Origin of the sequence: Bradyrhizobium sp. AUGA SZCCT0160 (genome assembly GCF_018130105.1) — a bacterium.
In the GTDB taxonomy this organism is placed as follows: Bacteria; Pseudomonadota; Alphaproteobacteria; order Rhizobiales; family Xanthobacteraceae; genus Bradyrhizobium.
Genome location: NZ_JAFCMD010000002.1, coordinates 450,991 through 537,468, shown reverse-complemented (window position 1 = coordinate 537,468; position 86,478 = coordinate 450,991). Strand labels below are relative to the sequence as shown.

General features: G+C 62.8%; 85 protein-coding genes, 1 tRNA gene and 1 pseudogene (1 of these 87 only partly in view). 52 read left to right on the top strand and 35 right to left on the bottom strand.

From position 1 onward, the window contains the following. On the top strand, positions 1-708 hold a 708-nt coding region (locus tag JQ558_RS06195; RefSeq protein ID WP_212293100.1), incomplete at its 5' end, for a phosphoenolpyruvate carboxykinase (ATP). Between the two features lie 157 nt (positions 709-865). Here JQ558_RS06195 and JQ558_RS06190 read toward each other — a convergent pair. Further along, positions 866-1,201 (bottom strand): VanZ family protein, encoded by a 336-nt coding sequence (locus JQ558_RS06190; RefSeq protein WP_212211549.1) that lies wholly within the window; start codon positions 1,199-1,201, stop codon positions 866-868. A gap of 248 nt (positions 1,202-1,449) precedes the next feature. On the opposite strand from JQ558_RS06190, the gene JQ558_RS06185 reads away from it, so the two are divergent. The 3 genes from JQ558_RS06185 to JQ558_RS06175 all read left to right on the top strand — a co-directional run bounded on the left by JQ558_RS06185 (position 1,450) and on the right by JQ558_RS06175 (position 5,450). Then, a complete protein-coding gene (locus JQ558_RS06185) occupies positions 1,450-2,256 on the top strand; it encodes an MBL fold metallo-hydrolase (RefSeq protein ID WP_212293099.1) in 807 nt (268 codons plus the stop codon). Positions 2,257-2,358: 102 nt separating this feature from the next. After that, positions 2,359-4,227, top strand: a complete 1,869-nt coding sequence (htpG, locus tag JQ558_RS06180; protein ID WP_212293117.1) for a molecular chaperone HtpG — start codon at positions 2,359-2,361, stop codon at positions 4,225-4,227. A 68-nt stretch (positions 4,228-4,295) separates the two neighbouring features. After that, positions 4,296-5,450 carry a DUF3095 domain-containing protein gene (locus tag JQ558_RS06175; RefSeq protein ID WP_212293098.1) on the top strand — a complete coding sequence of 385 codons (1,155 nt, stop codon included), beginning with the start codon at positions 4,296-4,298 and terminating at the stop codon, positions 5,448-5,450. Between the two features lie 32 nt (positions 5,451-5,482). Here JQ558_RS06175 and JQ558_RS06170 read toward each other — a convergent pair whose 3' ends face one another. Further along, positions 5,483-6,865: an MATE family efflux transporter gene (locus tag JQ558_RS06170; RefSeq protein ID WP_212293097.1), complete on the bottom strand. Its 1,383-nt coding sequence runs from the start codon at positions 6,863-6,865 to the stop codon at positions 5,483-5,485. Positions 6,866-6,957: 92 nt separating this feature from the next. Beyond that, positions 6,958-7,497 (bottom strand): GNAT family N-acetyltransferase, encoded by a 540-nt coding sequence (locus JQ558_RS06165; RefSeq protein WP_212274557.1) that lies wholly within the window; start codon positions 7,495-7,497, stop codon positions 6,958-6,960. Between the two features lie 163 nt (positions 7,498-7,660). Between JQ558_RS06165 and JQ558_RS06160 the strand changes: the two genes are divergently transcribed. The 12 genes from JQ558_RS06160 to JQ558_RS06105 all read left to right on the top strand — a co-directional run bounded on the left by JQ558_RS06160 (position 7,661) and on the right by JQ558_RS06105 (position 15,809). Continuing rightward, the gene (locus JQ558_RS06160; protein ID WP_212211539.1) at positions 7,661-8,257 is read left to right on the top strand and encodes a superoxide dismutase; all 597 of its coding nucleotides are present in this window, start codon (positions 7,661-7,663) and stop codon (positions 8,255-8,257) included. 244 nt (positions 8,258-8,501) lie between these two features. After that, positions 8,502-8,876: a fluoride efflux transporter CrcB gene (gene crcB, locus JQ558_RS06155; protein ID WP_212211537.1), complete on the top strand. Its 375-nt coding sequence runs from the start codon at positions 8,502-8,504 to the stop codon at positions 8,874-8,876. Between the two features lie 125 nt (positions 8,877-9,001). Further along, complete coding sequence (locus JQ558_RS06150) at positions 9,002-9,604, top strand: permease (protein ID WP_212293096.1); 603 nt, start codon at positions 9,002-9,004, stop codon at positions 9,602-9,604. A gap of 13 nt (positions 9,605-9,617) precedes the next feature. After that, positions 9,618-10,121 (top strand): hypothetical protein, encoded by a 504-nt coding sequence (locus JQ558_RS06145; RefSeq protein ID WP_212293095.1) that lies wholly within the window; start codon positions 9,618-9,620, stop codon positions 10,119-10,121. A 122-nt stretch (positions 10,122-10,243) separates the two neighbouring features. Then, positions 10,244-10,540, top strand: a complete 297-nt coding sequence (locus JQ558_RS06140) for a nucleotidyltransferase family protein (protein WP_212211526.1) — start codon at positions 10,244-10,246, stop codon at positions 10,538-10,540. A 138-nt stretch (positions 10,541-10,678) separates the two neighbouring features. After that, the gene (locus tag JQ558_RS06135; RefSeq protein ID WP_212293118.1) at positions 10,679-10,843 is read left to right on the top strand and encodes a hypothetical protein; all 165 of its coding nucleotides are present in this window, start codon (positions 10,679-10,681) and stop codon (positions 10,841-10,843) included. A gap of 116 nt (positions 10,844-10,959) precedes the next feature. Further along, entirely contained in the window at positions 10,960-11,160 is a 201-nt protein-coding gene (locus JQ558_RS06130) for a hypothetical protein (RefSeq protein WP_212293094.1), read from the top strand. Positions 11,161-11,162: 2 nt separating this feature from the next. Further along, on the top strand, positions 11,163-11,930 hold the full coding sequence (locus tag JQ558_RS06125; protein WP_212293093.1) for a metal ABC transporter ATP-binding protein: 768 nt from the start codon (positions 11,163-11,165) through the stop codon (positions 11,928-11,930). A gap of 5 nt (positions 11,931-11,935) precedes the next feature. Beyond that, positions 11,936-12,805 carry a metal ABC transporter permease gene (locus JQ558_RS06120; protein ID WP_211994028.1) on the top strand — a complete coding sequence of 290 codons (870 nt, stop codon included), beginning with the start codon at positions 11,936-11,938 and terminating at the stop codon, positions 12,803-12,805. A gap of 2 nt (positions 12,806-12,807) precedes the next feature. Next, the gene (locus JQ558_RS06115; RefSeq protein ID WP_212293092.1) at positions 12,808-13,680 is read left to right on the top strand and encodes a metal ABC transporter substrate-binding protein; all 873 of its coding nucleotides are present in this window, start codon (positions 12,808-12,810) and stop codon (positions 13,678-13,680) included. A 54-nt stretch (positions 13,681-13,734) separates the two neighbouring features. Next, positions 13,735-14,793 (top strand): GTP-binding protein, encoded by a 1,059-nt coding sequence (locus JQ558_RS06110; RefSeq protein ID WP_212211518.1) that lies wholly within the window; start codon positions 13,735-13,737, stop codon positions 14,791-14,793. Continuing rightward, positions 14,793-15,809: a WD40 repeat domain-containing protein gene (locus JQ558_RS06105; protein ID WP_212274553.1), complete on the top strand. Its 1,017-nt coding sequence runs from the start codon at positions 14,793-14,795 to the stop codon at positions 15,807-15,809. Before JQ558_RS06110 ends, JQ558_RS06105 begins: the two co-directional genes overlap by 1 nt. 234 nt (positions 15,810-16,043) lie before the next feature. Here JQ558_RS06105 and JQ558_RS06100 read toward each other — a convergent pair whose 3' ends face one another. After that, positions 16,044-16,994 (bottom strand): hypothetical protein, encoded by a 951-nt coding sequence (locus tag JQ558_RS06100; protein WP_212293091.1) that lies wholly within the window; start codon positions 16,992-16,994, stop codon positions 16,044-16,046. Between the two features lie 175 nt (positions 16,995-17,169). Between JQ558_RS06100 and JQ558_RS06095 the strand changes: the two genes are divergently transcribed. From JQ558_RS06095 to JQ558_RS06085, 3 genes are all read left to right on the top strand, one after another. Next, positions 17,170-17,886 carry an MgtC/SapB family protein gene (locus JQ558_RS06095; RefSeq protein ID WP_212293090.1) on the top strand — a complete coding sequence of 239 codons (717 nt, stop codon included), beginning with the start codon at positions 17,170-17,172 and terminating at the stop codon, positions 17,884-17,886. A 50-nt stretch (positions 17,887-17,936) separates the two neighbouring features. Further along, a complete protein-coding gene (locus JQ558_RS06090; protein WP_312014962.1) occupies positions 17,937-18,314 on the top strand; it encodes a hypothetical protein in 378 nt (125 codons plus the stop codon). A 266-nt stretch (positions 18,315-18,580) separates the two neighbouring features. Then, positions 18,581-19,321: an acetoacetate decarboxylase gene (locus JQ558_RS06085; protein ID WP_212293089.1), complete on the top strand. Its 741-nt coding sequence runs from the start codon at positions 18,581-18,583 to the stop codon at positions 19,319-19,321. Positions 19,322-19,386: 65 nt separating this feature from the next. On the opposite strand, the gene JQ558_RS06080 is transcribed toward JQ558_RS06085, so the two are convergent. The 6 genes from JQ558_RS06080 to JQ558_RS06055 all read right to left on the bottom strand — a co-directional run bounded on the left by JQ558_RS06080 (position 19,387) and on the right by JQ558_RS06055 (position 24,563). Beyond that, the gene (locus JQ558_RS06080; protein WP_192738183.1) at positions 19,387-19,608 is read right to left on the bottom strand and encodes a hypothetical protein; all 222 of its coding nucleotides are present in this window, start codon (positions 19,606-19,608) and stop codon (positions 19,387-19,389) included. Between the two features lie 158 nt (positions 19,609-19,766). Then, positions 19,767-21,209: a homospermidine synthase gene (locus JQ558_RS06075; RefSeq protein ID WP_212293088.1), complete on the bottom strand. Its 1,443-nt coding sequence runs from the start codon at positions 21,207-21,209 to the stop codon at positions 19,767-19,769. A gap of 48 nt (positions 21,210-21,257) precedes the next feature. Continuing rightward, the gene (locus JQ558_RS06070; protein WP_211993997.1) at positions 21,258-21,647 is read right to left on the bottom strand and encodes a RidA family protein; all 390 of its coding nucleotides are present in this window, start codon (positions 21,645-21,647) and stop codon (positions 21,258-21,260) included. Positions 21,648-21,741: 94 nt separating this feature from the next. Beyond that, entirely contained in the window at positions 21,742-22,344 is a 603-nt protein-coding gene (locus tag JQ558_RS06065; RefSeq protein WP_212293087.1) for a GNAT family N-acetyltransferase, read from the bottom strand. A 119-nt stretch (positions 22,345-22,463) separates the two neighbouring features. Continuing rightward, a complete protein-coding gene (locus JQ558_RS06060) occupies positions 22,464-23,606 on the bottom strand; it encodes a type III PLP-dependent enzyme (RefSeq protein WP_212211505.1) in 1,143 nt (380 codons plus the stop codon). A gap of 696 nt (positions 23,607-24,302) precedes the next feature. Further along, positions 24,303-24,563, bottom strand: coding sequence for a hypothetical protein (locus JQ558_RS06055; RefSeq protein ID WP_212211503.1), 261 nt, complete (start codon positions 24,561-24,563; stop codon positions 24,303-24,305). Positions 24,564-24,774: 211 nt separating this feature from the next. Between JQ558_RS06055 and JQ558_RS06050 the strand changes: the two genes are divergently transcribed. From JQ558_RS06050 to JQ558_RS06005, 10 genes are all read left to right on the top strand, one after another. After that, a complete protein-coding gene (locus JQ558_RS06050; RefSeq protein ID WP_212293086.1) occupies positions 24,775-26,865 on the top strand; it encodes a M3 family metallopeptidase in 2,091 nt (696 codons plus the stop codon). A 151-nt stretch (positions 26,866-27,016) separates the two neighbouring features. Beyond that, entirely contained in the window at positions 27,017-27,652 is a 636-nt protein-coding gene (locus JQ558_RS06045) for a DUF1007 family protein (protein ID WP_212211500.1), read from the top strand. Between the two features lie 122 nt (positions 27,653-27,774). Then, positions 27,775-28,893 (top strand): nickel/cobalt transporter, encoded by a 1,119-nt coding sequence (locus JQ558_RS06040; protein WP_212211566.1) that lies wholly within the window; start codon positions 27,775-27,777, stop codon positions 28,891-28,893. After that, the gene (locus JQ558_RS06035) at positions 28,890-29,321 is read left to right on the top strand and encodes a nucleotidyltransferase domain-containing protein (RefSeq protein ID WP_312014717.1); all 432 of its coding nucleotides are present in this window, start codon (positions 28,890-28,892) and stop codon (positions 29,319-29,321) included. The genes JQ558_RS06040 and JQ558_RS06035 overlap by 4 nt, the downstream gene beginning before the upstream one ends. Further along, complete coding sequence (locus JQ558_RS06030; RefSeq protein ID WP_212293085.1) at positions 29,321-29,683, top strand: HepT-like ribonuclease domain-containing protein; 363 nt, start codon at positions 29,321-29,323, stop codon at positions 29,681-29,683. The genes JQ558_RS06035 and JQ558_RS06030 overlap by 1 nt, the downstream gene beginning before the upstream one ends. A gap of 4 nt (positions 29,684-29,687) precedes the next feature. Then, positions 29,688-30,122: a thioesterase family protein gene (locus tag JQ558_RS06025; protein ID WP_212211496.1), complete on the top strand. Its 435-nt coding sequence runs from the start codon at positions 29,688-29,690 to the stop codon at positions 30,120-30,122. 376 nt (positions 30,123-30,498) lie between these two features. Continuing rightward, complete coding sequence (locus JQ558_RS06020; protein ID WP_212293084.1) at positions 30,499-31,167, top strand: response regulator transcription factor; 669 nt, start codon at positions 30,499-30,501, stop codon at positions 31,165-31,167. Positions 31,168-31,336: 169 nt separating this feature from the next. Then, positions 31,337-31,627 carry a circadian clock KaiB family protein gene (locus JQ558_RS06015; RefSeq protein WP_212211493.1) on the top strand — a complete coding sequence of 97 codons (291 nt, stop codon included), beginning with the start codon at positions 31,337-31,339 and terminating at the stop codon, positions 31,625-31,627. Then, positions 31,624-33,105 (top strand): circadian clock protein KaiC, encoded by a 1,482-nt coding sequence (gene kaiC, locus JQ558_RS06010; protein ID WP_212211490.1) that lies wholly within the window; start codon positions 31,624-31,626, stop codon positions 33,103-33,105. Before JQ558_RS06015 ends, kaiC begins: the two co-directional genes overlap by 4 nt. A gap of 29 nt (positions 33,106-33,134) precedes the next feature. Further along, positions 33,135-35,021, top strand: a complete 1,887-nt coding sequence (locus tag JQ558_RS06005; protein WP_212293083.1) for a response regulator — start codon at positions 33,135-33,137, stop codon at positions 35,019-35,021. A 126-nt stretch (positions 35,022-35,147) separates the two neighbouring features. On the opposite strand, the gene JQ558_RS06000 is transcribed toward JQ558_RS06005, so the two are convergent. After that, a complete protein-coding gene (locus tag JQ558_RS06000) occupies positions 35,148-35,477 on the bottom strand; it encodes a hypothetical protein (RefSeq protein WP_212274542.1) in 330 nt (109 codons plus the stop codon). A gap of 862 nt (positions 35,478-36,339) precedes the next feature. Continuing rightward, positions 36,340-36,738 (bottom strand): MAPEG family protein, encoded by a 399-nt coding sequence (locus tag JQ558_RS05995; RefSeq protein ID WP_192738169.1) that lies wholly within the window; start codon positions 36,736-36,738, stop codon positions 36,340-36,342. A gap of 88 nt (positions 36,739-36,826) precedes the next feature. Here JQ558_RS05995 and hemH point away from each other — a divergent pair, with 88 nt between their 5' ends. The 3 genes from hemH to JQ558_RS05980 all read left to right on the top strand — a co-directional run bounded on the left by hemH (position 36,827) and on the right by JQ558_RS05980 (position 39,587). Continuing rightward, the gene (gene hemH, locus JQ558_RS05990; RefSeq protein ID WP_212293115.1) at positions 36,827-37,864 is read left to right on the top strand and encodes a ferrochelatase; all 1,038 of its coding nucleotides are present in this window, start codon (positions 36,827-36,829) and stop codon (positions 37,862-37,864) included. 155 nt (positions 37,865-38,019) lie between these two features. Beyond that, a complete protein-coding gene (locus JQ558_RS05985; protein ID WP_212211487.1) occupies positions 38,020-39,033 on the top strand; it encodes an SPFH domain-containing protein in 1,014 nt (337 codons plus the stop codon). A gap of 107 nt (positions 39,034-39,140) precedes the next feature. Then, the gene (locus JQ558_RS05980; RefSeq protein ID WP_212293082.1) at positions 39,141-39,587 is read left to right on the top strand and encodes an NfeD family protein; all 447 of its coding nucleotides are present in this window, start codon (positions 39,141-39,143) and stop codon (positions 39,585-39,587) included. Here the strand turns inward: JQ558_RS05980 and JQ558_RS05975 are convergent. Then, complete coding sequence (locus JQ558_RS05975) at positions 39,584-39,919, bottom strand: helix-turn-helix domain-containing protein (RefSeq protein WP_212293081.1); 336 nt, start codon at positions 39,917-39,919, stop codon at positions 39,584-39,586. The genes JQ558_RS05980 and JQ558_RS05975 overlap by 4 nt on opposite strands. A gap of 72 nt (positions 39,920-39,991) precedes the next feature. On the opposite strand from JQ558_RS05975, the gene JQ558_RS05970 reads away from it, so the two are divergent. Then, positions 39,992-40,543, top strand: coding sequence for a carboxymuconolactone decarboxylase family protein (locus JQ558_RS05970; RefSeq protein WP_212276541.1), 552 nt, complete (start codon positions 39,992-39,994; stop codon positions 40,541-40,543). Between the two features lie 119 nt (positions 40,544-40,662). Here the strand turns inward: JQ558_RS05970 and JQ558_RS05965 are convergent, their stop codons facing one another. Further along, positions 40,663-41,676, bottom strand: a complete 1,014-nt coding sequence (locus JQ558_RS05965) for an SIS domain-containing protein (RefSeq protein WP_212293080.1) — start codon at positions 41,674-41,676, stop codon at positions 40,663-40,665. Positions 41,677-41,869: 193 nt separating this feature from the next. Here JQ558_RS05965 and JQ558_RS05960 point away from each other — a divergent pair, with 193 nt between their 5' ends. Next, a complete protein-coding gene (locus JQ558_RS05960; protein ID WP_212293079.1) occupies positions 41,870-43,582 on the top strand; it encodes an outer membrane beta-barrel protein in 1,713 nt (570 codons plus the stop codon). 564 nt (positions 43,583-44,146) lie between these two features. On the opposite strand, the gene JQ558_RS05955 is transcribed toward JQ558_RS05960, so the two are convergent. Both JQ558_RS05955 and gltB read right to left on the bottom strand, forming a co-directional pair. After that, on the bottom strand, positions 44,147-45,604 hold the full coding sequence (locus JQ558_RS05955) for a glutamate synthase subunit beta (RefSeq protein WP_212293078.1): 1,458 nt from the start codon (positions 45,602-45,604) through the stop codon (positions 44,147-44,149). Between the two features lie 161 nt (positions 45,605-45,765). Next, a complete protein-coding gene (gltB, locus tag JQ558_RS05950; RefSeq protein ID WP_212293077.1) occupies positions 45,766-50,517 on the bottom strand; it encodes a glutamate synthase large subunit in 4,752 nt (1,583 codons plus the stop codon). A gap of 485 nt (positions 50,518-51,002) precedes the next feature. On the opposite strand from gltB, the gene JQ558_RS05945 reads away from it, so the two are divergent. Then, entirely contained in the window at positions 51,003-51,818 is an 816-nt protein-coding gene (locus tag JQ558_RS05945; protein ID WP_312014961.1) for a hypothetical protein, read from the top strand. A gap of 70 nt (positions 51,819-51,888) precedes the next feature. Here the strand turns inward: JQ558_RS05945 and JQ558_RS05940 are convergent, their stop codons facing one another. Both JQ558_RS05940 and JQ558_RS05935 read right to left on the bottom strand, forming a co-directional pair. Further along, on the bottom strand, positions 51,889-52,662 hold the full coding sequence (locus JQ558_RS05940) for an alpha/beta fold hydrolase (RefSeq protein WP_212293076.1): 774 nt from the start codon (positions 52,660-52,662) through the stop codon (positions 51,889-51,891). Positions 52,663-52,937: 275 nt separating this feature from the next. After that, on the bottom strand, positions 52,938-53,408 hold the full coding sequence (locus JQ558_RS05935) for an Hsp20 family protein (RefSeq protein ID WP_212211474.1): 471 nt from the start codon (positions 53,406-53,408) through the stop codon (positions 52,938-52,940). 246 nt (positions 53,409-53,654) lie between these two features. Between JQ558_RS05935 and JQ558_RS05930 the strand changes: the two genes are divergently transcribed. Both JQ558_RS05930 and JQ558_RS05925 read left to right on the top strand, forming a co-directional pair. Further along, positions 53,655-54,602, top strand: coding sequence for an alpha/beta fold hydrolase (locus JQ558_RS05930; RefSeq protein ID WP_212211473.1), 948 nt, complete (start codon positions 53,655-53,657; stop codon positions 54,600-54,602). A 75-nt stretch (positions 54,603-54,677) separates the two neighbouring features. Continuing rightward, the gene (locus JQ558_RS05925; RefSeq protein ID WP_212211472.1) at positions 54,678-55,088 is read left to right on the top strand and encodes a GFA family protein; all 411 of its coding nucleotides are present in this window, start codon (positions 54,678-54,680) and stop codon (positions 55,086-55,088) included. 49 nt (positions 55,089-55,137) lie between these two features. On the opposite strand, the pseudogene JQ558_RS05920 reads toward JQ558_RS05925, so the two are convergent. After that, a pseudogene (locus tag JQ558_RS05920) lies at positions 55,138-55,758 on the bottom strand (cytochrome C); the annotation flags it as partial. Between the two features lie 200 nt (positions 55,759-55,958). Beyond that, positions 55,959-57,758 (bottom strand): adenylate/guanylate cyclase domain-containing protein, encoded by a 1,800-nt coding sequence (locus tag JQ558_RS05915; protein WP_212276535.1) that lies wholly within the window; start codon positions 57,756-57,758, stop codon positions 55,959-55,961. 184 nt (positions 57,759-57,942) lie between these two features. On the opposite strand from JQ558_RS05915, the gene JQ558_RS05910 reads away from it, so the two are divergent. Beyond that, positions 57,943-58,578: a LysE family translocator gene (locus tag JQ558_RS05910; protein ID WP_212293113.1), complete on the top strand. Its 636-nt coding sequence runs from the start codon at positions 57,943-57,945 to the stop codon at positions 58,576-58,578. Positions 58,579-58,681: 103 nt separating this feature from the next. Here JQ558_RS05910 and JQ558_RS05905 read toward each other — a convergent pair whose 3' ends face one another. Next, complete coding sequence (locus JQ558_RS05905) at positions 58,682-59,434, bottom strand: sulfite exporter TauE/SafE family protein (RefSeq protein ID WP_212211466.1); 753 nt, start codon at positions 59,432-59,434, stop codon at positions 58,682-58,684. Between the two features lie 92 nt (positions 59,435-59,526). On the opposite strand from JQ558_RS05905, the gene JQ558_RS05900 reads away from it, so the two are divergent. The 4 genes from JQ558_RS05900 to corA all read left to right on the top strand — a co-directional run bounded on the left by JQ558_RS05900 (position 59,527) and on the right by corA (position 63,154). Further along, the gene (locus JQ558_RS05900; RefSeq protein WP_212211465.1) at positions 59,527-60,420 is read left to right on the top strand and encodes a LysR substrate-binding domain-containing protein; all 894 of its coding nucleotides are present in this window, start codon (positions 59,527-59,529) and stop codon (positions 60,418-60,420) included. A gap of 14 nt (positions 60,421-60,434) precedes the next feature. After that, positions 60,435-61,082 carry a glutathione S-transferase family protein gene (locus JQ558_RS05895; protein WP_212293074.1) on the top strand — a complete coding sequence of 216 codons (648 nt, stop codon included), beginning with the start codon at positions 60,435-60,437 and terminating at the stop codon, positions 61,080-61,082. A gap of 233 nt (positions 61,083-61,315) precedes the next feature. Next, positions 61,316-62,167, top strand: coding sequence for a DUF4118 domain-containing protein (locus JQ558_RS05890; RefSeq protein ID WP_212293073.1), 852 nt, complete (start codon positions 61,316-61,318; stop codon positions 62,165-62,167). 21 nt (positions 62,168-62,188) lie between these two features. Further along, positions 62,189-63,154, top strand: coding sequence for a magnesium/cobalt transporter CorA (corA, locus tag JQ558_RS05885; protein WP_212293072.1), 966 nt, complete (start codon positions 62,189-62,191; stop codon positions 63,152-63,154). Positions 63,155-63,252: 98 nt separating this feature from the next. Here corA and JQ558_RS05880 read toward each other — a convergent pair whose 3' ends face one another. The 5 genes from JQ558_RS05880 to JQ558_RS05860 form a co-directional block, all read right to left on the bottom strand. Beyond that, positions 63,253-64,968, bottom strand: a complete 1,716-nt coding sequence (locus JQ558_RS05880; protein ID WP_212293071.1) for a hypothetical protein — start codon at positions 64,966-64,968, stop codon at positions 63,253-63,255. 574 nt (positions 64,969-65,542) lie between these two features. Next, on the bottom strand, positions 65,543-66,511 hold the full coding sequence (locus JQ558_RS05875; protein WP_212293070.1) for a tripartite tricarboxylate transporter substrate binding protein: 969 nt from the start codon (positions 66,509-66,511) through the stop codon (positions 65,543-65,545). Positions 66,512-66,599: 88 nt separating this feature from the next. After that, positions 66,600-67,127: an isochorismatase family protein gene (locus JQ558_RS05870; RefSeq protein ID WP_212293069.1), complete on the bottom strand. Its 528-nt coding sequence runs from the start codon at positions 67,125-67,127 to the stop codon at positions 66,600-66,602. Positions 67,128-67,299: 172 nt separating this feature from the next. Further along, complete coding sequence (hisN, locus tag JQ558_RS05865) at positions 67,300-68,079, bottom strand: histidinol-phosphatase (protein ID WP_212211452.1); 780 nt, start codon at positions 68,077-68,079, stop codon at positions 67,300-67,302. Positions 68,080-68,699: 620 nt separating this feature from the next. Further along, positions 68,700-69,587: an N-formylglutamate amidohydrolase gene (locus JQ558_RS05860; RefSeq protein WP_212293068.1), complete on the bottom strand. Its 888-nt coding sequence runs from the start codon at positions 69,585-69,587 to the stop codon at positions 68,700-68,702. A 341-nt stretch (positions 69,588-69,928) separates the two neighbouring features. Here JQ558_RS05860 and cpdR point away from each other — a divergent pair, with 341 nt between their 5' ends. Next, entirely contained in the window at positions 69,929-70,288 is a 360-nt protein-coding gene (gene cpdR, locus JQ558_RS05855; protein WP_074823489.1) for a cell cycle two-component system response regulator CpdR, read from the top strand. A gap of 194 nt (positions 70,289-70,482) precedes the next feature. Continuing rightward, positions 70,483-70,557, top strand: a tRNA-Val gene (locus tag JQ558_RS05850). A gap of 123 nt (positions 70,558-70,680) precedes the next feature. Here the strand turns inward: JQ558_RS05850 and JQ558_RS05845 are convergent. From JQ558_RS05845 to JQ558_RS05810, 8 genes are all read right to left on the bottom strand, one after another. Beyond that, positions 70,681-70,986 carry an AzlD family protein gene (locus JQ558_RS05845; RefSeq protein ID WP_212293067.1) on the bottom strand — a complete coding sequence of 102 codons (306 nt, stop codon included), beginning with the start codon at positions 70,984-70,986 and terminating at the stop codon, positions 70,681-70,683. After that, on the bottom strand, positions 70,979-71,695 hold the full coding sequence (locus JQ558_RS05840; protein ID WP_212293066.1) for an AzlC family ABC transporter permease: 717 nt from the start codon (positions 71,693-71,695) through the stop codon (positions 70,979-70,981). Before JQ558_RS05840 ends, JQ558_RS05845 begins: the two co-directional genes overlap by 8 nt. Before the next feature lie 90 nt (positions 71,696-71,785). Then, on the bottom strand, positions 71,786-73,948 hold the full coding sequence (gene mdoH / locus JQ558_RS05835) for a glucans biosynthesis glucosyltransferase MdoH (protein ID WP_212293065.1): 2,163 nt from the start codon (positions 73,946-73,948) through the stop codon (positions 71,786-71,788). Continuing rightward, positions 73,936-75,444 carry a glucan biosynthesis protein G gene (locus JQ558_RS05830; RefSeq protein WP_312014916.1) on the bottom strand — a complete coding sequence of 503 codons (1,509 nt, stop codon included), beginning with the start codon at positions 75,442-75,444 and terminating at the stop codon, positions 73,936-73,938. The genes mdoH and JQ558_RS05830 overlap by 13 nt, the downstream gene beginning before the upstream one ends. Positions 75,445-75,545: 101 nt before the next feature. After that, positions 75,546-75,890 (bottom strand): hypothetical protein, encoded by a 345-nt coding sequence (locus tag JQ558_RS05825; RefSeq protein WP_312014960.1) that lies wholly within the window; start codon positions 75,888-75,890, stop codon positions 75,546-75,548. A gap of 232 nt (positions 75,891-76,122) precedes the next feature. Beyond that, a complete protein-coding gene (locus tag JQ558_RS05820; protein WP_212293112.1) occupies positions 76,123-77,838 on the bottom strand; it encodes an FAD-dependent oxidoreductase in 1,716 nt (571 codons plus the stop codon). A 224-nt stretch (positions 77,839-78,062) separates the two neighbouring features. Next, entirely contained in the window at positions 78,063-78,392 is a 330-nt protein-coding gene (locus tag JQ558_RS05815) for a hypothetical protein (RefSeq protein ID WP_249142345.1), read from the bottom strand. 17 nt (positions 78,393-78,409) lie between these two features. Then, positions 78,410-79,696: a sulfite oxidase gene (locus JQ558_RS05810; RefSeq protein WP_212293063.1), complete on the bottom strand. Its 1,287-nt coding sequence runs from the start codon at positions 79,694-79,696 to the stop codon at positions 78,410-78,412. A gap of 244 nt (positions 79,697-79,940) precedes the next feature. On the opposite strand from JQ558_RS05810, the gene JQ558_RS05805 reads away from it, so the two are divergent. The 6 genes from JQ558_RS05805 (at position 79,941) to JQ558_RS05780 (ending at position 84,785) form a co-directional block, all read left to right on the top strand. Further along, entirely contained in the window at positions 79,941-81,002 is a 1,062-nt protein-coding gene (locus tag JQ558_RS05805) for an amidohydrolase family protein (RefSeq protein ID WP_212211429.1), read from the top strand. Positions 81,003-81,024: 22 nt separating this feature from the next. Then, positions 81,025-82,137: an amidohydrolase family protein gene (locus JQ558_RS05800; RefSeq protein WP_212293062.1), complete on the top strand. Its 1,113-nt coding sequence runs from the start codon at positions 81,025-81,027 to the stop codon at positions 82,135-82,137. Positions 82,138-82,152: 15 nt separating this feature from the next. Beyond that, entirely contained in the window at positions 82,153-82,599 is a 447-nt protein-coding gene (locus JQ558_RS05795) for a Rieske (2Fe-2S) protein (RefSeq protein WP_212211425.1), read from the top strand. A 51-nt stretch (positions 82,600-82,650) separates the two neighbouring features. Then, on the top strand, positions 82,651-83,625 hold the full coding sequence (locus tag JQ558_RS05790; RefSeq protein ID WP_212293061.1) for a quinone oxidoreductase: 975 nt from the start codon (positions 82,651-82,653) through the stop codon (positions 83,623-83,625). Between the two features lie 216 nt (positions 83,626-83,841). Next, complete coding sequence (locus JQ558_RS05785) at positions 83,842-84,168, top strand: hypothetical protein (RefSeq protein ID WP_212293060.1); 327 nt, start codon at positions 83,842-83,844, stop codon at positions 84,166-84,168. A gap of 221 nt (positions 84,169-84,389) precedes the next feature. Beyond that, positions 84,390-84,785 (top strand): hypothetical protein, encoded by a 396-nt coding sequence (locus JQ558_RS05780; RefSeq protein WP_212293059.1) that lies wholly within the window; start codon positions 84,390-84,392, stop codon positions 84,783-84,785. 25 nt (positions 84,786-84,810) lie between these two features. Here the strand turns inward: JQ558_RS05780 and JQ558_RS05775 are convergent, their stop codons facing one another. Next, positions 84,811-85,407 carry a TetR/AcrR family transcriptional regulator gene (locus tag JQ558_RS05775; RefSeq protein ID WP_212211411.1) on the bottom strand — a complete coding sequence of 199 codons (597 nt, stop codon included), beginning with the start codon at positions 85,405-85,407 and terminating at the stop codon, positions 84,811-84,813. A gap of 103 nt (positions 85,408-85,510) precedes the next feature. Between JQ558_RS05775 and JQ558_RS05770 the strand changes: the two genes are divergently transcribed. Next, positions 85,511-86,206 carry a PspA/IM30 family protein gene (locus tag JQ558_RS05770; RefSeq protein ID WP_212211407.1) on the top strand — a complete coding sequence of 232 codons (696 nt, stop codon included), beginning with the start codon at positions 85,511-85,513 and terminating at the stop codon, positions 86,204-86,206. A gap of 78 nt (positions 86,207-86,284) precedes the next feature. Further along, positions 86,285-86,478, top strand: partial view of a YiaA/YiaB family inner membrane protein gene (locus JQ558_RS05765; protein ID WP_192740356.1) — the 5' portion only. It continues 82 nt past the right edge of the window; only the first 194 of its 276 coding nucleotides appear in the window; it begins with the start codon at positions 86,285-86,287; its stop codon lies off the right edge, out of view.

Below are 86,478 nucleotides of genomic sequence, written 5' to 3'. Positions count from 1 at the left end.
CTCGACGAGCGCACCCGCGTGCCTGACTTCGATGACGGTTCGAAAACCGAAAACACCCGCTCGGCCTATCCGCTCGATTTCATCCCGAACGCCTCGCGCACCGGACGTGCCGGCCAGCCCAAGAACGTGGTGATGCTGGCGGCCGATGCCTTCGGCGTGCTGCCGCCGATCGCCAAACTGACCCCGGCGCAGGCGATGTATCACTTCCTGTCCGGCTACACCGCCAAGGTCGCCGGCACCGAGCGCGGTCTCGGCAACGAGCCGCAGCCGGAATTTTCCACTTGCTTCGGCTCGCCGTTCCTGCCGCTCGATCCGTCGATTTACGGCAACATGCTGCGCGAGCTGATCGCCAAGCACAATGTCGATTGCTGGCTGGTCAACACCGGCTGGACCGGCGGCAAATACGGCACCGGAAGCCGGATGCCGATCAAGGTGACGCGGGCGCTGCTCACCGCGGCGCTGAACGGCTCGCTGCGCAATGTCGAATTCCGCACCGACAAATATTTCGGTTTTGCGGTGCCGACGGCGCTGCCGGGTGTCCCCAGCGACATCCTCAATCCCGTCAACACCTGGAAGGACAAGGCCGAGTTCGACAAGACCGCGCGCGCACTGGTCGGCATGTTCCAGAAGAATTTTGCGAAATTCGAAGCCCAGGTCGACGCCGACGTCCGCGCTGCTGCACCCGAGGTCAAGCTCGCGGCGGAGTGACCAAGGGCATGACAGTTCCGCGTCGCTGGAAATAATCGGCGCCTGTCTTGGGATAATCCAAACAGGCGCCCCATAAGAAATATCGACACCAAGTGTCCGGGCAAGGCATTTGAAATAACGGCTATTTGAAATAACGGTAAAACCGAATCGAAATGCGCTATTTGCCGCGGCCGATTTTGCCCTTCAGCAGCATGACCGCCCATTGTCCGGCGCCTATCCCGCCGATGCCGCCCGCCGCCTTCACGGCTGCATCAAGCAGACGGCCGTGGCGGTCCGGCGTCAGCAGTTGCATGGTCTCCAACGCCACTGCGCCTCCGACAACGATCGCGACAACAAAAACCACGCGGTCAGGGTAAGCGAATCCAAGCGCAAGGCCCAGCAAGGCGAAGGCGACGAAATGCTCAATCAGACCTTCGGCAAGCACGGGGCGGGCGTCGATCGGCGACAGCGTCGCGTAGGCGATGAATGCCAGCGCCAGCCAGCCAACAATCATGCAAAATTTTTGAATGGTCGAGATAATCTGATCCCGTCAATAATCGTTGAGAAAACCCTGGCGTGGAGATCATCCAGCCCGTCCACGCGCCGGCTGCGCGCGCGTCCTGCAATAATCAGGCGGAACTTACCCCCCAGCGGCGCGGAAGCAAGTCAATTGTCCGGAACTTGAAGTCTAAAACTTGCTCTTGTTGATCCGAAACCGCGCATTTGCCAGAGTCGCGTTTCTATCGGATGGGAGTGACGGCGATGCCCTTGTGGACTTGCGAGCAATGTGGTGCCCAGTTTCCGGACAGCGTGGCGCCGCCGGCAGCGTGCCCGATTTGTGAGGACGAACGGCAGTACGTGAACTGGAAAGGCCAGCAATGGTTTTCGCGCGAAGCATTGGCGGAGCGCCATAAGCTCGTCTGGCGCGATGACCTCGGTATATCAGGAATCGCTCTCGATCCGGGCTTCGCGATCGGGCAGCGCGCGCTGCTCGTTCCCGAGGCCGACGGTTGCGTGATGTGGGATTGCGTGCCTCTGGCCACATCGGAGGCGGTAGACCATGTCCGCTCGCTCGGCGGCCTGAAGGCGATTGCGGTTTCGCACCCGCATTATTACGGCGCGGTCGCCGACTGGAGCGAGGCCTTTGGCGGCGTGCCGATCTATCTGCATGGCGACGATCGGCAATGGGTCACGCGGCCACATGCCGCGATCGTGCCGTGGACCGGCGACAGCCGCCAGATTTCCGATGACATTGTTCTCATCCGCACCGGCGGTCATTTCGCCGGCGGCACGATCCTGCATTGGCGTGCGGGCGGCGAGGGGCGAGGCGCGCTGCTCACCGGTGATGTTGCCATGGTGGCGATGGACCGCCGCTCGCTGAGCTTCATGTACAGCTTCCCGAACTACATCCCCTTGAATTCGAAATCGGTTCAAGGCATTGCGCGCGCGGTCGCGCCGTTGGCGTTCGACCGCATCTATGGCGCGTGGTGGGGCAAGAACATCGAGGCGGGCGCAAAGGCCGCATTCGATGCTTCGGTCCGGCGCTATCTGGCCGCGATTGCGGATTAGGGTCGGCCGAGGGCGGGAACCAGCTAGGCCGTCGAACCTTGCCACTCCAGATAGTATCGCTATATCAGGGGCTTTCCCACCCACGCTTGATCTCGTGAGCCCCTGATGACCACCACGACTGCCCCCGAATCCCAGCCGTTCCAGGCCGAGGTCGCCGAACTCCTGCATCTGATGGTGCACTCGGTTTATTCGGAAACCGATATCTTCCTGCGCGAACTGATTTCGAACGCGTCCGACGCCTGCGACAAGCTGCGCTATGAGGCGATCGCGGCACCCGAGCTGATCACCGATGGCGCGCCGCCCGCGATCCGCATCGTGCCGAACAAGGCGGCGAACACGCTTGCCGTGGTCGACAGCGGCATCGGCATGGACCGGCAGGAATTGATCGACAATCTCGGCACCATCGCGCGTTCCGGCACCAAGTCGTTTTTGTCGCGCCTGACCGAGGCCAAGGATGGCGCCAATCTGATCGGCCAGTTCGGCGTCGGCTTCTATGCCGCCTTCATGGTCGCCGAGCGCATCGTCGTCACCAGCCGCCGCGCCGGTTCGGATCAGGTCTGGACCTGGTCGTCGTCGGGCGGCAGCGGATTTGAGATCGCGCCCGCGAGTGAGGAAGATGCCGCGCGTATCACGCGCGGCACCGAGATCGTGCTGCATCTGAAAGAGAGCGCGCAGAAATATCTCGAGACCTACGAGATCGAGCGCATCGTCCGCGCCTATTCCGACAACATCCAGTTTCCGATTGAGCTGGTGCCGGAGGAGGGTGAGCCGCGCCAGATCAATTCGGCCAGCGCGCTGTGGCAGCGGCCGAAATCGGAATTGACGCCTGACGATTACAAGGGCGCCTATCAATCGATCGCCGGCGCCTTCGACGAGCCCGCGATGACCTTGCATTACCGCGCCGAGGGCCGCCAGTCCTATGCGGTGCTGCTGTTCGCGCCATCGACAAAACCGTTCGACCTGTTCGACCAGGCGCGCAAGGGCAAGGTGAAGCTCTATGTCCGCCGCGTCTTCATTGCCGACGACGCCGATTTGTTGCCGGCCTATTTGCGCTTCATCCGCGGCGTGATCGACAGCGAGGATCTGCCGCTCAATATTTCCCGCGAGATGCTGCAAAACAACCCGCAGCTCGCGCAGATCCGCAAGGCCGTCACCAGCCGCGTGATCACGGAATTGGAAAACCTCGGCGACAAGGAGCCGGAGGCGTTCGCGAAAATCTGGGATTCTTTCGGGCCCGTGATCAAGGAAGGCATCTGGGAAGATTTCGAGCGGCGCGAAAAGCTGCTGGGCCTGTCGCGCTTCACCACGACGTCGGGCGAGAAGCGTTCGCTCAAGCAGTACGTCGAAAACCTGAAATCGAACCAGACCGAGATCTATTACCTCACCGGCGACAGCATCGAGCGGCTGAAGTCGAACCCGAAACTCGAATCCGCCACAGCCCGTGGCATCGAGGTGTTGCTGCTGACCGACCCGGTCGATGCGTTCTGGACTTCGGCGCCGCTCGATTTCGGCGGCAAGCCGCTGAAATCGCTGAGCCAGGGCGATATCGATTTCGGTCTGATCCCCCTGCTGGACGACAAAGCGGACGACAAGAAGGAAGAGAGCACCACGGACGAGGCCGCGACCATCGCCGTCATCAAGGATACGCTCGGGGAACGCGTCTCCGACGTGCGGGCGTCGCAGCGGCTGACGTCGAGCGCGTCCTGTCTGGTGGCCGGCGGCGACGGCCGCGACCGCCAGCTCGAGCGCTTGCTGGCGATGCAGAACCAGGGTCCGCTGACAAAACCGATCCTCGAGATCAATCTGCGCCATCCTTTGGTGGCGGCGATTGCCGGGGCCAAGGACGCAGCCGCGGACCTGTCGTTCCTGCTGCTGGAGCAGGCGCAGATCCTCGATGGCGAGTTGCCGGAAGACCCGGCGGCGTTTGCGAGCAGGCTCAACCAATTGGTGCTGCGGGGTGTCAAACTGTAGCAGGGGCGAACCCGAATATAGGTTAGGCCGTATCTGGTAGACAGCTTCGGAAAACGGGGTGCATCGCAATGACCACGCCCGACGGCACCGACATCTTCTACGGCGGCATTCCGGTCTTTCGCGGCTTCACCAGCCTGATGGATCCGGCGCTGTATTCGCCGTTGCCGGATGATTGGACTGTCGGCGTCGCCGATATCGTGGAATCGACCAAGGCGATCGCCAACCAGCGCTACAAGGCGGTCAACATGGCGGGAGCCGCTGTGATCGCCGCCGTGACCAATGCGCTGGATGGACGCGAGTTTCCGTTTGTGTTCGGCGGCGATGGCGCGAGCTTTGCCGTGGCGCCCGCCGATCTCGGCCGCGCGCGCGAGGCGCTGGCGGCGACAGCGACCTGGGTCAGCGAAAGCCTTGATCTTTCGATGCGGGTGGCGCTGGTGCCGGTGACAGCAATCCGCGCGCAGGGCCTCGACATCAGAGTCGCGCGTTTCGGGCCGTCGCCCAATTTGTCCCTCGCGATGTTTTCCGGCGGCGGTCTCGGCTGGGCGGACGCGGCGATGAAGCGCGGCGAATTCGCGGTCCCCGCAGCGCCGGCGGGCGAGCAGCCGGATTTGTCCGGCCTGTCATGCCGGTTCGAGGAAATACCCTCCGCCCGCGGTCTCATTCTTTCGGTGCTGGTGGTGCCGGCAAAGGGCGCCGATCCGCGCGCATTCCGCAAAGCGATCGAAGACATCATCGATCTCGTCGAACGCAGCCCTGATGCCGGGCGGCCGGTGCCTTCAGGTGGACCCGATATCCGCTTTCCCCCGGCGGGCATCGAATACGAGGCGCGTGCCGCGCGCGGCGGATCGTTGTTGCGGCGCCGCGGTTCCGCGTTGGCCATCGCACTGTGGGCCTATGTCGTGTTGCGCTTCGGCATCAAGGTCGGCAATTTCGTGCCGAAGACCTACATGCAGCAGGTGGTGGAGAATTCCGACTTCCGCAAATACGACGATGGATTGCGGATGATCCTCGATTGCACGCCGGAGCTCGAGCAGGCGCTGGCGCAACGGCTGGCAAAGGCGGCTTCAAACGGTGTCGTGCGATATGGCTTGCACCGCCAGGACGCGGCGATGATGACCTGCTTCACGCCGTCGGTGATGCGCAGCGACCACGTTCACTTCATCGACGGTGCACGCGGCGGCTATGCCTCGGCGGCGACCGCCTTGAAGGCGATGGCGGCGTAAGCTTCTCGCCGCCACACAACGGGGCTGGATGCTCATTTGCCCCAGCGCGTGAAGCGAATGAACAGCACCGTGGAGAGGCCGTATACGACCATCGCGGCGCCGACGAGCGCGAACAAGGTCCAGGCCGGTGCGCCGGATGACGCCAGCCACCAGCCGCCGAGGCCGACCAGCAGCAGCCGGATGGTGCCGGCCATGACCGGGCCGCCGACCTTTGCTGCGCCCTGCGAGGCGAAGTAGAGGGCGAGGCCGGTGCCGAAGAAGCCGAAGGCCGGACCGGCCCAGGCAAGGTAGGAAGAGGCGGCAGCCGTCACCCCGGGATCGCTGGTGAACAGCGAGATCCAGAGCGTCGGCTTGATCGCGACGACCAGGCCGATCAGGCCGACGGTCAGGCCTGCCGCGGCGGCCGCGGTCCAGGCCACCCGGCGCGCCCGCGCCACGAGGCCAGCGCCAACGGCCATGCCGACCATCGGCACCGAGGCGATGCCGAACGCAAATGCAATCGGGACCAGCAGGAATTCCAGCCGCGAACCCATGCCGTAACCGGCCAGCGTCTCCGTGCCGAGGCCCGCCACGATTTTGGTGAAGATCAGGATGGTCAGGACGGTCTGCAGCGGCGCGAGGCAGGAGATCGCGCCGACCTTGAGGATGTCGACGAACATGTCGCGCTCGAACCGGAAGGCTGTGAAATTCAGCTTCAGCCGGCTGCGGCCGCTGGCGAGGTACCACGCCAGGAATATCGCCCCGAGTGTGAAGGCGGTGAGCTGACCTGCGGCGACCCCGGGCATGCCAAGCTTCGGCAGGCCGAACAATCCAAGACCGAGGCCGCCACCGACCACGACCTGAACGAAGGCGACGACGATCAGCACGGCCGAGGGAATGCGCATATCACCGGTGCCGCGCACCACCGAGGCCAGCGTGTTGACGAGCCAGATCGAAACCGCGCCGGAGAACAGCACGTGCGAATATTGCATTGCCTGCTCGAGCACGCCGCCGCGGCCGCCAAGCAGCGAGTAGAATTGCCGTCCGAACGCCAGCATGACAACGGTGAAGAACAGCCCGGCACAGGTGCCGATCATGGCCGCATGCAGCGCCAGACTCGCGGCGCGGTCGCGGTTGCCGGCGCCGAGCGCGCGGCTGATGGCGGAGGACACGCCACCGCCCATCGCGCCCGCCGACATCATCTGCGTCAGCATCACGAACGGAAACACCAGCGCGATCCCGGCCAGCGGCTCGGTGCCGAGCCGGCCGATATAGGAGGTCTCGGCGACCGCCACCAGCGCGGTGCCGACCATCGCGATCGCATTGGGGAGCGCGAGTTTTAGCAGCGTCGGCAGGATCGGCGAGGTCAAGAGGTTGTTGACCGGCGCAGCCGGGATGGCCGCGGGGCGCAAATCAAGCGGGGCGTCGATCGTCATGCGTCACCGGTTTGTCGGCCAGAAGGCAATATATTATGGCCAACATATTATCGGCACGCGCGACCGCAAGCCACCCCATCGCCGCGCAGGGGTCACCATGGCAGGCCGCATAGGTCGATGATGCCGTCGCGCGGGGCGCGGGTGAAGTCGAACACGAACGGCGCCATCGCCTCGAAACGAATGCGTCCCTCCGGCTGCTCGGCATAGATCTCGCCAGTGAATTTATGCCAGCCGCGGGCCTCGTAGAAGGCGAAATTATGCGGCTCACAGAACAACAGCGCAAACTTGATCGCTTCGTGGTCGCGCATGGTCTGGACCGCGGCGCCGAGCGCGAGGCCGGCAAGCCCGCGCCCCCGGAAATCCTCGCGGGTCGCAACCCCGCCGATACCGCCGATATCGACCTTGCGCCCGTTCCAGGTCACGGTGCGGAAATAGATGCCGACATGGCAGACAAGGCCGGGTTTTGACGATTCCTCTGGCGCTTCGATCAGCACGCGCAAATCGGCGTGGGCCCATTTGACGTGGCCCCAGGACAGTTTCTCGACCACACGTGTCGGCCAGACCGCATTCATCAGCGGTTCGACCCGCGGCCATGACGCGTCCCCGTTCAGGATATCGATCTCGATACTCATCTTTCACCCCGCAATAGCCGTATGTCCCGTCATACGCTGGACGCGGAGCATCGTTACCGAAGAAGCCGCCCCGCTTTGTCAAATTGCGGTGTTTAAGCGCGATGGAACCTTCTATAAGGGTTCCCGTTACACCACGTCTCCCATCATTTTCGGACATCACCCCATGACCTTCACGCTACCCGATCTTCCCTATGCCCATGACGCCCTTGCCCCCTATATGTCCAAGGAAACGCTGGAATTCCACCACGACAAGCATCACCAGGCTTACGTGACCAACGGAAACAACGCGATCAAGGGGACCGAATTCGAAGGCAAGTCCCTCGAGGAGATCGTCAAGGCCTCGTTCGGCAAGAACCCGGCCGTGTTCAACAATGCCGGCCAGCACTACAACCATCTGCATTTCTGGAACTGGATGAAACCGAATGGCGGCGGCAGCAAGCTGCCCGGCCGTCTGGAAAAGAAGATCACCGAGGATCTCGGCGGGCTCGACAAGTTCAAGACCGACTTCGCCGCCGCCGGCGTCGGCCAGTTCGGCTCCGGCTGGTGCTGGTTGTCGGTCAAGAACGGCAAGCTCGAAATCTCCAAGACCGCGAACGGCGAAAGCCCGCTGGTTCATGGCGCAACCCCGATCCTCGGCTGCGACGTCTGGGAGCACTCCTACTACATCGACTATCGCAACCGCCGCCCGGACTATTTGAAGGCGTTCGTCGATAATCTCGTGAACTGGGAATATGTCGACCAGCTGTTCGGCAAGGCTTGATCTGTTTGTCATTCCGGGGCGATGCGAAGCATCGAACTCGGAATCTCGAGATTCCCCCGATGCGCAATTGCGCATCTGAGGTTCGCGCTATCGCGCGCCCCGGAATGACGTAGAATAAATTTCAGGGGCGGCAGTGCAAAACTGCCGCCCTTATCTTTTGCCTCCCATGCCATCCTTGCAGGCGTCGCGGGCTTGCGGCACAAGCGCTGTGGCCGGGTGATTTCGCGATGTGGAAAATGCTGCGATGAGCTATTTGCTGGTCTTCGTCGGTGGCGGCCTTGGCGCGTCGCTGCGCCATTTCATCAACCTCACCTGTGCGCGCTGCATCGGTACCGGATTTCCCTGGGGCACCTTCATCATCAACATCTCAGGATCGACCGTGATGGGGCTGATCGCCGGCTATCTCGTCCTCAAGGGCGAGACCTCGCAGCCGTGGCGGCTGTTCCTGATGACGGGCATACTCGGGGGCTACACGACGTTTTCCGCGTTCTCGCTCGATACCGCCGTGCTCTATGAGCGGGGTGAGCTTGGCCTGGCGGCGGCTTACATTATCGGCTCGGTCGTGCTGTCGATTGCCGGCCTGTTTGCCGGCCTCGCGCTGGTGCGCCACCTGACCTGAAAGGCCCGTGACAGCCTTGCATGGCCATGCCTGAGCCGCGCATGGATGTTTCAGTTGTTCCGTTTGCGTGAGACCCCGGCCGGGACTAAGCAGGGTTGAGACTTTTCACCTGCCGATTCATTGCATTGTCAGAACCCCCATTGAAAGAACCGGCGCCCGCCGACGAACTTGCGGAGGCCGAAGCGGGCTCGCGACGCAAGCGCAAGCCGGTCGGCTGGTCGATGATTTTCATCGCCGTGCTGGTCGCGGTCAGCGCCACGCTGGTCTATCGCCGCGACGGTATCGACGGCGTGCTCAAGATTCTCACCGATGATCTCTGGCTGTTCGGCGAGATCCTGCCGCGCGTATTGGCCGGCTGCCTGCTCGGCGCGTTCATTACGGAAATCCTGCCGCACGAGAAAGTGTCGCGATCGCTCGGGCCGAACTCCGGCCTGAAGGGATTGCTGATCGGAACGGCATTCGGCGCCATCCTGCCGGGCGGGCCGTTCACGGCCTATCCGGTGGCCGCTGCATTGCTCACCGTCGGCGCGGATTTCGGCGCCACCATCGCGATGGTGGTGAGCTGGACGCTGATCGGTTACGGCCGCGCGGTCGCCTGGGAACTGCCGATCCTCGGCACCGATTTCACGCTGTGGCGGATCGTGATCTCGCTGCCGATCCCGATCCTCGCAGGCGCGCTCGGGCGCTTCGTCTATGTGCGGATGTATCCCAAGGGTGAGCCAACATGAAGGGCGAGCCGTCATGACGATAAGCGCGCTGCTCATCGACATTACGCTGTGGGGCTCCGTCCTGGTGCTCGGCTTGATCGCGTTCCGGCGCGGTCGTGTCGTGGTGGTTTCGGCGGCGCGCGAAGGCGCGATGGATTTCATCAACATCGTGCCGCGGATCGCGCTCGGTGTGATCGGCTCCGGCTACATCGCCGCCGTCATTCCCCCCGAAATCATCACCGGCTGGCTGGGCCCGGATTCCGGCTGGCTCGGCGTGCTCACCGCCGTGATCGCGGGCGGGCTAACCCCGGGCGGCCCGGTGGTCGGCTTTTCCATCGGCGCAGTGGCGCTGAAGGTCGGCGGCGGTTCGCCGCAGGTGATCGCCTATGTCGTCGCCTGGGCGCTGTTCGCCTTCCAGCGGCTGATACTCTGGGAAATCCCGTTCATGCCGGCGCGTTTCGTCTGGTTCCGGGCCGCAGTGTCGGTGCCGTTTCCGTTCCTGGCGGCGGCCTTGGCGATGGCGATCGGGAAGCCGTGAGGTTGGCAGCTGCCTCCTCAAGCTATTGAAAATATGGGAATTTTATTCTGTTGAGTGGTGGCTAAGGGCTCGCCGTTTTTTTGGGACTGCTGGAAAGCAGCGCTTCTGGTAGAATGCATCCCATGGAAAAGCAGGATATCCTTGCCAGGTTGCGCGAGCATGAAGCCGCCTTGAAGGCTCAGGGTGTGAGCCATGCGGCCCTGTTCGGCTCGCGCGCCCGCGGCGACGCCCGTCCCGACAGCGACATCGACATTCTGGTCGAAATCGCGCCGGACGTCCGGATGGATGTTTTCAAATACGTTGGGATCGTTCACAGCATCGAAGACCTGTTTCCGGTGCGTGTGGATGTTTCAAACCGGATTGCGCTCAAGCCTCATGTGAAGCCGATCGCCGAGCGCGAAGCCATTTATGCATTCTGAGTCCGTCAAGCTCGCCTTGTACGACATTCGGGACAACATCCTGCTCGCCGGCGGATTTGTCGAAGGTTTGACCAGCCAGGCGTTGGAAGGCGAGATCTGATCTTGCGTGCAATCAACCGCAGAAGTGAGGAGACGGCCGTGAAAAAGACCCGTGAGACGACCGCTCCTGGCCTCACCCAAACGCCTTTTGTACTCACGCTTGACGAAGAAGCGGACCTTGATGCTTCGCTGGCGGAAGCTGCGCGCGGCGAGTTTGCGACAGACGAAGAGGTCCGCGCCGTTTGGGCGAAGCAAGGCCTGTGAAGGTTCCAATCGGCCGGATTGGCCCCGCACCCAGTCGGGCAAATCACGCCAGCGGTTGGTCCAGTATCCGGCGCCAACGCGTGGACTCCCGTAATGTTATAATATAACATCCTTGCATGACTCACTCCCATTCCCACGACCATGGACACCACCACGCCCATAGCCATGGTCATCCCCATCACCACGACCCCTCGACGCCGCATCCGGCGCAGCCGGCGCCGTGGTCGATCCTGCGGATGACCGTGGCGGCACGGCTCGGCGCGGCGCTGGCGGTCAGCGCCTGTCTTTGGGTGGTCGTGCTGGTGGCGATGAGGTGAGCATGGCGGCGCAGGCAAAAGCTCAGGTGAAATTCAGCAATGTCACGCTCGGCTACGACCGGCATCCGGCGGTGCATCATCTCAACCTCGAGGTCGCCGGGGGCGCGCTGGTCGCGGTGATCGGGCCGAACGGCGCCGGCAAGTCGACGCTGTTTCGCGGCCTTGCCGGCATCCTCAAACCGCTGTCGGGATCGATCGCGCTGGGCGGGCTCGACAGCAAGGACATCGCCTATCTGCCGCAGACCGCCGACATCGATCGCAGCTTTCCGATTTCGGTGTTCGATTTCGTCGGCACGGGTCTGTGGCGCTCCACCGGCTTCTTCGGCGGCATGGGCAAGAAAGAGCGCGAGCGGATTTTGGCGGGGCTTGCCGCCGTCGGTCTCAACGGTTTTGAGAACCGCCCGATCGGCACGCTGTCCGGCGGCCAGATGCAGCGCATGCTGTTCGCCCGCGTGCTGCTGCAGGACGCGCGGCTGATCGTGCTGGACGAGCCGTTCAATGCCATCGACGCCAAAACCTCCGCGGATCTGATCGCGCTGGTCAAGCGCTGGCATGGCGAAGGCCGCACCGTGCTGGCGGCGCTGCATGATCTCGACATGGTGCGCAACCACTTCCCCGAGACCCTGCTGCTGGCCCGTGGGCCGGTAGCCTGGGGCGCGACCGCGCAAGTGCTGACGCCGGATAACCTGATGGTGGCGATGAAGATGTGCGAAGCCTTCGACGACCGGGCCGCTGCCTGCGCCGCCGATGCGCCGTCGCGGGCGGCCTGATTGCAATGCTCCATGATGCGCTGATCGCGCCTTTCACCGAATTCGAGTTCATGCGCCGCGCGCTCGCCGCCGTGATCGCGCTGTCGCTGGGCGCAGCGCCGATCGGCGTGTTCCTGATGCTGCGGCGGATGAGCCTGGTCGGCGACGCCATGGCGCATGCGATCCTGCCCGGGGCCGCGATCGGCTTTTTGGTCTCCGGCCTCAACCTGTTCGCGATGACGACCGGCGGCTTGATCGCAGGATTTACGGTCGCGATCCTGGCCGGTGTGGTCGCGCGCACCACCGAACTGAAGGAAGACGCCTCGCTGGCGACGTTCTATCTGGTGTCGCTGGCGCTCGGCGTCACCATCGTCTCCATCAAGGGCACCAATATCGACCTGCTGCACGTGCTGTTCGGCAACATCCTGGCGATGGACGACCAGACCCTGCTGGTGATCGCGTTCAACGCCACGATTACATTGCTGGTGCTGGCCGTGATCTATCGCCCGCTGGTGATCGAATGCGTCGACCCGGTGTTCCTGCGCACGGTGAGCCGCGCCGGCGCGCCGGCGCATCTGGCGTTCCTGGCGCTGGTCGTGATCAATCTCGTCAACGGTTTTCACGCGCTCGGCACCTTGCTCGGCGTCGGCCTGATGATCCTGCCCGCGGGAATCGCGCGGTTCTGGTCGCGCGACATCACCGGGATGATCTGCATCGCGGTCGCGAGCGCCATGGTGTCGGGCTATGCCGGGCTGGTGCTGTCGTTCCAGACCAAAATTCCGTCAGGCCCCGCGGTCATCCTGGTCGCGGCGGGGATCTATGTGGTGTCCGTGCTGTTCGGCAATGTCAGCGGCCTGGTCCGGCAGCTGTTCCCCGGCCGGCATCTCGAGGCGTAACGATGCAGCGTTTGTTCTCCCTCATGTGTCTGGCGCTGATCGCCACAGTCGTTCCGGCCAGCGCGCAGGAGCGCCTCAAGGTCGTCGCCAGCTTCTCCATCCTCGGCGATTTCGTCCGCAATGTCGGCGGCGACCGCGTCAACGTCACGACGCTGGTCGGTGCTGACGGCGATGCGCATGTCTACTCGCCGACGCCGGCGGATGCGAAGAAGATTGCCGATGCCAAGCTGATTTTCGTCAATGGCCTTGGCTTCGAGGGCTGGCTGCCGCGGCTGCTGAAATCCGCCGGGAGCAAGGTTTCCGTCGTGACGGCGACCGCCGGTATCGCGCCGCTCAAGCTTGGCTCGGATGCCGACCCGCACGCCTGGCAATCCGTCGCCAATGCCAAAATCTATGTCGGCAATATCCGCGACGCGCTGGCGGCCGCCGATCCTGCCTCAGCCCAGGGTTTTCGCGCCAATGCGGAGGCCTATCTGGCGAAACTCGACACCCTGGACCGCGAGGCGCGCGAAGCCGTCGCAAAGATCCCGGCGGGCCGCCGCAAGGTGATTTCGACCCACGGCGCCTTCGGCTATTTCGCCGCCGCCTACGGCGTCGAATTCATTGCCCCCGTCGGCGTATCCACGGAATCCGAGCCCAGTGCCCGCGATATCGCCGGTATTATCACCCAGATCCGAACCGCCAAAATCCCGGCGGTTTTTCTGGAAAATGTCAGCGATCCACGCCTGATCCGCCGAATCTCGGCCGAGACCGGTGCCAGGATCGGCGGGACCCTCTATTCGGACAGTTTGACGGCCGAAAAGGGCGATGCACCCACTTACATTGATATGGTCAGGCACAATATAAAGGCACTGACCAGCGCGCTTGGCGAATAGGGCAGGGGCCTCCCTGCTGTTGCCGGCGTGCCCGAATTTCCGCCCGGAGCCACCATGTCTGAACTGACGTCCCAAAAAATTCCTGTGACCGTGCTGACGGGCTATCTCGGCGCCGGCAAAACCACGCTGCTCAACCGCATCCTGTCGGAAAACCACGGCAAGAAATACGCCGTCATCGTCAACGAATTCGGCGAGATTGGCATCGACAACGACCTCATCATCGGCGCCGATGAAGAAGTGTTCGAGATGAACAATGGCTGCGTCTGCTGCACCGTGCGCGGCGACCTCGTGCGCATCCTCGACGGCCTGATGAAGCGCAAGGGCAAATTCGACGCCATCATCGTCGAGACCACCGGCTTGGCCGACCCGGCGCCGGTGGCGCAGACCTTCTTCGTCGACGAGGACGTGCAGAAGAACGCCCGGCTCGACGCGGTCGTCACCGTCGCCGATGCCAAATGGCTCAGCGACCGTTTGAAGGACGCGCCGGAAGCCAAGAACCAGATCGCTTTCGCCGACGTCATCGTGCTCAACAAGACTGACCTGGTTTCCAAAGCCGAGCTTGCCGAAGTCGAGGCGCGGATCCGCGGCATCAACCCTTACGCAAAACTGCACCGCACCGAGCGCTGCAAGGTGGCGCTGGCGGACGTGCTGGAACGCGGCGCGTTCGATCTCGACCGCATTCTCGAGATCGAGCCGGAATTCCTCGATGCCGGCGACGGCCATGATCATCACCATGATCACGATCATCACCACGGCCATGACCATCATCATGATCACAGCCACAGCCATGGCGGGCTGAAGCACTACCATGACGAGGAGATGCAGTCGCTGTCGCTGCGCACGGACAAGCCGCTCGATGCCACCAAGTTCATGCCGTGGCTGCAGAACCTCGTCGCCTCCGAAGGGCAGAAGATCCTTCGCTCCAAGGGCATCCTCGCCTTCAGCGACGATGACGACCGCTACGTGTTCCAGGGCGTCCACATGATGCTCGAGGGCGACCATCAGCGTAAGTGGAAGGATGACGAACGGCGCGAGAGCCGGCTTGTGTTCATCGGTCGCGAATTGCCGGAGCAGATGATTCGCGACGGTTTTGAGAGCTGTATCACCACGTGATGAAACAGTTTGATCCGGGCGAAGGCGCCTCCATTGCTTCGATCACCGACAAGGTGCGGCCGCTTGCGGTCGGCATGCCGATATCGTCGGTGTATTTTCTCGGCGAGACCGCGGTCTTCGTCGGCGCTGAGGAGAAGGCTGCCATCGTCGGCGCCGGCGGCGAGATTTCACCTGTCGATATTCACGGCGGTGCGGTGCTGTGTGCGGCGTCCGACGGCGCGCGCGTCGTTACCGGCGGCGACGACGGCAAGCTCGTCGCGCTCAATGCCAAGGGCGAGGTCAGCGTGCTCGCGACCGATGCCAAGCGGCGCTGGATCGACAACGTCGCGCTGCATCCCGATGGCGCGGTGGCATGGTCGGCCGGCAAGGTCTCGTATGTCCGCAGCGGCAAGAGCGAAGAGAAAACATTCGATATGCCCTCGACCGTCGGCGGCCTGGCGTTCGCGCCCAAGGGCCTGCGGCTGGCGGTCGCGCATTATAACGGCGTGACGCTGTGGTTTCCCAACATGGCGGCGAAGCCTGAGTTTCTGGAATGGGCCGGCTCGCATCTGTCGGTCACCTTCAGCCCGGACAACAAGTTTCTGGTGACCGGGATGCACGAGCCGGCGCTGCATGGCTGGCGGCTCGCCGACAACCGGCACATGCGCATGAGCGGCTATCCCGGCCGCGTTCGCTCGATGTCGTGGAGCGCCGGTGGCAAGGGGCTTGCAACCTCGGGCGCCGATACCGTGATCATCTGGCCGTTCGCCAGCAAGGACGGGCCGATGGGCAAGGAGCCGGCGATGCTGGCGCCGCTGCAGGCGCGCGTCTCCGCGGTCGCCTGTCATCCGAAGCATGACATCCTGGCCGCCGGCTACAGCGACGGTTGCGTGCTGATGGTGCGGATCGAGGACGGCGCGGAGATCCTGGTGCGGCGGAGGGGCAACGCCGCGGTTTCCGCGCTGGCCTGGAGCCCCAAGGGATCGCTGCTCGCCTTCGGCACCGAAGACGGCGACGCCGGCATGGTGGAGCTGTAGGTCACCCGTTTGCGCTGGCGAGACTAGACTGAAGTGCATCGGCAATTGACGGTGCGCTCCCTCTCCCGCCCTTGCGGGGGAGGGTTGGGTGGGGGTGTCGCCACGAGTCAGACTGTTCGTGGGGAGAGAGGTTCCCCCACCCGAATCGCATCTCACGATGCGATCCGACCTAAGAGCGAGCTTCGCTCGTCTCGACCCCCGCACGCGGGAGAGGTGAAGCCAATCCAGCCCGCGTCACTTCACCTTCTTCCCAGCTTTGACGTAAGCCTCGATGTGGTCAAACGTCTTGCCGGCCGGTTCGAGATTTTCGAAGGCCGAAGCGGCCTTGCTCATGTTTTCGGCGGTCTTGTCGCGGTCTTTCGGGTCGGGTTTGAAGACGGCGAGCATGGTGAGCGCCGTCACATAATTCCCGAACGCCGCTTGCTCGGCCGCGAACAGGTTTTTCAGGCGAGGATCGTTCGCAAAAAAGCCGGTGAAGGTCTTCTTGATGCCGTCGTCGGCTGATGCCAGCGACTGCAACGCCCAAAAGGCGCTCGCCAATGTCAGCACGCGAAAGAATTTGGCGGGCTCGGTTTTGCACGCGTATTTGTCGCAGGCCATCTTGGCCATCACGTTGTCCCGGCCTTCCGCGGTCATGTTCGGTCCGAACTTGCTCTTCATGAATCCCATGCGCATGGCGATGCCTGCCATGTCGTCGTCTGCGCTGGAGAAGTTTGCGAGGATTCTTTCAATGAAGCTGGTGTCACCGGATGCCATATAGGCGCCGATCAAGAGGTCGTTGTCGGCGGCATTCGACGACGTCCGCACCACGGCAAGTTTGGCAGGCTGGTTCTTTTCGATTTTCTGCAGCGTGGCCGTGATCTGGTTTTCCTCGGCAAATTTCTGCGCGTCTTCCGTGAGGCCGGCGCCGTAGAGCGCTACGAGCTTCACCGATTTGACGTATGAAGAGGCTTCAAGCTGCAGGATGCGCTGCTTTTCCGCGGGCGACGTGCTGAAGATCTGCGCCAGGAATCCGATGACCGCACTGGGATCAGCGTTTGGGCCGGCTCGCATTTGCGACAGCATGCTGTCGATGCAGGCGGGCTGCCTGGTGCGGTAATAGCCCGTCATGCAGTTCTGGTCCGCAGCCGCGGGCGAGCATTGAATGCCGAGCAGCGCGACCGCGACGTAAAGCAATCTTTTCATGACAATTCTCGCAGAATCAGGCGAATCTGTTCTATCCGGGACCGCATCGAGCGCCGTTGCCCGCAGCGAAGCGGATCGTCGCTCGCACCCGGGGCCGGCGACCGTTCGTCGCCGCAAAGCACCAGATCGTTCAGGCTGTGATAGATTCGTCACCTCTTTCCCCTAGAAAACCGACATGCGCTTCCTGACGACCTTCCAGATCGCCGATTTCCTCGACACTCTGGTCAGCCTGACCGCGGCTTTCGTTTTGGGCACCTTGATCGGCGCCGAGCGGCAATACCGGCAGCGGACCGCGGGCCTGCGCACCAATGTGCTGGTCGCCGTCGGCGCGGCCGCTTTCGTCGATCTGGCGATGCATCTGAAGTACGCCGAAGGCGCCGTACATGTGATCGCCTATGTCGTTTCGGGGATCGGCTTCCTCGGCGCCGGCGTCATCATGAAAGAGGGCATGAATGTCCGCGGCCTCAACACCGCGGCGACGCTCTGGGGATCGGCCGGTGTCGGAGCTTGCGCCGGCGCCGACATGGTTGCCCAGGCGGCGGCGCTGACCGTGTTCGTGGTCGCCGGCAACACCTTGCTGCGTCCGCTGGTGAACGCGATCAACCGCATTCCGATCGACGAGCGCGCTTCCGAGGCGACTTACTACTTCAAGCTCGCGGTCAGTGCGGAGGCGTTGCCTGACATGCGCGACCATCTGGTCGAGCGGCTGGAGCATGCAAAATACCCGGTCGCTGAACTCAATGTGGTCGAGCATGGCGATGACCTCCTGGAGATCGTCGCCACGCTGGTCTCCACCGCGATCGATCCCAACGAACTGAATGCGGTCGCGGTCGATCTGCAGCGCCAGCCCGGCGTTCGCCACGCCACCTGGGAAGTCAGCACCAAGGATTAGGGCGCTCTCCTCGGTTGCCGGTTCCACGCGGGCTGCGCGCGGAACAATTCTTGTGGCCGGCCGTTGATGTCGCGAACAATCTCGCGGTGAACGACATGCCTGCCGATCATGACAAGCGCAATTACCGGAATGATTTTCTTGTCGCGGCCGTCCTGGTCACGGCGGGGCTTGTCATTTCAGGCCTGTCGCTGATGGAATTGAGCGCGCGCCCGCCGCAACAATTGGCGCAGGCCACCCAGCCGCTGCAATCGACGCCGGACGCGGAAAAAAAGCCGTCTGTTCCTGCGGAGACGACGACCGGCACCCGGCCGTCCAGCGTGCCGCCTGAACCGGCGCGTCCCGATGCCGACGCGCAGAAAGCGGGCGCACAGCCCGCGCTGCCGCCCGCACCGGCAGAGAAAACGGCCGAGCCGATCAAGCAGAAGTAATATCTTTCAACCGTCATCCTGAGGTGCGCGCTCTTGCGCGCCTCGAAGGATGAGATCGCCCGTGGCCCATCCTTCGAGGCTCGCCCAGCGGTGCAAGTGCACCGCACGGCTCGCACCTCAGGATGACGTCAGCGTTGGTAGATGACGTCAGCGTTGGTAGCTGACGCCGATTTGACGACGCTTCCGGTTTTACAGCCTCGCTTGCGTCCCCAAGCTGCCGCATACTCACGTCATCGCGCGACCGCGCAGACAGGATGGGGCAAGCCATGAAGATCGACGATGTCAGACGAACCGCGTATTCGATGCCGCTGAACAACCCGTCCTTCCCGCCGGGGCCGTATCGGTTCTTCAACCGCGAATATTTCATCATCACCTACCGGACCGATCCGGACGTGCTTCGCGCTCTGGTGCCGGAGCCGCTCGAAGTCACTGACGCAATCGTCAAATACGAATTCATCCGCATGCCCGACTCGACCGGCTTCGGCGACTACACCGAAACCGGCCAGGTGATCCCGGTCCGTCTCGACGGCGAGGAGGGCGCCTATACACACGCCATGTATCTCGACGACGAAGGCCCGATCGCCGGCGGTCGTGAAATCTGGGGTTTCCCCAAAAAGCTGGCGAAGCCGAAGATCGAAGTCGAGAGCGATGTGCTGGTCGGCTCGCTGCATTACGGCTCGGTGCTCTGCGCCTCCGCCACCATGGGTTACAAGCACCGTCCGGTCGATCATGACGCCGTGCTGAAGGGCATGAAGGCGCCGAACTTCATTCTCAAGATCATCCCGCATGTCGACGGCAGCCCTCGGATCTGCGAACTGGTCCGCTTCCATCTCGAGGACATCACGCTGAAGGAAGCATGGAGCGGTCCGGCCGCGCTTGGCCTGTTTCCCCATGCGCTGTGCGACGTTGCCCGGCTTCCGGTGCGCGAAGTGGTCTCCGCGCTGCATTTCAAGGCTGATTTGACGCTGGGATTGGGGAAGGTGGCGTTCGACTATATGGCGAAGTGAGACAGAGCGTTTTCGAGCGAAGTGGATACCGGTTCGCGTAAAGAAAACGCGTCAAGAATAAAGCTCTACTGCGCGCCCTTCAGCGTGCAGGAGGTCGAGCAGGTCGTCATCACGCCGCGCTGGCAGGAGATGCACACGTTAATGCACTGCTTCAGGTCCTTGGGATTGTAGGAGCTGTAGAGCTTGCGGGCGCAGTTATCGATCGAGCCGGTGATGTCGTTGTTGTTGTCAGGCTTGCACCCGGCCAAAACGACCGCCGATAGCATGATTGCGATAAAGACGCGCATTTCCACCGCTCCACCGGGGACGTCGCTGCGCAGAGACACAGGACGGCTCAAGGCCCTCGCAAAAGGGGTACCCTTCAGGATGGCGCGATTTCATTAAGCGAGCGTTACGCTGGCCAGCGACCCCTGATGCTGCAGTGCACCAGGGGTGGAACCCAACCTTACCGCACCAGAATGTTCCGGAACTGCCAGGGATCCGAGGTGTCAATGTCTTCCGGGAACAGGCCCGGCCGGTCCGTCAGCGGCGTCCAGTCGGTGTAAAAACCCTTTACCGGGCCGAGATACGGCATCTGGATTTCCAGCAGACGATCGAAATCCATCTCGTCGGCTTCGACGATGCCTTCGTTCGGGTTTTCCAGCGCCCACACCATGCCGCCGAGCACGGCGGAGGTCACTTGCAGGCCGGTGGCGTTCTGATAGGGCGCGAGTTTGCGGGTCTCTTCGATGGAGAGCTGCGAGCCGTACCAATAGGCATTGTTGTCATGGCCGAACAGCAGCACGCCGAGTTCGTCGATGCCGTCGACGATTTCGTTCTCATCGAGGATGTGGTGCTTTTCCTGCATCTTTGCAGCGCGGCCGAACATTTCATGCAGCGAGAGCACGGCATCGTCAGCCGGATGATAGGCATAGTGGCAGGTCGGCCGATAGATCGCCGTACCCGATGCGTCACGCACCGTGAAGTAATCGGAGATCGAGATCGACTCGTTGTGGGTGACGAGGAAGCCATACTGCGCGCCGCGGGTCGGGCACCAGGTGCGCACGCGCGTGTTGGCGCCGGGTTGCATCAGATAGATGGCGGCGCCGCAGCCGGCCTGGTGGGTACGCGCATTCTCGGGCATCCATTTTTCATGGGTGCCCCAGCCGAGTTCGGACGGCTGCACGCCTTCCGACAGGAAACCTTCCACCGACCAGGTGTTGACGAAGACGTCAGGCTCTTTCGGCGACTTGGAGCGCTGGGTGTCGCGTTCGGCGATGTGGATGCCCTTGATGCCGGCCTGCCGCATCAAATCAGCCCATTCGGCCTTGGTCTTCGGCTTGGGGGCATTGAGCTTCAGGTCAGCGGCGACATTGAGCAGCGCCTGCTTGACGAAAAAGGAGACCATGCCGGGATTGGCGCCACAGCAGGAGACGGCCGTCGTCGAGCCCGCGGGGCGCGCCTTCTTGGCGGCCAGCGTCGCTTCGCGAAGGGCGTAGTTGGAGCGCGCTTCCGGGCCCTTCGACGAATCGAAATAGAAGCCGAGCCAGGGCTCGTTGACGGTGTCGATATAAAGCGCGCCAATTTCGTTGCAGAGCTCCATGATGTCGGTGGAGCCGGTATCGACCGAGAGATTGACGCAGAAACCCTGGCCGCCGCCTTCGGTGAGCAGCGGGGTAAGCAATTCGCGATAATTGTCCCTGGTTACGCCCTGCTGGATGAATTTCACATTGTGCTTCTCGCAATGCGCCTTGCGGCCCTCGTCCTTGGGATCGATCACGGTGATGCGCGACTTGTCGTAATCGAGATGCCGCTCGATCATCGGCAACGTGCCTTTGCCGATGGAGCCGAAGCCGACCATGACGATGGGACCGGTAATCTTCGCGTAGATCTGCGAGGCGGGGCTCATGGGATGGTTTCTCCGGAAAGTGCTGGCGGACAGATGGTGAGGGGTGGATCAGGCGCTGCGGCGCTTGGCGGTCACTTCGATCTCGATCTTCATCTCGGGCTTGTAGAGGCCCGCGACCACCAGAAGCGTGGCGGCCGGGCGGATGTCGCCGAGAACTTCGCCGCAGACCGCGAAATGGGCATCCGCATCCCTGAGGTCGGTGATGTAGTAGGTCGCGCGGACGATGTCGGCCATCGCGAAGCCGCCTTCTTTCAAGGCGGCCTCGATGGTCTTGAAGCAGTTCCGTGACTGGCTCGTGACATCGTCAGGCATCGTCATGGTGGTGTAGTCATAGCCGGTGGTGCCGGCGACAAAGGCGAAATCGCCGTCGATCACGGCGCGGCTGTAGCCGGCGGTCTTCTCGAACGGCGAACCGGTGGAAATGAGACGGCGGGGCATCGGAACCTCGATTTGCGGCCTGATCCGGAGATAGCTGATTTGGCGCGGTTTAAGGGCTTTTCGCCGGACCGCGCAACCCCTCTGACGCGACGGCTCAGGCCGCGTGCGGCACAGTCCGTAGCGCCTTCTTCGCGCGCGATGCCCTTGCCTTGGCCAACGGCGCGCCGGACGTCGAGATCATGCCCCAGGCGCCATCGAGCGCGCCCTCGCGCAGTTCGAGGCCGAGCAGGCGGTCGCGCTCGAACGGGCCGGGCAGCGACAGCGCGCCGGTCTTCTCAGCCGAGAAGCCGAACCTGACGTAATAGGGCGCGTCGCCGAGCAGGATCACCGCGCGATGGCCACGCGCCGTCGCCGCCGCGAGCGCGTGGTCCATCAGCGCGGCCCCGACGCCAAATTGGCGGGAGGATTCCTCAACCGCCAGCGGGCCGAGCATCAGCGCCGGGATGCCCCCGGCGCTGACGTGCCACAACCGGACGGTGCCCACTAGCTTCCCCCGTGCCACGGCCGACAAGGCAAGGCCTTCGGCGGGCGTACGTCCGTCACGCAGGCGCTGGCAGGTGCGGTTAAGACGGTTTGCGCCAAAGCAGGCATCCAGCAGCGCTTCACGCGCAACGACGTCCGAAGCCCGTTCCGCACGGATCGCGAACGGAGCGGCATTCGGGGTGAGGGCAACAGTGGTCTTCCGCAAAGCAGTCATGGCACGTCAGTCCTCACTCGCACGGCTGTTCGAGCCGCGGAGCGTTGTCAGAAAAATCGCGAAATGAGGGATGGGAGCCGGCGCGCCGGCTCCCGGTTAGTCAGGCCTCAGCGGCCAGTTCAGATGTGGTAGGTCCGCAGCGGCGGGATGCCGTTGAACGCCACCGACGAGTAGGTCGACGTATAGGCGCCGGTGCCTTCGATCAGCAGCTTGTCGCCGATCTCGAGCGTAACCGGGAGCGGATACGGCAGCTTCTCGTACAACACGTCGGCGCTGTCGCAGGTCGGGCCCGCGAGCACGCACGGCGTCATGTCCGCACCGTCATGCGGGGTGCGGATGGCGTAGCGGATCGACTCGTCCATCGTCTCGGCGAGACCGCCGAACTTGCCGATGTCCAGATACACCCAGCGCACCTCGTCCTCGTCGCTCTTCTTGGAGATCAGAACGACTTCGGTCTCGATGATGCCGGCATTTCCGACCATGCCGCGGCCCGGCTCGATGATGGTTTCCGGGATCTGGTTGCCGAAATGCTTGCGCAGCGCGCGGAAGATCGACCGGCCATATTGCAGGACCGGAGGAACGTCCTTGAGGTACTTGGTCGGGAATCCGCCGCCCATGTTGACCATGGACAGGTTGATCCCGCGCTCGGCGCAGTCACGGAACACCGACGAGGCCATCGACAGGGCACGGTCCCACGCCTTCACCTTGCGCTGCTGCGAGCCGACATGGAACGAGATGCCGCACGGCTCCAGGCCCAGACGCTTGGCGAGGTCGAGCACGTCGACCGCCATCTCCGGATCGCAGCCGAACTTGCGCGACAGCGGCCATTCGGCGCCGGCGCAATCATAGAGGATGCGGCAGAACACCTTGGCGCCGGGCGCGGCACGGGCAACCTTCTCGACTTCGGCGGCGCAGTCGACCGCGAACAGGCGAATGCCGAGCGCGAAGGCACGCGCGATGTCGCGCTCCTTCTTGATCGTGTTGCCATAGGAGACGCGGTCCGGCGTCGCACCGGCAGCCAGCGCCATTTCGATCTCGGCGACGGTCGCGGTGTCGAAGCACGAGCCCATCGAGGCCAGGAGCTGCAGCACTTCCGGCGACGGGTTTGCCTTCACCGCGTAGAACACGCGGCTGTCCGGCAAGGCCTTCGCGAAGGTCTGGTAGTTGTCGCGCACGACTTCGAGGTCGACCACGAGGCAAGGCTCGGTGTCCTGGCCCTCGCTGCGGCGGTTGCGCAGGAATTCCTGAATACGTTCGGTCATAGCACCCTCCAAACGGCCCAGCGACGGGACCCGTTCAAATGTAAATCTCGGCCATAAGTGCTTCGGCGCAGTCGCACGATGGAGACGCGACTAGGCCTTGGACTCAGACCGAATAGTGCTGCCGTGGATTGGTTGGGAATTTCCCGCCCGCACACCTGGCAATGAAGGACAAGCCTTTTCAGTAGCCCGCGCCGGCGTTGGAATGCCGGTAGAGACCAAAAAAGCCCGATCCGTCGTTGCTTTAAGTCGCGTCCCCCGTTGAGAGCGGGGTGCGCCGGTTCGCCTCCGGCTGCCAGTCACGGTTGCAAAGGATGCAGAGACCTTCAACGGCATCTCTTGAGAGAGATGCTGGCCGCTAATGAAGCGACCCTCGGTTCTTCATCCCTTGGCGGCTGTCCGGCCTCTTGTCCGGATACCTACCGACTGACACACGACCACAGGCACGTGCGAAATTGGGCAAGAGTGCAAATAAGACTTTTGAATTCGCTTCGCAACATTTTTTTTAGGCTGTGGGCAAATTTCCCTAACGCGTGCTTACAGCAGCGCGCTCAGCGCGTCTCTTGACGTCGCCAGCGCGCGCTGGCGACGTCAAACATGAACAGCCGTTAAGACTTCTCGGGGAAATTACGGAGTGTTGTCGCGTGAAGTGGAATCGCGAAGCGGCTGCGCCGCAGCGCTTTCTTCGCTTCAAGCGCGTCAGCTGCGTTTCCAGAACGGCTCGATGCGCTGAGCTTGGCGGATGAAGCCGACCATGATCACGACGCCGATGGCGAACATCACCGCCTGCAGGATGTGCGCGCCGGTGTCGGAGAGTCCAAGCAGGATCGCGATCGCCCAGCCGCCGGCGAACGCCGCGCCGAACACCTCGGCGCCGATCAGGATCGCCGCCGAGATGACGGTGATGACGCTCGGCCAGATGATCTCGCTCTTGGCACCGGAAGAAGGCTGCATGCTCATGGAAACGGGTCCTGTTGGGTGGGCGCAATCTCTCCGAAAAGGCCTCCACTATCAAGCTTAAAAGGCCCAAAAATGCCGTATCGCGTGATATAGATTGACGCATCATTCAGAGCGTTTTCGAGCCGAAGCGGGTACCGGTTCGCCTGAGCAAAACGCGTCAAAAACAAGGCCTGGGGCCCGCAGCGGCTTCAGCGCGAAAACGGGATTTGTGATGTCGGAAACCCAGCAAAATGCAGCCCCTCCGGAAGCCCCGGCAAATCCGCTGCTCCGGCCGTGGCTGACGCCGTTCGAGACGCCGCCGTTTGCGGAAATTCTCCCCGAGCACTTCCTGCCGGCTTTCGAGCAGGCCTTTGCCGATCACGCCGCCGAGGTCGCCGCCATCACCCACGATCCCGCGGCGCCCGACTTTGCCAACACGATTACGGCGCTGGAGCGCTCCGGCAAGCTGCTCTCCAAGGTCTCCGCCGTGTTCTACGACCTGGTGTCGGCGCACTCCAATCCGGCGATCCTGGAGATCGACAAGGAAGTGTCGCCCAGGATGGCGCGGCACTGGAATCCGATCATGATGAACGCGGTGCTGTTCGGGCGCATCGCCATGCTCCACCACAACCGCGCCACGCTCGGCCTGACTGGGGAGGAGATCCGGCTGCTGGAGCGCACCTACACCAACTTCCACCGCGCCGGCGCCGGCCTCGACGAAGCCGCCAAGGCGCGCCGGGCCGAGATCAATGAGCGGCTGGCCGAGCTTGGCACCTCGTTCAGCCACCACCTGCTCGGCGACGAGCAGGACTGGTTCATGGAGCTTGGCGAGGACGACCGCGGCGGGCTGCCTGAAGCCTTCGTCGCCGCCGCCAAGGCCGCCGCCGAGGCGCGCGGGATGGCCGGCAAGGCGATCGTGACGCTGTCGCGCTCTTCCGTGGAGCCGTTCCTGAAGAGCTCGGATCGGCGTGACCTGCGCGAGAAGGTGTTCCGTGCCTTCACCGCCCGCGGCGACAACGGCAACGCCAACGACAACAACGCCACCGTGGTGGAGATCCTGGGGCTCCGCGAGGAGGCCGCGAAGATCATGGGTTACCCGACCTATGCGGCCTATCGCCTCGAAGACTCCATGGCCAAGACGCCCGAGGCGGTGCGCAGCCTGCTGGAGCGGGTCTGGAAGCCGGCGCGGGCGAGGGCGCTCGCCGACCGCGACGCGCTGCAGGCCATGATCGCCGAAGAGGGCGGCAATTTCGCGCTGGCGCCGTGGGACTGGCGCTACTACGCCGAAAAGCTGCGCCAGGTCCGCGCCAATTTCGACGATGCCGCGATCAAGCCGTATCTGGTGCTCGACCACATGATCGAGGCCGCCTTCGACTGCGCCACCCGCCTGTTCGGCGTCACCTTCGCCGAGCGCAAGGATATCCCGGTCTGGCACCCGGACGTCCGGGTCTGGGAGGTCAAGGGCGCCGACGGCAAGCACAAGGCGCTGTTCTATGGCGACTACTTCGCCAGGCCGTCAAAGCGCTCCGGCGCCTGGATGACCTCGCTGCGCGACCAGCAGAAGCTCGACGGCGCGATCGCTCCCTTGGTGATCAATGTCTGCAACTTCGCCAAGGGCGCCGACGGCGAGCCGTCGCTGCTGTCGCCGGACGACGCGCGGACCCTGTTCCACGAGTTCGGCCACGGCCTGCACGGCATGCTGTCCAACGTGAACTATCCCTCGCTGTCCGGCACCTCTGTCTTCACCGACTTCGTCGAGCTGCCCTCGCAGCTCTACGAGCACTGGCAGGAGCAGCCGCAGGTGCTGCGGCAGTTTGCAAAACACTACCAGACCGGCGAGCCGCTGCCGGACGAACTGCTCACCCGCTTCCTAGCCGCGCGCAAATTCAACCAGGGCTTTGCCACCGTCGAATTCGTCTCCTCGGCGCTGATCGACCTCGAATTCCACACCCAGCCGGCCTCGGCCAGCCGCGACGTCGGCGCGTTCGAGAAGGCGGAGCTGGAGAAAATCGGGATGCCCGCCGAGATCGCGCTGCGGCACCGGCCCACGCAATTCGGCCATATCTTCTCCGGCGACCATTATGCCTCGGGCTATTACAGCTACATGTGGTCGGAGGTGATGGACGCCGACGCGTTCGGCGCCTTCGAGGAGGCCGGCGACATCTTCGATCCCGCCACCGCCAAGCGCCTGCATGACGACATCTACTCGTCCGGCGGCTCGCGCGACCCCGAGGATGCCTATGTCGCCTTCCGCGGCCGGGAGCCGGAGCCCGACGCGCTGCTGCGCCGCCGGGGCCTGCTCGAAACGCCGGAGGCGGCGTGAGCTCTCTCTTTGTCGTCCCTGCCTAGTGCGCAATTGCGCACGGGCGCAGGGACCCATAACCACTAATGTTCGTTGTAAAGGAACGCCTTTGCCACACTGCCCAAACGAGACGACACGGCGTATGGGTCCCTGCGTTCGCAGGGACGACGTAATGCGTGTACTGTTCGGCTTCTTAGGCTTGATCGTCGCGTCGCTGCTCGGCGCTGCCCCAGCCCAGGCCCATCCGCATGTCTGGATCACCGCCAAGAGCGAGGTGGTCTACGCCCCTGACGGCGCGATCTCAGGCGTGCGCCACGCCTGGACCTTCGACGACATGTTCTCGACCTATGCGCTGCAGGGCATCGAGACGAAGACAAAGGGCGTCTACAGCCGCGAGGAACTGGCGCCGCTGGCGCAGACCAATATCGAGTCGCTGAAGGAATTCGGCTACTTCACCTTCGCCAAGGCCGACGGCAAGAAGGAGAGATTCCTGGAGCCGGTCGACTACTACCTCGAATTCAAGGATGACGCGCTGACGCTGCACTTCATGCTGCCCGCCAAGACGCCGTTCAAGGCCAAACAGGCCGCGCTGGAGGTGTTCGATCCCGCCTTCTTCATCGATTTCAAGTTCGAGGAGAAGGACCCGATCAAGCTGGTCGGCGCCCCCGCTGACTGCAAGCTGCAATTCCAGCGGCCCAATGACGGCACCGCCAATGCGCAGCGGCTCAACGAAAACAACTTCATGAACGGCGACAATTCCAACTACGGCGCCATGTACGCCAACAAGATTTTGGTGGATTGCCCGTGACCAAAGCGTTTTCCAGCGAAGTGGGTCCGGTTCGCGTCAAGAAAACGCGTCAAGAAAACGAATCTGGAGCCCCGTTTCGATTCGATCGAAACGGAAAAGGCTCCAGCTTCACCCACGCGCTCCTGATCGGGATCGTCGCACTCGCCGCCATTGTCGCGGTCGACGGCGTCCTCCACGCCCTGCTGGCGCAAAACCCGTTCGGCGGCCCCCGGCCGGCCAAAGCCCCTGAGCCGCAGGTCGGCGGCATCGTCGGCTGGCTCTTGGCCAAGCAATCGGAATTCTACCGCGAAATGTCGGCGACCATCCGCGCCGCCAAGTCCGACGGCTCGGCGGTCTGGACCCTGCTGGCGATCTCGTTTGCGTACGGGATTTTCCACGCCGCCGGCCCCGGCCACGGCAAGGCTGTCATCTCGTCCTATCTGGTCGCCAACCAGGAGACCGCGCGGCGCGGCATCGTGCTGTCGTTTGCGTCCGCGATGCTGCAGGCGCTGGTCGCCGTGCTGATCGTCGGCATCTGCGCCTGGCTGCTCAACGCCACCGCCAAGACGATGTGCGGGGCGGAGAAGGCGATCGAGATCGCGAGCTACGCCCTGATCGCGGCGTTCGGCGCCCGGCTGGTCTGGACCAAGGGCGGCGGATTTATGCGCGCGCTGCAGGCCAAGCCGGTGCCCGCGATGGCCACCGCTACTGCTACGGCCAGCCATCATCACAATCATGGCCACGATCACCATCACCACCACCATGAACATCATCACCATGCGCACGCGCACGCTGACGCCCATGCGCACGGTCACGCCCACGCGCACGCTCATGCTGACGCTCATTCCCACGCAGCCGACCACGTCCATGACGAGCATTGCGGCCATTCCCACGGCCCGACGCCGGATCAGCTTGCCGGTCCCGGCGGCTGGCAGCGTGGGCTGGGCGCGATCTTCGCCGTGGGCCTAAGGCCCTGTTCGGGCGCGATCCTGGTCTTGGTGTTCGCGCTGGCGCAGGGCCTGTTCTGGGCCGGAATCGCCGCGACCTTCGTGATGGGCCTCGGCACCGCGATCACGGTCGCGACCATTGCCATCGTCGCGGTGTCCGCGCGAGGCCTCGCCGAGCGCCTCAGCGCCGGCCGCGAAGGCGGCGGCGCGCTGATCATGCGCGGCATCGAATTCGGCGCGGCGGGCCTGGTGCTACTGTTCGGCCTCGGCCTGTTGTTCGGCTATCTCGCGGCAGAGCGGGTGACTTGTCTGTGATCCGTAGCCCGGATGAGCGCAGCGACATCCGGGGCGTGTCCCCGCATATCGCGAAGCTCATGCGGGCTACCTGCTACGTGATGCCGAGATCGAAAGGCGTGGAATCACCCGCCCGGATTTGCTATGATGTTGCTATGGAACGCGATGAGGCCATTAGCCGGTTGCGGCAGCACGAAGCCGATTTGAAGCGGCTTGGCGTCGAACATCTTTACATGTTCGGCTCAATGGCGCGTGGCGAGGCGAAACACGATTCCGACGTCGATCTCTTTTTTGATTACGAGAAGGGCAAGCTCGGCGTGTACGAGCTGATGGACGTGAAAGAGTACGCGGCCAGCATTCTCGGCCGGAAGACGGAAATCATGACGCGCGACAGCCTGCACAAGGCGCTGCGGGATACGATAGAAGCAACAGCCGTCCGCGTGTTCTAGTGATAACACGGTCGCTCATCCCCCGCTTAACGGACATCATCGAGGCGATCGAACGCGTCAATGGCGTATTGGCGGATGTGTCGCTCGAAGCGTTCGAAGGCGATTGGCAGCGACAGTGGCTCGTCGAGCGCGGTGTTGAGATCATTTCGGAAGCCAGTCGTCATCTTACGGACGACCTGAAGGCGCGCCATCCGGAAATCCCATGGCAGAAAGTTGCAGGGATCGGCAACGTACTGCGCCACGATTACGAGAGTATTGCCGCGCCCGTGCTATGGAAGTTGGTGCATGGCGACTTGCCGACATTGGAAAAAGCCTGTCGGTCTGAACTCGGCGCGGAAGAGCGGCGTCTTTCCGGGAAATGATCTGATGTCACGCGAGCAGTTCTGGTTCTTCCACCCGTTTCGAGTGCGCTATTCCGAAATCGACGGGCAGGGCGTTGTCTTCAACGCGCACTACCTGACCTATTTCGACACCACGATCACCGAATATTTCCGCGCGCTCGGCTACGACCAGTATGCCGACTCCCGAAAGACCGGGATCGACTTCCACGTCGTCAAATCGCTGATCGAGTACAAGGCGCCGGTGCTGTTCGACCAGGAGTTGGACGTCGGGGCGCGGGTGGCGCGGATCGGCAATTCAAGCCTTACCTTCGAACTCGCGATCTTTCAGAAGGGCAGCCATGAGGCGCTGGTGACCGGCGAGATCGTCTGGGTCTATACCGATCAGAAATCCCATCGTCCGGTCCCGATCCCGCAATCGATCCGGAATTTCATTGCGGCGCGGGACCGGCATCTGGCCTGACGCCGCGGTGGCTGCGGCAAAAACAACCCGACGGGCTGAGATCTCGTCATTGCGAGGAGCGACAGCGACGGCTTGTCCGCTGTAGCTCAACGAGCGAAGGTGGAAGCACTCCATCGTTTCGCAAGCGGCGTGATGGCTTGCTTCGCTCGCACGCAGCAGGCATTGCCTCGTTCATTCTACGCCGGCATTTTTGCTCAGGAACGCAGCAAAATTCTCCACTTTCCGATCGGAACCGCACCGCGCGAACTCATGACCGCTCCACGCTGCGAATAGTGCTGATGTACTATGGAGTTAGTAGGCCGGAACCAGTCCCCCTCCGCAACGTTATCTTGGCAACTTCCAATTTGCCGATCATGAGTCCACACAGGGGGCCGTCATGGACCAGGTGACGAGAGATTTTGGGCGCAACGAGGAGCTGGAGCAACTCGCTTCTGCCTTTACCGAGGGCGCTATTTTTGTCGATGCGACAGGACAAATTGTTTGGATCGATGAAAACCTGCGGCGTCGTCTCAACGGTGGCTTGCAGGATATTGCCTTGCCGATACCCCGGCCGGAAGGCCGGACGATCGATTGCTTTGTCGCGACTACCCAGGTCATGATTGACGGCAAACCTTCTCCGGTGTGCGTAATTCAACAAGCCGGCGAACAAAAGGAGCCTTCGCAGCTGATCGCAGCTATCGAGGCCGTTATGTCCGACAGTTCGTGGCTTACCCGAATGATCGTTGAGAAGTTCAACGCATTGCGTCAGGGCACGAGGTCGTCGCCGCGATCCTCCGACCTCGATATTCTAACGGGCCGCGAACGCGAGGTGCTTTGGCTGATTTGCGAAGGGCGAAGCGACTCCGAAATGGGCGAGATGCTTCATCTTTCCCAGAATACCGTGCGCAACCACATTGCGTCATTGTACCGCAAAATTGGCGTAAATCGCCGTAGCGCCGCGGTCATCTGGGCGCGGGAGCGTGCGCTCACGAGCCACGACGCGCTGAACGCGCGAGCGTCATCGAAGCGCTCGGGCCAAACGCCGCGAAGCGACGGCCTGTACTAGTAGGGTTGGTATTTCTCTCTCTCTTGCCGGAAAGCCGGCCACCGTGTCTTCTAGGACGAGTCATGGCGGCATTCGGATGTGCCGCCATGGTCCGCATGCGCGGTGCGAGGTCAGTGCGGCTTCATCGGCGACGCCCGATGTTTCTCAGCGCCAAGAAGGCGATTCCGACGTGACCAACCTCTTGCTTCGACTCTACATCGCCGGACCGTCAGCGACCTCTCGCCGAGCGGAGCAGAATCTGCGGCGCCTGCGAGACGTCGCGAAGGCGCGCGACGGACTGGCCGTCGAAATTATCGATGTGCTCAAGAATCCGGAACTCGCCGAGCAAGCTGCGATCATCGCCACGCCGACACTCGCTCTTGAACACCCTGTTCGCCCGCGGCGGATAATCGGTGATCTCAGCGACGTGGAGAGGGTCCTCGATTTTCTCGGAATCGAATCTGAAGGAACAAAAGCATGACCACAGAGGATGCCGACATTGCTGCCGTGCTGGATCGGGTTCAGACCGGCGTTCAGGCCTTCGATGAACTGGTTATGGGTGGGTTGCCTCGCGCTCGAACCACGGTCGTTGGTGGCACGCCTGGAAGCGGCAAAACGGTCTTCGCGACACAATTTCTCGCACACGGAATTACGACTTTTGGTGAGAATGGCGTGCTTGTAACGTTCGAGGAACCGCCGGCGGATATTGAAGCCAATATGCGGGGATTTGGCTGGGAACTGGCGAAATGGCGCAAAGACGGGCGCCTGGGATTTGTCGATGCCAGTCCGCCGGCAAGCGATGAATTGATTATCGGCGATTTCGATCTGGTTGGTTTGCTCTCTCGCGTTCAGCATGCAGTCAAGACCGTAAACGCCAAGCGCGTCGTTCTGGATTCGCTTACTCAACTTTTTGACCATTTTATCGGCGACCCGAAGATACTGCGTCGCGAGCTGTTTCATATCAGCAGCGCCCTCAAAAAGTCCGGCCTTACGGTGCTCATGACGGCGGAACGCAATAGTGAATATGGAGAGATCACGCGACATCGCCTGGAAGAGTTCGTTGCAGACAACGTCGTTATTTTGCGCAACGTCCTTTATCGCGAAAAGCGTCGCCGCACCATCGAGGTCCTCAAGATGCGCGGCAGCCATCACGCCGAAGGTGAGGCACCCTTTACCCTGCTGGCGAACCAGGGCGTCGTCGCTGTCCCGCTTTCCTCGCTTCGCCTGGAACAGCAATCAAGCACGGTGCGCGTCACAAGTGGAAATTCTGAAATCGACAAAATGTGCGGGGGCGGCTTTTTTCGCGACAGCGTGACGCTGGTGAGCGGTGCAACAGGCACCGGCAAGACCCTGCTCGTCACCAACTTTCTCGCCGGCGGCGTAGTCGCCGGAGAGAAGGCCATTCTGTTTGGGTATGAGGAAAGCAAAGGCCAGCTCTTCCGCAATGCGAGCGGTTGGGGCGCCGATTTTGCTCAGATGGAGGCTGCGGGAAAACTCAAAATCGTCTGTCTCTATCCTGAAGCGCAGGGGCTGCCGGATCATCTGCTCACCATCCAGAGCCTTGTCGACGAATTCCAGCCGAACCGCATTGCGGTGGACAGCCTCTCCGCGTTGGAGCGGATCGCCCCGGATACCGGGTTCCGCGAATTTCTGATCAGCCTTACCTCCTTCATCAAGAAGCGGGAAATTGCCGGGCTCTGTACCGCCACCAGCAAATCCCTCATCGGTGGTGAGAGCGTCAGCGAGCAGCACATCTCGACCTTGACCGATTCCATCATCTTGCTGCGCTACATCCAGGAGCAGAACACCATGAATAGAGGTCTTATGGTGCTAAAGATGCGAGGCAGCGAGCATGCCAAGGAAATTCGGAAGTTCACAATCGACAGCGCCGGCATGCACTTTGGCGAGTCCTTCAAAACCGCGCCAAACGTGTTCACCGGTGATGATATTGCACGATGAAGCGGTGAACAGGCGGCAAGGTCGATACCATGAATAGTGCGGATGCCAATTCCCGCAGCGGCATCGATCAAGCCGAGATTAGATTCCTTGTCGAGAAAAATGCCGACGGGATCATTGTGATTGACGAGAACGGAACCGTGCTGTTTGCGAACCCCGCCGCAGAGCAGATTTTCGGGCGGCAGGCCGAGCTATTGATCGGGCGTCCGATCGGAATACCGTTTATCGCCGGAGACACAGCTGAAATCGCCATCCACAAGCCGGACGGCGACCAAATTGACGCGGAAATACGGATTGTTGATACGACCTGGGATCGTCAGCCGGTCCGCCTTGCAAGCCTTCGGGATGTCTCGGCCCGCAAGGCCACCGAGGAACGTCTGAGACATTCGGCAAAAATGGAAGCGGTCGGACTGCTGACGGCGGGGATAGCGCACGACTTCAACAATCTTCTGACGGTCGTGCTGGGCAATCTGGAGAGCGCTCAACGTCGATTTGCTGCCACTGATCCTGCGTTATCGCGCGCGCTGGAAAATGCCAACCGGGGCGCACGACAGGCCGCGAAGCTCACGGAGAAATTGCTGGCGTTTGCGCGGCGGAAACCGCTCGAACCCCAGTTGCTTGACGTCAACCGTCTCGTTTCCGGGATGTCCGATTTGCTCCAGCGCACACTCGGCGAGCAGATCGTCGTGCGGACCGGATTGATCAAAGACCCTTGGAACGTTGAAATCGATCCCACAGAACTCGAAGCGGCGATTCTGAACCTTGCGGTCAACGCACGCGACGCGATGCCGTCGGGTGGGCAACTTGTGATCGAAACGTCCAACGTCGAACTCGATTCCGAGCATCCGACAGTCAACGCCGATATCGCAAGTGGGCCCTATGTTCTCATTTCCGTTACAGACACGGGAATGGGGATGACGCCCGATGTGCTCAAGCAGGTTTTTGAGCCGTTCTTCACGACAAAGGCTGGCGGGCGCGGGACGGGTTTGGGGTTGAGCCAGGTCTATGGGTTTGTCAGGCAGAGCGGCGGTCACGTGAAGCTTTACAGCGAACCCGGTATCGGCACATCAGTCAAAATTTATCTGCCGAAGGTCATGGATGCCGCTGTTCCCACCTGGACTCCTGTCGCGGAGCCGCAGGCGGCCGCGGATGCGCCGCGCGCCAAACAAGGCGAGACAGTTCTCGTCGTCGAGGACGAAGCGGACGTTCGTAGCTACACGGTCAATAGCCTGCGCGAGTTGGGTTATCGGGTCTTTGAAGCCATTGACGGACGGTCCGCGCTTGAGATCCTTACCCGCGAGAATGACATTTGCCTGTTGTTTACCGACCTTGGGCTGCCGGGCGGCATGGATGGCCGAGTTTTGGCGGAACGCGCTCGGGCAAACCGCCCCTCTATTCAAGTCTTGATGACAACGGCTTACGCCGCCGGCGCCTTGGTCCACGAGGGCAGGCTTGATGCCGAGATTGAATTGCTCAACAAGCCCTTCACCTACGCCGCGCTCGCAACGCGAATTCGTGAATTGCTGGATCGTCAACGGGAGCAGCGGGAGACGCGCATTCTCGTGGTTGAGGATGAATTCCTGGTCCAAATGTTTCTCGCAGACGTTCTCGTTGACGCGGGATGCGTCGTCCTGGGGGCTGCAAGCGCCTCGGAGGGGTTGACGAAATTTCGGGCTGAGCACGGCGAGCTTGCCGGCGCAATTATCGACCTTGGATTGCCAGACCGGCGGGGTGACGAATTGGTTGCGGATATTCGCGCAGTTCAACCTGATCTGCCGATCATCCTGGCGACCGGCTATGCCGACGACAGCGTTCGTCGCAGATTTGCGCATGATGAACGATTGGTATTCCTCTCCAAACCATTTGAGTCCGAAAGCCTTTTGGCGGCACTTCGAAGGTTCGGTATTCGGTGCAGTTAGATAACGGGCGTCTTTGCCGGAACCGCGTAGGGGTCTATTTCATGCGAGGGGTTACGGTAACGGTGCATTTTATCGTTCGAACGGCGGACTGCACTTTCATCCCCACCCCATCCTGCGCGTTCAGGATTATAGCGAGTTGATGATGATGATTGCGATCGCCAGGATGAGCAGAACCCACCATATCTGGACGGCGATGGCTGCGAAGCCGAGGACGGCCGCGATACCTGCCAGCAGCTTTCCTTCCTTCATGATGATTGCGACGACGGCGAAAGAGATGGCGATCACGCCGAGCGCGGCCGCCCCCGTTGAGAGTACCTCGTTCCAGGTCGCCTGACCGACGAGCCCGGAAAGATAGACCCCCGGCACCAATTGCGTCAGCGCCGAGACCAGCAGCGCCAACAGGCCTGTCACGCTGCCGATAATGCTGAACCGGCGGGATTGTACGGCACTATCCATCACAGTATCCATCACATGAAATCTCCCCCGTCGCCTTGGAGCGAGCCGCGCTGATGCAGCCTTGGTGCGATCCAGCCGCTTGAAGGTTCAATGTGAACTGAGGGTGCCCCAGGATGGCTGCCGCCGACCAATGCGGCTAAGGCAGCCATGCCTGCGGCAAAACAACCCGACGGGCAGATCAGTTCTGAGTTTCAGAAATCATGTCAAGCCCCTAAATAAAAAATAGTTCTGTTTACCAGAAGGCAAATCAGGCGTATGTGTTGGCCATCCCGTCCTGGTCAGAAGGGCGTCGGCCGTCGTCACGGACGTTGGACGGGTTGCGGTGGACGCTGGTTTACGCCTCGACGACGGCGTGGATAAGCGTACGGCAAAACCGTGTGGTCCTGGCACCCGTTGCAGGTGTCAAGCTGTCGGGTAGGCGAGAGCTGAACGACAACGACGGAGTCAACCAAGAACTCGTCTCCGGGGAGATCACGGCATAAGCCGTAAAGCCATTGCGCAGGGAAGGCCGGGTGTTCTCCGCTGCCCTGTATGCTCGTGTGCAGCATTTCTTGTGCTAACCGCACACGGGACCGCGGGTGCAGCGCGCACCCGGTCTTCCCTGCGCCCTCTCTATGAGAGGGCGGGAAGTTTCTGGCAAAGCTCGGGCGCATTGCGTCGCGAGAATGCGAAACTGCGTTTGGATGATGGTGCAACCACAAACACCACCGTCGTCCCGGCCTTGAGCCGGGACCCATAACCACAGGAAGAAGTTTTGCGAATGGTCTCTGCTACCGCGCCTCTATCGAAAGATCCCGCGGTATGGGTCCCCCGATGCGCAATTGCGCATCTGAGCTCAAGGCCGGGACGACGAGAGATGGTACTACCCCGGCAAATACCCCTTGACCGCCGGCAGGAAGAAGATCGCGATGTTGATCGCAAAGCCGATGGACCACAGGATCGAGCGCAGCGTCGGGCGGTTGCCGAGATAGGTGAAGACATAGGCGATCCGCACGATCAGGAACAACACCGCCAGCTCGTCGATCAGGTGTTGCGGCCCGAGGCGAAACTCGGCGAGCAGCACCGCGACCGCGAAAAACGGAAACGCCTCGATGCCGTTCTGATGGGCGCCCAGCGCCCGGGCGCGGATCGGATCCTCGTAGAAATCGGGGTCGCGGGGCCTGGCATTGTCGAAACGGCGAAACCCGATCCATTTGACCGAGGCGATCGTCAGCAAGTACAGCAACAGCGTTCCGAAAACGCACCATTCGGCGACCGTCATGGTTCCTCCCGCCCGCGGCAAGACCTCAGCGTATCGAACCGATGCTTGTCTTGACAAGGATGGTGCAACGCGCGAAGCCACGGAAATCATGACCGTGGTCGTTCCCATAGGAAGTGCGAAGCCTGCGCCGGAAGCCAAGCCGGAGCGTGTCGGCGTGCTGCTGGTCAATCTCGGCACGCCCGATACGGCCGATACCAGGGGCGTGCGGGTCTACCTCAAGGAATTTCTCTCCGACCCGCGCGTGATCGAGGACCAGGGGCTGCGCTGGAAGCTGATCCTCAACGGCATCATTTTGCGCATCCGTCCCCGCCGCAAGGCGCGCGACTACCGGAAGATCTGGAACGTCGAGAAGAACGAATCGCCGCTCAAGACCATCACGCGCGCGCAGGCCGAAAAGCTGGCGGAGGCGATCGCGGACCATGACCACGTCGTGGTCGATTGGGCGATGCGTTACGGCAATCCGTCGATCCGCTCGCGCATCGATGCCCTGACCGCGCAAGGCTGCGACCGTCTCCTGGTCGTGCCGCTCTATCCGCAATATTCCGCGGCGACCTCGGCCACCGTGTGCGACGAGGTTTTCCGCGTGCTGGCCGGCATGCGCGCGCAGCCGATATTGCGGGTGACGCCGCCTTATTATGACGACCCCGATTACATCGACGCGCTGGCGGTCTCAATCAACGCGCATCTGGCGACCTTGGCGTTCCAACCCGAACTGATCGTCGCCTCATTTCACGGCATGCCGCAAAAGTATGTCGACAAGGGCGATCCCTACCAGGCGCAGTGCATCGCAACAACGGACGCGTTGCGCCGACGCATGGGGCTTGATGCCTCCAAACTGCTGCTTACATTTCAATCGCGCTTCGGCTTCGACGAATGGCTGCAGCCCTACACCGACAAGACCATCGCGCAGCTCGCGAAGGATGGTGTCAAGCGCATTGCCGTGGTGACCCCCGGCTTCTCCGCCGATTGCCTGGAGACGCTGGAAGAGATCGCGCAGGAAAACGCCGAAATCTTCAAACACAATGGCGGCGAGCAGTTCGCGGCGATCCCCTGCCTCAACGACTCCGAGCCCGGCATGGACGTGATCCGCCAGCTCGTGTTGCGCGAGCTCCAAGGCTGGATTTGATATTTTCCTGGTCAGACAGCATACATCTGGCGGGCGTCAAACGGCTCCCTACGTAACCATTGCTAGAGAACAGCCGGGCTGAACCGGCGGTGGCATCCGGCAGACATATGGACGACCGCGTCCGGCAACGGTCTTGCCGGTTTTGGAGGGAATTCATGACTGGTTTCGACATTTTCGCGATTGCGTTTTTGCTGCTGGTCATTGTGACCCTGTTCGCCGGCGTCAAGACGGTGCCGCAAGGCTATGACTGGACCATCGAACGGTTCGGCAAATACACCCGCACGCTGTCGCCGGGGTTGAACATCATCGTTCCCTATTTCGACCGCGTCGGCCGCAAGATGAACATGATGGAGCAGGTGATCAACATTCCCGAGCAGGAAGTCATCACCAAGGACAACGCCACCGTGACGGTGGACGGCGTCGCGTTCTTCCAGGTGTTCGACGCCGCCAAGGCCAGCTACGAGGTCGCCCATCTCGAGCAGGCGATTATCGTGCTGACGATGACCAACATCCGCTCGGTGATGGGGTCAATGGACCTCGACCAGGTGCTGTCGCACCGCGACGAGATCAACGAGCGGCTGCTTCGCGTGGTCGATGCCGCGGTGTCGCCGTGGGGGCTGAAGGTCAACCGCATCGAGATCAAGGACATCGTGCCGCCGGCGGACCTTGTGGAAGCCATGGGTCGCCAGATGAAGGCCGAGCGCGTCAAGCGCGCCGACATTCTGCAGGCCGAAGGCCAGCGGCAGTCGGAGATCCTGCGCGCCGAGGGCGCCAAGCAGGGCCAGATCCTGCAGGCCGAGGGCCGCAAGGAAGCCGCGTTCCGCGACGCCGAGGCGCGCGAGCGTTCCGCCGAGGCCGAGGCCAAGGCGACGCAGATGGTTTCCGAAGCCATCTCCAAGGGCGACGTTGCCGCGCTGAATTACTTCATCGCCGACAAATACATCAAGGCGTTCGGGCAATTGGCTGAATCGCCGAACCAGAAGATCCTCATGCTGCCGATCGAGGCCACCAGCATTCTCGGCTCGCTGGCCGGCATCGGCGAGATCGCCAAGGCGACCTTCGGTGACGCGGCTACCGCGGCAGTCGCGCGGCGTGGTTCGGTGCCGAGCACCGGTCCCGCCACGCCGCCACCGCCACCGCCGCCGTCACCATTCTCGCCGCAGCGGTGAGGGACTTCCCTCTCCCGCGCTTGCGGGGGTCGAGACGAGCGAAGCTCGCTCTTAGGGTGCCGAGCGAAGCGTTGATGGATCGCACGAGTTGATAGAGAGGTCGTGTCATGGCCGACATATTTGCTACCCTGGGCACCTGGAACTGGCTGATCTTCGGCTTCATCCTGATGGCGTTGGAATTGCTGGCGCCGGGTGTCTTCCTGTTCTGGCTCGGTCTTTCCTCGCTGATGGTCGGCCTGGTGTCGTTTGCGATCAATCCGTCGTGGCAGGCGCAGCTCTTGATGTTCGCGGCGTTCGCGGCTGCGTCGGTGCCGGCGTGGCGGCATTTTGCCAAGAGCGCCGGCAGCAGCAGCCAGAGCAACCCGTTCCTCAACCGGCGGACCGAAGCGATGATCGGCCGGGAGTTCACGCTGGAAAAACCGATCGTTGGTGGCACAGGCACGGTGCGGATCGACGACACGATCTGGCGCGTCGCGGGCCCCGATGTGCCGGCCGGCAGCCGCGTCAAGGTCGTGCAGGCCGATGGGGCGAGCCTGACGGTGGCGGTGGCCTAGATTTGCTTGCTCCACCGCTCCGCAAAGCGGTGGAGAGGAAGGAAGGTTTCGTTCAATTCGAGGCCGAGCCCGGTCAGGCCATAGCCATCGCCCGGCAGCAGTTCGATCAGGCCGGCCTCGCGCAGTTCGGAGAGCCGGGTCTGCATGACCGTCGGCGAGGCCTCGTCGCAGGCGGTGCGCAGCGCGCGCGAGGTCAGCGCTCCCTCGCGCAGCTCCCACAGGATGCGCAGGGTCCAGCGGCGCCCGAGCAGGTCGAGCAGCGCCATCACCGGCCGGCCGGTGCGGGAGCCGCGGACCGCGCGTTTCTTCATAACAGGGGCCTGTTTCGGCATCGGGAAGCCTCTTGCGAGCTGCTACAGATATTGTAGCGTGTTGCTACATTTATTGTAGCACAGGAGTGAACGATGTCACAGACCGCGCCCCGGATCGCGCCGCTGCAGCCGCCTTATCCACCCGAGATTCAGGGGCAATTCGACCGCATCATGCGCGGCGCACCGCCGCTGATGCTGTTCCGGGTGATGGCCGGCCAGCCCCGCGCCTGGGAGAAGTTTCGCGCCGGCAGCTTGCTGGATCGCGGCCCGCTCAGCTTGCGAGAACGCGAGATCGTGATCGACCGCACCTGCGCGCGGACCGTTTGCGAGTACGAATGGGGCGTGCACGTCACGACGTTTGCCGAAGCCGCCCACCTGACCGCCGAACAGGTCCGCGCTACCGTGCTCGGCGATGCCAAGGCCGCCTGCTGGTCGGAAGCCGAACAGGTATTGATCGCAACCGCCGACGCGCTGCACGACCGCGCGACGCTTGATGAGACCGAGTTCAAGGCGCTGTCGGCGCATTATGACGACGCGAAAATCGTCGAGATCATCCAGCTCTGCGGCTTCTATCGCACGGTGTCATATCTGGCCAACGCGCTGGCATTGCCGCTGGAGGAGACGGCGGCGCGATTTCCGAAGTGAGATGTCGCCCCGGCGAACGCCTGTAGGGTGGGTTAGCCGAAGGCGTAACCCACCATCTTCGTGCGTCGTGGTTCGGTGGGTTACGCTTCGCTAACCCACCCTACGAAGTCCCCTTGGGCCTAGGCCACGCCCGCGCGCAGCAAATCATGCAGATGCACGATGCCGACCGGCTTGCTGGCGTCGGTCACGATCAAAGCGGTGATCTTCGACGAGTTGAGGATCTCCAGCGCCTCGCCCGCGAGCAGGTCACGGCCGATGGTCTTGGGATTCTTCGTCATCACCTCGTCGACGGTGGCGGTCATCAGATCGGGCCGCATGTGGCGGCGCAGATCGCCGTCGGTGACGATGCCGACGATATGGCCGCGACCGTCCGTGATGCCAACGCAGCCAAAGCCCTTCGACGACATCTCGACCAGCGCATCCGACATTTTGGTGCCGAGCGGCTTCAGCGGCACCGCGTCGCCAGCATGCATGAGGTCGCGGGTGTATTTCAACAGCGCGCCGAGCTTGCCGCCGGGATGCAGCACGCTGAAATCGACCGAGGTGAAGCCGCGGCCTTCCAGAAGCGCGATCGCCAGCGCGTCGCCGAGCGCCAGCATCATCAGCGAGGAGGTGGTCGGCGCCAGATTATGCGGGCAGGCCTCGCGCGCCTTCGGCAAGGTCAGCGCGACGTCGGCGGCCTTGCTCAGCGTCGATTCCCGGTCCGCGGTCATCGCGATCAGGGGAATGGAAAAGCGGGTGGCATAGGTGATGAGATTCTTCATCTCCGGCTGCTCGCCGGACCATGACAGCGCCAGGATGACGTCGTCAGCGGTGATCATGCCGAGATCGCCGTGGCTGGCTTCGGCGGCATGGACGAAGAAGGCCGGCGTGCCGGTAGAGGCAAAGGTCGCGGCGATCTTGCGGCCGATATGGCCCGACTTGCCGAGCCCGGTCACGATCAGCCGGCCCTTGGCGTTGCCGATGCAATCGACGGCCGCCGCGAACGGCGCGCGGAGGTCGGACTGCAGCGCCGCCGTGATGGCGGCGATGCCGCCAGCCTCGACATCGAGCGTGCGCAGGGCCGACTCGATGGCGGCGTTCGCATGATCGGTGCCGGATGATTTTGCCATCAGCGGTTTCGGCTTGGCCATGTCTCAAATCCAGGGAGGAGGGGCAAAGCCCCCGGACCCCTCCTTAGCACGGCCGATTTGGCGATGCGACGCGGGCCGCCGGCTCTCAACGGGTCATTAACCATAATTGTTTTAACTCCATTAACGACGTTTTCCCCGCGCGCTCGGAATGCGTCGAATAAGTAGCTGACGTTGTTGGAGTATTTTCATCGTGATGGCAGGTCCAGTAAGGGGCCAAAGCAGGCGCGCGACAGTGTTCCGCGCGGTATTGCTATGCCTTGCGCTGATAGCCCTCACGGGGACCGCGGCGCAGGCCCAGACCGTCACGCCTGACTTGTTCAGCCCGACCCGCAGCAGCCAGCTGATGCCGGTTGATTCGCCGCTGCGCCGGACCAGTGCCGAGGCCAACGACAAAACCAGCGACGAGGCCAACGACGCCCGGGTTCGCGACAAGGAGAAGCCCGCGCCGTCGCGCATCGGGGCGATCCCGCGCTATGGCCTGCCCGCCGCCAGCGGCGCCTCCAGCTCCGGTTACGACTCGCTCAACCGCAAGCTTCAGAAGCCGAAATATTATCCGGGCCAGGCCCGGCCGAAACCGCCGCCGGGACCCGGCAGCCGTCCGCCGCTGCTGTCGAATACGCCGCTGCGGCTTTCGATTCCGCCGTCGCAGACCGCCAACAAGGCCCCGATCCCGCCCGCGATGGCCGGCACGGTGGTGGGCCAGCCTGCACGCAAGCGGCTCAAGATCGATGACGATCCGTTCGGCTCGGTCGGCGATTACGCCGGCAGCTTCCTGATCAAATCGGCGCTCGAACTCTCGGGCGGCTACAACACCAACCCGCGCCGCACCGTCGATGAGAAGGGCTCGCCGTTCTATGTGATCGCGCCGGAACTCCTCGTCATGTCCGACTGGGAGCGCCACGCGGTGGTGGCGGACTTGCGCGGATCGTTCACCGGCTACGGCAACACCTTTCCGCCGCCGGCCGACGGCACGGTTTCACCGGCGCCGGTCGTGGTCGATCGTCCGGATTTCACCGGTCATGTCGACGGCCGTCTCGACGTCTCGCGCGACACGCGGCTGCTCGCGCAGGCGCGGCTGCGTCTCGCCACCGACAATCCGGGCAGTCCGAACATTCAGGCCGGCCTGCAAAGATATCCGGTCTATGCCACGTTCGGCGGCACCTTCGGCTTCGACCAGAATTTCAACCGCCTGCAGGTTTCCGGCGGCGCCACCGTCGACCGCACCGCCTATACCTATTCCAAGCTCACCGACGGCACCTCGACCAGCAACGACGATCGCAACTTCAACCAGTTCGGCGGTGTCGGCCGCGTCAGCTACGATCTGATGCCGGGCTTGAAGCCGTTCGTGGAAGCGCAGGCCGATAGCCGCGTGCATGATCTGAGACTCGACCGCAGCGGCTTCGCGCGCGATTCCACCGGCGGCTACGTCAAGGGCGGCACCAGTTTCGAATTCTCGCGGCTGCTCACCGGCGAAATCGCGGTCGGTTACGCCGCGCGCGACTATGTCGACAGCCGCCTCAACCGCCTCGAAGGCCTGCTGACCTCGGCTTCATTGACCTGGACGGCGACACCGCTGACAACAGCCAAATTCTATTCCGACACCACGATCACCGAGACCACGCTGCCCGGCGTATCCGGCGTGCTGACGCACATCTACACCGTTGAAGTCGACCATGACTTCCGCCGCTGGCTGACCGCGATCGGCAAGTTCACCTGGGGCACGCTCGACTACCAGGGCGACAACCGCAAGGACAAGATCTACACGGTGTCCGGCGACCTCATCTACAAGATGAACCGCAATCTCTGGGTCAAGGGCACGGTCCGCCGCGATTGGCTGGATTCAAACCTCCCCGGCAACAGCACCGCCGCCACCATCGTCATGCTCGGCGTGCGTCTGCAGCACTAGGCTTTATCTCTTCGCTTGTGTGCTCGAGTCGAGGCAGGGAACTATGACACACTGCTAATCGGTTGTGTGACAGTGTCACACCCACTAGCGCTTGACCGCGGAGCAAAGCAGCCCCACTCTGTCCGCCTTACAGAAGGAGTCTCAATGGCCCAGCGCAAGACCGCGTCTCGCAGCATTTTATCGCGAACACTGGCTACGATTATTCTCGTTGGCATTTATTGTTTCAGCATCGTCGGTGTGACGGCGCTGATGGTTGGAGGATCGACGACGGCTGCGTACGCGCAGCGCGGTAATCGTGGCGGAGGCCGCGGCCGAGGTTCCAGCCGCGGCGGTCGCGGTCACCGCGGTTACCACCACGGTTACCGTGGCCGGGGTCGCGGTTATGGTCGTGGCCGTGGCTATGGTTACGGCGGCGGCTACTCCGCCTGCTACTATGTTGCTGGCGTTCGGGTCTGTCCGTAACACCGACATTCCGCAAAAGTGACATCTTCAAGAATGGTGCAGTGTGCGAGGGCACGTTGCACCATTTTTGATTCCTTGCCGTTCAATTGCGGCCGGCTCCGCTTACCGCGGCAGTGTGGTCGATCCCATCAGATACTGGTCGATGGCGCGGGCGCAGAGGCGCCCCTCGCGGATCGCCCACACCACCAACGACTGGCCACGGCGCATGTCGCCGGCGGAGAACACGTTCGGCACTGACGTCTGGTAGTCGGTCAGGTTGGCGCGAACGTTACCGCGCTGGTCGAGGTCGACGCCGAGCGTCTTCAGCATGCCGTCATGGACCGGATGCACGAAGCCCATCGCCAACAGCACCAGCTGCGCGTCGAGTTCGAATTCGGTGCCGGCGATCGGCTGGAATTTTTCGTTGACCTGCACGCAATGCAGCTTCTGCACCTTGCCGTCGACGCCCGAGAATTTTTGCGTCAGCACCGCGAATTCACGGCGGGCGCCTTCGGCCTGGCTCGATGACGTTCGCATTTTCAACGGCCAGTTCGGCCAGGTCAGGCCCTTGTTTTCGTGCTCGGGCGGCGCCGGCATGATCTCGAGCTGGGTCACGGACTTCGCGCCCTGCCGGAACGACGTGCCGATGCAGTCCGAACCGGTGTCGCCACCGCCGATCACGACGACATGCTTGCCGCCGGCGAGGATGTCCGCGGCCGCCCCGAGCGGCTCGGAGGAGACGCGGCGGTTTTGTTGCGGCAGGAAATCCATCGCGAAGTGGATGCCGTCGAGGTCGCGGCCCGGGATCGGCAGATCGCGGCCGGCTTCGGCGCCGCCGGTCAGGGCCACCGCGTCGTATTGCCGATGCAACTCGCGCGGATCGATCGCGCCCGGCGAAGAGCCGCCGACATGGACACCGTAGTGGAAGGTGACGCCCTCGGCTTCCATCTGCGCCACGCGGCGGTCGATGATGTGCTTTTCCATCTTGAAATCGGGAATGCCGTAGCGGAGCAGGCCGCCGGCCTTGGCGAATTTCTCGTAGACATGGACGTCATGGCCGGCGCGCGCGAGCTGCTGCGCGACGGCAAGGCCCGCAGGCCCGGAACCAACGATCGCGACCTTCTTGCCGGTCTTGCTGGGGGCAATTTCCGGCTTCAGCCAGCCATTGTCCCAGGCGCGATCGACGATCGCGCATTCGATGGTCTTGATGGTGACCGGGTTGTCGTCGATGTTGAGCGTGCAGGACGCCTCGCACGGCGCCGGGCAGATGCGGCCGGTGAACTCCGGGAAATTGTTGGTCGAGTGCAGATTGCGCGAGGCTTCTTCCCAATTGTCCTGATAGACGAGGTCGTTGAAATCAGGGATCTGGTTGTTGACCGGGCAGCCCGGCGTGCCCGGCTGAACCGAGCCGGTGCCGTGGCAATAGGGAATGCCGCAATTCATGCAGCGCGCGGCCTGGTCGCGGGTGTCTTTCTCGCTCAGCGGAATGACGAATTCGCGATAGTGCTGCAAGCGGTCGGCGACGGGCGCATATTTGCGGTCGTGCCGGTCGATTTCCAGAAAACCTGTGATCTTGCCCATTAAACCCAACGTTCCTGCAACTTAAGCTTCGTCGTCTTCATCGTGCTCGTCATCCCCAGGGTGCGCGCTCTTGCGCGCCTCGAAGGATAAATTTGTCGTCCCAGCCGTCCTTCGAGGCCCGAGCTTCGCTCGGGCACCTCAGGACGACGGCGTCGCCCAGTCTACGCCCCGATCGCGATTTTCGGCTCGGCGTCGGCGTTCGCCTTCAATTCCTTCAGCGCGCGGCGGTATTCCACCGGCATTACCTTGCGGAATTTCGGCAGCCAGGTCTTCCAGTCGGCGAGGATCTCTTCCGCCCTCTTCGAACCGGTCAGCTTGGCGTGGCGCGTGATCAGGACGTGCAGCCGCTCGACGTCGGAGTCGAGCAAGTTCTGGAACACGTCGACCCTGCCATGCGCTTCGAGATCGCCGGAGTGATTATAGGTGCCGGCGTTGATCAGTTCCTCCGACAGCACCGGCTCGAGCTCGACCATGGAGAGGTTGCACAGCTTCTCGAAGTCGCCGGCCTCGTCCAGCACATAGGCGATGCCGCCGGACATGCCGGCTGCGAAGTTGCGCCCGGTCTTGCCCAGCACCACAACGATGCCGCCGGTCATGTATTCGCAGCAATGGTCGCCGGCGCCTTCGACGACCGCGACCGCGCCGGAGTTACGCACCGCGAAGCGCTCGCCGGCGATGCCGCGGAAATAGCATTCACCCTCGATCGCGCCGTACATCACGGTGTTGCCGACGATGATGGACTCTTCCGGCACGATGCCGGAATTGCGCGGTGGCTTGACGATGATGCGGCCGCCCGACAGGCCCTTGCCGACATAGTCGTTGCCTTCGCCCTCAAGCTCGAAGGTGACGCCGCGCGTCAGCCAGGCGCCGAACGCCTGGCCCGCGGTGCCCTTGAGGCTGACCTGGATGGTGTCGAGCGGCAGGCCGGCATGACCGTAGATTTTGGCCAGCGTGCCCGACAGCATCGCACCGGCCGAGCGGTCGGTGTTGTTGATCTCCTCGTCGATTTTCACCGGCGCGCCGCGGTCGATGGCGGCCTGCGCCTTCTCGATCAGGCGGCGGTCGAGCACGGCTTCCAGATGATGGTCCTGGCTCTCGGCGTGGTAGATCTTCTGGCCGGGCTGCTCCTTCTGGCGCACGAACAGTTTTGAGAAGTCGAGGCCCTTGGCCTTCCAGTGCGCCACCAGCGTGGACTGGTCGAGCATCTGGGTCTGGCCGACCATCTCGTTGAAGGTTCGGTAGCCGAGCTGGGCCATGATCTCGCGGACTTCCTCGGCGACGAAGAAGAAGTAGTTGATGACGTGCTCGGGCTGGCCGGTGAAGCGCTTGCGCAGCACCGGATCCTGCGTTGCGACGCCGACCGGGCAGGTGTTGAGATGACACTTGCGCATCATGATGCAGCCGGCCGCGATCAAGGGCGCGGTGGCAAAGCCGAATTCGTCGGCGCCGAGCAGCGCGCCGATCACGACGTCACGTCCGGTGCGGAAGCCGCCGTCGACCTGCACCACGATGCGGCTGCGCAGCCGCTCGCGCACCAGCGTCTGGTGGGTTTCGGCAAGGCCGATTTCCCACGGAGAGCCTGCGTGCTTGATCGAGGTCAGCGGCGACGCGCCGGTGCCGCCCTCAAAACCTGCGATCGTCACGTGGTCGGCGCGCGCCTTGGCAACGCCGGCGGCCACGGTGCCGACACCGATCTCGGAGACCAGCTTGACCGAGACCTGACCGTCCGGATTGACGTTCTTGAGGTCGTAGATCAGCTGCGCCAGATCCTCGATCGAATAGATGTCGTGGTGCGGCGGCGGCGAGATCAGGCCGACGCCCGGCGTCGAATGCCGGACGCGCGCGATCACGGCGTCGACCTTGTGGCCGGGCAATTGGCCGCCTTCGCCGGGCTTGGCGCCCTGCGCCATCTTGATCTGCATCATGTCGGAGTTGACGAGGTACTCCGTCGTCACGCCGAACCGGCCGGAGGCGACCTGCTTGATCGCCGAGCGCATCGAATCGCCGTTCGGCATCGGCTTGAAGCGATCGGCCTCTTCGCCGCCTTCGCCGGTGTTGGACTTGCCGCCGATCCGGTTCATCGCGATCGCCAGCGTCGTGTGCGCCTCGCGCGAGATCGAGCCGAAGCTCATCGCGCCGGTAGCGAAGCGCTTGACGATGTCCTTGGCGGGCTCGACCTGGTCGAGCTTGATCGGCTTGCGCTTCTCGTCCTCGGCGGACTTGATCCGGAACAGGCCGCGCAGCGTCAATAGCCGCTCGGATTGCTCGTTGAGGATCTTGGCGAACGCCTTGTAGCGCTCCAGTGAATTGCCGCGCGCGGCATGCTGCAGCATCGAGACCGATTCAGCGGTCCAGGCGTGGTCCTCGCCGCGGGTGCGGTAGGCATATTCGCCGCCGACATCGAGCGCGGTCTTGTAGACCTGCGCGTCGCCGAACGCATCGCTGTGACGGCGGCAGGTCTCCTCGGCGATTTCGGCAAGACCCACGCCTTCGACGCGGGTATGGGTGCCGGCGAAATACTTGGCGATAAAATCTGCCTTAAGGCCGACGGCGTCGAAAATCTGCGCGCCGCAATAGGACTGGTAGGTCGAGATGCCCATCTTGGACATCACCTTCAAGAGGCCCTTGCCGATCGACTTGATGTAGCGCTTGACGATCTCGTAATCGTCGAGCGAGCCGGGCAGGCGGTCCTTCATCGCGATGATGGTTTCGAACGCCAGATACGGGTTGATCGCTTCGGCGCCATAGCCGGCGAGGCACGCAAAGTGATGCACTTCGCGCGGTTCGCCGGATTCCACCACGAGGCCGACCGAGGTGCGCAGGCCCGTGCGGATCAGATGATGGTGCACGGCGGCGCAGGCCAGCAGCGAGGGGATCGGAATCCGGTCCGAGCCCGCCATGCGGTCGGACAGGATGATGATGTTGACGCCTTCGCGCACCGCGCCTTCGGCGCGCGCGCAGAGTTCGTCGAGCACTTGTTCGAGGCCGGCCGCGCCGAAGCCGGCATGGAACGTCGTGTCGAGCGTGCGCGACTTGAAATGGCTGTCGGCAACGTCGGAGATCGAGCGGATCTTTTCCAGATCCGCGTCGGTCAGGATCGGCTGGCGCACTTCGAGACGCTTGGTCGAAGCGAGGCCCTGCAGGTCGAACAGGTTCGGCCGCGGCCCGATGATCGAGACCAGGCTCATCACAAGTTCTTCGCGGATCGGATCGATCGGCGGGTTGGTGACCTGCGCGAAGTTCTGCTTGAAGTAGGTGAACAGCGGCTTCGGCCGGTCCGACAGCGCCGAGATCGGGGTGTCGTTGCCCATCGAGCCCGCGGCCTCTTCGCCGGTCGAGGCCATCGGCGTCATCAGGATGGTGACGTCTTCTTGGCTATAGCCGAACGCCTGCTGCCGGTCGAGCAGCGGCAGGTTGGAGCGCATGCCCTTGCTCGAGGCGGCGGGCAATTCCTCGAGCTGGATCTGGGTGCGATGCAGCCAGTCGCTGTAGGGGTGGCTCTTGGCCAGATCAGCCTTGATTTCGTCGTCGGGAATGAGGCGGCCCTGTTCGAGGTCGACCAGCAGCATCTTGCCGGGCTGCAGCCGCCACTTGGTGATGATCTGGTCCTCGGGGATCTTGAGCACGCCCATTTCGGACGCCATCACGATGCGATCGTCCTTGGTAACGAGATAGCGCGCCGGCCGCAGTCCGTTGCGGTCCAGCGTTGCGCCGATCTGGCGGCCGTCGGTGAAGGCGATCGCGGCGGGGCCGTCCCACGGCTCCATCATCGCGGCGTGATATTCGTAGAAGGCGCGGCGCGTCTCATCCATCAGGGGGTTGCCGGCCCAGGCTTCCGGAATCATCATCATCACGGCGTGCGGCAGCGAGTAGCCGCCCTGCACCAGGAATTCGAGCGCGTTGTCGAAACAGGCGGTGTCGGACTGGCCTTCATAAGAAATCGGCCACAGCCTGGAGATGTCCTTGCCGTACAGTTCCGAATGCACCGAGGCCTGCCGCGCCGCCATCCAGTTGACGTTGCCGCGCAGCGTGTTGATTTCGCCGTTATGGGCGATCATCCGGTAGGGATGCGCCAGCGACCAGGCCGGGAAGGTGTTGGTCGAAAAGCGCTGATGCACCAGCGCCAGCGCGCTCTCGAAATCCGGTTCGTGCAGATCGGGATAATACTTGCCGAGCTGGTCGGCGAGGAACATGCCCTTGTAGATCACGGTCCGGCACGACATCGAGACCGGGTAATAGCCGGCAAGGCCGCGATCGCGGCGCTGATAGATCGCCTGCGAGATCGACTTGCGCAGGATATAGAGCCGGCGCTCGAAATCATCCTCGGTCTTGGTCGCGCCGTTGCGGCCGATGAACACCTGCATGCAGGATGGTTCGGTCGGCTTGACGGTTTCGCCGAGCGAGGAATTGTCGGTCGGCACGTCGCGCCAGCCGAGCAGCGTCAGGCCTTCGTTCTTGATCTGGTCGGCGATGATGCTCTGGATGACTTTGCGCCACGCCGTCTCCTTCGGCAGGAACAACGCACCGATCGCATACTCGCCGGGCTTCGGCAGCTTGAAGCCGATCTCGGCGGCCTTGCGCGCGAAGAACGCGTGCGGGATCTGCACCAGGATGCCGGCGCCGTCGCCGGCGCGCGGATCGGCGCCCACGGCGCCGCGATGTTCGAGGTTGCAGAGAATGTTGATCGCGTCGTCGACGATCTGATGCGACTTCCGGCCCTTGATATTGGCGATGAAGCCGACGCCGCAGGAATCCTTTTCGAGGCTCGGATCGTAGAGGCCTTCAGCCGGCGGACGCCAGCTCCACTCGCGCTGAGGCTCGGTATGATACGCGGCGTCGTCCGGTTTCGAGATAGCGGTCGCCGACAGCGTTTCTGTCACGATGTTTTCGCGCTCGAATTCCGACCCGCTCATCTTAGTCCTCTCAATCAGGTCAAGGGCCTTAACTGTCACCGGCGCACCTTGGGCGCTTGCGGCACCCACCGGGCCACCGCTCGTCCGCCGCGAGCCGAGATTTCCTAAATTCAGGCTTGGGCGTTCAACGTCCCTGAGGAACGGCCTTGCCTGTACTTGCCTGGAGCTCGAGGCCGCCAGGCTTTCGTTGCAATCCCTGTGCCGGGAATGCCCACAATTGAGACAGTGATGCTGTCCTAACTCCCGACCATGCCAAATTTTTCTCTATCACACAAGCGCGTGAAAGTCCCTGCCCGCATGGCTGATCCGTGCCTGTAACCGGCGAAACACACTGCCCCGGCTTGCCGAAACATACTGCCCCGGATTTGGGGCAAACGCGCCGCGATCCGGCCCAAGGACCGCCGAATTTCACAATGAAATTCGGTTCCGGGACGGCCGGGCAAGAGAGCGAACACGCTCCAGGCAGGGGCTAACAGGAGCAATGGATGATGAAGTTCTTCACAGGATGGGTTTTTGCGGCGGGAATGGTTCTCGCCACAACGGCCGCGCAGGCGCAGGTACCGGCGCCTTACGAGGCCGGACGCTCGCCCTATTATTCGGTATCCGACATTGGCGACCCCTATTATGCGCCGCCCCGTTATGCGCCACCGGCGCAATACCCCCCGCCGCCGGCCTATCCCGGGCCGCGTTACGGCTATGGGCAGGGGCCGATGCTGCTGCCGCCGACCGAGGTCTACACCGTGCTGCGCGAGAGCGGGTTTTCGCCGCTCGGCATCCCGCAGCAACGCGGCCTCGTTTACACGATTTCGGTGATCGACCGGGGCGGCGATGACGGCCGCCTGATCATCGACGCGCGCACCGGCCGGATCATCCGCTTCATACCGGCGCACCGGATGGGCGATAATTTCAACGACGATCTGACCATGAATTACGGCCCGCCCGGACCGCTGCCGCCGACCCATGTCCGGGGCGCGCCGCGGTCCCCGAAGCCGGCCCCGCAGGTCGCCAGCCGCACGGTGCCGGTGCCGAAGCCGAGCCCGCTCGCGGCGGCCGCCAAGCCGGCCGCCGCTGTCGTACCGGCGGCCAAGCCGGTGGCCGCCGCCCAACCAGCCACCGTCGAGCCCGCGGCCAAGCCCGCAACCGCGGCGGAACCGGTGCAGCAATCGGCGGCAGCTCAGCCGAAATCGGCTGAGGCGCAAACGCCGCCGCCCGCGGCCGTGACGACAGGTGCGGTCCAGGCCAAGCCGGTACCGCAGATCGCCCCGACCCAGGACATGCCCAACGTGCAGGGGCTGGAGTAGAGACCAAACCGCAGCGGCGCTTGCTGATCCCTCCCTCATATGCGCGGGGAGGGATCAGGCGAGCGGCCGGCTATTCCTTATGACCCGCCGCCGCGAGGATCAGGTCGGCGATCTCCTTCGGATGCGACACCAGCGACAGATGACCCGCGTCCAGTTCGACCGTGGTCGCCTTCATGCGCTTGGCCAGAAACCGCTCGAGGTCGGGATTAATGGTCTGGTCCTGCCTGGAGACCGCATACCATGACGGTTTGGAGTGCCAGGCGGCCACGGTGGTGCGTCCCGCAAACAGGGAAACGGCGGTCGGCTCCTGTACCGCGTAGAGCACCTCCGCCTTTTTCGGCTCCACGCCGTTGGCGAAATATTTCAGGAACGAATCCTCCGACAATTTGGTGAAGCCGTCATGTTCCCGGATCCCGGCGCGCACCGGCCCGGCCGGGAATTTTCCGGAGAGCGCGACAAAATCCTCGCCCGCATCAGGGCCGCGCGCGGCGACATAGACCAGCGCCGATACTTTCGGATCCGTGCCGGTCTCGCTGATCACGGTGCCGCCCCAGGAATGCGCGACCAGCACCGTCGGCCCGTCCTGCATCGCCAGCGCGCGTCGGGTCGCGGCGACGGAATCGGCGAGCGACGTCAGCGGATTCTGTACGGCGGTGACCTTCAGCCCCGCGGCCTGCAGATAGGGGATGACTTCCGACCAGCTCGAACCGTCCGCCCACGCCCCGTGCACCAGCACGACATTGCGCGCCACCGGCGTCGCTGCCTCGGCCTGCGCCGGGAGTGTGCCAAGCGATCCCGCAAATGCCGTGACCGCGAGCGCCGTTACCAGTTGAACCATCTTCATCGAACCTGCTCCGAGATTTTTTCAGCGTGATGCGCTGCCCATGATTGGAGTTTCGATGCGCGGGGCGTGACGTTACGGCGCTCACGGCGGTGTGAATTTCTCTGAGTTTCGATGGCGTCATTCCGGGGCGCGCAAAGCGCGAACTTCAGATGCGAAATTGCGCATCTGAAGTCTGGTCCTCCGAACCATCCCGGAATGACTGCGCCAACAAAAAACGCCCCGGTTTCCCGGGGCGTTTTCGCGTTCAGCCAATATCTGCTGAAAGCCTGATCGCGTTAGGCCGCAACCGCCGAGCTGTCGACGACCCGCGGGGTTTGGGAGCCGTTGCTGATCGGAATGCTGCGCGGCTTCTTGGCCTCGGGAATCTCGCGGACGAGATCGACGTGGAGCAGGCCGTGCTCGAGCGAGGCGTTCTTGACCTGCACGAAATCGGCAAGCTGGAAGGCGCGTTCGAAGGCGCGCGCGGCGATGCCGCGGTACAGCACTTCGGATTTGTCCTGGCCGTTCTCGTTGGCAGACTTCTCGCCCTTGATCGTCAGCGTGTTTTCCTTGGCGACGATCGAAAGCTCGCCTTGCGAGAAGCCGGAGACCGCGACGCTGATGCGGTAGGCGTTCTCGCCGGTGCGCTCGATGTTGTAGGGGGGATAACCGGGGCTGCCGTCTGACGCTGCCTGGTCGAGCAGGGAGAAGAAGCGGTCGAAGCCGACGGTGGAACGATAAAACGGGGCGAGATCGTAGGTACGCATAGGGTAGTCCTCCATTGAGCGACTGTTTCAATTAACCCGCCCGCCATCGGGCCGGGCTTTCGTCCATGTGCAGCCATGTGTTTTGAAGCCAAAACACGAAATGTTCGGGTTCCCGAAACACTGGTAGCGGCCTGCACAGAAATGATATGGGAGGGGCCGAACACCGTTCAAGAGGGGCCGATTCGAGCCTCTTTTTGCCAGCCCGCCTTGATTTCCATTCCTCCTTTCCTAGCCGGTTCCCCGTCCATGACGCTCGTCTCGATCCCTGCCAATCCGGTTCCGGAGGATGTCGTCAGCGGCACCATCAAGACGCCCGACGGCGCTGAACTGCGCTTTGCACGCTGGGCGCCGCCGGCGGGCCGCAAGGGCACCGTCTGCGTCTTCACCGGCCGCAGCGAGCAGATCGAGAAATATTTCGAGACGGTGCGCGACCTGCGCGATCGCGGGTTCGCGGTGGCGATGATCGACTGGCGCGGCCAGGGTCATTCCTCGCGGCGCTTGCGCGATCCACGCAAGGGTTATGTCCGCGATTTCTCCGATTTCGAGATCGACGTCGAAACCTTCGTGCAGCAGGTGGTGCTGCCCGATTGCCCGCCGCCCTATTTCGCGCTGGCGCATTCGATGGGCGGTGCGGTGATGCTGCGCGTCGCGCATGCGGGAAAACGCTGGTTCGACCGCATGGTGCTGTCGGCGCCGATGATCGATCTGCCGGGAAGCCGGACCTCGTTTGTGGCGCGCACAATGTTGCGGGTGCTGCGGCTCGCAGGCCAGGGCGGCCGTTACGTGCCTGGAGGCAGCGACGCGCTGACCGGCACCGAGTCCTTCATCAACAATCCCTTCACCAGCGATCCCGTGCGCTTTGCCCGCAACGCCGCGATCCTGGAAGAAGACCCGACGCTGGGCATCGGCTCGCCGACCGTCGCCTGGGCCGACACGGCGTTTCGCGCGATGCACGGCTTTCGCGCGTCGAACTATCCTTCCGAAATCCGCCAGCCCATCCTGATGCTGGCCGCCAGCAGCGACACCATCGTCTCGACCGCGGCGATCGAGGAATTCGCCTATCATTTGCGCGCCGGCTCGCATCTGGTGATCGCCGGGTCCAAGCACGAGATCCTGCAGGAGCAGGACCGCTACCGCTCGCAATTCTGGGCCGCGTTCGACGCCTTCGTACCGGGCACGCCGCTGTTTAAATAGTTGCTTGCCCTGATTTGATCCGGTTCAATCGGACGCGAACCGCGCTGGCGATATTTCGAGTCTGGAGGTGCCATCATGATTCGTGGAAGCTGCCTGTGCGGCGCGGTCAGGTTTGAAGTCGATAAAGTGCGATCGATCACACACTGCCATTGTGCCAATTGCCGCAAGCTTACCGGCGCAGCATTCGCAACATACGCTCATGTCGAAGTGGACAAGTTCCGATTTTCGGCAGGCGAGGACATGACCGTGCGCTATGAATCCGCACCCGGCAGTTTCCGCTATCGTTGCAAGATCTGCGGTTGCCTGACGCCAGGCAAGGCAAGCTATCTGGAGACGGTCAGTATCCCCGCCGGTTTGTTCGACGACGATCCCAAGGTTCGGCCGCGCCTGCACGTATTTACGTCGTCGCGTGCGCCCTGGTGGACGATTCATGACGACTTGCCCCAGCATGAAAAATGGGTTCCGGGCTACGGGCCGAAGCCGTAGCGAATGCGTGGCCAGCCGCAGCGGCCGTCGGTAGTTATCTTCCGGCCTGTGGCTTCGGCAGCCGCGCCGTGATCCGCTCGGGCAACCGCCGCTCCACGAAGAGGGTCCTGACTTCCGCCACGCTGAGGTAGCGCGTCTCGCCGTCGCCCTTGCCGAGTATGTCGAGCAGGACCGGCCATTCGCCCTTCATCATGATCGGATAGGTCCAGCGCGCCTTATCGCCGTCGCGCTTCAGATTGTCCGCCATGAAGGTCTCGATCTGCTTGGCGTTCAGCCCGGGCTCGGTGCCGCCATCGGGATTACGGTATTCCTGGCCGAAGCTCGCGAAGCGTTCGATCTGCTCCAGATTGACCTGTCCATCGACTTCGAGGATGCGGGAGCCGGCGCCATGCTTGTCGAGCGGGCCGTTGCGCAATTCATCGAGAATTGCGCCTGATGTCACGCTCCTCAAGGGGTGGCCGTTTGCGATCATCGCAATTCCGTAGGTGAGCACCTTCGCCCGGATCAAACCCATTCCGGTTTTGCCGCTCGCCAGCCCGATGTCTTCGGTCAGCGTGCCGAGCGGCACGATGCGGCCGTCGACATAGCCGTTCGCGACCAGCGCGCGCAGGAACGGGCAGGGATTATTCCTGGAGACGGCGATCTGCGTGGCCGGTGCTTGGTCTGGCATGGATCCAATCCTGAAAAGGCAGCGAATATGAAAAAGACAATCGGCCTCGGTCTGAAGGGGAATGGATTCGAAAAGGGAATCCGCCGGTCGTGTACTACTTCAGGGTGCAAACGATTTTCGCCGGATTCGAAGCCGTGTCAACCAGCGGCCGAAGGCGCGCCGGCCGGGATGACAATATGGCGCAAAGCAACGCGGCCGCTTCAGGAATCGGCAGCAAGCTTCGGCGCCGACTCGACGAGCGTCAATCTGGTGGAGGGAACGCCGGCCTTCAGCAGGCCGTCGCGGTAATGGGCGATGTCGTCGGGCCGTTTCCAATGGAAATTGCTCAAATGGCGTTCGACGGTAAAGCTCGGATAATTGTGCAGCAGGACCTCGGTGGCGTTGGCCGCTTCCTCGGCGCGCCCGAGCTGGGCGAGTGCGGCCGCCCGGATCGCGAGCGCCTGAAGATGATTGGGGTTGAGATACAGCTGTTCGCGCGCCCAGGACAGCGACGCGTCATATTGGCCGACGAGGTAATGGGCGAACGCATTCACCCCTGCCCATTGATATCGGGGGTCGGAATTGCCGCGCTGCGCCGCCATCGAGATCAGTTCGATGGCCTGGCGATGGTCGCCTGCGTAAAAATAACAGAAGCCGAGAACACCACGGGCGCCCATGTCGTAGGGGTTCAGCCCGACCGCCCGGTTCGCGGCATCCATGGAGACCTCGTGATGCCCTTCCAGGGCGTGCAGATAGGCGACGATCTGGAAGGCAAAGGACGAGCGCGGATCAAGCCTGACGCTGCTCTCGGCCAGATCCATCGCCGTGGTCCACAATTCGCGCGTGCTCTTGATCCATCCGAACTGGATGCTCTGCATCATGATGGTGGCGAGATAGGCGCGGGCGATCGACAGCGTCGGATCGAGCGCGATCGCCTCCCTGAACAGGCCGATCGAGGTTTCGAAATCGGCTTTGGTCTGCAGGTAATAATAGGAAAGCCCCTTGAGGAAGCGGTCCCATGCGGTCAGGTCGTTCGACGACGGCCGGGGAGGGGCGGAAGCCTCGGCCCGGTAGATCTCGGCCGCGATCGCCGCCGACAGGCTGGTGGTGATCTCGTCCTGCATCGCGAACAGGTCGCCCATGTCGCGGTCGTAGCGGCCGGTCCATAATTGCTCGCCGTTCTCGGGCGCGATCAGCTCGGCGGTGACGCGGATCTTGCTGCCGGCGCGGCGCACCGAGCCCTGGATCAGGTAGCTCGCGTCGATCTCGCGCGCGATCAGGCGCGTGCTCAGGTTCTTGCCCTTGAAGGAGAACGTCGAGTTGCGGCTCAGCACCCGGTAGAACGATTGCAGCGACAATGCGTGGATCAGGTCCTCGGTGAGGCCGTCGGAGAAATACTCGTCGGCGCTCTCGCTCAGATTGGCGAACGGCAGCACGCCGACGATCGCGGTCCGGTACTGCGCAGGCAGGTTCGCGGGATCCCTCGCCTCGCGGCTACGGTGGTCGGCGCCCTCAGGCTCCCAGGACCAGACGCTGACCGGCTCCTCGATGTTCTTGAACCGGTGCGGGCCGGCATCGATGAAGGGCACGCTGAGGCGCTTGCCGGCCTCGCCATAGGCCTTGCCCGACACCGCCACGCCGCCCGGGGCGGCCACCGATTCGAGCCGGACGGCGATGTTGACGTCGTCGCCGAACACCTCGTCCTCGTCGGCCATCACGTCGCCCATATGGATGCCCATACGGAATTGCATCACACGGTCGGTGGGCAAATGATGGTTTCGTTCGGCCATCATCATCTGCATCGCGACCGCGGCCTCGATGGCGCCGACGATGCTGGGAAACTCCAGCAGGAAGCCATCGCCGGTGTTCTTCACCAGACGGCCGCCATGGTTGAGGATGATCGGGTAGATCGCGGTGCGGTGAGCCTTGAAGGTGGCATGCGTGCCCGCCTCGTCGGCTCCCATCATGCGGGAATAGCCGGCGACATCAGCGCAAACGATGGCGGCTAGCCGTCTTTCCATGTATCCCTAAAACTCCCGCGCTTGCATACCACTATGCGGTCGGCCAAGCGATTCCAATGATTATTAAATACGCTGTATCTGGCGGAAGGCCGATCCAGAAGTGATAGTAACGCAATCCAATTGCGATTGGCATGCGCTGGACCAATGGATTGTCACGAGGGAACTGGTCAAAATCATGGGCGAGCTGCTCGGCATAAACGAACTCTGGTTGTTCATCCTCTCGGGGTTGCTGCTTAATGTCACGCCGGGGCCCGATACCGCCTACATCATCGGCCGCAGCATCCAGTTGGGCTGGCGCGGCGGGGCGGCGGCCGCGCTCGGCATCTGCAGTGGCTGTCTGGTTCACGTGTTCGGTGCCGCGATTGGCCTCTCCGCGCTGCTGATGACGTCGGCGGCGGCCTTTACGGTCCTGAAGCTGGTCGGCGCGGCCTATCTGGTGTTTACGGGCCTCCAGATGCTGCTGTCGCGCGCGGCCCCAATTGCTGAAGCAGCCGTGCAGGAGGGGACGGTCTCGCTGCGCCGCGTGTTCTGGCAGGGGGCCTTGACCAACGTCCTCAATCCCAAGGTCGCACTGTTCTTCCTGGCGTTCCTGCCACAATTCGTAGCCGCCGATTCGCCGCACAAGACGGCGGCCTTCCTGGCCCTCGGCCTGATCTTCATCTTCAATGGCACGCTGTGGTGCCTCGGCGTCGCAGCCTTTGCGTCGAAGGCCGCCTCCCGCATCAGGCACTCCCAGCGCGTGATCGCCTGGATCAACCGCGTGCTCGGCGGGATGTTTATCTATCTCGGGATTCGCGTGGCGATGCTGCAGACCCGCTGATCTACCCCATTTGGGTGAGGCGCCTTTCAAGCCAGTTCGCGTCAGGAAAACGCGTCAAAGCAAGATAGCTGGAACCTGGTTCTGATCCAGCCAGAACCGGGTTCTAGCCGTGAATTTTCAGAAACCCGCCGACGGCGAGATAGAGCCCGAGGAAGATCATCGCGATCAGGAACCAGCGGCGGAACACGTCCGGCTGCATCCGCGTTCGCACCGCCTGGCCGATGAACATGCCGGCAAAGGACGCCGCCATCGCCACCGCGCCCGGCAGCGCGGTTGCGGCCGTCAGCAGGCCCGCCGCGGTGATGTTGAAGGCGAGCGCCACGGTGGCGACCGTGAAGAACACGCCGAGCGCCTGCACCAGTTCGTCCTTCTGCATGCCGATCGCCTGCATGAACGGCATTGACGGGATGACCTGAACGCCGGTCGCGGCCGAGATCACGCCGGTGACAAGGCCGACGATGCCGCCGATCCACTTCTCGTCGCGTTGCGCGACCTTGAAGCTGAATTTGCACAGGCCGACGATGGCATAGATCACCAGCAGCACGCCGAGGATGACGGTGCCATAGGCCGCATAGGGCCCGGTCAAGAGCCCGCCGTTGAGCCAGATGCCGATCACGGTGCCGACCATCAGCGGCCACAGCCGCCGCATGATGTCGCGCAGATAAGGGCCGCCGAAGGTCTGCCAGATGTTGGTGACGATCGCCGGAACGATCACGATCGCGATCGCCTGGCCGGGCGGCATCGTTACCGCGAGCAGCCCCATCGACACCGTCGGCAGGCCGAGCCCGATGACGCCCTTGATGAAACCGGCGAGCAGGAACGCGGCCGCAATGAGAATGAGCATGGAATCGATCATGCGGCCACATTGACCGATCGTGCTATCAGGCACAATCTGGAGATTACGGAGACAGCATTCGGCTACGCCGAAGGCAGATATCGGAATTCGTGATGCGCTTCGATCTGGTCGACCTACAGCTCTTCATCGCGGTGGCCGAGACGCGCAGCATCACCAATGGCGCGAACCGCGTGCATCTGGCGCTGGCCTCGGCCAGCGCGCGCATCAAGGGCCTGGAAGCCGCGCTCGGCGTGTCACTGCTGCAGCGTGGCCGCCGCGGCGTCGAACTGACGCCGGCCGGCGAAAGCCTGCTCGATCATGCTCGCATCGTCATGCACAATGTGGACGCGATGCGCGGCGATCTCGCCGCGTTCTCGCGCGGCGTCAAGGCCACCGTCCGCTTCCTCGCCAACACCTCCGGCCTGTCGGAATATCTGCCGAAGGCGCTGGCCGCGTTCCTGAGCCAGCATCCGCATATTTCGATCGACGTCGAGGAGCGCGAAAGCGCCGACATCGCGCGGGCCATCGCCAGCGGCGCCGCTCATCTGGGGCTCGCCGCCGAACACGCGCTGCCCGACGGCATCGAGCGGATCCCCTACAGCGAAGACCGCCTGGTGCTGGTCACCGCGCGCCAGGACGAACTGTCGAACCGGCGGCAGGTCGATTTCCGCGAGGTGGTGGAGCGGGATTTCGTCGGCCTGATCACTTCGAGCGCGCTGCACGCCCATGTCACCGGCCACGCCGCGCGGCTCGGTGCACGCTTGCGGTTTCGCGCCCGGCTCAACAATTTCGATGCGATCGGGCAGATGGTTTCTGCCGGCATCGGTGTCGCCGTGATGCCGGAAGTAGCGGCCAGGCGCTGCGCGCGGTCGATGAAGATCAGCGTCGTCAGGATCAGGGATCCCTGGGCCAACCGCAGACTTGCGATCTGCGCCCGCAGTTTCAAGTCGCTGCCGAAGCCGGCGCAGCAGTTGGTGGAACATCTGCGCAGGATGGCGCCGAAGTAATTTGGAGAAAGAGAATGCTCAAGGTCTGGGGACGCCGCAGTTCATTCAACGTCCAGAAAGTCATGTGGCTGATCGGTGAGCTTGTACTCGCGCATGAACATATCGATGCCGGCGGCTCGGCGGGCGGACTCGATGCGCCGGCGTTTCTGGCGATGAACCCGCACGGCCGCATTCCCGTCGTCAAGGACGGCGAGACCATTGTGTGGGAATCGCATGCGATCCTCCGATATCTGGCCGCGCGCCACGGCGCTGGTCGATTCTGGTCAGATGATCCCGTCGTCCGTGCCGCCGTCGACGGCTGGATGGATTGGTCGCAAACCGCGCTGCAACCGGATTTCCTCACCGGTGTGTTCTGGGGATTTTACCGGACACCGGAAGACAAGCGAAACTGGCCCGCGATCAAGGCCGCATTGGCGCGTTGCGCCAGGAATTTCGAAAAACTCGACCGGTTGCTGGAGGGGCGTAGCTTCCTGCTCGGCGAGTCCTTGTCGCTTGCCGACATCACGGCCGGGACGTCGCTCTACCGTTACTTCGAGCTGGAAATCGACCGCCCGTCATTGCCGCAGGTCGAGCGCTGGTACCGCGCCTTGCAAACGCGCGAGGCGTACCGGACCCACATCATGATTCCGTTCGGGGAATTATTCGGGCGGCTGGATTACTGAGGGCCTCCTCGCCAATCGGCGACATTCCAGCAGCCCGACGGCGAACAGCGGCCATCAGCGCTTATGAGATTCCTATATCGCGCGCAGCTTTGTCATATCGACTTTATATGCCAACGGACCAATCTCTATCGTGCTGTCGGAAGTCACTACCGAGCGGAATGGAGAGTGCGCCTCGCCGTACTGCTGGCGCTCTTTGTTCGTGTGGCCCTGCGTCCCAGCCAGGAGTTGAAGCGATGGTCGATATTGAATCGAAGCTGCCGTTGGACGTTGCACCTGCGTCCGATACCGATAGCCTCCTAGGCCCGATAACATCGCCGGTGATGCGATACCTTGCTGCAATCGCAATGATCGCCCTCGCGACGGTCGTCGCGATCGGTGTGGACAGCAAGATCGCGATCCCCAATTTGTCGCTCGTATTCGTCGTACCGGTGATCATCGCGGGCGTTAGCCTCGGCCTCGGACCGGCTCTCTGTTCGGCGATCCTTGGCGCCCTTGCTTTCAATTTCTTCTTCATTGATCCTCGCTACTCACTCGCCGTCGACGATGTGGCAAACATCTGGGCGATCGGGCTGCTGTTCGTGGTCGGCCTCATTGCGAGTGGCGTTGCCTTCACCTCTGGCCGGAGGGCGATCGAGGCGGCCTCGTTAAGAAGGCAGGCGACGGCGCTGCAAAACTATAGCCGTGACGTCGTCGCGGCCGACGATACCAACGCGATTGTCTCGATCACTTCCCAGGCCCTTGAAGCGATCTTCCAGGTTCCCGCTGTCGTGATGCTTGTTACCGGGGACAGGGTCGTTTCCCTCAAGGCAGCCGGCGACGTGGAACCCCAGGAGGCCGAACTGAATGCGGCGCGATCATCGCTGTCGACGGGAACTGTCCAGCGTTGCGAAGTCTATCCGAATCTGGCGTCGCGCTTCGACTTTTGGCCCGTAAAGACGGCCGGAGGCCCGAATGCCGTCATTGGACTAGCGTTCGACCCGGATGAACGTCCTTCGGCGCCGGATACGCTCGTCAACATCGTTGCGAGTGTTTTGGCCCTGGTGCTAGATCGTCAACATGCACGGGCTGGAAGCCCCGCTGAATAGGTCGTCCGGAGGAAGTTCGTTGTGAGCGTCGTGGCTGCCCACCTGTATCGCAACGGCAAGAGTGCAAGGGCCGTTTCGCTGGACGAGCCCATCGATTGCAAGGGCAAGTCCGAGTTTGTCTGGATCGGGTTGTTCGAACCTTCGAAACGAGAGCTTGAGCAACTCGAGAAGAACTACGGGCTTCATCCGCTCGCGATCGAGGACGCGTTCAAGGCAAACCAACTGCCGAAAGTTGACGTCTACGGTGACCAGCTGTTTGTCATGACGCGCACGGCTCATCTTGAGCAGGATCACATCGCCTATGGCGAAACAGCGATCTTTGTCGGAAAGAATTTTATCATTACGGTTCGGCATGGCTCGGCGCGGGCGCACAGCGAACTGCGCGCCCAACTCGAAGCGGCTCCCAGCTTGCTGAGACATGGTCCGGATTATGTCCTGCACGCCATCCTCGACTTCATCGTTGATGGATACCTGCCGGTGGTCGAGACGATCGAGGAACACGTTCTCAAGATGGAGCAAAGCGCGCTTGACAGCTTCCTCAGTCGCGCAGACGTCAAACGGCTGTTCGGGCTGCGTCAGGAACTGATCCGCTTTCAGCGAATTATCGGCCCCATGATGGAGGTCTGCGGCCGGCTCGTCCACCTTGAGACACCGTGCCTCGATGCCAACGCCCGGCCCTATTTTCAAGACGTCCTGGACCACGTGCGGCGCGTCGAGGCGATGGTGAACTCGTTGCGAGACGTGCTGACCTCGGTCTTCGAAGTGAGCAATCTATTGGAGCAGCAGCGTCAGAGCGCGATTACGCGGCAGCTGGCCGCGTGGGCCGCGATCCTGGCCGTGCCCACCGCGATCGCCGGAATCTACGGCATGAATTTCGAAAACATGCCCGAGTTGAAGACGCAGTACGGCTACTTTGTCGTGGTCGGAATTATCGCCCTGCTTTGCGCGGTGCTTTATGCGCGTTTCAAACGCGCTCGATGGCTCTGATACGAGTTTGTGGTTCGCCGCATGACCGAGTTGGGGGCAATTGATAGATCACGCTGCGGCCGAATGTCCGCTATCCCGCAAAAAGCGGCAATAAGTCTTCACTTCTTGCGCCAGATATCCAGCAATGCGTCGGCCTTCGTTCGCAGCGGCAATCGTTCGTTGGTCAGCGCATCGAGGAAACCGGCAATGCGCTGCGACTTTGCCAGCGTATAGAGCGTGAGCGCGGCGAAAGCGGTTGCCGTTACGGCTACGTAAATTGCCTTCGCCGCGAGATGATGGTCGGTTGCGGCGATCAGGCTGCTCATGCCGAGGAAGCCTGTCGTGGTGGTGCCGATCAGACCGATCATGGTCACGACGGTCAGCCTGAGGAAGATGTTCGACTGGCGACGCAGCAGATCGCTGTCGAGATAGGCGCCCATATCCTTCAGCTCTTCGCGAATATCGACGTACAGGCGGTCGGTGCCGAGGTGTTTGACCAGGGCATGGAACACCTCGCGCGTCTGCACGTGCTCCGATACGTCGTGAAACCAGTAGCGGTGGGTGAAGCGAAGGAATATTTCGAGTAGGCCCCTGATCTCGGCGCGGAATCGTCGCACGGTTTCCTGCTGCTCGATATTGAGGCGCGTCACAGCGTGCACCAGGCGGTCGGACATCATCAGCAAGGCGCCCTTGTGCATGTGCGCGATCAGCGCCAGCAGAAAGAACTGATGACGGAACTGGCCAAGAACGCCGCGCTCCGCATCCAGGAATACGGGCCTCGCGGCGTCGCCGACGATGAGGAACGCGTGATCGCAACACATCACGCGTGTGCGCAGCCGGGCGTCGGATTGCGTTTCATCATAGTACCTGTCGTAGCAATGGTTTTCTTCGAAGCTCGCCAGATATTTCTCGGAGTAGGGCAGCGCATGCCGGTCGCCGGGCGCGTTCGCGTAGGCCAGCCGGGCAAAGTCTGCCCGCGTCAGTTGCTCCGGATGTTCGACGGCGAGATAAGCCATCAACGGCATGCGGTAATATTCGAGTTGGCGGAACCGCAGCGCGCCCGCCTGATCGGAGTGATGGGCCGCCATCGGGTTGAGCAAATATTGCCAGTGCGCCGCGAGCGGCGGCGCCCGCTCGCGACACACCGATGCCAGATACTGTTTTCTGTCCTCGTAGTCCGACACCGCGAGCACGCGCCCGTCTGCCGCCAGCCATTCCACCTTGCGGGGGCAGTTGATGCCGTCTCCCTCTGCGGTCCAGCCCGCGGGATAGGCGCGGCCGAACCGGTGCAGCGAGTCCTGCACCACGTCGAGCGGCACGTCGGAGCCGGGTACTTCGACGGCAAGAATGACAAGGTCGACGTCATAGAAAAAGTAGAGATCGACGTGCCGGACGTCGAACACAACAGGTGCGTCCCGTTCGGGAAAGAGTATCCTCACCGCTGCCACGTCCGTCCGGCGGTAGGCTTTTATCGGGGATTCGCCGTAGGCGGCCATGGAGCGGCGCTTGGCGCCTTCGCCGTAGAGCAGACGCTGCACATAGGGCAGGAACGTCACGAACTCGCGATAGTGCCGTTCCTGGAAGGCGTCCGGATCGGCGCAGAATTCGTCATCCACTTCCTTCCAGATCCGGCCGGCATCCTTCTCGAGCAGCTCCCAGTGATGATGGATCTGCGAGCCTTCCTTCAGCGGCAGCAGTTGAAGCGGCCAGAGCAGGATCTGGTGAAACGTACGCACCAGCGGTGTGGATTCGGGCGTGGATTCGATCGGGTCCGATGCCAGGCGCGCCTTGGAGTCCACCTTGGAGTCCAGCCCGCCGATCCTTTGCGACACCATGGCGCGTCCTCGACATTCGGTTTGGAGGCCAGAATGCTGAACCATACCGCAAAAGCACCAAGCATTGTCCGCGCGTTGCTGTCGCACGCTGCAAGCGGACGACGCCAAATTCCGCATTGCAGCGGGAATGCCGCAAAGGCCAATAGACGACATTCCCGAAAGGAGTAGGCTGGCGAGCGTCTCATGCTTTTCTCAGGAGGTCACATGATACGGCACCTTTTCTTTGCCATCACCTTCATCGGCACCGGAATGCTCCTCAATGCACGGGCAGAAGCAGTTTCACCCTTGCGGTGCGAGGACCGAGCGGCAAATTGCGTTGGCAGATGTGCCAACCCCACTGGCGGGGGCGGTGACTGGCGAGGACATCAGAACAAATGCATGCGCTACTGCGAGCAGCAGGTGGGCAGGTGTCTGGCCCGCGCGCAATGACTCGCCGCTAGTAGCGCCCGGTGTTGGCAGAGATGCCAGAAGGATTTCGTTGCGGCGTCTTTTTTCTGCCCCCCGCGCAGAAGCGAGAGCGGCAGCAAGGCGTGAGCACAGCGCCGTTCTTGAAGAGAATTGCGCTTGGCGAGAATTATTTCGCCGTCTCGAGGCCGGCGTCCTTGATCACCTTCGACCACTTCTTGATTTCAGAGTCGATGAAGCCGCGGAAATGTTCCGGGCTGTCGCCGGCAACCGTGAGGCCCTGATCGGCGAGTTTTGCCTTGACGCTCGGATCGGCCATCGCCTCGTTGGCGATGCTGTTCAGCTCAGTGATGATCTTCTCGGGCGTGCCGCCCGGCGCGATCATGCCGTACCAGTTCTCGATCAACAGATCCGGCATGCCGACTTCCGCCGTGGTCGGCACGTCGGGCGCGGTCGGGGCGCGGGTGGGGGCGCCCAATGCAATTGGCTTCAGGGAGCCCGCCTTGATATGCGGCAGGATCACCGGCAGGTCGAGGAACGTCATCTGCACCTGCTGGCCGAGCAGGTCGTTGATGGCGGGCGCGGCGCCGCGATACGGCACATGCACGATGTCGAGTTTTGCGGTCAGCTTGAACAGTTCGCCGGCCAGATGCGGCAGGCCGCCGACGCCGGCGGAGGCAAAATTGAGCTTGCCGGGCTGCGCCTTGGCGAGGGCGATCAGTTCGGCCATGTTGTTGGCCGGAACGTTGCTGGCAACGACCAGCATTTCCGGCACGGTCACAACAAGCGTGACCGGTGCGAGCTCCTTCCGCACGTCGTAGGGCATTTTCTCAAGCGACGGGTTGATGACGAGCGAACTCGCGCTGGTGATGGCGATGGTGTAGCCGTCGGGCGCAGCTTTCGCGACCGCGTCGGTGCCCAGCACTCCGGCCTGTCCGCTGCGATTTTCGATCACGATCGGCTGCTTGACCAGTTCCGACATGCGCTGGCCGACCACGCGGGCGATGATGTCGTTCGGCCCGCCGGGTGGGAACGGCACGATCAGTTTGATTGGTTTGGTTGGAAAATCCTGTGCTGAGCCCGCGGCCGGCAATAGCAGCAGCGACAATCCGGTCGCCAGCGCGCCCCAAATCCTCATGCAAGCCTCCCTGCGCAGATGTCTAAAGCGTCTGTCGCGTCGCGGCTTATAGCAGATTTTTTGTACCCCGGGTTACGTCATCGCTTGGTCAAGGCACGAGTTCGTCGGTGGCCGCGAGGCGGACGGGTTTTTGGGAAATGAGATTGCACCAGACCCAATGATGATGCCGCATGACGCTGACCGCATCGAGGTGGGGGCGGTCGCTCAAGGTGTGGGCATTGGTCACTACGACGACGTTGTGCTGGTTCGAGACGGCGGATCGGACGGTCGCATCGACGCACAGATCGGTGGCCCAGCCGGTCACCAGCACGCGGTCGGGTGCGATCCTGCCGAGGCGGGCCTGCAACTCGGCGCCGGCGAAGGGGTCGTTCATGCTCTTCTGAACGACGACATCGGCTGGATCCCTGATGAGTTCGGGAAGCAGCGCCCAGCCCGGCGATTGCGGTTCGAAATCGTCACCGGCATCGCCGCAGTGCTGAATGAAGATGACCATGCCGGACTGCGCGCGCACGCTGGCGGCGAGCCGGTTGATGCGGTCGATGACCCCTGGCAGATCGTGCTTGGGATCGCCGCTCCGCAGCCCGACCTGCATGTCCACGATCAGCAGTGCGTCCATGCGGTGCCTTCCGTGGCCTGGAGCACGATCGCCGGCCAAACCGTTTGTCCCGAGGAAAAAGCCTGCCCCGCACTCGATGCGGGGCTCGCCCCGCACTCGATGCGGGGTGGAACCGGTTTTCCGGGGGGCAACACCAAGTGTTTGCCCGAAGATCGTCTTTAAAAAGAATGCGCTAGCTGTTGAGTAGTTTCATCGCCGCTTCGTGCACGCGGGCGTCGCCGGCGGCGATGATGCGGCCGCCGCTTTGGGCGGGCTTGCCGTCCCAGGTGGTGACGATGCCGCCGGCGCCGGTGATGATCGGGATCAAGGCGGCGATGTCATAGGGTTTCAGCTCGGTCTCGACCACGAGGTCGAGATGACCGGCCGCCAGCATGCAATAGGAATAGCAATCGCCGCCATAGCGCGTCAGCTTCACCGCCTCTTCGACGCGGCCGAAGGCGGCCCGGTCGGCGGCGTTCATCAGCAGCGGGCTGGTGGTGTAGGAGGTCGCATCCTTCAGCGAGGCGCAGCGCCGCACGGAAAGCTTCCGCTCGCCGGAAGGGCCGGAATAATGCGCCGAGCCGCTGTCGCCGGAAAAACGCTCGCCGATATAAGGCTGGTGCATCATCCCGAACACCGGTGTGCCCCGGTGCATCAGCGCGATCAGCGTGCCCCAGATCGGGAATCCCGCGATGAAGGATTTGGTGCCGTCGATCGGATCGAGCACCCAGACATATTCGGCGTTTTCCTGCTCGTTGCCGAATTCCTCGCCGACGATGCCGTGCTGGGGAAAGTTGCCCTTGATCAGCCGGCGCATGACAGCCTCGGCGGCGCGGTCGGCCTCGGTGACGGGATCGAAATCCTTGGCGCTCTTGTTGTCGATCGAAAGCGAGGTCCGAAAGAATGGCAGAATGGTTTCGCCGGAGGCGGTCGCAAGGCGGCCGATAAAGGCTGTGAAATCGATGACCGTCACGGCAGTTCCTTGAAAGGGCGGAGGGATGTTCAAGCGTTCCCGTTCTTGCCTAGCTCAATCCTGCGATGGGCGCACGATTAACGGAATGTTATTCCCATCTCATCCGACTAAGGGCCCCTCTTCATCCGACTCAGGGTCCCCCTTGGGGTTTCGAATCGGCTTCGTTTAGGCATGCATTTTTGGTGACACGGCTATTCACAACATCGAGATTTGTGAATTGTGGCCGCTCCGTAACACCGGGTTCCCACGGAATCCTCCTGACAAGCCTTTGAATACTAAAGGAAAAATTGTATTTAACTGACCTGTTGCATAACGGCCAGCCTCGCCGGGATTACGCTGGCAAAGTTTCGAAAGGACTTGCGTTTTGTGCAGCGCGGCCGCATATTGTTGCGGTGCGGTAGGGCCTCGCCCTATCGCTGCCCTCCTTGGGCGTTTCCTCCCTAGACTTGGGCCGCTTGTTCATTCAAGCGGCCCTTTTTTCTTTTGGAGCCGGTTTCTCTTTCTCGTCATTACGGGGCGCGCGCAGCGCGAGCCCGGAATCTATCGGGCGGCAAGTTACGTCGACGAATGGATTCCGGGTCTGCGCCAGGAGGCGCATCCCGGAATGACGAGAGAGATGCTTACTCCGCCGCGGCCTGGAACGGCCCGAGGTCGCCGAGGGGTACGGTGGCCAGCGCGTCGGCCAGAACGGCGAAATCGGCGGCCACCTGCGCAAAGCGCGGTGAGCGCTCGCGGCGGCGTTCATCCATATAGATCGCGCGGTTGAGTTCGAGCTGCACGGTGTGCAATCCGCTTGCCGGGTTGCCGTAATGCTCGGTGATGAATCCGCCGGCATAGGGCTTGTTGCGGCCGATCGAATAGCCGAGCCCGCTCATGACGTCCTCGACGACGTCGGGCAGCAGCGCGGCGCAGCTGGTGCCGTAGCGGTCGCCGATCACGATATCCGGCCGCCGCGGCTCGTCGCGCGACACGCCGATCGACGGCATCGAGTGGCAATCCATCAGGATCACGGTGCCGAACGCCTGGTGCGCCTTGTTGATCAGCCGCCGCAACGCGCGGTGGTAGGGCTTGTAGAGCGCCTCGATCCGGCCCAGCGCCTCATCGACATTGAGCCGCTCGCGGTAAATCTCCTGACCGTCGCCGACCACGCGCGGGATGGTGCCGAGACCGCCGGCGACCCGCATCGAGCGGGTATTGGCAAAGCTCGGCAGCCGCCCGGTAAACATGCGCGGATCGAGCTCATAGGGCTCGCGGTTCACGTCGACATAGGAACGCGGGAAATTGACCCGCACCGTCGGAAAACCGCGGTCGCTCAAATCGGCGATCAGTTCGTCCATGAACGAATCCTCGGAGCGGCGCAATGCTGCCAGATCGATCCGGGACGCGTTGAGGAATTCCAGCGGATAGACCGAGCCGGAATGCGGGGAATTGAAGATGATCGGCCCCCGCCAGCTGGCCGGCTCCACGATCTCGAACGGAGGCGACAGTTCGCCATCAAACTGGGTCATCGTCGGGCGCCGTCCTTGGATCCGTGCTTCCCAGGCAGTCGATCAAGACAGTCGATCAAGCCTCGCGATAGAGCAACCGATTCTGCCGGAAAACCAGAGATTTTATGAGAATGCATTGTCGGTAATCACAATCATTCTGCCAAGTGAAAAAAGCCGCAATGGTGCTGGAACACATCTCAAATGCGGAAAACGCCTGCCTTGATTGATCTCTGGCGCGTTCCGGTACAGAAATAGCGCCGCTCTGCGTGACCTGCACACTGCTGCCTTTCACCCGATCTTTACCGTCTGTCGGGCTTAGTGTGCGGACTGCCCCTCCAAGCCGGATTCGACGACAGACCGCCATGCACAAAATCCTCCTCGCCGAAGACGACAACGACATGCGCCGCTTCCTGGTCAAGGCGCTGGAAAACGCCGGATTTCAGGTCTCGCCCCATGATAACGGCCTGTCGGCCTATCAGCGGCTGCGCGAGGAGCCGTTCGAGATGCTGCTGACCGATATCGTGATGCCCGAAATGGACGGCATCGAGCTGGCGCGCCGCGCCTCGGAACTCGACCCCGATATCAAGATCATGTTCATCACCGGCTTTGCGGCCGTTGCGCTGAATTCCGATTCGGAAGCCCCGAAAAACGCCAAGGTGCTGGCCAAGCCGGTCCATCTTCGCGAATTGGTCAGCGAAGTGAACAAGATGCTGGCGGCCTGATTCGGACTATTCAAAAGCGTTTTCGAGCGAAGTGGGTACCGGTTCGCGTGAAGAAAACGCGTCAAAACAAGAAGTTTTACCTCGAAATCACACCGGAAATTACCCAGAAGCGTCCTTGCGGGGGCGCTTTGGAGCCGATATACGGACCGCACCCAATACGATCAAAGCTGGAGCGGGATGGTCATCCCAATCTAGGGCGCGTAGCTCAGCGGGAGAGCACTACCTTGACATGGTAGGGGTCACAGGTTCGATCCCTGTCGCGCCCACCAGCCTTCGCTCGCTTCGCGAGCTACGGCTCGGCAAGCCGGAACGTATCGTAGCGAAGCAAGCGAAGGCTGCCGCGCCGAAGCCCCTTGGCGTAGGCGGGCTGGCGCCGCGATCTCCACTCCACCTCACATCCCCAAATTCTTCACCACCGCGGCCACGGCCGCGCCCACCAGCATGGCGCTGAGCGCGCTGCGGGTGACGGCGGCCACGATCGCGGCCGCCGCGACGGCCATCCAGATCCGCGGCGCCGCGGCCAGTGTTGTCGGAACGACGATCGAAATCAGAACCGATACCGCCATGTATTTGAGGAAGGCCTCGATGCGCGGCGTGATTTCGACGTAAGACATGATCCAGACGCCGCCGACCCGCGTCGCCATCGTGATCAATGTCAGCAGCAGGACAGCGGCCACCGCCGCAACAATATCAACCATGGCGCCAGGTTCCGACGATCCCGCCGGCCAGCGCGCCCGCGATGATATGCCAGCCCGGCGGCAGAACATAGGTCCCGATCACGGCGACCGCCGCCGCCGCGAGCCACGGATACAGGTCTTTGGCCCCCTTCCATTGGCCGACGACGACGGCCGCGAAATACGTCACCATGACCGCATCGAAGCCGAAGCGCGTGAGATCGCCGAGAAATGAACCCGCGAGGGCGCCGACCGCTGTGCTGGCGATCCATATCAGCCACATCGCGATGCCGCTGCCGAACAGAACGCCGGCGTCGATTTCTCCCCGCTCGCGCGCGGACATCGCATAGGCAAAATTGGCGTCGCTGAGCCAGAGCAGCGCCCCCAGCCGTCGCATGACCGGAATCTGCAGCAGCCACGGCGCGAGCGCCGCGCCGAGGAGAATGTGCCGGGCGTTGACGGCGAGCACGGTGAGCGCCAGCGTCGCCAGCGGCAACGGCGCATACCAGAGATCCAGCAGCGCGAACTGCGAGGCGCCTGCATAGATCGCAATGCTCATCAGGACGCTGACTTCGGGCGGGATGTTCTTGGCGGAAGCGGCGACGCCAAACGCGATGCCGAACGGGATCAGGAATACGGCGATCGGTGTGATTTCAACGCAGCCACGCCACACGCCTTTTGCGGTGAAGCGTGGACGTTGTGCCGATTCGGTTGCCGTCGTCTGCGCCGCCATGCGGCTATTTGAAAGCGAAGCGCTGGTTTGGTCAATCGGGTCGGCGCCTGTTGCGGTGTATCAATCCCCCACTGCAACCAGTCGTATCCTTCAATCCCTGCGCTGCTCATTGGTCGTCTGTCGCAAATCCATCAGCGCGCCAAGAACGGCCGGCGAATGCAGGGCGGCAAATGTCTCGCGTGGGCTGAGGAATGTGGCCGCCTCGTCGAAGGTTTCGGCATCCTCGATCTTGGCGCGCGCGATCGCGAGATGCGGATCGACCTCGCCGCGATTCCGCGGCCTTGGGCCGGACAGATTGCCTAGATGCGCCTCGCGCAGGTCGGCGTCACGGCGCAGTTCGAGAAGCGGGCAGGAAACCGCCCGGTGCGAGGCGCTGGCCAGTTCGTTGGCCCGCAGCAAGACCTGCGGTGGCGAGGTCTCCTCCGGTGTCTTGAACAGGCTGGAAGCAGCGCCTGCGCTGGCCGAGGAAGACAGCGTGGCAAGCGGAATGGCAAGCAGGAGGCCGAGAATGACCGGCATCATCCATAGCAGCAGCGGCAACGACACCGCGTAGGCGCTGATCGCCATCGCGACGCCAAAGAATGTCGGAACCGAATACTTGCGAAGCGTATCCTGACGCGACACCACGCCGTCGTCGCGGCGTTGAACCTGCCATCCGGCATCGCGCCCCAGCAGGATCTCTCCGACCGCGGACGATTGGAAGACCATCATCACCGGCGCCGTCAGGCCCGAAAGGAATGTCTCGGCGCAAATCCCCGCAAGGGCCCGAAAGCCGCCGCCGAACTTTCTTCGCTCGTCACGATGGGTGAGCATGACGATCCAGGCGAGCAGTTTGGGCAGAATCAGCATGCCCATCGTGGCGACGAATACCCAGGCCGCCAGGATCGGATCCTGCGCGGGCCAGGTCGGAAACAGCGAAAATCCCTTCGGAAAATATTCCGGCCTGACAAACTGCGCCTGCAACGAGACCAGGATGCCGAGTCCCAGAAAGATGAACCAGAGCGGCGCCGTCAGGTAGGATCCGATCCCGGTCAGGAGATGGAGCCGCGAGACCCAGTGCAGGCCGCGCGACGGCAGCACCGCCAGATGTTGCAGATTGCCCTGACACCAACGCCGGTCGCGGGCGGCGAAATCCAGCAGCGATGGCGGGCATTCCTCGTAACTGCCGCCGAGCGTGGGCGCCATATGGATGGCCCAGCCGCCACGCCGCATGAACGCGGCCTCGATGAAATCATGGCTGAGGATGTGCCCGCCGAACGGCTTGCGGCCCCTCAGTTCGGGAAGGGCGGCGTAGCGCGCAAAGGCGCTGATGCGGATGATGGCGTTATGCCCCCAGTAGTTGCCTTCGGATCCATGCCACCAGGCAATGCCGGCGGCGATCAGCGGACCGTACAACCGCCCGGCAAACTGCTGCCATCGCGCGAACAACGTTCTGGCGTTGACCACGATCGGCAGCGTCTGGATCAGCGCGACGTGTCGATGTTGCTCCATCGCGGCGACAAGCCGCACGATGGTGTCCCCCGTCATCAGGCTGTCGGCATCCAGAATAAGCATGCACTCATAGTCGGAGCCAAACCGCCTGACCCAATCCTCGATATTGCCGGATTTCCGCGCGGTGTTTTCCGGACGGTGACGATAGAAAATCCTGGCTGCCGGCCCGGCTTCATGCCGGAGTCGAAGAAAACACTTTTCCTCGGCGATCCAGATCCCGGGATCGGTCGTGTCACTCAGAACGAACCAGTCGAACTGGCAAGCGTATCCGGTTTCCTCGACCGATTCGCAAATGGCGCGCAGCCGGGCCAGAACGCGATAGGGGTCCTCATTGTAGGTGGGCAGCAACATCGCGGTCCGGCTTTCGATCGCCGGCAGGGCCGCGCTGGCGTCGATGCCGAGTTCGTCCTTGCGTCGAAACAGCAGCACGAAGAAACCGGCGATCGCCGACGTGAAGGAAAACGCAATCCATGCAAACAACAGCACGAACAACACGAGGATCATCCACTCCAGGATCGTCACGCCTCCGACCTGGAGCACCTGGTACATTTCGTAGCAGCCGGCCAGGGTCAGCATGACGGTGCCGGCAAGGATGCATGCGCGCCTGGGCCATGCCGTCGTGAAATCCGCGGCTTGGGCTTGCGGTTGGAATCGCTGCTGCTGCTGCGGGAGCGCCATTTCCATTGGCGCCTCCCGCGGCAGGAATTGATTGAAGGGATCGCTGCGCTGAAGCGATCCGTGGACCTTCCCTAGGGTGTCCATCGATATACCCAAACCTCCGATACCGGCTCGTTCTCCTGCATGAGCGATGCGCGTATCTCGACGGGGTTCTTCTCCTTCAGGAGTTCGAAACTCAAACGCCAGCCGCCCGAGGCCGGATTCGGCTGGGTAACGATGTTCTGGATCTTGGCCTTCTCCGCGGTCACAACGCCCCGCAGAACCTTTGGATCGACGGACTTCAACTTGTCGCCGATCAGGTCCAGCACGAACAGCGTCGCGTTATCGCCTCTTGCGCCGATGCCGGTTCGGGAAAACCGCGCCAGCGGGGACGGCTTCGGAATGTCGGGGCCCCAGTTCAGCCGATAGGTGTAGGTGTGTTCGCCCTTGGCCTGCAAAGCGGCCTTGGGTTGCCAAAAGCTCGCAATATTGTCGTGCACTTCTTCCTTGGTCGGAATTTCGATCAGCTTGACCGAACCTTCGCCCCAGTCTCCGATCGGCTCCGCCCACAGACTTGGCCGCCGCTCGAAACTGGATTCGAGGTCCTGGTAGGCGAGAAAATCCCGCTGGCGCTGCATCAACCCGAAGCCATGCGGGTTGAGGTCGGCGAAGGCGCTGATCTGAAGATCCCTGGGATTGTGCAGCGGCCGCCAAAGCTCCTCGCCGCGGCCGTTGGACACGAACAGCCCGTCGGAATCATGGACGGATGGCCTGAAGTCGTCGACGTCCTTGCGGTCGTTCGGTCCGAAAAAGAACATGCTCGTCATCGGCATCAGGCCGGCGCGCTCCAGATTCACTCTGGGATAGATCGCCATTTCCACGTCGAAGACGGTGGCATCGCCGGGCCGGATGGTGAAGCGATAGGCCGCCGCCGCACTTTCGCTGTCGAGCAGGGCGTGCACCACAATGGATTTGGCGTTGGCTGCCGGCTTCTCGATCCAGAATGCCTTGAATGACGGAAACTCTTCGCCCTTGGCTTCGCCGGTGTTGATCGCAAGCCCGCGGGCCGACAGCCCATACAATTGGCCCTTGGCGACGGCCCGGAAGTAGCTCGCGCCGAGGAAGACACAAACCTCGTCATAATAGTCGGGCTTGTTGATCGGCGCATGAAGCCGAAAGCCGGCAAAGCCGAGATCGACACCTGCGCCGGGCGGCGCCAGCTTGCCGAATGAAAAAAGGTCGGGCTGGTAGGCGATCTTCGCTGCCTGGCCGTCCTTTACCTCGAAGATATCGACCCGGTTGGCGTAGAAAAATCCCCGATGAAAGAACTGCGCTTCGAAATGCAGCTTTTCGCCGCGCCAGAGCGCGCGTTCCGGCAAGAACCGTATTGCCCGGTAACGATCGTAATCCAGATCCTTCAGATTATCCGGCAGCTTGTTGTCGGGCGCCTTGAACGCTTTGCCGGCGAGATCACGGGCCATTTGCCGCACAAGAGACCGGTCGAACGGCATCGGCTGCGCGTGCGCGGAGGTCAGGAGTCCTGGCGCCGCGATCGATACGAGCGGCAGGGCGGAAGCTGCAAGGAAATCTCTGCGGTTCACAAAATCACTCGTGGTTGCTGGCGACCATGAGCAACGCAGTGCAGCAATAACGGTTCCTGCGCACGGAACCTGATTGCCGGTTTTTCCTGCTCCAGCAGGGCTTAGTTGGCCAATGTGTGGCTTATTCGCGTGACCACGCGGTCCCATTGCCGTTTTTCCGCGGCGGGATAATTGATCAGGACGCAATTCATATAGCCGGCCGAACGGTTACAGCGGTTGTACCAAATCCGGTCGTTGCGGATGCTGGACACCACGAAGAAGTTCGGCGTCACTCTTTTGTAGATGATGCCAGGCGGCGGATTCTTCTTCGCCAGAAACGCCGCGGGCGAGTCGTTTTCGGGATTTGCAACCGATTGGATGGTCAAATCAGCGCGGCGATCGTCGGTGTAGAAACGCCGCCCGGTTCCACCATCCGGCAGTTCGGCGTCCGTGCTGAAAATCGTCACCGGAATTTCGACGTTGGTTCCGGTGCTGGGGATTACATACCTCTGCCACTCCACGTTGGCTGCCAGGACGGTCGCCGGGAGGAGAACGGGAACAAGAGCCGTGAACAGGCGGAACGTGCGCACCAGGAGATCTCCGGTTCGATCGAAGCACAATCGAGCCGATCGGCATTCGTTCCACAATGGACTGCACGTTCCGTGAGGACGTCGACCCGGGCGGAGCCCGGAAGTCGGGCTAAGCCAAACCTTTGCCCGCGATGTGCCGTCCCGCGATGTACCCGAACGTCAGCGCCGGCCCGAGCGTAATCCCCGCGCCCGGATAGTTGCCGCCCATGATGCTCGCCATGTCGTTGCCGACAGCGTAGAGGCCCGCGATCGGCTGGCCGTCGGCGCCGAGCGCCTGGGCGTTCGCGTCGGTCCGGATGCCGGCATAGGTGCCGAGATCGCCGATCACCATCTTGATCGCGTAGAACGGCCCGTCCTTGATCGGCGCGATGCAGGGGTTGGGGCCGTGCAGCGCATCGCCCTGGTAGCGGTTGTAGGCGCGCGAGCCTTTTCCGAACGCCGGGTCCTGTCCATCGATGGCGGACTTGTTGAATTCGGCGACCGTCGCCTCCAGTCCTTTGGCGTCGATGCCCGCTTGCGCAGCGAGTTCGGCCAGCGTCGCGCCGCGCTTGAGATAGCCGGTGCGCAAATGATGGCCGAGCGGCATCGGGAACGGCGGCACGCAGCCGAGGCCGTATTTGCGCAAGGCGCGGTGATCGCACAACAGGAACGCAGCGATCTCCTCGCCGGGTTTTGCGACCTTCATCATGTCCTGCACGAAGTCGTGGTAGGAATTGCCTTCGTTGGCAAAGCGCACGCCTTCGCGCGTCACCGCGATCACGCCGGGTTTGGCGCGGTCGATGAAATGCGGCATCACGCCCTTGCTGCCGTCCTTGCGCGTGGTGATCGAGACCGGCACCCAGGCCGCGGCGTTGGGCAATGAATCCTCGGCGCGTCCGCCGGCGGATTCCGCCAAACGCAAGCCGTCGCCGGTGTTGCCGATCGGGCCGGGCGAATAATGCTCGTTGCCGGTCGGCGCATGCGGGAACATCGCCTTGCGCCTCGCCACATCGTGCGGAAAGCCGCCGCAGGCGAGGATGACGCCGCGCTTTGCATGAATGCGAATCTTGCGCCCGTCGCGTTCGACGATGGCGCCGCGCACCGCGCCGCTATCGCTGATCAGTTCGCGCACCGGCGACGCCAGCCATAGCGGAATTTTCAAATCGAACGCCGATTTGGCGAGGCGTCCGGCCAGCGCATTGCCGTTGGTGAGGTTCATGCCGCGGCCGTGGCGGATCACGTCGACCAGATGCTTCGACAGCCGCTTGGCGACGAACAGCGCCGAGGTCAGCGACTTGGTCGCGCGCATGAAGTGGACGATCTCCTTGCCGGAGCCCAGCATCATGCCGAACACGGTGAGTTCGGGCAGGGGCGCGCCGATATCCTTGAGGTGCTCGCCGAGTTCACTTCCGTCGAACGGCCGCGTCACCATCGAGCGGCCGCCTTGCGTGCCGCCGGGCGCTTCTGCGTGATAATCCGGAAAGGTCAGCGGCATGTCGAAACGCACCGCGGTCTTTGTGGTGAAAAAATCCACCGCTTCGGGACCGGAGGTCAGAAACGCATCGACGCGGGCGGCATCGTAGGAATTTCCGGCCTCATGCCGCAGATAGGTCCGCGCCTGCTCGGGGCTTTCGACGATGCCCCAGTTGCGCGCCAGCGAGGTGCCGGGAATCCACAGCCAGCCGCCGGAACGCGCGGTGGTGCCCCCAAAGCGCGGCTCCTTCTCGACGACCAGGACCTTGAGCCCCTGATGCCCCGCGGTGACCGCCGCCGACAGGCCGGCACAACCCGAGCCGACCACCAGCACGTCGCATTCGTAAGTTTCTTGTTGTTCGCCGCCCGCCACGCGATCCACCCATTGTTCTTGTTCTGGGCGGACATTGGAGGCGGATAGATTTGTCTGTCAATGCGCGCTTCTCCCCTCTCCCCTTGTGGGAGAGGGTGGCTTCGCGAAGCGAAGACGGGTGAGGGGTTCTTTCACCACGGTACGGCTTGGATGGGGATAGAGACCCCTCCTCCGGCGCTTCGCGCCACCTTCTCCCACAAGGGGAGAAGGAAATAAGGAGCACCTCACTTGGCAAACGGGTTCTGCCAGCCTCCGCGACTCGCCGGCGCGCGCGGCGGATAGGCCGCTTCGAGATAGCCGAGCACCACGGCGCGATCCTTGTCGTCGAGCGGCGGCATGTTGTGCCGCCTGATCATCAGGTTGATCGAGTCCTCCCACTGCGCGCGCGTCAAACCTTGCTGGGCCACGAGCTTGAAGCCATGGCAGGCGGTGCAGGCGTAGAAGGTCTCGTCGCGGCCGCTCCCGGCGGCAAATTCCTCCGGGCTTTCGTCACGCGGCGTGAAGGCGGTCTGGGCGATCGCCGGCGTCATCCACAGCAGTGCGGCGACAGCCATTCCCAAAGGTCGCAGCATCAGCCCACCAGCACCGCGATCCGGTGCATGGCGTTGCCGCCATAGCCTTGCGGATTCCAGAAGCCGGCCTGGTGTGGCTGCATCGTTCCCTTTGAATCGGTCGCGCGCGTCCAGATTTCAAAATAGCCGTCGGAAGCCAGCTTCACGCTCGCGGTCCAGCGCTGCCAGTCATACTTGTTTTTCGGCTTTTCCAGCTTGGCCCGCTGCCAGCTCGCCCCGAAGTCGATCGAGACGTCGATCTGCTTCACCGTGAGATCACCAGCCCATGACGCGCCGCGCAGTTTCAGCTCCTTCGTCCCGGCCGCGAACTTGGCGCCGTTCGCCGGGCTGGTGATGACAGAGCGAGCTGGCATCGATTCCAGGATCCGGAAATTCGCCGGATCGCCCTTGTCGCCGGGGATCATCGGCTTGATCGGAACGCGATAGGAAAATTCCGTCATGCCCGGGCCGTCATGCTCCTTGTCGCGGATAGTGATCTTGGTCAGCCATTTCTGCGACGCCGAGCCCGGCCATCCCGGCACGATCAGGCGCACCGGCCCGCCATGAATGTTCGGCAGCGGCTGGCCGTTCATGGCCCACACGATCAGCGTGTTCGGATCCATCGCCTTCTCGATCCGCACGCCGCGCGAAATGCTCGGTTTGCTGGCGTCGCCCGACAGATGCAGGTCGGCCGCATAATGCGCGGTGTATTTTGCGCTTGGCTTCAGCCCCGCGCTCTTGAGCACATCGGCAAGCGGCACGCCGGTCCATTCGGCACAGCCGACCCCGCCATTGCTCCACTGGTTGCCGCGCGCCGGCGGCGAGAATGCCCCGCGACCGTTGCCGCCGCACTCCAGCACGATGCGCCGCGTCACCGCCTTGTATTTCGATTTCAACTCGCCGAGCGTGATCTCGATCTTGTTGTTGACCTCGCCGTCGATGGTGATTTTCCAGGCATCGGGATTCTTCGTCTCTTCCGGCAGCTGCCCGTTGTTGCGGATGAAGAATTTCTCGATCGGCGTGGTGTCGTCGTCGAGCAGGCTCTCCGGCGTCTCCGCCACCAGCGGCTTGTCGCCGAGCAGGATGAGCTTTTCATTCTTGCCGGGGAATTTCAGATATTGCGGCCCCTTCGGCGCGGCGGCCGCGGGCGCCGTGCCTTGTGCATAGGCGGCGGAAAAGTCGGCGCCGCCGCCGGAAATGCCGAGGGTGACGCCGAAGGCAGCAAGACCCGTCGTCCCCAGGAATCTGCGCCGATCGATCTGCATGCTGTTCTCGCTGCTGGCGGCCTTTCGCTCCGTATGCGTCATAACGTTTCTCCCCCGGTCCTTGTTTCTTGCGGGTTCAGCCGGAATCTTTCCCGGCCCCGCTTGACGCGAGTATTTGCGCTTTGCCGCCGTGCCGCAAGGCCGCGCATATCGCTCGCTATGCGTCCACCCAATGTCTGCCACCCGGTCGGTTTCCACGCTCGACCCTTGCGCTGCCGGGGCATCGGCGGCACATTTGCGGCGCGGCGGAACGGTCGCCAATAACGAGATATCCCAGGGAAACGCCATGGCGGCCACGCGGATCGACTGCGACATCCATCCCGCGGTGGGCGGAACCCGCACCACGCTGCTGCCCTATCTCGATGATCACTGGAAAGAGCAGGTCGTCAGCCGCGCCATCGACGGCCTCGATCTCAATTCCTATCCGCCGAGCATGCCGCTGTCCGGCCGCGCCGACTGGCGCCCCGCCACGGGCAAACCGGGCAGTGATTTGGCGATGGTGCAGCGCGGTGCGTTCGACCAGCTCGGCGCCAGCCACGCCATCTGCAACGTGCTCTACGGCGCGCAGGCGGTGTTCGATCCCTATATGGCCGCCGCCTTCTGCAAGGCGATCAACGACTGGATCGCGGCCGAGTGGCTGTCGAAGGACAAGCGGCTGCGCGCCTCGATCGTCGTGCCGATGCAGGCGCCGGATCTCGCGGTCGAGGAAATCGAGCGGCTTGCCGGCGATCAGCGGTTTGTCTCCGTGCTGGTGCTGGCGCAGGGCGATCAGCTGCTCGGCAAGCGGCACTTCTGGCCGGTGTACCAGGCGGCCGAGAAACACAAACTCCCCATCGCCATCCATGCCGGCAGCCAGTATCGCGGCGCGCCGAGTTCGATCGGCTGGCCGTCCTACCGCTACGAATTTTATTTGATGGAGGCGCAGGCGTTTCAGGCCCAGATACTGAGTCTGGTCTATGAGGGCGTGTTCGGCAAATTCCCCGGTCTCAAAGTGGTGCTGATGGAATCAGGCGTCAGCTGGCTGCCCGCCTTCATGTGGCGCGCCAACAAGACCTGGCGCGGCGTGCGCGTCGAGGTGCCCTGGGTCGAGCGCGAGCCAGCCTCGATCATCCGCGACCATTTTCGCGTCACCATGCAGCCGTTCGATGGCCCGCCGGATGCGGCTGGCGTCGCCGACATCATCGAGCAGATCGGCTCCGACAAGATGTTCCTGTTTGCGTCCGATTATCCGCACTGGCAGTTCGACGGCGATGACGCCATGCCGCCGCATCTGCCGGCCAGTATCGTTTCGCGTATGTGCGTCGACAATCCACTTGAAACGTTTCCGCGGCTGAAGCTTGCGGCTTGAACTACCTCATAAGGAGGATCGCATGAGCGACGTCATCGACCGCCCGATTCTGGAACAGGAAGTCGCCGCCCAGAGCCGGCTGCGCATCATCGATTGCGACGTGCATCCAAGCATCCATGCGCATACCGACCTCGACCAGTTCATGACGAAGCGCTGGCAACAGCACTTCAGGGAATATGGCAGCCATCTGCGTACGCCCTATATCGGCACCACGCCCTATCCGCGCTCCTCGCCCTTGATCGCGCGGCGTGACGCGTGGCCGCCGACCGGCGGACCTCCGGGATCCGATCTCGCCTTCATGCAGAAGCAGCACCTCGATCCCCTCGATGTCGAGTACGGCATTTTGCAGGTGCTCGACCTCTTCATCTTCTCGCAGCAGAATCTCGAATTCGGCGCCGCGATCCAGCGCGCCATCAACGACTGGCAGCTTGCCTTCTGGTCCGATCGCGATCCGCGATTGAAAGCCTCGATCCTCGCCGGCCAGGACGACACGGCGCTTGCGATCGCCGAGATCGAGCGTTGCGCCAAGATCGGCCGCTATGTGCAGATCAACGTCTGCCCGCGCGCCAATGAACCGCTCGGACGGCGCCGCTACTGGCCGATCTATGAGCGCGCCCAGGAGCTCGGCCTGCCGCTCGGCATTCACGTCGGCGGCTATGGCGGGCATGCGCCGACCGGCGGCGGCTGGCCGTCTTATTATGCCGAGGAGCACCAGAGCAACGCGCATACGATGGCGTCGATGCTCTGCAGCCTCGTGCTCGAAGGCATTCCCGAACGTTTCCCCAAACTGAAGATCGTGTTCATCGAAGGTGGCTTCGGCTGGATCCCGCCTGCCATGTGGCGGATGGACCGGCATTTTGAAACCTTCCGCAGCGAGGTGCCGCATCTGAAGCGCAAGCCGTCGGAATATGTGAAGGAGCATTTCTGGTTCACGACGCAGCCGATCGACGAGCCGGATGAAACAAAACATCTGCGCTCGCTGATCGAATGGGTCGGCGTCGATCGCCTGCTGTTCTCGTCGGATTACCCGCACTGGGACTTTGACGATCCGCGCTTCGCGTTCAGGACACCGCTGTCGGAGATCGAGCGGCAGAAAATCTTCAGCAGCAATGCCCGCGCGGTCTATAAGTTATGATGGTTTGAGCGAGACATGACCCGGCACATCGTCGCCCGCACGTCAGACATCCCGCCCGGCGGCAACAAGGTTTTCAGTGTCGAGGGCCGCGACATCGTCGTGTTCCACGTCAATGGCGAGTTCTTTGCGCTGCTCAATCGCTGTCCGCATGCCGGTGCGCCGCTGGAAAAAGCGGCGTGCGTGGCACGGCTGACCTCGCCGGAGCCCGGCGTCTATCAGCGCTCGCGGGTCGGCGAACTACTCCGCTGCGCCTGGCACGGCTGGGAATTCGACATGCGCAACGGCCAATCCTATTTCGATCCGAAGCGCGTCAAGATCCGCTCCTATCCGGTCGCGATCGAACGCGGCGAAGAGCTTACGCAAGAACTTGCCAAAGGTCTTGAAGACCTCGAGAAGGGCCCTTACGTGGCCGAGACGTTCGCTGTCCATGTCGAGGACAGCTACGTCATCATCGAGACCTGAACCGCCGCAACATCTTTCTCTTTTTCATCCCACCGAAGGAAAAAGCATCCCATGACGCACGCCATCCGTTTTCACAAGACCGGCGGTCCTGAAGTTTTGACCTGGGAGGAAGTCCAGGTTGGCAAGCCCGGTCCGGGCGAGGCGCGCATCCGCCACACCGCGGTCGGTTTGAACTTCGTCGACATCTACAACCGTTCGGGGGTCTATCCCCAGCAGCTGCCGAGCGGGCTCGGCAGCGAGGGCGCCGGCGTAGTCGAGGAAGTCGGCAGCGGCGTCACCGATCTGAAGCCCGGCGATCGCGTCGCCTATGGCGCCTCGCCGCTCGGCGCCTATTCCGAGGCGCGGCTGATTCCGGCCGATCGGCTGCTGAAACTGCCCGATGGGATCGATGACAAGACCGCGGCCGCGATGATGCTGAAGGGCCTGACGACGCAGTACCTGATCCGCCAGACCTATCGCGTCAAATCCGGCGATACCATCCTGCTGCATGCCGCCGCCGGCGGCGTCGGCCTGATCCTCGGCCAGTGGGCCAAGCATCTCGGCGCCACCGTGATCGGCACCGTCGGCAGCGAAGAGAAGGCGAAGCTCGCGCAAGCCCATGGCTGCGCCCACACGATTGTCTACACCAAAGAGGATTTCGTGAAACGCGTCGACGAAATCACCGGCGGCGCCAAGGTGCCTGTGGTCTATGATTCCGTCGGCAAGGACACGTTCCTGAAATCGCTCGATTGTCTTGCGCCGCTCGGTGTCGCCGCGCTGTTCGGTGCGGCCTCCGGCCCGGTCGAACCGCTCAACCTCGGCCTGCTGGCTGCAAAGGGGTCGCTCTACGTCACCCGCCCGACGCTGTTCACCTACGCCGCCAAGCGCGAGAATCTCGTCGCCATGGCGAACGAACTGTTCGAGGTGGTGAAATCGGGCGCGGTCAAGATCGAGGTGCGCCAGACTTATCCGCTGAAAGACGCGGCCAAGGCCCATGCCGATCTCGCCGCGCGCAAGACCACCGGGTCGACGGTTCTGACGGTGTGAGGCTGCCGCTTTTCGTCTTGGCCGGACTTGACCACCATTCACGACTTTGCCGGTATACAAAAGTAAGTCGTGGATGCCCGGGTCAAGCCCGGGCATGACGGCGTTCCTCGTTGGTCTGACCGACCACGTAAAACTTTACTAAAATCCGACTCCAGCTCCGCACCGCCCTTCAACGCCTCCTGTGTATCTCTGGTTGCGAGAACTCAGGGGGCTGAGATGACGGATTTCTGGATCGTGGGCGGCTTGATGGCGTTCGTGTCGCCGCTGTATTTCCTCGTGATGCGGTGGTTCACCAGATCGCAACGCGCCGCATTCTTTGTCCTGATCGGCGCGCTTCTGCTGGCGGTTTCAGCGCAGATCTACAACAGCTCGATCGCGGGACATGCTTTGTCGCTGGCCGACATCCTCGCGATGTTCAGGCCGCTGTCCTTCCTCGCGCTGACGCTGGGCTGGTTCGTGTGCGGCTTGTTCCATGCGCTGGCTTTCCTCGGCCGGGCATGGGCGCCGCAGCTGGCGTTGTCGGCATCGCCGCAAGCTGAATGACAGCCGCGTTTCGATCTGAAGGACGGGATAGATTTCTTGCGCCGCTACCCCGGCCCGGCCGGCGAACAGAATCCCAATGAGGTAATCCGCAACAAGACGGCCCATTACGGCGTCCTCGAGCGTAAGGCGCCGAATGTGATACGGCCCTCGAAGCCTGGCGCGGCCTTGCGCTCTCAAAGCCCCAGGACGAGGCCATCGACAAGGATTCATTGCACGCAATCATGCGCTTGCGCCTTGAGCTGCATGACGAGATGCAGCCGCACATGTCGAAGCACATGCTCGCGGGCAGGGCCGTGGCGGTCTGGGACGCGATCCTGCGGCAGCATCCGCGCCTCCGCCACGGCGAAGGCTATGACGAACTCCCGTCGTGTTACCGTCCCTTCGTCGAGATGCGCGAGACCGGCTGGCGCGGCCATCGGCTGTTCGGGATCGAGCCGGAGTTTTCAAACAATTGGGAAGATTTGCGCGGGCAGGATTGCGTCATCAGCATCTTCGCCGATGAGCTGCTCGAGACAAAATCGGAGCACGAGTACGGGCTCTCGATCTGGTGCCCGCGCGACCGCATCGCGAAAGGCCTGTTCGACGAGGGCCAATTGATCCGCCATTGCGCCGTTTAACCGCCGTGATTGATGAGTACGCGGCCTAGGTCAGCCCCTTCACCATCGCCCGCACGATCACTGCGATCTCCGCGCGCAGCGCCTCGACCGGCACCGCGATCAGCTTCTGTTCGAGGCCGAGCAGCACCATGCCGTGCACCGCGGAGAACAGGCTGCGCGCGGTGACGCCGAGTTCGCCTGGAGATCGTGACGGCAGCAACGAAGCGAGCGGCTGGAAGATGTGACGGAACAGCTCCATCTGCTCGCTGACCGCCCATTCCGGAATCGGTTTGCCCGGCGTCATGCGGTGTTCGAACAGCGCGCGCCAGAGTTCGAGATTTTCGGCGGCGAAATCGCAATAGGCCACCGCAATGCGCACCAGCGTCTCGGTCGGCGAGGGGGGACCCGCGCTTTCGGCCTCGCTCAGCGTAGCATCGAGCCGCCGCAGCGTGCGCGATCCCACCAGCAGGACCAGTTCGTCCATATCGTCGACCAGATTATAGACCGCGCCATTGGCGCAGCCGATTTCCCGCGCCAGTTCTCGCGTCTTCAGGGCCCCCAAACCGCCCGCGGAAATGCTCCGTTCCGCCGCCAGGATCAAATCCTCGCGTAATTTTGCTCGTCTTTCCAGTGCCTTAGACATGCCTTCCATTTTTCTTGAGCAATGCTCAAAATAATTCTTGAGCAATGCTCAAGATGTGCTACAACACGTTCGTGAGCAACGCTCATAACACAGGGAGCTGCAAATGTTCAAAACTGTTTTGACGCTTTTCCGGGGCAGCGTGGCTGCGGCGGGAGAAGAACTGGAGGACCGCTCGGCGCTTCTGATCCTCGACCAGCAGATGCGCGACGCCGCCGCGGCTGTCGAGCGGTCCAAGCGCACGCTGGCGCTGGCGATCGCCGGCGATCAGCAGGAGGGCCGCCGGCTCGACGCCACCAACGCCCGGATCGCCGATCTCGAAGTGCGCACCACCGCGGCGCTTGATGCCGGCCGGGAAGATCTCGCCCGCGAGGCCGCGCAAGCCATCGCCAATCTCGAAGCCGACCGCGACGCCGCGATGACCGCGCGCACGCTGTTCGCGTCCGAAATCACGCGGATGAAGCGCCAGGTCGCCGGTGCGGAGTCGCGGATCACCGAGCTCGATCGCGGTCGCCGCATCGCCCGTGCGTCCGAAGCGGTTCGCGCCATGCGCCGCGGCGGGGTGGAAGCGACGCGGCCTTACGAGGCCACGCTGCCGGAAGCCGAGCGGACGCTGAAGCGTCTGCGCGAACGGCAGATGGAAGCCCAGGCCGCCGACGAAGCCCTGATCGAACTCGACGCCGCCTCTGGACCTTTGGCGACCGCCGAGAAGCTCGCCGAACAGGGCTTTGGACCACGACTGAAGTCGACCGCTGACGACGTGCTCGCGCGGCTGAACGCCAAGCGTGCGCAAACGACCTGAACTTACTTTGTGAACCGAGCTCAATCGAACTCAGTGCCGTAACACCCAACTTCAAACGTCCACACACAGGAGATTATCATGAACCAGAATGTCCAACCCCACAGCAATGCCTGGGTCACCTTCACCTATGTTTCGTTCGCCGCCTCCGTCTTCATGGTCGCCGTCGGCCTGTTCTATCTGCCGATCGATCTCTGGATGAAGGGCTATCTCACGATGGGCATCATCATGATGGTCCAGTGCTGCGTCACCCTGACCAAGACCGTCCGTGACAT

Excerpts from the sequence above, each read along its gene's own strand:
- JQ558_RS06190 (WP_212211549.1), bottom strand. The coding sequence starts at position 1,201 with ATGATTGTTGGCTGGCTGGCGCTGGCATTCATCGCCTACGCGACGCTG.
- JQ558_RS06185 (WP_212293099.1), top strand. The coding sequence starts at position 1,450 with ATGCCCTTGTGGACTTGCGAGCAATGTGGTGCCCAGTTTCCGGACAGC.
- JQ558_RS06175 (WP_212293098.1), top strand. The coding sequence starts at position 4,296 with ATGACCACGCCCGACGGCACCGACATCTTCTACGGCGGCATTCCGGTC.
- JQ558_RS06170 (WP_212293097.1), bottom strand. The coding sequence starts at position 6,865 with ATGACGATCGACGCCCCGCTTGATTTGCGCCCCGCGGCCATCCCGGCT.
- JQ558_RS06165 (WP_212274557.1), bottom strand. The coding sequence starts at position 7,497 with ATGAGTATCGAGATCGATATCCTGAACGGGGACGCGTCATGGCCGCGG.
- JQ558_RS06160 (WP_212211539.1), top strand. The coding sequence starts at position 7,661 with ATGACCTTCACGCTACCCGATCTTCCCTATGCCCATGACGCCCTTGCC.
- crcB (WP_212211537.1), top strand. The coding sequence starts at position 8,502 with ATGAGCTATTTGCTGGTCTTCGTCGGTGGCGGCCTTGGCGCGTCGCTG.
- JQ558_RS06145 (WP_212293095.1), top strand. The coding sequence starts at position 9,618 with ATGACGATAAGCGCGCTGCTCATCGACATTACGCTGTGGGGCTCCGTC.
- JQ558_RS06140 (WP_212211526.1), top strand. The coding sequence starts at position 10,244 with ATGGAAAAGCAGGATATCCTTGCCAGGTTGCGCGAGCATGAAGCCGCC.
- JQ558_RS06130 (WP_212293094.1), top strand. The coding sequence starts at position 10,960 with ATGACTCACTCCCATTCCCACGACCATGGACACCACCACGCCCATAGC.
- JQ558_RS06125 (WP_212293093.1), top strand. The coding sequence starts at position 11,163 with ATGGCGGCGCAGGCAAAAGCTCAGGTGAAATTCAGCAATGTCACGCTC.
- JQ558_RS06120 (WP_211994028.1), top strand. The coding sequence starts at position 11,936 with ATGCTCCATGATGCGCTGATCGCGCCTTTCACCGAATTCGAGTTCATG.
- JQ558_RS06115 (WP_212293092.1), top strand. The coding sequence starts at position 12,808 with ATGCAGCGTTTGTTCTCCCTCATGTGTCTGGCGCTGATCGCCACAGTC.
- JQ558_RS06110 (WP_212211518.1), top strand. The coding sequence starts at position 13,735 with ATGTCTGAACTGACGTCCCAAAAAATTCCTGTGACCGTGCTGACGGGC.
- JQ558_RS06105 (WP_212274553.1), top strand. The coding sequence starts at position 14,793 with ATGAAACAGTTTGATCCGGGCGAAGGCGCCTCCATTGCTTCGATCACC.
- JQ558_RS06100 (WP_212293091.1), bottom strand. The coding sequence starts at position 16,994 with ATGAAAAGATTGCTTTACGTCGCGGTCGCGCTGCTCGGCATTCAATGC.
- JQ558_RS06095 (WP_212293090.1), top strand. The coding sequence starts at position 17,170 with ATGCGCTTCCTGACGACCTTCCAGATCGCCGATTTCCTCGACACTCTG.
- JQ558_RS06085 (WP_212293089.1), top strand. The coding sequence starts at position 18,581 with ATGAAGATCGACGATGTCAGACGAACCGCGTATTCGATGCCGCTGAAC.
- JQ558_RS06080 (WP_192738183.1), bottom strand. The coding sequence starts at position 19,608 with ATGCGCGTCTTTATCGCAATCATGCTATCGGCGGTCGTTTTGGCCGGG.
- JQ558_RS06075 (WP_212293088.1), bottom strand. The coding sequence starts at position 21,209 with ATGAGCCCCGCCTCGCAGATCTACGCGAAGATTACCGGTCCCATCGTC.
- JQ558_RS06070 (WP_211993997.1), bottom strand. The coding sequence starts at position 21,647 with ATGCCCCGCCGTCTCATTTCCACCGGTTCGCCGTTCGAGAAGACCGCC.
- JQ558_RS06065 (WP_212293087.1), bottom strand. The coding sequence starts at position 22,344 with ATGACTGCTTTGCGGAAGACCACTGTTGCCCTCACCCCGAATGCCGCT.
- JQ558_RS06060 (WP_212211505.1), bottom strand. The coding sequence starts at position 23,606 with ATGACCGAACGTATTCAGGAATTCCTGCGCAACCGCCGCAGCGAGGGC.
- JQ558_RS06055 (WP_212211503.1), bottom strand. The coding sequence starts at position 24,563 with ATGAGCATGCAGCCTTCTTCCGGTGCCAAGAGCGAGATCATCTGGCCG.
- JQ558_RS06050 (WP_212293086.1), top strand. The coding sequence starts at position 24,775 with ATGTCGGAAACCCAGCAAAATGCAGCCCCTCCGGAAGCCCCGGCAAAT.
- JQ558_RS06045 (WP_212211500.1), top strand. The coding sequence starts at position 27,017 with ATGCGTGTACTGTTCGGCTTCTTAGGCTTGATCGTCGCGTCGCTGCTC.
- JQ558_RS06025 (WP_212211496.1), top strand. The coding sequence starts at position 29,688 with ATGTCACGCGAGCAGTTCTGGTTCTTCCACCCGTTTCGAGTGCGCTAT.
- JQ558_RS06020 (WP_212293084.1), top strand. The coding sequence starts at position 30,499 with ATGGACCAGGTGACGAGAGATTTTGGGCGCAACGAGGAGCTGGAGCAA.
- kaiC (WP_212211490.1), top strand. The coding sequence starts at position 31,624 with ATGACCACAGAGGATGCCGACATTGCTGCCGTGCTGGATCGGGTTCAG.
- JQ558_RS06005 (WP_212293083.1), top strand. The coding sequence starts at position 33,135 with ATGAATAGTGCGGATGCCAATTCCCGCAGCGGCATCGATCAAGCCGAG.
- JQ558_RS06000 (WP_212274542.1), bottom strand. The coding sequence starts at position 35,477 with ATGGATAGTGCCGTACAATCCCGCCGGTTCAGCATTATCGGCAGCGTG.
- JQ558_RS05995 (WP_192738169.1), bottom strand. The coding sequence starts at position 36,738 with ATGACGGTCGCCGAATGGTGCGTTTTCGGAACGCTGTTGCTGTACTTG.
- hemH (WP_212293115.1), top strand. The coding sequence starts at position 36,827 with ATGACCGTGGTCGTTCCCATAGGAAGTGCGAAGCCTGCGCCGGAAGCC.
- JQ558_RS05985 (WP_212211487.1), top strand. The coding sequence starts at position 38,020 with ATGACTGGTTTCGACATTTTCGCGATTGCGTTTTTGCTGCTGGTCATT.
- JQ558_RS05980 (WP_212293082.1), top strand. The coding sequence starts at position 39,141 with ATGGCCGACATATTTGCTACCCTGGGCACCTGGAACTGGCTGATCTTC.
- JQ558_RS05975 (WP_212293081.1), bottom strand. The coding sequence starts at position 39,919 with ATGCCGAAACAGGCCCCTGTTATGAAGAAACGCGCGGTCCGCGGCTCC.
- JQ558_RS05970 (WP_212276541.1), top strand. The coding sequence starts at position 39,992 with ATGTCACAGACCGCGCCCCGGATCGCGCCGCTGCAGCCGCCTTATCCA.
- JQ558_RS05965 (WP_212293080.1), bottom strand. The coding sequence starts at position 41,676 with ATGGCCAAGCCGAAACCGCTGATGGCAAAATCATCCGGCACCGATCAT.
- JQ558_RS05960 (WP_212293079.1), top strand. The coding sequence starts at position 41,870 with ATGGCAGGTCCAGTAAGGGGCCAAAGCAGGCGCGCGACAGTGTTCCGC.
- JQ558_RS05955 (WP_212293078.1), bottom strand. The coding sequence starts at position 45,604 with ATGGGCAAGATCACAGGTTTTCTGGAAATCGACCGGCACGACCGCAAA.
- gltB (WP_212293077.1), bottom strand. The coding sequence starts at position 50,517 with ATGAGCGGGTCGGAATTCGAGCGCGAAAACATCGTGACAGAAACGCTG.
- JQ558_RS05945 (WP_312014961.1), top strand. The coding sequence starts at position 51,003 with ATGATGAAGTTCTTCACAGGATGGGTTTTTGCGGCGGGAATGGTTCTC.
- JQ558_RS05940 (WP_212293076.1), bottom strand. The coding sequence starts at position 52,662 with ATGAAGATGGTTCAACTGGTAACGGCGCTCGCGGTCACGGCATTTGCG.
- JQ558_RS05935 (WP_212211474.1), bottom strand. The coding sequence starts at position 53,408 with ATGCGTACCTACGATCTCGCCCCGTTTTATCGTTCCACCGTCGGCTTC.
- JQ558_RS05930 (WP_212211473.1), top strand. The coding sequence starts at position 53,655 with ATGACGCTCGTCTCGATCCCTGCCAATCCGGTTCCGGAGGATGTCGTC.
- JQ558_RS05925 (WP_212211472.1), top strand. The coding sequence starts at position 54,678 with ATGATTCGTGGAAGCTGCCTGTGCGGCGCGGTCAGGTTTGAAGTCGAT.
- JQ558_RS05915 (WP_212276535.1), bottom strand. The coding sequence starts at position 57,758 with ATGGAAAGACGGCTAGCCGCCATCGTTTGCGCTGATGTCGCCGGCTAT.
- JQ558_RS05905 (WP_212211466.1), bottom strand. The coding sequence starts at position 59,434 with ATGATCGATTCCATGCTCATTCTCATTGCGGCCGCGTTCCTGCTCGCC.
- JQ558_RS05900 (WP_212211465.1), top strand. The coding sequence starts at position 59,527 with ATGCGCTTCGATCTGGTCGACCTACAGCTCTTCATCGCGGTGGCCGAG.
- JQ558_RS05895 (WP_212293074.1), top strand. The coding sequence starts at position 60,435 with ATGCTCAAGGTCTGGGGACGCCGCAGTTCATTCAACGTCCAGAAAGTC.
- JQ558_RS05890 (WP_212293073.1), top strand. The coding sequence starts at position 61,316 with ATGGTCGATATTGAATCGAAGCTGCCGTTGGACGTTGCACCTGCGTCC.
- JQ558_RS05880 (WP_212293071.1), bottom strand. The coding sequence starts at position 64,968 with ATGGTGTCGCAAAGGATCGGCGGGCTGGACTCCAAGGTGGACTCCAAG.
- JQ558_RS05875 (WP_212293070.1), bottom strand. The coding sequence starts at position 66,511 with ATGAGGATTTGGGGCGCGCTGGCGACCGGATTGTCGCTGCTGCTATTG.
- JQ558_RS05870 (WP_212293069.1), bottom strand. The coding sequence starts at position 67,127 with ATGGACGCACTGCTGATCGTGGACATGCAGGTCGGGCTGCGGAGCGGC.
- JQ558_RS05860 (WP_212293068.1), bottom strand. The coding sequence starts at position 69,587 with ATGACCCAGTTTGATGGCGAACTGTCGCCTCCGTTCGAGATCGTGGAG.
- cpdR (WP_074823489.1), top strand. The coding sequence starts at position 69,929 with ATGCACAAAATCCTCCTCGCCGAAGACGACAACGACATGCGCCGCTTC.
- JQ558_RS05845 (WP_212293067.1), bottom strand. The coding sequence starts at position 70,986 with ATGGTTGATATTGTTGCGGCGGTGGCCGCTGTCCTGCTGCTGACATTG.
- JQ558_RS05840 (WP_212293066.1), bottom strand. The coding sequence starts at position 71,695 with ATGGCGGCGCAGACGACGGCAACCGAATCGGCACAACGTCCACGCTTC.
- mdoH (WP_212293065.1), bottom strand. The coding sequence starts at position 73,948 with ATGGACACCCTAGGGAAGGTCCACGGATCGCTTCAGCGCAGCGATCCC.
- JQ558_RS05815 (WP_249142345.1), bottom strand. The coding sequence starts at position 78,392 with ATGGCTGTCGCCGCACTGCTGTGGATGACGCCGGCGATCGCCCAGACC.
- JQ558_RS05810 (WP_212293063.1), bottom strand. The coding sequence starts at position 79,696 with ATGACGCATACGGAGCGAAAGGCCGCCAGCAGCGAGAACAGCATGCAG.
- JQ558_RS05805 (WP_212211429.1), top strand. The coding sequence starts at position 79,941 with ATGGCGGCCACGCGGATCGACTGCGACATCCATCCCGCGGTGGGCGGA.
- JQ558_RS05800 (WP_212293062.1), top strand. The coding sequence starts at position 81,025 with ATGAGCGACGTCATCGACCGCCCGATTCTGGAACAGGAAGTCGCCGCC.
- JQ558_RS05795 (WP_212211425.1), top strand. The coding sequence starts at position 82,153 with ATGACCCGGCACATCGTCGCCCGCACGTCAGACATCCCGCCCGGCGGC.
- JQ558_RS05790 (WP_212293061.1), top strand. The coding sequence starts at position 82,651 with ATGACGCACGCCATCCGTTTTCACAAGACCGGCGGTCCTGAAGTTTTG.
- JQ558_RS05785 (WP_212293060.1), top strand. The coding sequence starts at position 83,842 with ATGACGGATTTCTGGATCGTGGGCGGCTTGATGGCGTTCGTGTCGCCG.
- JQ558_RS05780 (WP_212293059.1), top strand. The coding sequence starts at position 84,390 with ATGCGCTTGCGCCTTGAGCTGCATGACGAGATGCAGCCGCACATGTCG.
- JQ558_RS05775 (WP_212211411.1), bottom strand. The coding sequence starts at position 85,407 with ATGTCTAAGGCACTGGAAAGACGAGCAAAATTACGCGAGGATTTGATC.
- JQ558_RS05770 (WP_212211407.1), top strand. The coding sequence starts at position 85,511 with ATGTTCAAAACTGTTTTGACGCTTTTCCGGGGCAGCGTGGCTGCGGCG.